At 46.6% G+C, this 115343-nt stretch carries 118 protein-coding genes (1 of these 118 running past the window's edge); 49 read left to right on the top strand and 69 right to left on the bottom strand.

The genetic code is table 11. The annotated features are described in order from the left end of the window. Positions 1–15 precede the first annotated feature (15 nt). Together MKY62_RS05415 and MKY62_RS05410 are read right to left on the bottom strand one after the other, a co-directional pair. A complete protein-coding gene (locus tag MKY62_RS05415; protein WP_003180268.1) occupies positions 16–1242 on the bottom strand; it encodes an ABC transporter permease in 1227 nt (408 codons plus the stop codon). Beyond that, complete coding sequence (locus tag MKY62_RS05410) at positions 1235–1975, bottom strand: ABC transporter ATP-binding protein (RefSeq protein WP_020450802.1); 741 nt, start codon at positions 1973–1975, stop codon at positions 1235–1237. The genes MKY62_RS05415 and MKY62_RS05410 overlap by 8 nt, the downstream gene beginning before the upstream one ends. 524 nt (positions 1976–2499) lie before the next feature. Here MKY62_RS05410 and MKY62_RS05405 point away from each other — a divergent pair. The 3 genes from MKY62_RS05405 (at position 2500) to MKY62_RS05395 (ending at position 4861) form a co-directional block, all read left to right on the top strand. Then, positions 2500–2919 carry an HIT family protein gene (locus MKY62_RS05405; RefSeq protein ID WP_003180263.1) on the top strand — a complete coding sequence of 140 codons (420 nt, stop codon included), beginning with the start codon at positions 2500–2502 and terminating at the stop codon, positions 2917–2919. 198 nt (positions 2920–3117) lie between these two features. Then, positions 3118–4191, top strand: a complete 1074-nt coding sequence (gene serC / locus MKY62_RS05400; RefSeq protein WP_003180262.1) for a 3-phosphoserine/phosphohydroxythreonine transaminase — start codon at positions 3118–3120, stop codon at positions 4189–4191. 142 nt (positions 4192–4333) lie between these two features. Then, entirely contained in the window at positions 4334–4861 is a 528-nt protein-coding gene (locus tag MKY62_RS05395) for a tryptophan transporter (protein ID WP_003180260.1), read from the top strand. A gap of 90 nt (positions 4862–4951) precedes the next feature. Here MKY62_RS05395 and MKY62_RS05390 read toward each other — a convergent pair whose 3' ends face one another. Beyond that, positions 4952–5143: a hypothetical protein gene (locus tag MKY62_RS05390; RefSeq protein WP_003180258.1), complete on the bottom strand. Its 192-nt coding sequence runs from the start codon at positions 5141–5143 to the stop codon at positions 4952–4954. A gap of 161 nt (positions 5144–5304) precedes the next feature. On the opposite strand from MKY62_RS05390, the gene MKY62_RS05385 reads away from it, so the two are divergent. Next, a complete protein-coding gene (locus MKY62_RS05385) occupies positions 5305–5661 on the top strand; it encodes a YtxH domain-containing protein (protein WP_003180256.1) in 357 nt (118 codons plus the stop codon). Positions 5662–5854: 193 nt separating this feature from the next. Then, positions 5855–6475 (top strand): HTH-type transcriptional regulator Hpr, encoded by a 621-nt coding sequence (locus MKY62_RS05380; RefSeq protein WP_003180254.1) that lies wholly within the window; start codon positions 5855–5857, stop codon positions 6473–6475. Here the strand turns inward: MKY62_RS05380 and MKY62_RS05375 are convergent. Beyond that, positions 6472–6819, bottom strand: coding sequence for a YhaI family protein (locus MKY62_RS05375; protein ID WP_003180252.1), 348 nt, complete (start codon positions 6817–6819; stop codon positions 6472–6474). The genes MKY62_RS05380 and MKY62_RS05375 overlap by 4 nt on opposite strands. 213 nt (positions 6820–7032) lie before the next feature. Here MKY62_RS05375 and MKY62_RS05370 point away from each other — a divergent pair, with 213 nt between their 5' ends. Next, positions 7033–7548, top strand: a complete 516-nt coding sequence (locus MKY62_RS05370; protein WP_003180250.1) for a DUF3267 domain-containing protein — start codon at positions 7033–7035, stop codon at positions 7546–7548. Between the two features lie 78 nt (positions 7549–7626). Further along, positions 7627–7842 carry a hypothetical protein gene (locus MKY62_RS05365; RefSeq protein WP_003180249.1) on the top strand — a complete coding sequence of 72 codons (216 nt, stop codon included), beginning with the start codon at positions 7627–7629 and terminating at the stop codon, positions 7840–7842. Between the two features lie 52 nt (positions 7843–7894). Here MKY62_RS05365 and MKY62_RS05360 read toward each other — a convergent pair whose 3' ends face one another. Beyond that, a complete protein-coding gene (locus MKY62_RS05360; RefSeq protein WP_003180247.1) occupies positions 7895–7993 on the bottom strand; it encodes a YjcZ family sporulation protein in 99 nt (32 codons plus the stop codon). 127 nt (positions 7994–8120) lie between these two features. Then, a complete protein-coding gene (locus MKY62_RS05355) occupies positions 8121–8207 on the bottom strand; it encodes a YjcZ family sporulation protein (protein ID WP_003180245.1) in 87 nt (28 codons plus the stop codon). Positions 8208–8370: 163 nt separating this feature from the next. On the opposite strand from MKY62_RS05355, the gene MKY62_RS05350 reads away from it, so the two are divergent. Continuing rightward, a complete protein-coding gene (locus MKY62_RS05350; RefSeq protein ID WP_003180243.1) occupies positions 8371–9231 on the top strand; it encodes a peptidylprolyl isomerase in 861 nt (286 codons plus the stop codon). A 45-nt stretch (positions 9232–9276) separates the two neighbouring features. Here the strand turns inward: MKY62_RS05350 and MKY62_RS05345 are convergent, their stop codons facing one another. From MKY62_RS05345 to MKY62_RS05320, 6 genes are all read right to left on the bottom strand, one after another. After that, positions 9277–9510: a sporulation YhaL family protein gene (locus MKY62_RS05345; protein WP_003180242.1), complete on the bottom strand. Its 234-nt coding sequence runs from the start codon at positions 9508–9510 to the stop codon at positions 9277–9279. Positions 9511–9578: 68 nt separating this feature from the next. Continuing rightward, positions 9579–10523: a 3'-5' exoribonuclease YhaM gene (yhaM, locus tag MKY62_RS05340; RefSeq protein ID WP_003180239.1), complete on the bottom strand. Its 945-nt coding sequence runs from the start codon at positions 10521–10523 to the stop codon at positions 9579–9581. 49 nt (positions 10524–10572) lie between these two features. Next, positions 10573–13539 (bottom strand): AAA family ATPase, encoded by a 2967-nt coding sequence (locus tag MKY62_RS05335; protein ID WP_003180237.1) that lies wholly within the window; start codon positions 13537–13539, stop codon positions 10573–10575. Positions 13540–13552: 13 nt separating this feature from the next. After that, positions 13553–14779, bottom strand: a complete 1227-nt coding sequence (locus MKY62_RS05330; RefSeq protein ID WP_003180235.1) for a DNA repair exonuclease — start codon at positions 14777–14779, stop codon at positions 13553–13555. A 119-nt stretch (positions 14780–14898) separates the two neighbouring features. After that, the gene (locus MKY62_RS05325) at positions 14899–16167 is read right to left on the bottom strand and encodes an ABC transporter permease (RefSeq protein WP_003180232.1); all 1269 of its coding nucleotides are present in this window, start codon (positions 16165–16167) and stop codon (positions 14899–14901) included. Next, a complete protein-coding gene (locus tag MKY62_RS05320; protein WP_003180230.1) occupies positions 16160–17056 on the bottom strand; it encodes an ABC transporter ATP-binding protein in 897 nt (298 codons plus the stop codon). Before MKY62_RS05320 ends, MKY62_RS05325 begins: the two co-directional genes overlap by 8 nt. 117 nt (positions 17057–17173) lie before the next feature. Here MKY62_RS05320 and MKY62_RS05315 point away from each other — a divergent pair, with 117 nt between their 5' ends. Then, entirely contained in the window at positions 17174–17359 is a 186-nt protein-coding gene (locus MKY62_RS05315; protein ID WP_003180228.1) for a YhzD family protein, read from the top strand. A gap of 74 nt (positions 17360–17433) precedes the next feature. Here the strand turns inward: MKY62_RS05315 and MKY62_RS05310 are convergent, their stop codons facing one another. From MKY62_RS05310 to MKY62_RS05295, 4 genes are all read right to left on the bottom strand, one after another. After that, positions 17434–17712 (bottom strand): hypothetical protein, encoded by a 279-nt coding sequence (locus MKY62_RS05310; protein WP_003180226.1) that lies wholly within the window; start codon positions 17710–17712, stop codon positions 17434–17436. A 4-nt stretch (positions 17713–17716) separates the two neighbouring features. Beyond that, positions 17717–17854, bottom strand: a complete 138-nt coding sequence (locus MKY62_RS05305; RefSeq protein ID WP_016886158.1) for a hypothetical protein — start codon at positions 17852–17854, stop codon at positions 17717–17719. Continuing rightward, positions 17844–18962, bottom strand: a complete 1119-nt coding sequence (locus MKY62_RS05300) for a Rap family tetratricopeptide repeat protein (RefSeq protein ID WP_009328956.1) — start codon at positions 18960–18962, stop codon at positions 17844–17846. The genes MKY62_RS05305 and MKY62_RS05300 overlap by 11 nt, the downstream gene beginning before the upstream one ends. Positions 18963–19088: 126 nt before the next feature. Then, positions 19089–19865, bottom strand: a complete 777-nt coding sequence (locus tag MKY62_RS05295) for an enoyl-CoA hydratase (protein ID WP_011197707.1) — start codon at positions 19863–19865, stop codon at positions 19089–19091. Positions 19866–20065: 200 nt separating this feature from the next. On the opposite strand from MKY62_RS05295, the gene MKY62_RS05290 reads away from it, so the two are divergent. From MKY62_RS05290 to MKY62_RS05280, 3 genes are all read left to right on the top strand, one after another. Then, complete coding sequence (locus MKY62_RS05290; protein WP_016886161.1) at positions 20066–20395, top strand: hypothetical protein; 330 nt, start codon at positions 20066–20068, stop codon at positions 20393–20395. A 64-nt stretch (positions 20396–20459) separates the two neighbouring features. Next, positions 20460–20957, top strand: coding sequence for a cation:proton antiporter regulatory subunit (locus MKY62_RS05285; protein ID WP_003180220.1), 498 nt, complete (start codon positions 20460–20462; stop codon positions 20955–20957). Positions 20958–20963: 6 nt separating this feature from the next. Then, positions 20964–22175, top strand: a complete 1212-nt coding sequence (locus tag MKY62_RS05280) for a cation:proton antiporter (protein WP_016886432.1) — start codon at positions 20964–20966, stop codon at positions 22173–22175. Positions 22176–22254: 79 nt separating this feature from the next. Here the strand turns inward: MKY62_RS05280 and MKY62_RS05275 are convergent, their stop codons facing one another. The 4 genes from MKY62_RS05275 to MKY62_RS05260 all read right to left on the bottom strand — a co-directional run bounded on the left by MKY62_RS05275 (position 22255) and on the right by MKY62_RS05260 (position 26822). Continuing rightward, positions 22255–23760: a coproporphyrinogen III oxidase gene (locus MKY62_RS05275; protein WP_020450779.1), complete on the bottom strand. Its 1506-nt coding sequence runs from the start codon at positions 23758–23760 to the stop codon at positions 22255–22257. Positions 23761–23903: 143 nt separating this feature from the next. Then, on the bottom strand, positions 23904–24767 hold the full coding sequence (locus MKY62_RS05270) for a Cof-type HAD-IIB family hydrolase (RefSeq protein ID WP_016886434.1): 864 nt from the start codon (positions 24765–24767) through the stop codon (positions 23904–23906). Between the two features lie 448 nt (positions 24768–25215). Further along, a complete protein-coding gene (locus tag MKY62_RS05265) occupies positions 25216–25569 on the bottom strand; it encodes a YlbF family regulator (RefSeq protein ID WP_016886435.1) in 354 nt (117 codons plus the stop codon). Between the two features lie 122 nt (positions 25570–25691). Next, positions 25692–26822, bottom strand: coding sequence for a DUF445 family protein (locus MKY62_RS05260; RefSeq protein ID WP_016886436.1), 1131 nt, complete (start codon positions 26820–26822; stop codon positions 25692–25694). A 329-nt stretch (positions 26823–27151) separates the two neighbouring features. On the opposite strand from MKY62_RS05260, the gene MKY62_RS05255 reads away from it, so the two are divergent. From MKY62_RS05255 to ugpC, 5 genes are all read left to right on the top strand, one after another. Further along, positions 27152–28237 carry a YheC/YheD family protein gene (locus MKY62_RS05255; RefSeq protein ID WP_003180207.1) on the top strand — a complete coding sequence of 362 codons (1086 nt, stop codon included), beginning with the start codon at positions 27152–27154 and terminating at the stop codon, positions 28235–28237. Continuing rightward, a complete protein-coding gene (locus MKY62_RS05250; RefSeq protein WP_003180205.1) occupies positions 28234–29592 on the top strand; it encodes a YheC/YheD family protein in 1359 nt (452 codons plus the stop codon). The genes MKY62_RS05255 and MKY62_RS05250 overlap by 4 nt, the downstream gene beginning before the upstream one ends. A gap of 143 nt (positions 29593–29735) precedes the next feature. Next, the gene (locus MKY62_RS05245; protein ID WP_170865385.1) at positions 29736–29954 is read left to right on the top strand and encodes a YheE family protein; all 219 of its coding nucleotides are present in this window, start codon (positions 29736–29738) and stop codon (positions 29952–29954) included. Positions 29955–29972: 18 nt separating this feature from the next. Beyond that, the gene (locus tag MKY62_RS05240) at positions 29973–30854 is read left to right on the top strand and encodes a helix-turn-helix domain-containing protein (protein WP_003180200.1); all 882 of its coding nucleotides are present in this window, start codon (positions 29973–29975) and stop codon (positions 30852–30854) included. A 115-nt stretch (positions 30855–30969) separates the two neighbouring features. Next, positions 30970–32076: a sn-glycerol-3-phosphate ABC transporter ATP-binding protein UgpC gene (ugpC, locus tag MKY62_RS05235; RefSeq protein WP_003180198.1), complete on the top strand. Its 1107-nt coding sequence runs from the start codon at positions 30970–30972 to the stop codon at positions 32074–32076. A 45-nt stretch (positions 32077–32121) separates the two neighbouring features. Here the strand turns inward: ugpC and MKY62_RS05230 are convergent, their stop codons facing one another. After that, on the bottom strand, positions 32122–32346 hold the full coding sequence (locus MKY62_RS05230) for a hypothetical protein (protein WP_003180197.1): 225 nt from the start codon (positions 32344–32346) through the stop codon (positions 32122–32124). Positions 32347–32581: 235 nt separating this feature from the next. Here MKY62_RS05230 and MKY62_RS05225 point away from each other — a divergent pair, with 235 nt between their 5' ends. From MKY62_RS05225 to MKY62_RS05215, 3 genes are all read left to right on the top strand, one after another. After that, the gene (locus MKY62_RS05225) at positions 32582–32785 is read left to right on the top strand and encodes an alpha/beta-type small acid-soluble spore protein (RefSeq protein ID WP_003180196.1); all 204 of its coding nucleotides are present in this window, start codon (positions 32582–32584) and stop codon (positions 32783–32785) included. 169 nt (positions 32786–32954) lie between these two features. Next, complete coding sequence (locus MKY62_RS05220; protein WP_003180193.1) at positions 32955–33098, top strand: hypothetical protein; 144 nt, start codon at positions 32955–32957, stop codon at positions 33096–33098. 20 nt (positions 33099–33118) lie between these two features. Then, positions 33119–33742, top strand: a complete 624-nt coding sequence (locus tag MKY62_RS05215) for an NAD(P)H-binding protein (RefSeq protein ID WP_011201600.1) — start codon at positions 33119–33121, stop codon at positions 33740–33742. A gap of 19 nt (positions 33743–33761) precedes the next feature. Here MKY62_RS05215 and MKY62_RS05210 read toward each other — a convergent pair whose 3' ends face one another. Then, on the bottom strand, positions 33762–35780 hold the full coding sequence (locus MKY62_RS05210; RefSeq protein ID WP_009328964.1) for an ABC transporter ATP-binding protein: 2019 nt from the start codon (positions 35778–35780) through the stop codon (positions 33762–33764). Then, positions 35777–37531, bottom strand: a complete 1755-nt coding sequence (locus MKY62_RS05205; RefSeq protein ID WP_003180187.1) for an ABC transporter transmembrane domain-containing protein — start codon at positions 37529–37531, stop codon at positions 35777–35779. Before MKY62_RS05205 ends, MKY62_RS05210 begins: the two co-directional genes overlap by 4 nt. Positions 37532–38051: 520 nt before the next feature. Here MKY62_RS05205 and MKY62_RS05200 point away from each other — a divergent pair. The 5 genes from MKY62_RS05200 (at position 38052) to MKY62_RS05180 (ending at position 44098) form a co-directional block, all read left to right on the top strand. Continuing rightward, entirely contained in the window at positions 38052–38552 is a 501-nt protein-coding gene (locus MKY62_RS05200) for a universal stress protein (protein WP_011197701.1), read from the top strand. Positions 38553–39487: 935 nt separating this feature from the next. After that, the gene (locus MKY62_RS05195; RefSeq protein ID WP_003180182.1) at positions 39488–39646 is read left to right on the top strand and encodes a hypothetical protein; all 159 of its coding nucleotides are present in this window, start codon (positions 39488–39490) and stop codon (positions 39644–39646) included. Between the two features lie 114 nt (positions 39647–39760). Further along, the gene (locus tag MKY62_RS05190) at positions 39761–41614 is read left to right on the top strand and encodes a putative thiazole-containing bacteriocin maturation protein (protein ID WP_016886167.1); all 1854 of its coding nucleotides are present in this window, start codon (positions 39761–39763) and stop codon (positions 41612–41614) included. Beyond that, complete coding sequence (locus tag MKY62_RS05185; RefSeq protein WP_003180177.1) at positions 41614–43548, top strand: TOMM precursor leader peptide-binding protein; 1935 nt, start codon at positions 41614–41616, stop codon at positions 43546–43548. Before MKY62_RS05190 ends, MKY62_RS05185 begins: the two co-directional genes overlap by 1 nt. A 73-nt stretch (positions 43549–43621) precedes the next feature. Then, positions 43622–44098, top strand: coding sequence for a YdhH/YoaO family protein (locus MKY62_RS05180; protein ID WP_003180175.1), 477 nt, complete (start codon positions 43622–43624; stop codon positions 44096–44098). 15 nt (positions 44099–44113) lie between these two features. Here the strand turns inward: MKY62_RS05180 and MKY62_RS05175 are convergent, their stop codons facing one another. Next, positions 44114–45094 (bottom strand): aldose 1-epimerase, encoded by a 981-nt coding sequence (locus MKY62_RS05175; RefSeq protein ID WP_003180172.1) that lies wholly within the window; start codon positions 45092–45094, stop codon positions 44114–44116. A 235-nt stretch (positions 45095–45329) separates the two neighbouring features. Between MKY62_RS05175 and nhaC the strand changes: the two genes are divergently transcribed. Continuing rightward, entirely contained in the window at positions 45330–46688 is a 1359-nt protein-coding gene (gene nhaC / locus MKY62_RS05170; protein WP_003180170.1) for a Na+/H+ antiporter NhaC, read from the top strand. Between the two features lie 38 nt (positions 46689–46726). Here the strand turns inward: nhaC and dat are convergent, their stop codons facing one another. Further along, complete coding sequence (gene dat / locus MKY62_RS05165) at positions 46727–47578, bottom strand: D-amino-acid transaminase (RefSeq protein WP_003180168.1); 852 nt, start codon at positions 47576–47578, stop codon at positions 46727–46729. Positions 47579–47875: 297 nt separating this feature from the next. On the opposite strand from dat, the gene MKY62_RS05160 reads away from it, so the two are divergent. Together MKY62_RS05160 and MKY62_RS05155 are read left to right on the top strand one after the other, a co-directional pair. Next, a complete protein-coding gene (locus MKY62_RS05160) occupies positions 47876–48787 on the top strand; it encodes a polysaccharide deacetylase family protein (protein WP_003180166.1) in 912 nt (303 codons plus the stop codon). A gap of 134 nt (positions 48788–48921) precedes the next feature. Then, positions 48922–49416, top strand: a complete 495-nt coding sequence (locus tag MKY62_RS05155) for a GNAT family N-acetyltransferase (RefSeq protein WP_003180165.1) — start codon at positions 48922–48924, stop codon at positions 49414–49416. A gap of 42 nt (positions 49417–49458) precedes the next feature. On the opposite strand, the gene MKY62_RS05150 is transcribed toward MKY62_RS05155, so the two are convergent. From MKY62_RS05150 to MKY62_RS05140, 3 genes are all read right to left on the bottom strand, one after another. Then, on the bottom strand, positions 49459–50208 hold the full coding sequence (locus MKY62_RS05150; protein ID WP_003180163.1) for an NAD-dependent protein deacylase: 750 nt from the start codon (positions 50206–50208) through the stop codon (positions 49459–49461). Positions 50209–50236: 28 nt separating this feature from the next. Next, complete coding sequence (locus MKY62_RS05145) at positions 50237–51313, bottom strand: mechanosensitive ion channel family protein (RefSeq protein WP_003180161.1); 1077 nt, start codon at positions 51311–51313, stop codon at positions 50237–50239. A gap of 183 nt (positions 51314–51496) precedes the next feature. After that, entirely contained in the window at positions 51497–51604 is a 108-nt protein-coding gene (locus tag MKY62_RS05140; protein ID WP_003180159.1) for a YhdX family protein, read from the bottom strand. A gap of 191 nt (positions 51605–51795) precedes the next feature. Between MKY62_RS05140 and MKY62_RS05135 the strand changes: the two genes are divergently transcribed. The 3 genes from MKY62_RS05135 to crcB are packed head-to-tail and all read left to right on the top strand — an operon-like array spanning position 51796 to position 53267. Continuing rightward, positions 51796–52500: a glycerophosphodiester phosphodiesterase family protein gene (locus MKY62_RS05135; RefSeq protein ID WP_339613966.1), complete on the top strand. Its 705-nt coding sequence runs from the start codon at positions 51796–51798 to the stop codon at positions 52498–52500. A 15-nt stretch (positions 52501–52515) separates the two neighbouring features. Continuing rightward, positions 52516–52914 (top strand): CrcB family protein, encoded by a 399-nt coding sequence (locus tag MKY62_RS05130; protein ID WP_009328971.1) that lies wholly within the window; start codon positions 52516–52518, stop codon positions 52912–52914. Then, complete coding sequence (gene crcB, locus MKY62_RS05125) at positions 52911–53267, top strand: fluoride efflux transporter CrcB (RefSeq protein WP_003180153.1); 357 nt, start codon at positions 52911–52913, stop codon at positions 53265–53267. The genes MKY62_RS05130 and crcB overlap by 4 nt, the downstream gene beginning before the upstream one ends. A 169-nt stretch (positions 53268–53436) precedes the next feature. Here the strand turns inward: crcB and MKY62_RS05120 are convergent, their stop codons facing one another. From MKY62_RS05120 to MKY62_RS05105, 4 genes are all read right to left on the bottom strand, one after another. Further along, entirely contained in the window at positions 53437–54114 is a 678-nt protein-coding gene (locus MKY62_RS05120) for an N-acetylmuramoyl-L-alanine amidase (RefSeq protein WP_009328972.1), read from the bottom strand. Next, complete coding sequence (locus MKY62_RS05115; RefSeq protein ID WP_003180149.1) at positions 54077–54364, bottom strand: hypothetical protein; 288 nt, start codon at positions 54362–54364, stop codon at positions 54077–54079. Before MKY62_RS05115 ends, MKY62_RS05120 begins: the two co-directional genes overlap by 38 nt. A 208-nt stretch (positions 54365–54572) precedes the next feature. Then, on the bottom strand, positions 54573–54974 hold the full coding sequence (locus MKY62_RS05110) for a hypothetical protein (protein ID WP_003180147.1): 402 nt from the start codon (positions 54972–54974) through the stop codon (positions 54573–54575). Between the two features lie 97 nt (positions 54975–55071). Then, positions 55072–56445, bottom strand: a complete 1374-nt coding sequence (locus MKY62_RS05105; protein WP_003180145.1) for a hemolysin family protein — start codon at positions 56443–56445, stop codon at positions 55072–55074. Positions 56446–56759: 314 nt separating this feature from the next. On the opposite strand from MKY62_RS05105, the gene MKY62_RS05100 reads away from it, so the two are divergent. The 4 genes from MKY62_RS05100 (at position 56760) to MKY62_RS05085 (ending at position 60566) form a co-directional block, all read left to right on the top strand. Further along, complete coding sequence (locus MKY62_RS05100) at positions 56760–57185, top strand: MerR family transcriptional regulator (protein ID WP_003180143.1); 426 nt, start codon at positions 56760–56762, stop codon at positions 57183–57185. Positions 57186–57245: 60 nt separating this feature from the next. After that, entirely contained in the window at positions 57246–58565 is a 1320-nt protein-coding gene (locus MKY62_RS05095) for a hemolysin family protein (RefSeq protein ID WP_003180141.1), read from the top strand. Positions 58566–58695: 130 nt separating this feature from the next. Further along, entirely contained in the window at positions 58696–59292 is a 597-nt protein-coding gene (locus MKY62_RS05090) for a TetR/AcrR family transcriptional regulator (RefSeq protein ID WP_003180139.1), read from the top strand. After that, positions 59289–60566, top strand: a complete 1278-nt coding sequence (locus MKY62_RS05085) for an acyl-CoA thioester hydrolase/BAAT C-terminal domain-containing protein (RefSeq protein ID WP_009328975.1) — start codon at positions 59289–59291, stop codon at positions 60564–60566. The genes MKY62_RS05090 and MKY62_RS05085 overlap by 4 nt, the downstream gene beginning before the upstream one ends. 30 nt (positions 60567–60596) lie before the next feature. Here the strand turns inward: MKY62_RS05085 and MKY62_RS05080 are convergent, their stop codons facing one another. Together MKY62_RS05080 and MKY62_RS05075 are read right to left on the bottom strand one after the other, a co-directional pair. Beyond that, the gene (locus MKY62_RS05080) at positions 60597–60962 is read right to left on the bottom strand and encodes a DUF805 domain-containing protein (protein WP_003180132.1); all 366 of its coding nucleotides are present in this window, start codon (positions 60960–60962) and stop codon (positions 60597–60599) included. Between the two features lie 161 nt (positions 60963–61123). Beyond that, positions 61124–61723: a lysophospholipid acyltransferase family protein gene (locus tag MKY62_RS05075; RefSeq protein ID WP_003180131.1), complete on the bottom strand. Its 600-nt coding sequence runs from the start codon at positions 61721–61723 to the stop codon at positions 61124–61126. Positions 61724–62181: 458 nt separating this feature from the next. Between MKY62_RS05075 and MKY62_RS05070 the strand changes: the two genes are divergently transcribed. The 4 genes from MKY62_RS05070 (at position 62182) to MKY62_RS05055 (ending at position 64846) form a co-directional block, all read left to right on the top strand. Then, the gene (locus MKY62_RS05070) at positions 62182–62724 is read left to right on the top strand and encodes a cupin domain-containing protein (protein WP_339613963.1); all 543 of its coding nucleotides are present in this window, start codon (positions 62182–62184) and stop codon (positions 62722–62724) included. A gap of 289 nt (positions 62725–63013) precedes the next feature. Then, positions 63014–63505, top strand: a complete 492-nt coding sequence (gene sigM / locus MKY62_RS05065) for an RNA polymerase sigma factor SigM (protein ID WP_003180127.1) — start codon at positions 63014–63016, stop codon at positions 63503–63505. Then, the gene (locus tag MKY62_RS05060; protein ID WP_003180125.1) at positions 63498–64568 is read left to right on the top strand and encodes an anti-sigma factor; all 1071 of its coding nucleotides are present in this window, start codon (positions 63498–63500) and stop codon (positions 64566–64568) included. Before sigM ends, MKY62_RS05060 begins: the two co-directional genes overlap by 8 nt. Continuing rightward, positions 64556–64846, top strand: coding sequence for a hypothetical protein (locus MKY62_RS05055; RefSeq protein WP_003180123.1), 291 nt, complete (start codon positions 64556–64558; stop codon positions 64844–64846). Before MKY62_RS05060 ends, MKY62_RS05055 begins: the two co-directional genes overlap by 13 nt. A 28-nt stretch (positions 64847–64874) precedes the next feature. Here the strand turns inward: MKY62_RS05055 and MKY62_RS05050 are convergent, their stop codons facing one another. Next, positions 64875–65309, bottom strand: coding sequence for a GNAT family N-acetyltransferase (locus tag MKY62_RS05050; protein WP_009328976.1), 435 nt, complete (start codon positions 65307–65309; stop codon positions 64875–64877). A 112-nt stretch (positions 65310–65421) separates the two neighbouring features. On the opposite strand from MKY62_RS05050, the gene MKY62_RS05045 reads away from it, so the two are divergent. Beyond that, a complete protein-coding gene (locus MKY62_RS05045) occupies positions 65422–66834 on the top strand; it encodes a PLP-dependent aminotransferase family protein (RefSeq protein WP_016886172.1) in 1413 nt (470 codons plus the stop codon). Positions 66835–66911: 77 nt separating this feature from the next. After that, the gene (locus MKY62_RS05040) at positions 66912–67799 is read left to right on the top strand and encodes an AraC family transcriptional regulator (RefSeq protein WP_003180119.1); all 888 of its coding nucleotides are present in this window, start codon (positions 66912–66914) and stop codon (positions 67797–67799) included. A gap of 37 nt (positions 67800–67836) precedes the next feature. Here the strand turns inward: MKY62_RS05040 and MKY62_RS05035 are convergent, their stop codons facing one another. The 5 genes from MKY62_RS05035 to MKY62_RS05015 form a co-directional block, all read right to left on the bottom strand. Continuing rightward, a complete protein-coding gene (locus MKY62_RS05035) occupies positions 67837–69465 on the bottom strand; it encodes a pyridoxal-dependent decarboxylase (protein WP_016886173.1) in 1629 nt (542 codons plus the stop codon). A 21-nt stretch (positions 69466–69486) separates the two neighbouring features. Next, complete coding sequence (locus MKY62_RS05030) at positions 69487–70845, bottom strand: sodium-dependent transporter (protein ID WP_011197688.1); 1359 nt, start codon at positions 70843–70845, stop codon at positions 69487–69489. Positions 70846–70983: 138 nt separating this feature from the next. After that, the gene (locus MKY62_RS05025; protein WP_009328981.1) at positions 70984–71853 is read right to left on the bottom strand and encodes an SDR family oxidoreductase; all 870 of its coding nucleotides are present in this window, start codon (positions 71851–71853) and stop codon (positions 70984–70986) included. A 78-nt stretch (positions 71854–71931) separates the two neighbouring features. Then, complete coding sequence (locus MKY62_RS05020; RefSeq protein ID WP_003180115.1) at positions 71932–72996, bottom strand: PQQ-dependent sugar dehydrogenase; 1065 nt, start codon at positions 72994–72996, stop codon at positions 71932–71934. 122 nt (positions 72997–73118) lie between these two features. Beyond that, the gene (locus MKY62_RS05015) at positions 73119–74210 is read right to left on the bottom strand and encodes a citrate synthase/methylcitrate synthase (RefSeq protein WP_003180113.1); all 1092 of its coding nucleotides are present in this window, start codon (positions 74208–74210) and stop codon (positions 73119–73121) included. 110 nt (positions 74211–74320) lie between these two features. Here MKY62_RS05015 and MKY62_RS05010 point away from each other — a divergent pair, with 110 nt between their 5' ends. Continuing rightward, positions 74321–75199 (top strand): LysR family transcriptional regulator, encoded by an 879-nt coding sequence (locus MKY62_RS05010; protein WP_003180112.1) that lies wholly within the window; start codon positions 74321–74323, stop codon positions 75197–75199. 47 nt (positions 75200–75246) lie between these two features. On the opposite strand, the gene MKY62_RS05005 is transcribed toward MKY62_RS05010, so the two are convergent. The 3 genes from MKY62_RS05005 to hmpA all read right to left on the bottom strand — a co-directional run bounded on the left by MKY62_RS05005 (position 75247) and on the right by hmpA (position 79423). Further along, on the bottom strand, positions 75247–76080 hold the full coding sequence (locus tag MKY62_RS05005; protein WP_003180111.1) for a C40 family peptidase: 834 nt from the start codon (positions 76078–76080) through the stop codon (positions 75247–75249). Between the two features lie 414 nt (positions 76081–76494). Next, positions 76495–77904, bottom strand: a complete 1410-nt coding sequence (locus tag MKY62_RS05000; RefSeq protein ID WP_003180109.1) for a SpoVR family protein — start codon at positions 77902–77904, stop codon at positions 76495–76497. 304 nt (positions 77905–78208) lie between these two features. Next, complete coding sequence (gene hmpA / locus MKY62_RS04995; protein ID WP_003180106.1) at positions 78209–79423, bottom strand: NO-inducible flavohemoprotein; 1215 nt, start codon at positions 79421–79423, stop codon at positions 78209–78211. Positions 79424–79680: 257 nt separating this feature from the next. On the opposite strand from hmpA, the gene nsrR reads away from it, so the two are divergent. Next, complete coding sequence (gene nsrR, locus MKY62_RS04990) at positions 79681–80112, top strand: nitric oxide-sensing transcriptional repressor NsrR (RefSeq protein ID WP_003180105.1); 432 nt, start codon at positions 79681–79683, stop codon at positions 80110–80112. Between the two features lie 30 nt (positions 80113–80142). On the opposite strand, the gene MKY62_RS04985 is transcribed toward nsrR, so the two are convergent. Continuing rightward, the gene (locus MKY62_RS04985; RefSeq protein ID WP_011197686.1) at positions 80143–80463 is read right to left on the bottom strand and encodes a YqzG/YhdC family protein; all 321 of its coding nucleotides are present in this window, start codon (positions 80461–80463) and stop codon (positions 80143–80145) included. Positions 80464–80665: 202 nt separating this feature from the next. Here MKY62_RS04985 and MKY62_RS04980 point away from each other — a divergent pair, with 202 nt between their 5' ends. Beyond that, positions 80666–80914, top strand: coding sequence for a YhdB family protein (locus MKY62_RS04980; protein WP_003180102.1), 249 nt, complete (start codon positions 80666–80668; stop codon positions 80912–80914). A gap of 29 nt (positions 80915–80943) precedes the next feature. Here MKY62_RS04980 and MKY62_RS04975 read toward each other — a convergent pair whose 3' ends face one another. The 10 genes from MKY62_RS04975 to MKY62_RS04930 all read right to left on the bottom strand — a co-directional run bounded on the left by MKY62_RS04975 (position 80944) and on the right by MKY62_RS04930 (position 91057). Next, positions 80944–81462, bottom strand: coding sequence for an NADPH-dependent FMN reductase (locus MKY62_RS04975; RefSeq protein ID WP_003180101.1), 519 nt, complete (start codon positions 81460–81462; stop codon positions 80944–80946). Between the two features lie 4 nt (positions 81463–81466). Next, positions 81467–82120, bottom strand: a complete 654-nt coding sequence (locus tag MKY62_RS04970; protein ID WP_003180099.1) for a response regulator transcription factor — start codon at positions 82118–82120, stop codon at positions 81467–81469. Beyond that, on the bottom strand, positions 82108–83256 hold the full coding sequence (locus MKY62_RS04965; RefSeq protein WP_003180097.1) for a GAF domain-containing sensor histidine kinase: 1149 nt from the start codon (positions 83254–83256) through the stop codon (positions 82108–82110). Before MKY62_RS04965 ends, MKY62_RS04970 begins: the two co-directional genes overlap by 13 nt. A 119-nt stretch (positions 83257–83375) precedes the next feature. Then, on the bottom strand, positions 83376–83573 hold the full coding sequence (locus MKY62_RS04960) for a helix-turn-helix transcriptional regulator (RefSeq protein ID WP_003180095.1): 198 nt from the start codon (positions 83571–83573) through the stop codon (positions 83376–83378). A 21-nt stretch (positions 83574–83594) separates the two neighbouring features. Then, positions 83595–84053: a DUF6773 family protein gene (locus tag MKY62_RS04955; protein ID WP_003180094.1), complete on the bottom strand. Its 459-nt coding sequence runs from the start codon at positions 84051–84053 to the stop codon at positions 83595–83597. 121 nt (positions 84054–84174) lie between these two features. Then, positions 84175–85923: a phospho-sugar mutase gene (locus tag MKY62_RS04950; RefSeq protein WP_003180092.1), complete on the bottom strand. Its 1749-nt coding sequence runs from the start codon at positions 85921–85923 to the stop codon at positions 84175–84177. A 184-nt stretch (positions 85924–86107) separates the two neighbouring features. Next, on the bottom strand, positions 86108–87775 hold the full coding sequence (gene glpD, locus MKY62_RS04945) for a glycerol-3-phosphate dehydrogenase (protein ID WP_009328987.1): 1668 nt from the start codon (positions 87773–87775) through the stop codon (positions 86108–86110). 146 nt (positions 87776–87921) lie between these two features. Continuing rightward, entirely contained in the window at positions 87922–89412 is a 1491-nt protein-coding gene (glpK, locus tag MKY62_RS04940) for a glycerol kinase GlpK (protein ID WP_003180088.1), read from the bottom strand. A gap of 42 nt (positions 89413–89454) precedes the next feature. Beyond that, entirely contained in the window at positions 89455–90270 is an 816-nt protein-coding gene (locus tag MKY62_RS04935; protein WP_003180086.1) for an MIP/aquaporin family protein, read from the bottom strand. 229 nt (positions 90271–90499) lie between these two features. Next, a complete protein-coding gene (locus MKY62_RS04930) occupies positions 90500–91057 on the bottom strand; it encodes a glycerol-3-phosphate responsive antiterminator (protein ID WP_003180084.1) in 558 nt (185 codons plus the stop codon). Positions 91058–91233: 176 nt separating this feature from the next. Between MKY62_RS04930 and MKY62_RS04925 the strand changes: the two genes are divergently transcribed. Continuing rightward, positions 91234–92226 (top strand): zinc-binding dehydrogenase, encoded by a 993-nt coding sequence (locus tag MKY62_RS04925; RefSeq protein ID WP_003180082.1) that lies wholly within the window; start codon positions 91234–91236, stop codon positions 92224–92226. 106 nt (positions 92227–92332) lie between these two features. Here the strand turns inward: MKY62_RS04925 and MKY62_RS04920 are convergent, their stop codons facing one another. The 7 genes from MKY62_RS04920 to MKY62_RS04890 form a co-directional block, all read right to left on the bottom strand. Beyond that, positions 92333–93244, bottom strand: a complete 912-nt coding sequence (locus MKY62_RS04920; protein WP_003180080.1) for an AEC family transporter — start codon at positions 93242–93244, stop codon at positions 92333–92335. A gap of 566 nt (positions 93245–93810) precedes the next feature. Further along, positions 93811–94611 carry a formate/nitrite transporter family protein gene (locus tag MKY62_RS04915; RefSeq protein ID WP_003180078.1) on the bottom strand — a complete coding sequence of 267 codons (801 nt, stop codon included), beginning with the start codon at positions 94609–94611 and terminating at the stop codon, positions 93811–93813. 248 nt (positions 94612–94859) lie between these two features. Beyond that, the gene (locus MKY62_RS04910) at positions 94860–96488 is read right to left on the bottom strand and encodes an ABC-F family ATP-binding cassette domain-containing protein (protein WP_016886417.1); all 1629 of its coding nucleotides are present in this window, start codon (positions 96486–96488) and stop codon (positions 94860–94862) included. Between the two features lie 335 nt (positions 96489–96823). After that, positions 96824–98362 carry a bifunctional GNAT family N-acetyltransferase/carbon-nitrogen hydrolase family protein gene (locus MKY62_RS04905; RefSeq protein WP_003180073.1) on the bottom strand — a complete coding sequence of 513 codons (1539 nt, stop codon included), beginning with the start codon at positions 98360–98362 and terminating at the stop codon, positions 96824–96826. Positions 98363–98383: 21 nt separating this feature from the next. Then, on the bottom strand, positions 98384–99046 hold the full coding sequence (locus MKY62_RS04900) for an HAD family hydrolase (RefSeq protein ID WP_003180071.1): 663 nt from the start codon (positions 99044–99046) through the stop codon (positions 98384–98386). Between the two features lie 138 nt (positions 99047–99184). Beyond that, the gene (locus MKY62_RS04895) at positions 99185–99610 is read right to left on the bottom strand and encodes a CBS domain-containing protein (protein ID WP_003180069.1); all 426 of its coding nucleotides are present in this window, start codon (positions 99608–99610) and stop codon (positions 99185–99187) included. Positions 99611–99778: 168 nt separating this feature from the next. After that, positions 99779–100147: a YhcU family protein gene (locus tag MKY62_RS04890; RefSeq protein WP_003180066.1), complete on the bottom strand. Its 369-nt coding sequence runs from the start codon at positions 100145–100147 to the stop codon at positions 99779–99781. Positions 100148–100259: 112 nt separating this feature from the next. Between MKY62_RS04890 and MKY62_RS04885 the strand changes: the two genes are divergently transcribed. Next, on the top strand, positions 100260–101177 hold the full coding sequence (locus MKY62_RS04885; protein ID WP_003180064.1) for an RluA family pseudouridine synthase: 918 nt from the start codon (positions 100260–100262) through the stop codon (positions 101175–101177). An 82-nt stretch (positions 101178–101259) separates the two neighbouring features. On the opposite strand, the gene MKY62_RS04880 is transcribed toward MKY62_RS04885, so the two are convergent. From MKY62_RS04880 to MKY62_RS04870, 3 genes are all read right to left on the bottom strand, one after another. Then, positions 101260–101850 carry a class D sortase gene (locus MKY62_RS04880; RefSeq protein WP_003180063.1) on the bottom strand — a complete coding sequence of 197 codons (591 nt, stop codon included), beginning with the start codon at positions 101848–101850 and terminating at the stop codon, positions 101260–101262. Next, positions 101847–105467, bottom strand: a complete 3621-nt coding sequence (locus MKY62_RS04875; RefSeq protein ID WP_016886178.1) for a 5'-nucleotidase C-terminal domain-containing protein — start codon at positions 105465–105467, stop codon at positions 101847–101849. Before MKY62_RS04875 ends, MKY62_RS04880 begins: the two co-directional genes overlap by 4 nt. Positions 105468–105579: 112 nt before the next feature. Further along, positions 105580–107604 (bottom strand): ATP-binding protein, encoded by a 2025-nt coding sequence (locus tag MKY62_RS04870; protein WP_003180059.1) that lies wholly within the window; start codon positions 107602–107604, stop codon positions 105580–105582. A gap of 671 nt (positions 107605–108275) precedes the next feature. On the opposite strand from MKY62_RS04870, the gene MKY62_RS04865 reads away from it, so the two are divergent. Then, positions 108276–108923, top strand: coding sequence for a spore coat protein (locus MKY62_RS04865; RefSeq protein WP_003180057.1), 648 nt, complete (start codon positions 108276–108278; stop codon positions 108921–108923). Here the strand turns inward: MKY62_RS04865 and MKY62_RS04860 are convergent. Both MKY62_RS04860 and MKY62_RS04855 read right to left on the bottom strand, forming a co-directional pair. Next, positions 108917–109810 (bottom strand): hypothetical protein, encoded by an 894-nt coding sequence (locus MKY62_RS04860; RefSeq protein ID WP_003180055.1) that lies wholly within the window; start codon positions 109808–109810, stop codon positions 108917–108919. The two genes, MKY62_RS04865 and MKY62_RS04860, sit on opposite strands and share 7 nt — an antisense overlap. A gap of 115 nt (positions 109811–109925) precedes the next feature. Next, positions 109926–110486 (bottom strand): YhcN/YlaJ family sporulation lipoprotein, encoded by a 561-nt coding sequence (locus MKY62_RS04855; protein ID WP_003180053.1) that lies wholly within the window; start codon positions 110484–110486, stop codon positions 109926–109928. Positions 110487–110631: 145 nt separating this feature from the next. Here MKY62_RS04855 and MKY62_RS04850 point away from each other — a divergent pair, with 145 nt between their 5' ends. Together MKY62_RS04850 and MKY62_RS04845 are read left to right on the top strand one after the other, a co-directional pair. Continuing rightward, positions 110632–112428, top strand: coding sequence for a S9 family peptidase (locus MKY62_RS04850; protein WP_003180052.1), 1797 nt, complete (start codon positions 110632–110634; stop codon positions 112426–112428). A 47-nt stretch (positions 112429–112475) separates the two neighbouring features. After that, entirely contained in the window at positions 112476–112817 is a 342-nt protein-coding gene (locus MKY62_RS04845) for a hypothetical protein (RefSeq protein WP_003180050.1), read from the top strand. A 45-nt stretch (positions 112818–112862) separates the two neighbouring features. Here MKY62_RS04845 and MKY62_RS04840 read toward each other — a convergent pair whose 3' ends face one another. The 3 genes from MKY62_RS04840 to MKY62_RS04830 all read right to left on the bottom strand — a co-directional run. Next, entirely contained in the window at positions 112863–114251 is a 1389-nt protein-coding gene (locus tag MKY62_RS04840; protein ID WP_025805528.1) for an L-cystine transporter, read from the bottom strand. Positions 114252–114374: 123 nt separating this feature from the next. Then, positions 114375–115193 carry a MetQ/NlpA family ABC transporter substrate-binding protein gene (locus MKY62_RS04835; RefSeq protein WP_003180047.1) on the bottom strand — a complete coding sequence of 273 codons (819 nt, stop codon included), beginning with the start codon at positions 115191–115193 and terminating at the stop codon, positions 114375–114377. 21 nt (positions 115194–115214) lie between these two features. Then, a protein-coding gene (locus MKY62_RS04830; RefSeq protein ID WP_003180045.1) for a methionine ABC transporter permease crosses the window boundary here: on the bottom strand, positions 115215–115343 show its end. The gene runs 522 nt beyond the window's last position; only the last 129 of its 651 coding nucleotides appear in the window; the start codon falls outside the window, past its right edge; it ends in the stop codon at positions 115215–115217.

Below are 115343 nucleotides of genomic sequence, written 5' to 3'. Positions count from 1 at the left end.
TAAAAAGAAAAGGATTCATGATCTCTTGGCATTTTTCTTCAATCTGCTGTTGAAATAAGGCTTCAAAATTACAAATATAAGCAATGCGGAGCCGGCCAGTCCGGCAAGCATCCCGGTCCACTGCATCATGGCTCCGGCAACGGCAGACAAAACAAGCGCCTGGACGCTCAGAACAATGTGAAGCAGACCGAAAAAGCTCTTCCGCTTTTCTGCAGCTTTGACGGGATAAAGCTCCTGCAAGGACAAATGTGAAAAATGATCAAACAGCGGCGTCAGCTGAATTCCTGTAATGAATACGGTAAAGACGATGAGCGCCGCAGAAACCCACTCATATGTCGAAAAATAAGCGATGATGATACCAAAAATTGCGGTCAGCCTGACGACGATACCGAAATAGTCGTTTGATCTGATAAAGGCCCTTCCGTACATATATGTAAATGTCCGGCGCTGTTCATACGGAATAAACCGGAGCATCCAATCGAGATATGCTCTTCTTTTCGCCTGCTTTCTAAGATGGGGAACGTCTGTGAATAGGTTCGCAATTCTGTAGAACCGCTGCTTTCTTCTGATTTCGTCTTCAATATGCAGCTCCCATTTAAACGATTTTTTCTTATCGATCATTTTAAAATACACATACAGAGCGGCCATGATCAGGTAGACAGCTGCTGCAAATCCGTATGAAGACGCTAAAGCGAAATAGATCGCGATCGTGTTGAGAAGCAGTCTGACAATCCAGTCGGTGACCCTCATGTTTTTTTCGCCGAAAAACGTCATCCGCCATTGCATAGCCGTGTTCCATCCTTTTAAGACGAGCAGTTGAATCAGCAAGACGAGGTACGCGGAAAACCCCTTGCCGCTTGCTTCAAAATACAGCGGCGCCAAAGCGAGGGCCGCGGCGGCCAGCGGAAAAAGCTGCGTCAACAAACTGAATCGGAAAGCCTGCTGAAAATACGGCTCCATCTTTGCTTCGAGCGGCAGCAAAAAGACGAGATCCGCTTCTTTAATTAGCGTTCGGACGTATGAGCCTGTCAAAATGAACGAAAAGATGACGGCCATCACCCAATAGGCGGGAAAACCTTCGGGCATCTCTTTCAGCCATTTGCTGTACCAGCTCGCAGCTCCTGCAAGGAAAAAAATCATGACGATGACAAGGTGGTCATTCAGCATGTATTTCAAATATGATCTTGTTTCTTTGACATACTCCTCAATTCTTGTCTTCCAAATCCCCAGAATGCTATTCATAGCTCTCTTCCTTCGTCAGTTCAAGATACAGGTCGTCGAGGCTCGCTTCTTCCATCGAAAACTGCTCTCTGAGCTCATCAAGCGTTCCTTTCGCCCGCACTTCGCCGTTATGGAGAATAATGAAGGAGTCGCAATACCGCTCTGCCGTTGCCAAAATATGCGTCGACATCAAAACGGCCGCGCCGTTTTTCTTCGCTTCGTTCATCCGCTCGAGAAGGGCATTGATCGCCAGCGGATCAAGACCGAGAAACGGTTCGTCTATAATGTACAGGTCGGGTTCGACAAGGAAAGCGCACATGATCATAACCTTCTGCTTCATACCTTTTGAAAAATGGGCAGGGAACCATTTCAGGCGCTTCTCCATTCTGAATTCTTTCAAAAGCGGCGGAAGCCTTTTCTCGAACGTTTCCTTCGAAAGGCCGTACGCCATCGCCGTCAGCTCCAAATGCTCCTTCAATGTCAGCTCTTCATATAAAATCGGCGTTTCCGGAATAAACGTAAATTGGGAACGATAGCTTTCCGGATCGTCCATGAACGTTTTGCCGTTCAATTCAACCGATCCTTTGTGCGGTTCCATTAAGCCGATGATATGCCGGATCGTCGTGCTTTTCCCCGCTCCGTTCAAACCGATCAGCCCGACGATCTGCTCCCGTTCAATCGCAAATGAAACATCGCGCAGCACCGGGTTTCTTGTATACCCTCCAGTTAACTCATTAACAGTCAGTAGTGACATACGTTCGTTCCTTTCCTGCATTTTTCTTAATAGTACCAAAAACAAGAATGTATTTGAAACGTTTTCCCTCCCGCTTTTCGGCCTTAAAATAAAACGAATAATCGAATGCGCATCAGGACATTCTAATTCTTGAAGAAGGGAAAGCTTATCAACTCTGGCGAATGAGGTGTTTGTCAAAGACAAAATCGGCAAGAGTTCCTGAGTATGAAACATGTCAAGCTTAGAAATTTCTTTCATCCACTGAATTGAGAAAGCACCTGCTTTATTTGACATCTCCGTCATATAAAAAAGGTGTGACGATCAAATGAGGTGTTTGTCGCAGGAAATGTATAGGCGTTACAAGCTTTCATTTTGACGAAAATGGGGTGCTTGCAAAAGGCAGTTAACGTTTCTTCATTAAAGCGTACCTTCTTCAGGCAGGGTGAACGTTGGAGCCGTTCATCCTGTTTTTCGTGTTATCGCGCAAATTGTGGTAATATGTTGCTTATACATAACCTTTCCCTGATGGAAAAAGGAGGAAAAGTATGAGCGACTGTATTTTCTGCAAAATCATAAAAGGAGAAATCCCTTGTGCAAAGGTATTTGAAAATGAACATGTACTGGCTTTTCTCGACATCAGCCAAGTCACAAAAGGGCATACGCTTGTGATTCCAAAAGTTCATAAAACCAATATTTACGAAATGACACCTGATGTTTCAAGGGAATTTTTTGAAGCGGTTCCGAAAATCGCCCAAGCTATCAAAGACGAATACGAGCCGATCGGCTTAAACCTTCTGAATAACAATGGCGAAAAAGCGGGGCAGTCCGTCTTCCACTATCACATGCACATTATTCCCCGCTACGGCAAAGGAGACGGATTCGGAGCCGTCTGGAAAACCCATGCGGATGACTATTCACCGGAAGACTTGCAGAACATTGCAGCTTCCATCAACAAACACCTGTAATCGAGACGTTGTCCAAGGGCGTCGGCAGCTGCCGGCGCCCTTTTTTCGTTCAAAAAAACTCCACATTTATCAGATCGCCCGGCACGGCTAAATAGCCATTGCTCTATATTTCACACAATTCAAATTTTTTATGTATAACCGGAACCTTTTATGATAGGATTGTTTTATATTTTTATACACGAACAGGGAGCGATTGTGATGATACGTACAACGAACTTTAACGCAGGACCAGCAGCACTGCCTTTAGAAGTGCTTCAGAAGGCAAAAGACGAATTTCTTGATTTCAATGGTGCGGGGATGTCCGTGATGGAGCTGTCCCATCGCAGCAAAGAGTATGACGCCGTTCATCAAAAAGCGAAAGCTCTGTTAAAAGAACTGATGGACATACCTGATGATTATGAAGTCATGTTTCTGCAAGGCGGAGCAAGCCTTCAGTTTTCAATGATTCCGATGAACTTTCTCTCCAAAGACAAAACGGCCCACTTCATTATGACAGGCGCTTGGTCTGAAAAAGCGCTGGCCGAAGCAAAGCTCTTCGGAAACACATCGATCATCGCGTCCAGCAAAGAAGATACGTACAGCTATATTCCTGAAGTACCGGAGATTCCGGCAGACGGGGCCTACCTTCACCTGACTTCCAACAATACGATCTTTGGAACGCAGTGGCAAAAGTTCCCCGACGCTCCGATTCCGGTTGTCGCGGACATGTCCAGCGATATTTTAAGCAGAAAAATCGATGTTTCCCAATTTGACATCATCTATGCCGGCGCTCAGAAAAACCTCGGACCGTCAGGGGTGACCGTTGTCATCATGAAAAAAGACTGGCTCGGCAAGGAAAATGAGCAAGTTGCCAAAATTCTGAAGTACTCAACACATGCCAAAGCGGATTCGCTCTACAATACCCCTCCGACATTTGCGATTTATATGCTGTCTCTCGTGCTGGAGTGGCTCAAGGAAAAAGGAGGCCTCGATGCCATTGAGAAACGCAACCGCGAAAAGGCCGGAATTTTATACAATGCGATCGACGAAAGCGGCGGATTCTACCGCGGCCATGCGAGAGAAGACAGCCGCTCAAACATGAACGTCACCTTTACGCTCAAAAATGATGAGCTGACAGCATCATTCATCGCAAAGGCAAAGGAAGAAAAAATGTCAGGGCTTGGCGGACACCGTTCGGTCGGTGGCTGCCGCGCTTCGATTTACAATGCCGTATCAGTTGAAGACTGCGAAAAGCTGGCTGCCTTTATGAAGAAATTCCGCGAAGAAAACTGATGTTTATCCTGATGATGGAAGATGGCGAAAAAGGCTTCCCCATTCCTTCGAAAGTTTGATATACTACTAGAAAGCTTTCGCAATAAATGACGAGCATATTATTGGAAAGCGTAAAAAGAGCCTAGATGAGGAGAGAATAGACATGAAAACAAAAGAATTAGTGGCTATGGCCCTGTTTGTCGCCATTGGAGCGGCGCTGCACGCTGTGATTCCGCCTTTTTTCTACGGAATGAAGCCGGATATGATGCTGATCATGATGTTTATGGGAATCCTTTTGTTCCCTAGACTGCAAAATGTTCTCGTCATCGGAGCCGTGACAGGCGTCATTTCCGCGTTGACGACGGCTTTTCCCGGGGGACAGCTGCCCAACATCATCGACAAACCGCTAACAGCCTTGATGTTCTTCGGCGTATTTCTGCTTGTGAAAAAGCTGAACAGCAAAACGCTTGCTGCCGCCGGATTAACTGCTGCAGGAACCGTTCTTTCCGGAACGATTTTCCTCACGGCTGCACTGTTCATTGTCGGCCTGCCTGGAAATCAGGGATTCATCACCCTGTTCTCTGTTGTCGTTTTACCAGCTGCCGTGATCAACACGATCGCCATGGCGGTCATCTTTCCGATCGTGCAGTCGATCATGAAGCGTTCAAGGCTGATTGAACAAGTCAAATAAAACAAGAACCTCTTCTAGAAAAGGAATATCTTTTTTGGAAGAGGTTTTTTTCGTTTTGATGGTCAAAAAAAGGGGAATCCGCCCGATATTTTATATAAGAAGCTGAATAAAAAAAAGGAGCAGGAGCGCCAACCCTGCGCTTCCCGTGCAAAAAAGCGCTTTTTGTTTAAGAATGCGTTTCGGCGGATAAGATGCAGAATATCCGAGAAGCCTTAAATAATAAAAGGAGCCGGCGGTAAACACAGCGCTTATAATTGTCAAAACAATGATTATGACAGACAACCCTCTCCCTCCTTTTTAAAAAAGTATGCTAAAATAAAGCAAGCTATGCAGAAGTTTCTAAGAAGAGGAACGGTTTGCCCGGCTCGGACGCCAATATCTAATCATGAGAAGGCCGGCGCCTGCCAAGCCTGATCTTTAAAAATATAACCGGGGTGATTTACATGTCAAAAGGCCGATCTTTAGCAGCTGGACTGATTGTAGGCGGTGTTATCGGCGGTGTTGCAGCATTGCTGACCGCGCCGACTTCAGGAAAAAACTTGAGAGGACAGCTTAAAGCCAACTGCGGTAAATGGGAAGACACCGTCAAAAGGCTGAAAAACGACGGAATCGCATTAAAAGAGCAATTCGTCAAAACCGCCATAGAAGGCGCGGAAATCATTAAAGACGTCGGCAGCGAACTGCAAACGTCCATCCAGGAATGGCGCGAGGAAATCAAACCTCATCAGCAGGACTTAAAAAAGGAAATCGCTGAGATCGAAGAAAAGATAAAACAGCTGGAGAAAACCTTACAAAACTAATATACTCAGCGAAAAAAATAAACCTTAAAAAAGGGGTGTGAATGGAAAATTTTCACGCTCCTTTTTTAGGTAAAATCCTGATTTCACACCGTAAAACTGGATTTTTTAAAAAATTCGTAAATTTACATCTTTATTAATCTTTATTTTATTGGCATAATAGAAATTATAAGATAAAGAGAAGCAGGTGAAGTGAATGAATCGAGCGGAAGAGCCCTATACGGTGAAAGAAGCCCTTTTATTCAGTCAAAGAATGGCACAGCTTAGCAAGGCGCTTTGGAAGTCGATAGAAAAGGATTGGCAGCAGTGGATTAAACCTTATGATCTGAACATTAACGAGCACCATATTTTGTGGATCGCCTACCAGCTGAACGGAGCATCCATTTCAGAAATCGCCAAGTTCGGCGTCATGCACGTATCCACAGCGTTTAATTTTTCAAAAAAGCTTGAGGAAAGAGGTTACCTGGAGTTTTCCAAAAAATTGAATGACAAACGCAACACTTACATTCAGCTGACTCCGAAAGGTGAAGAAGTTTTCCTTAAAATCCTCGAGTCTTACGATCCGACCCGGAACGCCGTCTTAAAAGGCGCTCAGCCCCTTCATCAGCTGTACGGGAAGTTTCCAGAAATCGTCGAGATGATGTCGATCATCCGCCATATTTACGGCGATGATTTCATGGAAATTTTCGAAAAATCGTTTTCAAACATCGAAAATGAATTTACGAGCGAAGAGGGCAAAATGAAGAAAAAACAAGAAGCAAAAGAAGCCGGGGAATCGATAGAGGTGGACAAACCGCTTGAGCCTCTTAAAAACTAAGCCAGATCGTACTGCCTGATAATGCTGATGAATTCGCTCATCAGCGGTTTGTAAAGACCTTGTCTGTGAAGGGCGAAAATCGTTTCGTGCACTTCAAGTTTTTCATTTAACTGTCCGGCAAAAAGCGTGAGGAGATGATCGAACATCACAAATCCTTGCGCTTTTTGTGCTTCAAGCTCCTTTGAGAGCTCTTCGCACAGCTTTTCCGTTTCCTTTGCTTCTTCCTCTGATAAGCCCTTTTCGATCAATATTTTATAGTACGGATACTCTTCCATATCCGCATTGTTCAATAACAGTTTGATGTAATATTCCAGCCGCTCGAGGCGTTGCTCCATTGAGTTCATATTTGTCTCTTCTCTCCCTTTCTCTTATTTTAGCCGATATTCCCTTCTGATGAAAGTTCAACACTGGAGATTTCTGATCCTTTTACACCCTTCTAAATTCTTTGGAAAATGACGAAATTTTTTTCGAAAAAGGGATTGATTTTTCTCATCCAGAGGAGTAAATTATTCTGAGGATTTCATATAACAGTTTGTTGAAACGGAAGGATGTCATTTATGAGTTGCTGGAAAACCATCAATCTCGTTAAAGATTATGGAGGCATGCGCATCGTGCTCACTGCCGTCAGTTTAATGATTTTATTTTTTATTCCCGAATATTTAGCGATGCAGCTTATTCATCCGCAAACTGTTCAGAGAGGCGATCATGCCCTTTTGTTTGCAGGACTTTTGGTTGCAGCTATAATCGCCCATAAAATTCTTCATATCTTGCCGATGATCAGCAAGAAAAAGTTAGAAAAAAAGATTTATTGGTTGAAAATGAGAACATGGAGAGAAATTCCGAAAAACATGATGCTTGTCTCTCTTCTCTGCCCTTTTTTGGTCATCACGCCTGTTTTGTTTTACGCGGGGGCGGCGATGCCGAGCTTTGCTCACTATTTCTGCATCATCTCAAGCATTCATTTCGGCTATTGTCTGCCTGATTTTCTGTTTGCCTGGAAACTGATCAAAGCGCCTAAAAACTGCTTTGTCGATCAGGAAGCCGACGATTTTGATATTTTAATACAAAAATAATCCAGCTGCTAGGCAGTTGGAAATTCCTTTTTTTCAGTCTATTTTCTATCTTTTTTAATAAATATTTGGTAATGTAGTATGGAGCAGAAACAGAGAGGGGGATCTCCTATCATCCTTTTTTATTTCATCTTGTTTGCGGTTTTTACTGTCTTCAACATAAACAAGCTTACAAACTCTTTATGCCTTGTCAGAGAGATTCCTGAAGAGCGGCAGGATAAGGTATTTAGAATGATTAATGTGCTGATCTTAATTTTATTGATCTCATCATTCATTGAGATTTCCTTTACGGTGTAAAGAAAAAGGATAGCTGCCGATCGTATTGATCCGGCAGCTATCCTTTTGTTTATTAGCATATCCAAGAAGCACCAATAATAATTAATAAGATGAACAGCACCACAAGCAGCGCAAAGCCGCCAGCGAAACCTCCTGCATAACCGTCGCCCATATTGACACCTCCTCTGCCCCAGTCGTTACATTAGTGTATGCACGAATGTCATGAAACGATTAGGCTATCGTCCAAAAGAAAAGAACCGCCTGAAAAAATGACGGTTCTTTTCTCATTTTCTAAGGTTTTAGTACAGATAAGCTGCACCAACGATGATTAATAAAATGAACAACACGACCAATAAAGCAAAACCGCTTGAGTATCCTCCGCTCATGTTATTGACCTCCTTTTCTTGATCAATATATTTGTATGAGCGGAAAGAAAATTTGACTAGACGGATGCCCCTCTGTTGAAAATCTTTTTACAGCATGTCAGAATATGATATGATACAATTCAAAGGAAAGTTTAAACTGTTATGATTAGGAGTGTTTGCATTTATGAAGAAGATTGCAATTGCGGCGATTACAGCGACAAGCGTGCTGGCTCTCAGCGCATGCAGCGGGGGAGATTCTGAGGTTGTTGCGGAAACAAAAGCTGGAAATATTACAAAAGAAGACCTTTATCAAACATTAAAAGACAATGCCGGAGCGGACGCACTGAACATGCTTGTTCAGCAAAAAGTACTCGATGATAAATACGATGTCTCCGACAAAGAAATCGACAAAAAGCTGAACGAGTACAAAAAATCAATGGGTGACCAGCTCAACCAGCTCATTGACCAAAAAGGCGAAGACTTCGTCAAAGAACAGATCAAATACGAACTTCTGATGCAAAAAGCCGCAAAGGATAACATAAAAGTAACCGATGATGACGTAAAAGAATATTATGACGGCCTGAAAGGCAAAATCCACTTAAGCCACATTCTTGTGAAAGAAAAGAAAACGGCTGAAGAAGTTGAGAAAAAGCTGAAAAAAGGCGAAAAATTCGAAGACCTTGCAAAAGAGTATTCAACTGACGGTACAGCCGAAAAAGGCGGCGACCTCGGCTGGGTCGGCAAAGACGATAACATGGACAAGGATTTCGTCAAAGCGGCATTTGCTTTGAAAACCGGCGAAATCAGCGGACCTGTGAAATCCCAATTCGGCTATCACATCATTAAAAAAGACGAAGAACGCGGCAAATATGAAGACATGAAAAAAGAGCTTAAAAAAGAAGTCCAAGAACAAAAGCAAAATGATCAAACTGAACTGCAATCCGTCATTGACAAACTTGTCAAAGATGCTGATTTAAAAGTAAAAGACAAAGAGTTGAAAAAACAAGTCGACCAGCGTCAAGCTCAGACAAGCAGCAGCAGCTGACGCCAAAAAAGCTGTCCTCCCCTCGTTGGGGTCGGACAGCTTTTTTTATGCGATGGAATGGCTGTCAGCCGATTTTTCATGCTGTTCTTGATCTTCATCCAGTGTACGCTTCATGCGCTTTGCTTTTTCTTTTTCCATCCGTTCGATATAAATGCGGCCTTCTTTTTCGATAAAAGCCTGGTCAATCTTTTCCTCTTCCTTTGCCGTCGTCATCAGCTTATAGGCGCTGAAAATAATGCCGACGATGCAAAGGTACACCCACCACGGAAACAGCAGCACGGCTTTTCCCCCTTTTTTGAATAAACTGTATACCAGACATTATGCAAAAGGGAGACAAGTTATGACGCTTATTTGTGAAAAACGGGCTTATAAAAGGAACGGTTATCCAATGCGAAGACCCGTTCGGTATATTCTCCCGGCTTAACCCGTTCGAGCGCTCTGTCCATCATATTGATCTTCGCGTCAAGGTTGTCGATATAGTGAAGAATTTCCGCTTCCTTGACCATCGGCGGCTTCGGACTGCCCCATTCGGGTTTGCCGTGATGGCTTAAAATCAAATGCTGAAGAATCAGCACTTCTTCTGAATCAATTTGAAGCTCTTCGGCGGCTTTTGCAATTTCTGTCACCATAATCGATATGTGCCCCAGCAGGTTCCCTTCGACAGTATATGTCGTGGACACCGGGCCGGATAGTTCTTTTACTTTTCCAAGGTCATGCAGAATGACGCCTGCGTATAAAAGGTCGCGATCGAGCGACGGATACAGGTCTGCGACCGATTTGGCCAGGTTCAGCATGGAAACAACATGGTACGCGAGACCTGACACGAACTCGTGGTGATTTTTCGTCGCAGCCGGATAATCAATGAATTCCTTGCCGTATTTTTTGACAAGATGCCTTGTGATTCGCTGTATATTCGGGTTTTTCATTTCAAAAATATATTGAGTGACCGCATCCATCATTTCGTTTTTGGGAATCGGTGCAGTTTCAAGAAAGTCATCGATTTTGACGTTTTCGTTCTCGCCTGCAGGTCTGATGTTTCTCAGCTTCAGCTGGTTCCGCCCGCGGTAATGATGAATGTCGCCGACCACTTTCACGATCGTCTGCGGGCCGTAGGTCACTTCGTCCTGCTGCTTGGCGTCCCACAGCTTTGCTTCTATATCTCCGGACTGATCCTGCAGCATCAGCGTTAAAAACGGTTTCCCGTTGCTTGCGATTCCTTTCGTTGACGATTTAATGAGCAAGTACAAATCCACCTGCTCGCCAACTTCGTGCAGCATGATACCTTTTGCCATGATAAAGCTCCCTCCGTTTTCCTACATAAAATCATTATAGCACACACTTTTATTTGTTAGTCATCTCCTTTCCTTCCACCTTTTTCATTCCGGAAGGCAGCAGAATCACATCTTCATCGCGGAAAGCTTCTCTTACATGTTCATGACACGTAAAATACAAGATTTGCTGATCTTCGCCTGAAAGCTTTTTTAAAATGTTCAGCACTTGTTTAAACCTCTCTTGGTCGAAGTGGACAAAGCTGTCATCCAGCTGGAACGGCAATTTGACATTCTTTTGATGGGAGAGGGCCAGAGCGAATCGGATCGCTAAATAGAGCTGTTCACAAGTCGCCTGAGACAGTTCGTGTGCGCAAAAAACAGCTCCGTCTTTCCGCATGACCATCATGGAATCATCTGTTTCAGAAAAATAAATTTTTTCGTATTGTCCGGCAGTCAATGGGTTCAGTAATGTTTCAGCCGTCTGTAACAGCTTCGGAAGCCGAACCTTCTTATGTTCATCTATCTTGTTTTGGACCGCCTGCCGGATCAGCTTGACGGCTGCCCACTTTTTGGCCAATTCGGCGACCCGCTCTTTTTGCATCCCGGTCTGATAGGCAAGCTCCGATACCGCTCCTGATTCCTCAAGTCTGGCGAGCTCTGCATGGAAATTAGCCGCCGTCTGCCTTTCTTCTGTCAGCTGCTTTTCTATGCGCGCTCTTTTTTCCTGAGTCTCGGCCAGCTTTCCTTTCAGTTCTGCCAGAGAGTGGCCTGAGGCGAGCATAACGGCCTTCTCGTCCTGTCTGCCGAGCTCTCTTTTGAGCTGCCCGAGCCTAGCCGTTAGTTCTTTTCTGGCTTGATCGCGCTTCGCCAGTCCGACGAACATCTCACGGCCGTCCGCCCCTGCTTTTTGAAAGAGTTCGGCAATTTGAGATTGGAAGTATTCCACCTCTTTCGCCAGCTCTTTGATTTGTTCGGCCGCATGCTTTAAAGACACGTCTGCTTCCTGTTTTTGACGAAGTTTCTCTTTTTGGGACTCAAGCTCGCTTTTCAGCTGAAACACCTGCTCTTGGACGCTTCCGCCCGCAAGGCTGAGGGATGTGACAAGCTTTCTCAATCCCGCTTCAAAGGATGCTTTTTTAGCATGAAGGCGGCTCAGTTCCTTCTCGATATCCCGCTTTTTCAAAATTTCCTCTCTGAGTTCCTTAATCAAAGCGTACGCATCAGCTAAAAATGACGGGTCAATTGAAAGATTCAGCTCTTTTAAATAGCGCTCGGTCTTCTCCTGATACGGACGGATATCCTTTTCCCACTCTTCGAATTTTTGAATCGCTCTTTCATATTCCGCTTCTTTCTGTCTGAGCTCAGCTTGTTTGGCGATAAGGAGCTGCCGGGTTTGGTCGTCCTTCCACAGCTCCTCCCTTAAAGCGCTGTCGCTTACTCCGCCTTTTGAACCGCTGTGGTCAATATCATCCAGCTGTTTTTGAATAAAAGCCGCCGCCGCGGAAGGCTCAGGCTTTTTTAAAATAAAAGCGGCAAATATCAGCAAAATCGGCGCGAGCAAAGCGCCCGGGAACCACTCCTTGAAAAAGAGCGCCGCAAAAGCTGCCGCAAAAGCAGCGCAAAGCGCTCCCGCAAAAGCGGTCCTTCTTCTTTTCATCCGAACTTTTTGTTCTTGCTTCAGATAGGACAGCTGAAGGATCAGCTCTTCCCGCCTTCCGGCATGACCGCCGGCGGACGCAAGGCGGCCAAGGGTTTCTTCCTTTTGTTTTCGGACATCATCGGGCATCACTTCATTGCTGAGAGCGGCATGGGCCTGTTCCGCTTCCTCCAGATCAGCCCTCGCCTGCTCAAACCGCTCGTCGAGCGACCGCTTCAGTTCGCGCAGCTCTATGTATGCCTGAACGGTTTCCTGCAGCTTCCACTCGTATTCATACGTGGTGTCCGCATTGAGGATATCGTATTCCTCGATTTGCAGGCGGTCAAGCCCCGCTTGAACCCGTCCGTTTATCTGGTGAAGCTGTTCAGTCAAAGACGCGATTTTTTCGGTATACGACTGGTAAAACGGATACGCCGTTAAAAGCTCTTCCGCTTCGGCTTCGTGCTCGAGGAAGTCTTCAGCCGGTGCAAAAGCGGCGGCGCGCTGTTCCAAACCGCGCTTTTTTTCTTCCAGCGCCTTCAGCTGAGCCGCTTTTGGATGCAGGTGGGATTCGAGCTTTTCGAGCTCGAAAAGTCCGCCTTCGGGGAAACGGCTTTCTTCTGAGCCGCCGAGGGATGCGAGCTGCTCTTTTAGCTGGCGCATTTCCGCGGCCGCCGGCAGAATCTCAATGGCCTGCTCGATTTGTAAGACGAGATGCTCAAGATCTTTGAGCAGTTGTCCGCTTTCCTTTATCGACGCCTCAGCGCCTTTTTTTTCGTTTAAGAGACGGTAATAGCCGCCTTCCCGCGCTTTCGCCTTTTTCAAATCTTCAGAAAGCCTTTTTAACCGATCAAGCTCCTGGTTCAGCTCCGGCTTCCTTCCGTTCGGTTTAAACAGCTCTTCCTGCTTTTTCACGAGGCCGGCATCCAGCTTGGAAATCGCATCAGAGCCGAACAGACTTGAAAACAGCAGAAAACGGCCGATTTTGTCGCGGTTGAATTTATGGATTTCCTGAAGGCCGAACACGTCAAATGAGTAGATCGCTTTATACAGCTGCCTGTCGATGCCTGACAGCAGCTCATTTAAAAAACCTTCCGGCTTCGTGCTGCCGTCTTCCAAGTAAACGGTGACCCGCTCGGGCTTTCCGGCCGTCCGTTCGATTCGGATTTGGCCGAAATCAGGGTGTCCGACCTCAAGCATCCCCCCGTAAATGACGCCCGTTTTCGGCTCGTACCGTTTCGTCTTCGGAAAACCGAACAGCACGCTTTCAATAAACGACATGAGCGTCGTTTTCCCGGCTTCATTGAGTCCGTAGATCAAATGCAGATTTGAAGGAGACAGGCGGAATGTCTGATTGGCGAATTTACCGTATCCGTATATATGTATCGCATGTATATTCACCCTGCATCCCCCCTTATCTTTTCAATGTCTTCAGTTCATGAAGCAGCAGTTTTTCAGCCTGCGTGCGAATGTCCCGGAAGTCTTCCTCATTAAACAGCTCTCCGTGTCTTCTAAAGACCGGATGCCGCTCCAAATCGTCAAGAATCAGGCTGAAATCTTGAAACTCATGGATTTCTTGCAAAAGCTCCTGGAAAAAAGCGTCCCGTTCGATTCCCGACAAGGCGGCATCGGTTTGATCTTCGATCGCGGTAAGCCAGATGAACGCGTCTTCCTCCCGTTCTTCTTCATGGAAGATGTCAAGGATCTCGTCCGCGATGCCGGCCTGTCCTTCCGCCAAATAAGAGGGTGTTTCTCCTGTCCATACCATCTTGACGCATGCGGGCTTGCCTCTTTTTCTGAAAGATTGAAAGGCATCGTGCATGAGGCTGATCAGCCCTGTCATCTGCTTTGTCCCGGAGATATCGATGCTGGCCGTTTCCCACAGGACATCCGATACGGCTTTAAATTCGAAGGACAGTTCTCCGCCGCAAACATTGACGAGATAGCAGCCTTTCTCCCCCGTTTCCTTCATATGGCGGGATTGTGTGTTTCCCGGATAAATCACCGCCGGATCGGCGGCTGAAATGACCTGTCTTTTATGTATATGTCCAAGCGCCCAATAATCCATCTGTCCGTTTTTTAAATCTTGAAGGGAGAAAGGACAGTACGGGTCATGGCCGCTCTCCCCGGAAAGCGTTCCATGAATCATGCCGATATGCAAGGGCGCGTCGGTCGTTTTTTTGATTTCAGCGGCCTTATTGGCATAAACTGAGCGCTCGGGATAGCTGTAGCCGTAGATGCTTGCGGCGAGCCGGCCGTCTTTGTAAAACGATTTTTCTTCAATGTCTTCCGCTGAAAAGATGTGGACGTTGTCCGGCCATTCAATCGGCGTCCAATCGCCGCCCAGATGATCGTGATTGCCAAAAATCACATAGACTTGGATGTTGTTCTCTTTAAGCTTTAAAAATTGTTTTCTCAAAAACATCTGTGCTTTTAAACTGCGGTTTGCTTCGTCGAACAGGTCCCCGGCAAGCAAAATGAAGTCGGCCTGTTCATCAATGGCAAGCTTAAACACATTTTCAGCGCTTTTAAATGTGCTGTTTTTGATCCGCTGATAAATCTCCTCGGGAAGCTGGCTGATGCCGTGAAACGGACTGTCCAGATGCAGATCTGCCGCATGAATGAAAGTGATGTTTGTCAATCTTCTGCTCCTTTTCATAAAACATTCTGCTCCCATTCTACCACGGGTTGAAAGCGAATGCACGTTCTACTATTTGCATGAAAAAAGCAGCTTATCTTTCAAGCTGCTTTTCTTTTTCATTATCGATCTTTTGACAGACGAAGCGCCTGTTTGATATTTTTCAATCCGCCGCCGCTTGTGTACATGAGCACGCCGCCTTTATACACCCTCGCCCCGATGACGGCGAGAATCACAATCGTGAGAGCGGTGATGCCGATGCCGAGAGCCGCTTCCCAAAACGGAATATCAAGCACGCCGACTCTGAGGAACATGATCATCGGCGCAAAAAACGGAATGAATGAAGTGATGGTAATAAACGTCGAATCCGGAGCATTCAGTCCGAACATGGCAATCATGAATCCGGCAACGACCAACAGGATCATCGGCGAAATCATCTGCTGAACATCTTCAATCCGGCTGACGACGCTTCCGAGAAATGCCGCAAGAGTTGCGTATAAGAAGTAGCCGAGCATCAAGAAAATGACCGCGTACACAAGCGTTGCAGTAGGTACGCCGGAAACATCAAAAAATCCTTTAACCAGCTCAGCCGCATCCCCTCCGCTTTCCTGGCTGGACTGAAGCGACAGATAGCCGGCAAGAAGGAGCGCGGCAAGCTGTGTCAGGCCTAATAGGGCAACGCCGAACAGTTTGGCGAACATTTGCTGGACAGGCGGCACACTGGAAATTAAAATTTCCATTACGCGGGAAGACTTCTCCGTCGCTACTTCTGTCGCAATCATTGAAGCGTACATCAAAACGGAAAAATAGATGACAAACAGCACAACATACACAAGCCCTGTCGCCTTTTGAAGCTCTTCCTCGGTTTTCGCGCCTTCTTTCAAGGCAACACTGTTGACTTTTACCGGTGTAAACAGTTCACTCAGCTTTTCCTGAGGTACGTTCAATTCAGCCGTTCCAACGGCGATCTTTGCTTGCGAGAGCGCCTGTTCAATCGTGGAGACAGCTGTGGAATCAGCGATATCGAGCGCTTTATACGTTCCTTTCAGCACCCCTTTTTTATCTCTCTCCAGGATTAAAATGCCCTCGAGCTTTTCGTCTCTGACGTCTTTTTCAAGCTCTTTTTCCGGCTTATCCGCTTTTTGGACCTCCAGCGCTTCATCAGTATCGAGTGCTTTCACCTGCTGGGCAAACGTGTCGTACAGCTGATTTGAGCGATCAATGACAGCGATCTTGTCACCCTCTCCGCCGTCGTCAAACATGGAAATAATCGATCCCAAATTTGTGACGAGCACGACAAGCGCAAGCGTGATGGCCGTTGAAATGATGAACGACTTCGTTTTCAGCTTGCTGATATATGTATGAAAAAGAACAATCCAAAACTTATTCATAACGGGCACCTACCTTTTCGACGAAAATATCATGCAAAGAAGGCTCTTCAAGTTCAAACTTTCTGATAAACCCGCGTCCTTGCAGCATTGTAAACAGCTCTTGAGAGACTTCTTCATTCTCGACCTGCAGGCGGACTCCTTCGGAATGATCACGCCATTTGACGATGCCGTCCGCCTCTTTCAAGAAGCTCAAGTCGCCGTCCGCGTGAATCGTGACATTTTTTCTGCCGAAAGAACGTTTGATTTCTTTTAATTTCCCTTGAACGACAGGCGTCCCGCGCTGCAAAATGCAGACGTGTTCGCACAGCTCTTCGACATGCTCCATTCTGTGGCTTGAAAATACAATCGAGGTGCCGTCGTCTTTCAAAGAAATGACCGCGTCTTTTAAAAGCTCGACATTCACCGGATCGAGCCCGCTGAACGGCTCGTCGAGAATCAAAAGCTCCGGCTTGTGCAGCACGGCCGTGATAAACTGGATTTTTTGCTGGTTCCCTTTGGACAGCTCCTCAACCTTTTTGTCGGCGTATTCTGTAATATGGAAGCGTTCGAGCCACTTCTCCATTTCCTTGAGCGCATTTTGTTTGGTCATGCCTTTCAGGCGTCCGAGGTACACGAGCTGATCTTTCACCTTCAGCTTCGGGTACAGTCCGCGCTCTTCGGGCAAATAGCCGATGCTGTTTGTGACACCGTAGTTAATCGGCTGTCCTTTCCATGTGACAGTACCCTCTGTCGCATTCAAAAGGCCGAGTATCATTCGGAATGTCGTCGTTTTCCCTGCTCCGTTGGCGCCGAGCAGACCGAACATTTGCTTGTCTGGAATCTCCAGCGTCAGATCGTTTACGGCTGTAAATGAACCGAACCTTTTCGTAACGTGATCGATTTTGAGCATTATAACTCCTCCTTCCAATTTACAATCATACGTTAGTCATACCATTTTAAAAAGGATTTTTTTGATTTTTATATAATTTTAAACAAATAGATCATATTTTGAGAAAGGGGCAGAGAAATGGAAAATTATTATGTAACCGTTTTCGACACTAGTGGAGAAACGCTTTTGAATGAGCGATTTGAAGCGGCCGATGATGAAGAAGCGAAAGAGAAAGGAAGAGGAATGCTGAAGGAAAAGCAATTTTTGGAGCATACACACCGGGTAGTACATTCGTCCGGTAAAATCATTGTTTTCCGCAGCTGACTAAAATACGGGTAAGGCGGCGCTTCGGGGGAAAAGTTTCACGCTGCCGCCGCCTGCCCTTTATCCGCCAAACACTAGCGGACCATCAAAACAACGAGCAGTCCCATGTTGATGAAGCCGAGTAAAAACGATGCGCAAGCGACGCCTTTATTTTTTTTCAGATAATAAAGACCATTGACCGTCAGCACACAGATGATGACAGCATCAAACATTCGAAACAAGAGATCCTGCAAGCGGTAGACCGGAGCGAAAAAACAAATCACAGAGACGATCAGGATGAAAAGGCAAGAAACTGTAATATACATCGCCCATTCTTTCGCTGCGTCAGCCCGCTCATTCTCAGATGAAATCATGCCCTTAAACTCGAGCCTCCTTGTCAGTCGTGATCATTTTGTCCGCATACAAGGAAGGGGCTTTCCCCGCATCTGCCAAAAAGCTTGAAGACGTTAACACAACAGCCAGCGACACCGCGACGAACAACAGTTTAGCTTTCATACAACGCATCTCCCCTTTTGATTTTTCGACTTGCCTGAGCGCACTTTTCATAGTAAAAAATGGAATCTTTCAGCCGCTCAATTTGATTATAATACTGGGCTGCATCTAAAGCCAGCTCTTCAACAGCAGCATATAAATGATTTGACTCCAAATAATCAAATCCGTTTTCCACGGCTTTCTGATCCCCTCCGTCTAAATACAGCCCGCACAGAATGTTAAGCTTTGCCGCGTGTTCTTCATCCCCGAGCGATGCCGCGCTTCGGATGCCTTTTTCATAACAGGCGGCAGCTCCGGCATGGTTCCCCTGCTTGAGACGGACGTACATCAAGTTGTACAGCACTTTGGGAATATATGATGAACTTTCCTGTTCAAAAATGGAAAGGGCGCTCTCCATATGATCTGAGGCTTCCCGGTACGATTCTTGGTGGAAATAGCAATTTCCCAAATTAAAATGAGCGGCTGCCGTCAAATGGCTGTTTTTGATTTTCCTGGCGTCTTCAAGCGCATTGGCCAGGCTTTTCAGCGCGGGTCCGTATGTCATCGATTCAACCCAATTACCGGCAATGATAAAATCGCAGAAAATCTTTTTTTCTTTTAGCGTTTCATACCGGTTAAAAATGTCGGAAGCTAGCGTCGCATAGTTGATCGACAGGTATCTCTGGTTGATATAATAGTAGATTTCCGCAAGCTTATAATAAAATTCCGCTTTTTCAACCTCGTCTTCCAGTGCGCTGACTTTTTGTTCAGCCGTTTTATAGCAGCCGATTGCTTTGACGAACCGCTTTTGTTTGAACTCATACATCCCTTTAAAAAACCAGTAATAATAGTTTAATAAACCCGTCATTTGGTCTTCTTTTTCTTCTAAGTCGCGGAGGTTTTTTTCAATATTTTCAGTCTCTTTCGGTTTCAAATAGCTGAGCATCAGTTTATGCCTGAATTCAAGCAGCGAATAGTAGAGCAGGACGTCCTGATTTTCTTCCATGTCTTGAAAATCATTTAAAATTTCCGCTTTCAATGATTCACTGGCGGCGATCTGATTTTTCCGAATGGCGTTGTACCAATCATTCAGCTTTCTAGCAACGTATTCAGATGGAATCTTCTGTTTCAATTTCGCCGCCTCCCAAGACTTCGTACAGATCTGTATCTTATGAATCATTTTATGGAAACTTAAATTTTTTTACAATTGTTTCTGCACATCATTTCCCAAGGTCAATTTCCTGCCGGACCGCTCTTGTTATACTTGCTGACGGTTAAATTGCGGCTGGCGCTTTTCTAAAAATGCGCGGATCCCTTCCTGATGGTCGCTTGTCAGCCTCATTTTCATCTGGGCCGTTTTCTCGAGTTCAAGCGTTTTCTGCAGCCTGCCTCCATTCAACGCCTGATAGATCTTTTTTGTCTCAATCATCGCTGCCAGCGGAGCGTGCAGAAGCTTTTCAAGATAGATGCGCGCAAAACGGCCGGAGTCCCCGCTGAATACGGCGTCTGCGATCCGAAGCTCGTGCGCTTCGGCCCCCGTCAATTTTTTCCCGCTCCAAATCAATTCTTTGGCCGCAGTTTCACCGATTCTCCGCTCTAAAAAGAAGTGTCCGCCTCCGTCGGGAACAAGCCCGATGCCGATAAAATTCATCGCCAGCTTCGCCTCTTTTTCGACCAGTACATGGTCGCAGCTGAGCGCGAGGCTCAATCCCAGACCCGCAGCCGCACCGTGGACAGCCGCTGTCGTCATCTTCGGCATGCTGTAAAGCTTCACCGCAATTTCAGAAATTGTGTCAATGACGCGGGCGGAGCTGTCTTGATCTCCGGAAGACAGCATCATCTTAATGTCTCCGCCTGCCGAAAATCCTTTGCCGCTGCCTCTCACAAGGAGAAGCAGCGATTCGCTTTCCTCTGCAACACGCAAAGCTTCATTCAGTTCTTCAAGCATTTTTTCATTCAAGGCATTGTACGCCTCAGAGCGATTCAGTACAATTTCAAAAATCCCGTCTTCGTCTTTCCATTTGATATATTCCATCTTGCACCTCCGTGAATACGATTTTGTAAGATATTAGCTTAATTAATTCCACCTTTTATTTTCAATACCTTTTTTCATGTGAAAATCAGCTGAATGATTTTCCATTTCAAGATCAATTGATACTGAAATAAGCCTTTTTAGTTGAATGATTTTCTTTGTTTATATATAGTTATTTATAGAAAGCATGTGAGGAAAGGGGGATGGGCGTAATTAAATCATTTTTGACGTTGATGCTTAGTTTATGCATGTTAACAGTACCATTCGCCGATCAGGAGCAAAACCCTGTTTTTGATCCCGAAGCGGAATACCATATGTCTCTAAACACCTCAAAGTTTGAGACACATGCAGTGAACCCCTCCCCTTTTACAAAAAGCTTTCTTAATCATCCAGGAAGAGCCGCAAATATTTCTGTCTTTGACGCACGTTTCTACACTCATTTCATTCCTCGATTCGAGGTTCAATCAAATGAATTAATTCTAAAAAAAACTTGCGCTATTCCTGTGAAATACCAATCTAATTACCTCTCCTGATTTTCCCTTTTTCACCTGCATAACTTTTCAGCCGAATGGGGAAATTTATTTTGGAGGGATATGATTGAATATTAAAGAAAGTGATCTGCCGGGTATCGGCAAAAAATTTGAAATAGAAATGAGAAACCATGAAAAAATGACGATTGTCGTTCATGACGACGGAAGAAGAGAAATCTATCGGTTTGACGACGAAGATCCCGATGAAATCGTGACCAACATCTCGCTTGATGACAGCGAAGCAAGGCAGATCGCCGCCATCCTCGGCGGAATGGTCTATAAGCCGCAGGCGCTTGAATCGATTGAAATGGCGTTTAACGACCTGATCATCGAGTGGTTCAAAATCGAAAAAGGAGCAAATGCCGTCGGCAAAACTCTCGGTGAAATCGACGTCAGGCAAAACTACGGCGTCACTGTCATCGCGATCATTAAAAAGAATCAGGAAAAATTCTTGAATCCCGGGGCAGATTCCGTTCTTGATGAAAATGATACACTCGTCCTGTCCGGTGAAAGAAAAAACCTCAAGGAAATGAAGCAGGCTTTTCTTTCCCGAAAGGAAGGGTGATGCTCTTTGGATCATCTAGTATTTGAAGTCGGCACCGCACTCTTGCTTGTCGCGATTGCTGCCTTAATTGCGAATCGGATTAAATTCTCGATCATTCCCTTTTTAATTGTTCTGGGGATGATCGTAGGCCCGCACGCTCCGACGATCGGTATCATCAACTTGAAGTTTATCGAGAGCTCGGAGATCATCGCCTTTTTCGGCAGAATGGGCGTCTTGTTTTTACTGTTTTATCTCGGACTAGAATTTTCGATCGGAAAGCTTATTAAATCAGGACGGTCCATCGCCGTCGGAGGAAGCATTTATATTCTGATCAACTTCAGTTTAGGCCTCATGTTCGGGGTCATCGCGGGCTTCGAGTTTCTCGAAGTACTGATCATCGCCGGGGTTATTACGATTTCTTCGAGTGCGATTGTCGCCAAAGTACTTGTCGACCTAAAGAGAACAGCGAATCCGGAAACCGAACTGATTCTCGGAATCATTATGTTCGAAGATATTTTTCTCGCCGTTTATTTATCCGTCGTCTCGGGGCTCGTCCTAGGTGACTCAACTTCAGTCGGATCGGCGCTGCTTTCGATTTTGATCGCTTTTGGCTACATGATATTGTTCTTTATCGTTGCCAGGAAGCTGCCAAAATTGTTAAATCGGCTGTTTGATATCCGTTCAAACGAAGTCTTTATTATCGTGATCTTTGCGCTGCTGTTCTTTGTCGCCGGCTTTTCGGAAACGATTCACGTTGCCGAAGCAATCGGCGCCCTGCTTCTCGGACTCGTGTTTTCCGAGACAGAACATGCAAGCCGGATCGAGCATTTGGTTGTGCCGTTTCGCGATTTCTTCGGTGCAATGTTTTTCTTCAGCTTCGGATTGAGCATCGACCCGTTTACACTGGGAGATGCGGTATGGCTTTCAATCGGCGCTGTCATCCTTACCTTGGCCGGGAACTTTATCGCCGGCATGATCGCAGGCAGAAGGGCCGGACTTTCTCATAAAGCTTCATCCAATATAGGCTTAACGATTGTCTCACGAGGCGAGTTTTCGATCATTGTCGCCAACCTCGGAATCGCCGGCGGACTTTCGGTTACATTAAAGCCGTTTGCCGCTTTGTACGTACTGATCCTGGCAATTTTGGGGCCGCTTTTGACAAAAGAATCAAAACGGATTTTTCAAATGCTGAACAAAATATTTAAGTGGAAAAAATTCAAAACAAAACAAAGTGGATGACAGAAAAGGAGACTTCGCCAGGATTGGCGAAGTCTCCTTTCGTTTTGCCCAGGGACTGTCCCGTTTTAAACCGAACCTTTTAACTGCCTTTGGCATTCTTGTCAAAAAGCCCGGACAGGTAGCGAAGCTTTTCTTCTGTATAGTGTTCAAATCTGTCATTGTACGTTTTCGGGTCTTTCGGGTTGGAGAAGTGTGTGATCTTTCCCGTTTCCGGATCGACGAATTTGCTCGCAGCTCCGCAGCCGATCCCGATAATCGTCTGTTTTTCCTCCATGATCATGATGTTATAGATGCTTTCCTGGCCGGGAAGGGAATAGCCTATATTCTCCAGGTTGCCGAGAATGTTTTTCTGCCTGTACAAATAGTAGGGATGGTAGCCGTGCTGTTTCGTCCACGAGACAGCGTCATCCATCATCGCGACAATCTCCTCGCGGTCAGCCACCTTATACTTATGCTTGTTTTTCGTCATTTCAGACGCGCGCTTAAATGACAGCGTATGGACGGTCAATGATTCGGGCATTAATTTTTCGGTTTCGGAAAGAGAGTTTCTGAATTCTTTTACCCCTTCGCCCGGAAGGCCGATGATCAAATCCATATTGATGTTCGACATGCCGGCATTTCGCGACAGATGATACTTTTCGATCGTTTCTTCGACCGTATGGTGGCGTCCGATCGCTTTCAGCGTTTCATTCTCGTAAGACTGCGGATTAATGCTAATTCGGTCGATATTCCATTTTTTTAAGACTGCGAGCTTTTCCTCTGTGATCGTATCGGGCCGTCCAGCCTCAACTGTGACCTCGCGGATGTTTTTTACATCGGGAAATGAACGGTACATTTCTTCATACAATAGATCCATTTCTTCAGCGGTAATGCTTGTCGGCGTTCCGCCGCCGAAATACACGGTCGTTATTCTGACATCGTTCTCCTTGAGCCATTCGCCGATTTTTTGCATCTCATAGTGAAGCCCCCACAAAAATGAGCCGACCCGTCCGGCTTGTCCTCTGATCGCATACGCCGGAAACGTACAGTAGGCGCACTTCGTCGGACAAAACGGGATGCCGATGTAAATGCTGACTTCTTGACTCAGCTCATACAAATCGGGTACCGCTTTCAGCTGACGGTCAATGATGTTTTGCATCAGTTCGATTTTTTCGTCGTGAATTAAATAATCCCGTTTCAGCTCGGCATGTGCCTCTTCCTTTGGCATGCCGCTCTCCAGCTTTTTATGAAGCAGCTTTGTCGGACGAACACCGGTGAGAATCCCCCATTTCTGAATGATTCCGGTATGCTCCTGAAGCATGCTCAAAAAAACGTAGGAAACGGTATTTTTCACCTGCTTAAACGCTTCCTTTTCCGTCAGTTTGGGGTCAATGTTTTTGGCATATTCCGCTCTAATGTCCGTATCTTTTATCATACCCGAAGCCTTGACGCCGTTCTCTTCCCGGTCGTAGCCGAGAACGATCGCAAGGTCTGCCGGCGCTTCTTCGCCAAAAGCGACTTCGCTTTCTTCAAAGAATAAGTTGGCTATATGCTCAAGCGGTCTCTGGAACCTTTCATCTTGGAGCCCTTCTATATAAATGCGCAATGTCATCACCTTTTTCGTTTCAAAACTTTCTTTAGTGTACAAAAATAAATGGCCAAAATCAATCCGGGAAACAAACATTCCTACGTGGCAGCGATGAATGAATAATCCCCGCATTCGAGTTGAAAGCGGGGATTCTATCAGAATCAGACTTTTTTAATATGGAATTTTTTAAGAAACCCTTTGCTTTGCTGCATTCTGAAGTATTCTTTAATCATATAAGCGACGCCCTGTTCATCATTGGAGCGCGTCACCCAATCCGCTTTTTGTTTGACTTTCTGAGGAGCATTGCCCATTGCGACTCCGAGTCCGGCAAGCTCGATCATCGGGAGGTCGTCGATTTCATGGCCGATCGCAACGACATCTTCCATTTTTAGACCGAGGTCGGCGGCGAGCATCGTCAAGCCTGCTTCTTTGGAAACCCCTTTATGGACAATCAGCATTTTTTCCCCCGCTCCAATGATGTCGACGAGAGGAAATGCATTTGTGATCGTCTGCCTGATTTCTTCGGACTGTCCTGTTGAGCAATAAACCTCGATCACCGGTGCGCTGACCGGTTCATCCATCAGCATATCGCTCAGCGAATCGACAAACTGGACGGGATAAAAAATCGGGTCAGACGGGTGAATCATCGTTTTCCCCAGCAGGTTTGAATTCGTTTTTTTCCGGTTTCCAATCGAATATTTTTCATGGAGGATTCTGATATTGCAATCATAGCTTTCCAGTATTTGAACAAGGTTAAATGTCTGTTCTTCGGAAATCCTTTTTTCTAATAAAGGATCGTCGATTTTGTCCGCTATGATGGCTCCGCTGTGCGTAATCAGCTTCGTATCCAGCTTTAAAGATTTGGCGATTTTTTGAGCGGAGCGAAAATGTCTGTTCGTCACAAGCGTAACATATACACCTTTCTTCTTTGCATATTCGATCGCTTCCTTCGTTGCGGGATGAAGCCGTCCGTTTGTCCGAAGCAGCGTTCCGTCTATATTCAGCGCAAGCATTTGTTTTGACACCAGGAGGTCCCCCTTCTTTGATGACTGAATCTGTTATAGAGGATATGTCCCGATCCCTTTTTTTAGAACAGCCCTCTTGATGCACATACTAAAAAAAGCCTGTTTTCACAGACTTTTTACTTCGCATCTTGTGGATACGATCATGATTCTCCCTCATATTCAAAACAGTGAATTCAACGCCCCTTTCGTTCAATTCACCGTATATTGATAACCCCTTTATTTGACCAGCAGACGTGCTTTCAGTCTGTTAATTTCCTCTATACCCCTTATCATTTTGCCGCCAGTCCGTTTTTCATGATCGTATCCCGGCAAAAAAATGAAAGCACTTACATTTAGTATTATCGCAACTATTTCATGAATTGACAAGTCTTTTTTTAAATCTTTATGAACGTTATTTGTTCACTTAGTGAAAAAATCCCCTCTTGCCTTGACAAGGGGGGATTTTTTATCAGCTCTCTGGGTTTCCGTAAAGCTCTTCCAAAGGCTTCATGATGATTTTGTTTAATTCAGCAATCAGCATGCTCATCCGCTGTTCCGCTTCCATCAGCTGCGAGATTTTATCATGCTGCTGGACGAGCGCCACGGATTTTTGCGCTTGTTCGACTTCTTCCTGTGTGATGTCTTCGCCGTTCATCTGTTTTTGCTGAAGGTTCATTTGAATATCGCGAAAGTTATCAAACATCTTTTTAGCAGATGGGTCGCCATTCACCTCATCATAAAGATTTTTCAATCGGGAATATTCATCGCTTTGTCGCAAGGCTTGCCCCAAGTCATAAGCCGAGTCATGTAAATTGACCGTCATCCTGATCCGCTCCTTTCCTGCCTGTATTCTTCTTATGGAATCGGCACCACTCCACTATAACAAACTATGGAGCGTTTTTCACAGTTATACGATAATTCCGTTTGAACAGGCCGTCTTCAGCCTCAGATCAAAATCACAAAGATGGCTTGCACGGCTCCGATAATTCCGCCAAGCAGACCGCCTAAATACGTGATCATTTTGAACTCCCGCTTGGAAATGGACAGCACCATTTCTTCAAGACGTTCAACAGGGAAGTTGTCCACCTGTTCCTTGACGATTTGCTCGAGCTCCAGCTGCTTGAGCACTTGATCCAGGCGGCGGCCCGCCTCTTCGAGAAGCCGGTCGGCGATCTGCGGCAGGCGCAAAGCGATCTCCCGCTCAACACTGGCAATAGAGGAGCCGATCGTTTTTTCGAAAAACGGCTGAAGCGAGAATCGTTTCAAAAGCTTTTCCTTCAAATCGAAAATGAGAGATTTGAGATTCCATTTGTCATCCGCTTCCTTGAACGTATATTCTTTCAGCTTGTCCCATTCGTTTTCAAGCAGATCCGTTAAAAGACGCGCGGTCTCGCCGTTCTTTAAAAACTTCACAATCTCCGGCTGAACGCGGTCAACCAGACTGCTGTTGCCTAAAAACATCTGCACCATGCTGCCGAGCATGCCCCGTTCTTTCAAAAAATCGTCAATCATATGTCCGAGGCGTTCCTTTCCTTCGTCGCTTTCAAAGTAGGTGACAGCCCGGCTTAAAATATAGCCGGACACCATCGGAATTTTTTCTTTCAGCTTTTCTTGAGCCTCAAGAGGGAAAAGCTTTTTCAGCGGTTCATTCTCATACGCCTCTAAAAATGCGGACAGCTTCTCATCCGCCAATCTGGATACCGCTCGATCCGCTTTTTGGGCGGGGTTTGAAATCCCGATGCTTTCCAATGCTTCTTCAACGGTGGCCGTTGATTGCGAGAGGCGGGCCAAAAGCCTCTCTCCAACCTGCACCGCCTGGCTTTTGACCGCATCGGATGCAAGCCTTTTTTTGAGCCCTTCTGTAGTCAGCAGATGGCCTGTGACCATCTGTCCCATCTGTCTCGCCAATTCATCGCGCCTTTTCGGAATTAATCCGGGCGTAAAAGGTACCCGCTTTCCAAATATGTAGATCGCTTTATAGGGGCGAAAAAGCATTTTAATCGCAAAATGATTCGTTACAGCGCCGATAAGTGCACCGACTGCAATCATAACGGCAAAAATTCCAAATACATACATGTTCTTTTCAACTGCCTTCCTTTTTACCTGACATCATAGCTGTACAGCGTGTGTCTTGACGATGATCCTCACCGTCTTGCCTAACGTTATTATAGTAGCTGAATAAAAGACGGGCAAATAACGGAATGGAGCAAGCCGCTTCAAAATACAATGGGTCAGATGGCAATTGTATAAAGGGCGCTCTAAAATTTTTAATCATTTCCAATTTACAAAAGCCTATTTCTGCAATCTCAAGCGTATCATGAAACAGAAGTCTATATATTAAAGTTTGCCCGAAGTTTGACAGTCTCAGCCTGTTAAGCCTTGTTTTTCATGAAGGAGGTATAATCATGATCACGCTTGGATTTATGTCGCTGTCGCACGGACATGAAAAAGCCTATGCCGAAGAACTGGCCAAAGTGGCTTCGGACTACGGAATCCGATTTATCCGGTTCACCCCCCTGGATATTTCCCCCGGTTCCCTGCTTGTGAAAGGGCTCTCCTTTCACCCGAAGTCAGGACAGTGGAATGAAATTGAAAGAGAAATCCCGGAATTGATCTATGACCGCTGCTTTTACGGCAGAGATCAGCAATCGAAAAAAGCAAAACCGATTGTCGAATGGCTCAAAAAGTATCCTAAAACGACATTTTTAGGACTTGGACTTCCTGACAAATGGACGGTTTACAAAGCATTGAAAGCCGATCCCGTCATCAAGTCCTACCTTCCTGCAACAACGATTGCAGAAAATGCCCAGGATATCCTGCGCAAGCTTGCAAAAGAAAAATCATGCATCTTGAAGCCTGCATCCGGATCAGGAGGCCGCGGCATCATTCATCTTGAGCTTACGGGAAAAACGGTAAAGGCAGCCTACCAAACCGGAAAACACAAACAGCTGAAATCATTTTCGAAACAGGCCTCATTTGAAACGTGGTGCCAAAAAGTTCTTCAGCACCGCTATCTGCTGCAATCGTTCCTCGATATTCAAGACAAGGACGGTTTTCCTTGTGATATCAGATTGCTGCTACAGAAAAACGGCTATGGCGAATGGGAAACAGCCGGTAAAACGGTAAGGCGGAGCTATCAGCATGGACTGCTTGCAAACCTGGCCGGTGGCTCTGAGGCGGTGAGCTTTGACAGCTGGCTTTTATCCGTGCCGAAAAAGCGCCAGGCCGTCCTTCTCGATGATTTAGAGACAATGGCGCAGGCCGTTCCCCTGGCGCTTGAATCAAATCACGGGCCATTATTCGAGCTCGGCCTTGATATCTGCCTGACAAAAGACGGAAAAGTCTGGCTGCTGGATGTCAACTCAAAGCCCGGAAAACACGCTTTTATCAAGCACTCTCCTGAAAAAAGGGAGCTTTTGTATAAAGGTCCTTTGGAGTACTGCTCATTCTTAACGGCTTCAGCCGGCGCGAAAGGGGCTGAGAAAAGATGACCGGTCAACCGCTGACGGTCGGCATCCACCAGACGAGTGAAAACACGATGCTCCTGCCCGCTTCTTTCAAACAGGACGGTCTGTTATTCGCCGCTTTCGGTACGAGTGTTGAACGGTGCCATGTCTCATTTGACAGCCATTTGAAGCGCACCGTTTTATTATCCGAAAATCTGTACAAAAACCTGCGGATTCCGTACCGCGGCAAAGCCTCCCTGCTTTTTCGCGACAATACCGTCTATATCGGGCCTTTAATCGGGATTTTCACCGCCGGTTTCACAAAATCGCAGCTGGATCCTGTCAGAGGAAGGTCTTTATTTTTTTCGAAGCTTTTGACGATGGATCTCCCGGCAGGAGGCTACAGCTATCTGTTCGGGGCGCACCAGATTAATTGGGAAGAAGGCACGGTGCAGGCTCTCATTTTCAGGGAAAACGGCTGGGAGGAGGCCATAGTCCCGCTGCCTAATGTTGTATACGACAGACTGCCGAACCGCAAAGCCGAAGAATCCTCCGCCTTGCGGGAAACAAAAAAACGGCTTATGGATGAATACCGCATTCCGTGGTTCAATCCGGGCTTCTTTAATAAATGGGAGATCTATGAATGTCTGCAGCAAGACGAGAGGACAGCGGAATTGCTTCCATTTTCGGCATTGGAGCCCGATGCCGATAAAATCGAAGACATGATCGACCAATACGGCTTCATTTATGTAAAGCCCGCCGGCGGCAGTTTCGGCAAAGGCATATTCCAGCTTTCAAAACGGGAAGAAAACGGTATTCTTGCCAGACATGCCGAAGGCGTCACATCTTTTTCGTCCGCTGCTGAATGTTTAAAAGAATGGCAGATGCTTCACAAACATACTTCTTATCTTGCCCAGCAAGGCATCGAACGGATCGAAGTGGATCATCACCCGGCAGATTTCAGGGTTCATACAAACAAAAACGGAAAAGGTCAATGGACCGTCACAGCCATCGCGGCCAAAATCGCTGGAAAGGACGGAATTACAACCCATATGTCGAGCGGCGGCGCCGTGAAAACACTTGCAGAGATTTATGATGATCCTCAGGAAAGGCTTCACACTCTGCAAAAGCTGACAAAAGCGGCGGTCCTTCTCAGCCGGGTCCTTGACGAAAAGCTTGACGGTTTCATCGGAGAAATCGGCTTTGACCTGGGATTGGACCGTTCGGGAAAGGTGTGGCTGTTTGAAGCCAACTCCCGGCCCGGCCGAGGAATCTTCTCCCATCCCCGTCTGGCATCTGTCAGCCGCTTAACGAAGAAAAGAAGCTTTGAATATGCTTCTTATTTAACCGAACAGTCAATCCTTAATCCGGAGGACATGTGGCATGACCTCAAGCCGTGAAGAATCTGCTTCTTCACGGTATTTTTTTGAAAATCTCCATTTGAAAAGAATCTATGATCTTTTCTGTGAATGAGATACAATGATAACAAATCAACGTTTAGTCTGCTCGCTGGATTTTGCCCACCTGAAATCAATGAAGGAGCGTGGCGTTAATGATTTCTCACTTTCAATGGAAGCCGCTGTTTAAAAAAGAAAGGCTTCCCGGCTGGAAAATATCGTTTTATCATAAAGGGATTCATTATGAAGGAATTTATCATAAATCGGGGGAAATCGAGTGGGGCAGCACCTATCCCCCGCATGATGACGAGCCTTCCCTGAAAAGCGAAATTCATGAATTAATGCTCTTCCATATTTACGAGTAAAGAAAAGGACGTTGACGTATGCTGGAGAAATTAAAGACGCTTTACGGTGAACGGATGGTTGGATCTAAGGCTGTTTCAAAGCACGATGCATTATGGTTTCAAACCGACGAAGGCGAAACTTTCGGCGTTTTGAAAAGCGCGGTCACCGACCGGGAAAAAGAGCTGCTCTATTGCCTATTCCGGCCTTTTTCAGAACCGCATCGTCCGCAGCAGCTGACAAAGCGGGAGAAAGAATGGCACGAATATTTCTTTTGCGATGCCCCCCTCCAAAACCCGGGAAACATTCAGCTGATTCAAGGCCATTTTTTTAAAATGGAGCATGCCCCTGAAGAAAGACAGGCGATTAAAGAAGCGGTCAGCGGCTTTTTTAAAGACCCGCTTGTTGTATGGTACGACCGGCATGAAGCCGTTATCGTCCACGAAAATCCTTCACCGTTTCTCGCAAAAAAAGAGCTGTCCGAGCTTGCGGATGCACTGACAAGCGATTTCATGGCAACTCCTGTGTTTTTCAGCGGCCAGCTTCATCCAGTCAACGGATCGCTTCAAGGCAAAATCCGCTTTGAAAAACAAATGTTTCATTACATGCTGGAAGCGGGTGACATCGGAAACGTCGCCACGTTTTGCCAGTGCCTCCCGTCTTTTTTGACGGCAAAACCGGAGCGGGTTCATGCTTCTTCATTTTCGGACGCCGTAAGAGAAGCGCTGTCTGATCCCGAGACATCCCTGACCATCAAAACGTATATGAGATGCAACCTGAATGCCTCTCTTACAGCCAAACGTTTGTTTATCCACCGAAACAGCCTGCAGTACAGAATTGATAAATTTATCGAACGGACTGCAATTGACATCAGACAGTTTGAAGAAGCAGCCGCTGTTTATTTGATGATGCATCTCCTTTAGCGGCTTCAGCAATATGCACGAAAAGAAATTGTGCACCATGTCCATTTACACCGCCCTGCCGTTTTTTATAAACTTAAATCAGTTAAAGCGCTTACATAAAAGAGGGGGAGAAAAAATGGCGGAACTCGTGCTCGATCGGATATACAAAGTGTATGACAACAAAGTTACGGCTGTGGATAATTTTAATCTTCATATCGAGGATAAGGAATTTATCGTCTTTGTCGGACCGTCAGGCTGCGGCAAGTCGACAACGCTCAGAATGATCGCAGGCCTTGAGGAAATTACGGATGGCGAATTCACAATCGACGGCAAACGGATGAATGATGTCGCTCCTAAAGACCGCGACATTGCGATGGTATTCCAAAACTATGCCCTGTATCCGCACATGAACGTCTATGACAATATGGCTTTCGGCTTGAAGCTGCGGAAGTTTCCGAAGGATGAAATCAAACGGCGTGTCCATGAAGCGGCCAAAATTCTGGGCCTTGAACAATATTTGGATAGAAAGCCAAAAGCGCTTTCCGGCGGACAGCGCCAGCGCGTCGCCTTAGGCCGGGCAATTGTTCGGGATGCAAAGGTGTTCTTGATGGATGAGCCGCTATCAAACCTTGATGCCAAATTGCGCGTACAAATGCGCGCGGAAATCACAAAGCTTCATCAGCGTCTGCAGACGACGACCATCTATGTCACCCACGACCAGACGGAAGCGATGACGATGGCTACGCGGCTCGTCGTCATGAAAGACGGAATCATCCAGCAGGTCGGGGCGCCGAAGGAAGTCTACGAAAATCCGGAAAACGTGTTTGTCGGCGGCTTTATCGGGTCTCCTGCAATGAACTTCTTTACCGGCACTCTGAAAGAAGACATGTTTACATTCGACGGCGTTTCGGTTCGCGTGCCGGAAGGAAAAATGAAAGTTCTGCGCGGCCAGGGTTATGTCGGCAAGGAAATCATCATGGGAATCAGGCCTGAAGATATCCATGATGAACCTGTTTTCATTGAAGCGTCAAAAGACTCGAAAGTCGATGCGAAAATTGAGGTAGCCGAGCTGATGGGCGCGGAAACGATGCTTTATTCGCAGGCCGGCACTCAGCCGTTTATCGCCAGAGTCGATTCAAGGACCGACGTTCAGGCCGGCGATACGATTCCACTGGCGCTTGACATGAATAAAGCTCACTTTTTTGATAAAGAAACGGAGCTCCGCATCCGCTCTGAAGGATAACACAGTTTCAAACATGACCGAAGCATGCTGCGGCTCTCTATGCAGCTATGCTTCGGTCGTTTCAATTTCAACGGTTTCTTCATAAGTGCAGTCTTGGCACGTATATAAATGAACGCACGCGGTTTGCGTTTGTTTAAATGAATCGAACTCCATGTACGGACTGTAAGGACCGAAAAAATCGGTTGCTCTCCCGGCGTCCGCCATTTCCCCGCCGCACTTCGGACAATGCCTCGTCTGGACGAGAATCCCGTTGCACACTGGACACATCATCTTCTTCATCCTCCTGGCTTTTTTCCTTAGCTTGCCCCAATCATAACCTTTTCGTCTTTCAACATTTACCAGATTGAAACGCGCATTTATTTTATTGAATCCACCATAATACGTAGTACAAACCAACATTGGGCTTTAGCCGAGAAGGCAGCGGTTTTCTATCGGTGGAAGCCGTCAGCTGGTGCAACTCCAGTCAGCCCAACCATACCATTTTTATAAAGGAGTTTGATGACAAATGGCTAATCAAAATTCTTCAAATCAACTGCTTGTCCCAGGAGCAGCGCAAGCGATCGAACAAATGAAATTCGAAATCGCTTCTGAGTTCGGCGTAAACCTTGGCGCTGACACGACTTCCCGTGCAAACGGTTCTGTCGGCGGAGAAATTACAAAACGTTTAGTTTCCCAAGCTCAAGCATCTATGGGCGGTCAACAATTTTAAACAACTTCATATTCATGGATAACAGAAGGTGCATATACTGCACCTTCTTTAGCTTTTCGGCAAACCTTCTCATTCATTACCATCACGGGGGCCTCCCCTCTGGCATATCTTGTGAAAGCCCGCACCCGCTTCTCCTTTTTTCATATGCTGGTATAAAGGAGGGGTCGGCATGCAGCTGATGTTGAGCATCAATTGGGAATTGATTCAATTTGTCGGGATTTCTCTATTGAATGAGTATGTCTCAAATGTCCGTCCTTATCATGGAACCTTTTGTTTACGCGGGGCTTTTTCTTCCGGACGATCTGACGTATGATAGATCCGATGGGAGTGATCATGTTGAAGATTGCGCTTTTTGGAGGTACAGGCCGTGTCGGACAGGCCTTTCTCAATTTTGTTGAAGAGGATGGGCACCATTCCGTTAACGCACTTGTCCGGAGGACGGAAGGCGCCCGCATTCCGGATTTATGCCAAGCACATATAGGAAACGCCAGGAACCGGCATGACGTCGAGTCTTTAATAAAAGATTGCGATATCGTTGTCAGCTGTTTAAACACAGATGGAGACGATACATTGACCGTCTCCATCGAACACATCATAAACGCCATGAACGTACATCGGATCAAACGGCTGATTACCATCGGAACCGCCGGCATTTTAAACGCAAGGCAGAACCCGGCCCTTTACCGCTTTGAAACAAACGAATCAAAACGGCGCTCTACGCGCGCAGCTCAAGAACATGCCCGTGTGTACGAACGGCTCCGCGAATCTGATCTGGATTGGACGATCGTCTGCCCGACGTATCTCCCCGATGGGCCGGCATTGAAGACATACCGTTTTGAACAGGATGTTCTGCCGCCCGGCGGAAGAGAAATATCCACCGGCGACACCGCCCATTTTCTTTTTACACAGCTAGAGTCTGACCAGTTTGTCAAGGCGAGGGTGGGGCTCGCTTATTAAGGCCGGGTGAAGATCCGGCTTACCCTATCAGGGTTCCTTTCCCCTTTTGCAGTTCATACATTTGATAGTATTGGCCTTTTTGCTTCATCAGCTCTTCATGATTTCCCCTTTCGATAATCCGGCCTTTTTCAAGCACCAGAATCTGGTCGGCGTTTTTGATCGTTGACAGCCTGTGGGCGATGATAAAGGTTGTGCGCCCTTGTTTGACGACGTCAAGCGCTTTTTGAATGACCGCTTCTGTTTCGGTATCGATATGGGCCGTCGCCTCGTCTAAAATAAGAATAGCCGGATCGTATGCCAGCGCACGGGCAAACGAGATCAGCTGCCTTTCTCCTGAAGAAAGGGTGCTTCCTTTTTCGATGACCGGCTCGTCAAGGCCTTTCGGCAGACGGGCGAGCACCTCAAGAGCCCCGACCTGTTTCAAGGCGTCTTCTATTTGCTCTCTAGTAATATCAGCATTGTCAAGGCTGACATTTGAAGCAATCGTGCCGGAAAATAAGTAAGGATCCTGGAGAACGATGCCCATATGCTTTCTGATTTCCTGCCTTGACATATCATATATGCTTCTGCCGTCGATTTTGACATCGCCCTTTTCAATATCGTAAAAGCGGAAAAGAACATTCATGATTGAGCTTTTGCCTGAGCCCGTATGCCCGACCAATGCAACGGTCTCCCCTTGCTTCGCTTCAAAAGAGATGTTTTTCAGCACATCTTCACCGTCATGATAGCGAAATGATACATCCTCAAACACGACTCGCCCCCGCGCTCTTTCGCTGCTCGGCTCTTTGACATCGACGCCCGGCTCATCCAGCAGGCGGAAAACCCGCTCCGATGATACGCGCGCCAATTCAAGCTTGGCAAACTGGTTGACGATGCCCGTAATCGGCTGAAATAAACGATTCAAGTAATCGACGAATGCATAGAGTACGCCGATTGAAATCATTCCTTCCGCGTTCAGGGCAGCTCCCCCGAAATACCATATTAGAGCGGTGAACATCACATTTCTCAGAATGTTGACCAAGTTGTGGGACATAAGCGAGTTTAATTTCAGCATTTTATTTTGGTAATGAAAGTGGCTGTCATTCAGCTGTTCAAATTCTTCTTTTGTGTCCTGTCCGCGCCGGAATGCCTGAATAATCGTCATGCCTTGAATCGATTCATTCATTTTGGCGTTGATCTCGCTGTTGATTGACCTAAGTTTATGATTGTAGCCTGAAGCGAATTTTCGATAAACAGCAGCCCAAATGACAATCAGGGGCACAATCAACAGACAGACGCCGGCCAGCCTGACATCAAGGAAAAACAGTGCGGCGAATATTCCGGCCATATAAATGATATTTGTAACAAACGTCGAAAGAACGGTCACATACAGATCGCGGATCGCTTCGGTATCATTCGTTACCCTTGCAACGATTTTTCCTGCCGGCAAATTATCAAAATAGCGGATAGGAAGCCTTTGAATGTTGGCGAATACATCCTGTCTCATCTTTTGAATGATGCGGTTTGCGCTCATCTGCAAGAGGTAGAATTGGCCGTAATGGAAAAAGATCGAGAAAATGAGAAGGCCGAAATAAATAGAAACGAGCGAGATCAGCCCTCCTATTTCAGGCTCGTAAAAAGCATACACTTCAGACAAAGACAGGCGATCGGCCTTGTAGGTTTCCGTCCGGTCTCCGCTCGTCATTCTCAGCTCTCCCCCGGAAACCGTCCGCTCCCCGTCAAAGGAAACCGGTTTCCCCACAAAGTAGTAGTTCATACCGACTTGAAAGATGTGAACTTCCTGCAGCTTTTCAGCTGAAGGGTCTGTCCTGTCTTCCCTGATATATTCCTTTCCTTTGTAGGAAACAGTATATTTCGAGTTCTCTGTCGTTTCATACCACGTTTTTTCAATTCCGAGAATATGATCGTCGATCATCTTTTTGGCGATCATCGGCCCAGTCAGCTCGGCTGTGACGGCGATCGTCAGCATGACGAGCGCCCAGATGAGAATTTTTTTATAAAGAAGCGCATATTGGAAAAGCCTTTTTCCTGTTGTCATGCTACAGTGCCCCCTTCTTCTCCCGAAGGAAGCTGCTGTGCTTCATATTGTTCAAAATACCAGCCTTTCCGGCCGATCAGTTCTTGATGCGTCCCTCTCTCAACGATCCTTCCATCCTCCATGACGAGAATGAAATCGGCGTGTTCGACAGCCGACATCCGGTGTGATGTAATAAACGTCGTTTTGCCTTTCCGTCTGCTGCGGATGTTTTCAATAATCGCCGCTTCCGTTTTCGCGTCGACAGCGGACAGCGAATCATCCAAAATTAAAATATGGGGCTCCGCAATCATCGCTCTCGCAATTGAAATCCGCTGTTTCTGCCCCCCGGATAAAGCGACTCCCTTCTCTCCGACCATTGTCTCCAAGCCGTCTGAAAGCATCTCAATATCCTTTTTCAGATGTGCTGCAGAGATGACGGCGTGCAAATCGCGTTCTTCAGCGAGGTGTCCGCCGAACAAAATATTGTCTTTCACTGATTTTGAAAACAGCACGTGGTCCTGTGGCACATACCCGATCCAGCTGCGGAGCTGATCAAGCGGCAGACGTTCAATGGGCACGCCCGAAATGGTGATCGTTCCTTTTCCTTGCGGATACTGCCTCAGCAGCTGCTTGACTAATGTCGTTTTGCCGCTCCCCGTCTTTCCGACGATTCCGACCGTCTGTCCTTCTAATACGGTAAATGAAATATCGGCCAGGTTTTCCGACGCAGAGCTCGGATACGTAAAAGTGACCCCGTCAAACACAATATCGCCCGGCTCCGCTGCTTCGGGTTCAGCGGGCTCTCTCACATCAGGCTCATATGCCAATGTTTCATTTACCCTGTCAAGCGAAGCATTTCCCCTCTGCATGACATTGATCAGCTCTCCGATCGCAAACATCGGCCAGATCAGCATGCCGAGGTACACGTTGAAAGAGACGAGTTCACCCAATGTCAGCTGGCTGCGGAAAACAAGATAGGCGCCGTAGCCAAGACCGATTAAATAGCTGATCCCGACCAAAAGCTTCACCGTCGGTTCAAACAGCGAATCGATCAAAGCGACTTTCATATTTTTCTTGTACACATCAGCCGTCATGCTGTTGAACCGGCTGACATCATTTTTCTCCTGTACATAGGCCCGGATCACCCTTACCCCTGACACGGACTCGAGCACTTGATCATTTAAAGCGCCAAACGCATCCTGCGCTTCCGTGAAACGCTCATGAATTTTTTTCCCGTAGATGCTGATGGCGGCGGCCATCAGCGGAAGCGGAATGATCGAAGCAAGCGTCAGTTTCCAGCTGATCAAAAAACCCATCGTTAAAAGGATCGTCAGCATATACATCGTCGAATCGACCAGTGTCAAAATGCCGAAGCCCGCCGTCATGGAAATTGCTTTTAAATCATTTGTCGCCCTCGCCATCAAATCCCCTGTGCGGTTCTTCTCGTAAAAAGACGGCGTCATTTTCAGCAAATGGCCCATCAGCTTGGATCTGAGAATTTTTTCGACCAGGTTCGCTCCCCCAAACAGCTGATACATCCAATAATAGGACAGGGTATAAACAACTGCGCCAAGCGCAAGAAATAAACCGATATAGCCGAGCATGCCGGCCTTGGAAAAAGTGCCCGCCTGCATATCGTCAATCGCGTTGCCAAGCAGCTTCGGCGGAAACATTTCCAATACGTTTACAATAATCAATAGGACGACCGCTATCGTGTAGCGCCGCCATGAGGCTTTAAAAAACCAGCCCAGCTTCCATAAAACAGAAAACATCGATATCCTCTCCTTTTTTAGCCGCCTTCAAGTTTTTCCTTACAATCTTTGATTTCGTTTTTTCTGATACTCGGCATAAAAAATTCCTCCTTATGTGCGGTTGATTTATTGGAAAAACATGCTGCTCCGCATCGGAAACAGGATGTTTTTTCTCCGAAAAAAAAGGCACACTGTGTACCAGCATGCCTTTTTTAATATAAAAAGGCGCATGTACGCTTGTTCACGCGACATGCGCCTTCCTTCTGAAAATTGTTAGAGTGAAACGGATTCCTGAGCATAAGGAAGGTATGGAAATGTCACGTTTAGGTGCTTTTGTTGTTGAACTGATGCATTGATATTTCTAATCATGACGATACCCTCCAATCTTATTAATATTTTCCATCTTATAGTACGGCCCTTTAATTGTCAATTTGTTTTTTTGGCGAATGGCAGGCTTTTGATTCATATTCTTATATTTCGTTAGATTTGTTGGGAAAACGGGTAATATGACAGTAAATCCATTCTGAAAGGAATGATCAATTTGTTTAAAGCTGACCGGATCATAGTCGCGTTTGACGGAAAAGAGGAAAGCAAAAAAGCGCTGAGAAAAGCGATCGACCTGTCGAAAAGGCTCGGCTCACAATTGACCGTCGCCCATGTCCATGAACCGAGGCAAGTGAGAACAGAGGCTGCGGCCGAAAGACCAGCTGCCGGAGCGCCATACCTTTACAGCGGCTTCCCGGCCGCACCCCGGATCCCCCGCGATTCAGACTTGGCCGGTGAACCCATGATCTACGAGGACAGCGCGGAAGAAGCGATTGCGGCAGCGAAAATCATATTGAGCGAAAACCAGTACGACGCGGAAATCGAGGTGCTGGAAGGAGACACGGCCAACGCAGTTCTGCAGCATGCGGAAAACATCGGCGCTGACCTCGTCATCACAGGTACGCGCGACCAGAACCGCCTGAAAAAGCTCCTGTTCGGCAGCGTCAGCGACAAGATATCGACAAAATCGGAGATCCCCGTGCTGATTGTGAAATAACGATTTAAAAGAGGCCGGTCTGTTGTCCGGCCTTTCATCATGTTATGATCCTCTTGAATTTCTAATAAAGGAGACAATCCCCCAAACAATTAATAGTAAGACTCCTAATACAATAACCGCATTTATTATTGAAAAATTGGCCAAGGCAATCTCTCCTTCTCTATCAAATTATTAGAAAGCATACTTGTTGAAAGAGTTTTTGTAGCAACTGATACATAAGCATTCGCATCAGCATAAAACTGCAAGAGCACTGTGTCCTTAGAAGATGCTTCACTGCTATATACAACGCCAATTGATTTTTTCCTGCTAATCCGTAAGCCGAATAGCTACCTTTACCCTCTATGCTTTCTTTACTTTAGATGTTTGTTTCCAGAAGTTATTTTTGCATTAATTTACGACTTTCCCTTGAGAATTCGACTTTCACTACATTGAAATTCATTACCAATCGAATCCGTTTTTTTAGAGTCAAATTTTTATTAATACCTTATTTTCATAGATTGCATTCTTTGATGCTACATCTCTACTTAGCCTAGGATTTCATCCTCTCCCAGCCTCCAACGATCTTTATATCAATAAACTGCCGCAAGTATGGCCGCAAAATAAAAACCTCCCTCCAACAAAATCCAATAACAGGAAAAATAGGCGTTCAAATTAGTAACAACCACCTAACAGACCTCATAATTTGATCTTGTGAGTACCCGGGGTATTTGACTTAATCTGACTTTGCTTATGTTTCATTCTTCTTTTACTGTGTTTTGGTCAAAAATTTTAACGATGAAGGGGGATATTAAAATGCAACCATTCCATGATGAACTGCAGTCGTTGGAGATGGATCACTTCCAGGCAGACGATATGACGCATTGGGATCCGGACCGCCATCACGCCAATGTTAAACACTGCGCAAGCTGCTGGAGCTGCGGAAGCTGTGCCAGCTGTTGGAGCTGCGCGGGACACAGCTGTTGGAGCTGCATGGGACACAGCTGCTGGAGCTGTGCGGGACACAGCTGCTGGAGCTGTGCGGGACACAGCTGCTGGAGCTGTGCGGGACATTGCTGCTGGAGCTGCTGGCACGGAGGCATGTAGTTTTTTTATAAAAAAGAAGACTTCCCCTGCCTCTTTTGCCGCAGGGGGTCTTTTATAGCATAAAGGACAAACAAAATTACATATAATGGTATGTCTTGTTTTTAAAACATTAAAGGAGGAGGAGCATGACACACCTGACTGCTTCCGCTCGCCTGAAAGTAAACCGGGATACATGGTTTCTTCCTGATCCGAACGGCGGCGCGTATTTTAGAAATAATTCCGGGTCGTTTCGCATAAAAGGATCTTCGATTGCTCAATGGTTCGAAAAACTTCTGCCAATGTTCAACGGGGAACATTCGCTTGAAGATTTGACAAAAGGACTGCAAGCTCCGTACCGAAAGAGAGTATATGAAATCGGAGAAACGCTTTATAAAAACGGATTCGTTCGCGACGTCAGCCGCGATCACCCGCACAAACTGGAAAGCTCAGTGCTTAAAACGTATGAAGCCCAAATCGAATTTATTGAAAGCTTTGCCGATTCCGGCGCTTACCGCTTTCAGCTGTCGCGCCAAACCAAAATATTGGCTGCAGGGACTGGCTCCTTTCTCACGAAATTGGTCCGGTCGCTGATCGATTCCGGTTTTTCAAGAATCCGTGCGATCGTGACGGATGCATCCGGGCATGCTTTAGACGAACTGGCAGAAATATCAGAGCAAACAGAAAGCGGACTGGAGATTGGCTTCGCCGAAACGCAACATTGGCGGGAAGCGGTGCGATCTGCCGATTGGGTTTTGTATGTCTCTGACCGCGGCTTCACAGATGATCTCCACGATCTTCAAACGTTTTGCCTTGAAGAGAACAAAGGATTCATACCCGGCATCTGTCTGAAACAAGTCGGACTGGCAGGCCCTGTCTTCCAACAACACGGAGACAGCCGCTTCGAGGCTGCCTGGAGGCGCCTCCATCGGTCTGCGCTCCATGAAGAACGAACGCTTGGAACCTTTCCTTTGGCAGGAAAAGACATGCTGGCAAATGTTATTGTGTTCGAATTGATGAAAGCAGCTGCGGAGCTTGAGCCATTATCTAAGAAGAATCAAGTGTACCTGCTTGATTTGGCAACGCTCGAAGGCGGCTGGCATGCGTTTCTTCCCCATCCGGACTTCAGTTGCGGCAAGGATTCGGCTGAACTCATCTGCGACCTTGAAGCGAAACTTTCGGAACACCCCGGAAAAGAAACAGAAAGCCGGCTATTCCAATGTTTCACCGAACTGACCTCACCCGTAACGGGCATTTTTCATCTGTGGGAAGAAAAACATTTGCCGCAGCTTCCATTAGCACAATGCTTTGTTCAGACAGCAGATCCGCTCTCTTCCGGACCTGCGGAGCTTTTGCCTGAGACGGTTTCGGTCGGTTTGACCCATCAAGAGGCGCGGCGGGAAGCCGGGCTGACGGGGATTGAAATGTATGCATCAAGGTTGACCCGTTCTTATCCGAATAACGGAGATTTCGCGATCGCCACCGGAGAAACGCTGGCTGAAGGCGTATTAAGGGGATTGGAGAAATGCCTGGAACACCGGTTGTGCGAACGGATAAAAAGCGGAAAAGAAATGATTTCCCTCGTTCAGCTGGACGGAATCGAAGACCGGCATTCTGCATTTTATTTAAAAGCGCTGACAGTCTTGTACGGCCAACCGGAAATCGGTTTAGGGAAAAACATAGAAGGCTTCCCTGTCGCATGGGCGGGAATTCGCGGGCGCTGGTACAGAAGTTCTGGACTCAACATCACATCCGCTCTCAGAAAAGTGCTCGAACGGGCACTGACAGACAAAGATCCTTTGAAAGGTGCGGATGTTCTGCTGGAGCCTGGTGAACTGAAGCTTGCTATCCCCGTTTCAGCTGCTTTGCAAAAAACACTGCTTTCCGCCTTGAAAAACAACCGGGGCTTGCAGCTGTATGTCTATGAGCTGCCTGTTGAACCATTTTTAAAAGAAAAACTAGCAGGAATCTATTGCGTGCAGTTGCGAAAGGAGGAACCTTGATGAAGCGCTGTATTTTGGTCGTTGGCGAAGGATTGATGGCTGAAGGCGCATCACAACAATTATCTGCTGAATATAACGTTATCCGCAGGTCTGATTTTGAGAACAGAATACCGGCGGAGACTTCGTTCGTTCTTGTGCTGCACGACGCTTGGCGGCCTTTGTTATATCGCGAGGCCGAAAAAGTGCTAAGGGCGGCAGGGATTCCCTGGCTTCGCGGGTTTGCATCTTTTGGGGAAGGGGTAATCGGGCCGCTCGTTTATCCGTCAGAGTCAGGATGTTCAAAATGCGCCGATATGAGGTGGTATGTCTCCGGCCCCGACAGCATGGAGACGCTTGAACTGGAACAAAAAAGCAATGACATAAACCGCGATCCGTGGGCTTCAAAGACCGGCTGCCGCCAGATGGTCAGCCTGATCTGCACAGAAGTCGACACCATCATGAACGGCGGGCGCGGCCGATTGGAAAAAAAGCTGTACATCGTCAATTTGAAAACGCTAGAAAGTTCGCTGCACGCTTTCATACCGGAACCGACATGCCCTATATGCGGAAATCTGCCCGAAGACGGACCGGAATCCGCGCGGATATCGCTCCGGCCCAGCCTGAAAACGAACCCGGACAGCTTTCGCGTGCGGAACACGGACGACTTAAAACAAACGCTCTCCAAAGACTATTTGGACCAGAGAACGGGGATATTCAACGCCAAAATTTATGACGCGATTCTGCCGTTTGCCGATATGATCGTCAATATCCCTTTATGGATGGGAAATGAAGGGGTAGGTGGGCGGAGCCATTCGTATGAAGACAGCGAATTAACCGCCATTTTAGAAGGTTTGGAACGCTATTCCGGGATTGAACCGCGCGGCAAACGGACGGTCGTACATGACACCTATGAAAATGTAAAAGATCGTGCGCTCGACCCGGCAAAAGTCGGGCTTCATCAAGCCGAACAATACACGCATCCCGATTTTCCTTTTCAGCCGTTTCATCCGGCCCGCCCGCTCCGCTGGGTATGGGGCTATTCATTTCTGCAGAAACGGCCGATTCTCGTTCCTGAATCGCTCGCGTATTACAGCCTGGGGCGGGAAGACAGCTTTGTCTATGAAACATCGAACGGCTGTGCACTCGGAGGGAGTTTGGAGGAAGCGATTTTCCACGGCATATTAGAAGCGGCTGAGCGCGATTCATTTTTGCTTGCCTGGTATGCCAGGCTTCCACTTCGGCAGCTGGATCTCGACTCTTCAGGAGATCCGGAATTGCGCCTCATGACAGAGAGGGTGCGAAGTGTGGCGGGATATGATCTGCATGTCTTTAATTCAACGATGGAATACGGCATTCCAAGCATTTGGGCGATCGCCAAAAACAGAAAACGGGAAGGATTGAATCTGATTTGTTCCGCAGGCGCCCACCCCGATCCCGTAAAAGCGGTGAAAAGCGCCCTTCATGAGCTGGCAGGCATGATGTTGAAGCACGACCGCAAATTTGAATCTGAAAGGAGCAAATATCACCAGATGCTCCGCAGTCCTGCTTTAGTGCGGGAAATGGAGGATCACAGCTTAATGTACGGACTGCCCGAAGCGGAAGAGCGGCTCAGTTTTTTGCTGAATCAAAGCCGGCCTCTGCAAACATTCGACGATGCCTTTAAAAAAAGAAAGAAACACCTTGATTTAACCGAAGACCTCTGCGACCTGCTTGAAGCTTTCCGGAGTCTCAACCTTGAAGTGATCGTCGTTGATCAGACTTCCCCTGTTATCAAACGGAATGGACTTTATTGTGTGAAAGTTCTCATCCCGGGCCTGATTCCGATGACATTCGGACAGCGCTTCATCCGCCTGGAAGGGCTTGAGAGAATTTTCACCGTGCCGAAGAAGCTCGGCTTTGCGGAAGAGCCGTTAAGACCAGAACAGCTGAACCTGCACCCGCACCCGTTCCCTTAAAATTTAAGAGAATATATTTTTTCCGATTGTTCTGCTTTATGATTAAAGCAGAACTTTTTAGGCGGTGGTTAATATGAAACAGGAATACAAGCGGCCGGTGCTTTTCATCGCCTCCCTTTTCATGGCCTTTTGCGCCGTTTATTTCGGCGGGAGGCTGATCGGTTTTTATATGGCGGAATACCCAAAATGGAACGGGCAAAGCGCCGACGGAAATTGGGAGGCCGTGATCAAAAAGATAGATGGCCGCGCGCTGTTCGGCGGAGAGCTCTACTGGACAGGCGACCGCGGCAAGCTGGACGATACATATTTGGAAAAATTGGTCGTAAAGTTTGGTGATGAAATCGTTTTGAACGCCCAAATCGAAACGCCGGTGAAAGATTACGCGGGAGGCAAATTCCCCGGCGGAGGGTCAAAAGAACAATCCGTTTCTTTTTTGGAAGGGCTTGAAGAAGCTGAAATCGCCGGCCGCGAGGTGACGGTTCAATTGGATTGGAGAGAGGGCAAACAAGCGTCCCATACAGGATTTACGCTTGATAAAAGCTCATGGTAAAAGGCGGAATATCGATTATATTCCGCCTACCTCAATTTTGCTTCGCATCGTCAGCTCTTCCTGCGGCCCCAAATCCCGAAATCCGGTCACACTCTTCGGAAGGTTCACGTTCGGTGCATTCGTCATCCAAGTGTATGGCTCAATACAAAGCAGATCATCCTGATCAGATGTACCGTTAAACACAACCCAGTGCTTAAAATGGCCGTCGCATTGATAGCGTACGCGAATGCCGGCGAGGCTGTCCGCAATGACGGCGGTGCTGTTTCCTTCTTGGTCTTGCTCAGCCGCCAATATATCATCAAGCCTTTCACCCGCTGCCATTTTTCCCGCTTTGAACTCCTCTGTCACCCGATACTCGCCAGTCGGCAGCATGCGGTCTGTCAGCGTCCAATGCTTTGAGGCAGGAAGAGTAAACAGGCACTTTTCTTTATCCCCTGATTCGTTTAAAGGATAGCGGAAAGATGTGTGATACCCCAATCCGATCGGCATCGGATCTTGACCGCGGTTGACAGCCGACGCATCAATTTTCAGATGCTGTCCTTCTAATGTGTAGGTGATGGTGATGGAAAAAGAGTGAGGGAAGATCGATTTGATGCCCGGATGATCATCAGAGTCCAGCATCGTCTGCACGATGATCCGCTCTTCTGTTGCCTCCATTTTTTTTACCGTCCACTTTTTATCGTAAAGAAATCCGTGCAGGTGGTTTTCGAGCGGCTTTTCATTGATCGGCAGCTCGTATGTTCTTCCCGCATATGTAAATCTCCCGTGATCGATCCGGTTGGGAGGAAAAAGAACAGGGATTCCGAATAAAAACGGATTCGCGTCATATTCTTCCTTTGTTTCAGGCGTTTTCAACAAATTCAAACCGCCCGCCTTCCACCTCAATGAAATCAAATTGCTTCCCCACCCGGGCACAAGTACTGCCTCTAAATCATCATTTTCAAACCGTATCGCTTCCTCATGTAAAAACCGGCTTTTCTGAACAGTGCAAGACATCGCATTTCCCCCTATTTTGGCTTAAGGATATTGAAACGTGTATCAAATACATGCCTTTCTCCAATCTATTATATCTTAAAAAAGTCAGCGCTTTCAAAATAGAATGGGCGAACCTTTGAAAAATGTTTGAAATATTTTAATTTAAGTATATGATCTATTTTTCTGTTATAATACGTTTACGCACAAAAGCATAAAAGTATTAAAGAAAGAGATTTCTTCTAATGAGGTGTATGATTTGTCAAACGAAAAACGACTATCGTTTTCCATATCGGCTCTATTGTTTATGGCCATATTGTTTATTATTTTCACCTGCTTATTCATATTTAAAGCAGAACCGCACATACCGCTTTTGATTTGCGTCGGTTTTTTGGCCGCTGTCGGCGCGGTGAAAGGGCATTCTTGGAAAGATCTTGAGAGCGGCATTGTCTCAGGCATCCGAAATGGCGTTCAGCCGATCATCATCCTTTGCCTAATCGGCATCTTAATCGGAGTCTGGGAGTACAGCGGCGCGATTCCGACGGTAACGGTTTACGCGTTGAATCTGATTGAACCGCAGCACCTGCTGCTCACCGCACTTTTCAGCTGTCTTGTGATCAGTTCATTGGTCGGCTCCAGCTTTACGACGGTCAGCACGATCGGCGTCGCCCTCATCGGTGTGGCCGCGGCGGCAGGCGTTCCACTGACATGGGCGGCGGGAGCCGTGATTTGCGGCGCCTGCTTCGGCGACAAAATGTCTCCAATGTCAGACACGACCAACTTTGCCGCAGGAGTCGGGGAGCTTCCGATTTTCAAGCATATCAGACATATGGCGGGAACGACGATCCCCGCTCTTTTGATCACGATTTTGCTTTTCTTTTTCATGGGCCGTTCTTTAACGGCGGCACCGGCTTCAACCGAAAACATTCAAGCGATCATAAACGGAATAGAAGGCATGGTCAACATCAGCGTCTTCACGCTTCTGTCGCCTCTGCTTGTGATTGTACTTGCTGTCAGACGGACGCCCGTCATTCCGTCGCTTGCAGCAGGGATCGTTTCCGCCGGAATTTTTGCCGCGCTGATTCAGCCTGACGCCGGCATTTCATCGTTTTTGTCAGCGATGCAGAATGGCCCGGTTTTCTCAGCCGATACTGAAGCCGTTGAAAAGATTTTAAATCGCGGCGGCCTTCAATCGATGATGGGCTCTGTTTCTCTCATCATCATCGCATTCGCGCTCGGCGGTCTCATGGAAAAGATCGGCATGATTACAAGCCTGCTTGAAGGCGTAATCAAGGGCATTCATACGAAAGGCCGGCTTGTGTTCTCAACCGTTTCATCAAGCATCGGCATGAACCTGGCGACAGGAGAACAGTATTTATCGATCTTGATTCCCGGTCAGTCCTTTAAAAAGCTGTATGACAAGCTTGGAATCGACCGGAAGCATTTGTCGAGATCACTTGAAGACGGAGGGACATTAATTAATCCGATGATCCCATGGGGAGTCAGCGGCGCGTTCATGTCCACAGCGCTCGGCGTTCCCGTCATTGAATATTTGCCGTTTGTGTTTTTCCTTTATTTATCGCCGCTCTTTTCGATTTTGTTCGGTTTCCGCAAATAAAAAAACGCCGTTTCCCCAGGAGACGGCGTTTTTCTTTGTTAAACCGTTTTGGCTGTTTCCGACAAAATGCTGTTTTGCAAAGCGGTCTGCACATTTTTTGTGAGCGGTCCGGGCGCTCCGGAGCCGATTGTTTGCCCGTCAATCGAGGTGACCGGAATGACTTCGGCTGTCGTTGACGTGATGAATACTTCATCCGCATTCAGCAATTCATCCTTTGTCACCGCTTTTTCTACATAATTCAAGCCGTTCTCTTCACACAGCTGAAGAACTTTCATCCGCGTGATGCCGTTTAAGATGAGCGTTGTCGCAGGATGGGTGTAGATAGCGTTTTGTTTGACGACATAAACATTTGAAGACGTCCCTTCCGTCACCAAACCGTCGCGAATTAAGATCGCTTCGAATGAAGAAGCTTCATGCGCTTTTTGCTTGATCATGACGTTGTACAACAGATTTAAGCTTTTAATGTCGCACCTCAGCCAGCGCATGTCGTCCGCAGTAATAGCCGAAACGCCGTTTTGCTGTTCTTTTTCAGGCTTCTGAATAGGAAATGTATAAGCCGTCACCTGAGGCGTAAGCCCTGCTCCGTATTGATGCTTCCTCGGAGCTTTTCCCCTTGTCACTTGAAGATACAGCCCGCCTTCCCGCATCTGATTGATGTCGACGAGCTCTTTCAGCTGGCTTTTCAGCTCGGCTTCTGAAAAAGACAGGTCGATTCCGATTTCGGCTGCGCTTTTATATAAGCGGGCAATGTGTTCATCAAGCGTGAACAAAATTCCATTGTAAATGCGGATGACTTCATAGACGCCGTCTCCAAATTGGTAGCCTCTGTCCTCAATATCAACCGCACACTCGCTCCGTTCAATCAGCCGGCCGTTAAAAAGAACTTTCATTTCTCCATCCCCTTATTTTTGTTGACTTCTGAATTTTCTCCATTCCATTCTAACACGACCCTGCCGATCAAAATAGTGCAATATTTCCAAAAACTTTTTTCCGCCTTCAGGATCAAAAAAGCAGCATTCCTTATCGTTCAACATTTTCTCTTAAAATTTGATATATTTTTCCCTTCATCCTGTATTCATCTTCTTTCCAATCCTGTATACTTAGACATTGTGATCCATTATTTTATGAGACTAGCATTCTATCTCATAATGGAATCGGAACGAGAAAAATGATACGGAGAGAGTGACATGCGCCAAGTATCAAAAAAAACTGCCCCATCTGTAGCTTATTTGTTGACGAAAGCAGCGTGCTTTTTCGTGTTGTGTCTGATTCTCCTGTACGTGTGGGACCTTTCACAGTCCTCTGCCGCTACTGAGAAAAGAGAGCTTACGGTGTCGGAAAACAGCCAAATGAGGCATGAAGGAGACAGCGTTCCGCTCAAAAAAGCAACGCAAGGCGAACTTCTCGATCACTTGAGCACAAAACAGCAGATCGAAAAGCGCAAGCAGGAAAAAGAGAAGCAAAAAGCTGCTGCGGAAAAAAAGAAAGAAAAATCGAAGGAAAAAACGGTTTATTTGACGTTTGACGATGGGCCTTCAGCCGTAAGCCAAAGGCTGCTGCAAATTTTATCCGAACATGATGCTAAAGCGACATTCTTCATGCTCGAACCGAACATGAAGCTTCACAAAGAAGCCGTTCTCAATATGAAGCAGCAGGGCCATGCACTTGGACTTCACGGGGTGACCCATGACCAAAAGCAATTTTATAAAGGCGCCAATTCTCCTAATCTGGAAATGAAGCAGGCTCAAAAAACGCTGAAGTCTATCACCGGGGTTGAAACCCATTTGATCAGAACGCCGTACGGAAGCAAACCGTCGCTGACCGAAGCGCAGAAAAAAGTGCTGAAAAAGAACGGATTTATTTATTGGGACTGGAATATTGACAGCCTGGACTGGAAATACAGAAGCCAAAAATTCGTTCCGGAAGTCATGAACCAGCTGAATATCCTGGAAAAGCGGCAGACAAAACAGCCGATCGTGATCCTGATGCACGATATTCCTTCAACGGTTCAATCATTGCCGTTATTGCTGACAAATTTAAAAAACATGGGGTATTCATTTGCAACACTTGATGAATCCATGACACCCGTTCATGAATAACATCCATTGTCTGATCCCCTGATGAAGGGGATTTTTTTATTTCCTCCCTCGAGTGTGATTATCTGACACACTTGTTGCCAAAAAAACAGTTTTCTGATTATGATGCAGTTATCTTTATACCATGGGGTGGGTAAATGAAAATCGAAGAGTTGCATTCAACCGCGGAATATGCCAATCAATTGGCCGAGCTTCTCATCCGCGTCGTCGATGACGGGGCATCAGTCGGCTTTCTGCCTCCGCTCGAAAAGCGGCTGGCGGAGGCTTACTGGAAAACAGCCGTCGCACCGGATTCGGTTTTATGGATTGCCAAACAAAATGGCCGGATCGCAGGAAGTGTTCAATTGCACTTATGCACAAAACAAAACGGCCGCCACAGAGCGGAAATCTGCAAGTTAATGACAGATCCCGCCTTCAGGCGGCAGGGCGTCGCCAAATCGTTAATGCAAAAAGCGATCGACAGGGCGAAACAGGAAGGCAGATCTCTTCTCGTGCTGGATACAAGGGAAAAAGACCCCTCCAACCTCCTTTACGCTTCGCTCGGCTTTGCCGAAGCCGGACGCATTCCTGAATACGCGGAATCTGCAGACGGCCGGCTCGATGCATCCGTTTTTTATTATAAAAAACTGTGATGAAGATCAAAAAAGACGCTCCGGTCTGGAGCGTCTTCCTTTTTAATGATTGAGTTTCCGAACAAACTCGGCGATTTTTTGATTGATGACAATGTCGAATAAATGATCGTAAGGCGTTTCATCGAGATTGATCATGGCTTTCTTCAAACCGGGGATCAGGTGCGCTTCTTCAGGAACAAACCTGACAGGCGCCACTTCGAGTGAAGTGCCGATCACCAGAAGCAGGTCGGATTCGTTGAGGACTTCAAAAAGCGTGTCGAAATGCTGAACGGCGTCGCCGAACAGCACGACATCCGTTTTTAATATAAATCCGCATGCTCTCCCCTTGCCATTGACGCGATTGCACCTTGGCACTTCTTCTTGAAGAATGTGGTCAAGACCGTAGCGCGCCCCGCATTTTGGGCAAGCGGCTGTTTGAATCGAACCGTGCAGTTCATATACATGGCGGCTTCCCGCCTTAAGATGCAGCCCGTCGATATTCTGCGTGAACACCCTGACATCCTTACCGCTTTTCTCGAGTTCGGCTAAATAAAGGTGCCCGTCATTCGGCCGATAAGTTCCCGTCATTTTCATTTGAAAAAGCTCTTTAAACTTCGGCCAAAACAATTTTGGATATCGTTCGTAATAATCACGGCTCATCGCTTCCATTCTCGACAGATCTTCCGTCCATATGCCGCCGGCTGAACGAAAATCAGGAATGCCTGATTCCGTGCTCATACCGGCGCCTGTCAAAACGGTAATGCGCTCGGCATTTTCGATCATATCCGCAAATCTCAGGGCTTCTTCCTCCATTTGGCTTGTCTCCCTTCAAAAACTGTTTCTAAGCATTTCCTTGCTGATCTTTCATTTTCTTCAACTCAAAGAGGCTGTGCCCCGGAGAAACAAAATCAACCTGCTCCTCTTTCATAATGTCAAGAATGCGGTAGTTCACATCCTGTCTGACGTCCAAGTTTTCGGCCCAGACCGTCGTATTTGTATAGTAGTTGAAGAAGATGCTTAAATGCGTATCCTTCAGGACATCGAAATTGACCATAATGACATCCGGGTTGACCCCTTCGTGCGATTCGAGCATTTCTTTAAAACGCTCCACACACCGCTCGACTTTCTCCCGCGGGGTTGACGGATCGATTTCGAGCGTAAAGGTGACCTGACGCTTTCGCATTTTCGTCCAGTTCATGATCGCTTCGTTGGCCAGCACAGAGTTGGGAACGGTAACGAGAGCCTCTCCGGCCGTGCGGACTTTCGTGCTTCTGAACGATATATCTTCAACAGTTCCTGTGACAATTTTCGTTTCAATCCAATCGCCGATTGTAAAAGGCTTCTCCATAATAATGACAACTCCGCCGAAAAAGTTTCCGACTGTGTCTTTTGCCGCAAGGGCAAAAGCGAATCCGCCGAGCCCGAGTCCGGCAACAAATCCGTTGACATCATAATTGAACTCTCCGGCGATGACGCTGATTCCAAGCGCTACAATGATAAATCGGAGAATCTTGGACAAAAACGGCGCAAGAATATCATCCATATCAAGCTCAAGCCGCTTATTGATTTTATCGAATAAAACAGACGAAGCCGCCGTTAAGTTATACAGGCCGCTTACAATGACCAAAATCACGGACACTCTGTACAGTTTATGAACGATCCCCATATGCCCCTCAAAAAACGGGGAATAAATAATCGCCAGATAAATACCGAGTATCGCAAAAAACCACCTGGCCGGCTTTTCAAACGCCAGCACCACCTGATTGAAAAAGTCCGTTTTCGTCTTATTCGTCAATTTCAGTATCAGGTTGAATAAGTACTTCGTAAATATTTTTCTAAACGCGAAAAATAAAAGAAGGATACCGATGCTGATCCCGATATCGGCAGCGAAATCCATTGTCATATACTTTTCGAACATTGCTTTCTCTCCCTTATTTCACTCATCAAGCTTTTATTATACTAAAACGAGCAAAAAATTTCTCACTTTATTGTACGCCAAAAATACCGATGCCACGCATAAAAGGCCGCCGAACACCTTCGGCAGCCTGATGATCATTCTATTTTATTGTTCCCAGAGACAACGTGATACGGGCCAACACCGCTATTTCTTCTTCTGAGACTGTGTTTGATCAAGGAGAGTCGCTTTAAACATTTCAGCATCGGTTTCGATCTTAATCCGTTCTTCCACTTTAATTCTCCCTTTACCCATCATCTCGCCTCCTTTTGTCCATTATAAAATATCAGAATTTTTAGTAAATGATACTTTTGTACCATTTTGCCGAAATTTGTCGCACATCTCTTCCCCCTGCCTTTTGTCCGCTTTAGTCAAAGGATTTACTTGCATCGCCAAAATCGGGTATCCTTGTGATGGAAAGATTTTATCAAGAGGAGCTGACATGTTTGCATATTATCGCACATCGCGGAGCCTCGGCTTACGCCCCAGAAAATACGTTTGCCGCTTTTGAAAAAGCGGTGGAGCTCGGGGCTGATTTTATCGAACTCGACATACAGATTACAAAGGATGGAAAACTTGCCGTCATCCACGATGACAAGGTTGACAGAACGACGAACGGTACCGGTTTCGTTCGCGAGTATACGATGAATGAGCTCGAACAGCTGGATGCAGGAAGCTGGTTCGGCCCTGAATATCAAGGCGAAAAAATCCCTTCACTTGAAGCTGTTCTGAGGAAGTATCACAATAAGACGGGCCTTCTCATCGAAATCAAGTCGTCCAAAACCCAGCCCGGAATCGAAAAAGCGGCCGGACAACTGATCAGCCGGTATGGCCGTTCAATGAACACAATTGTCCAGTCGTTTGACGCCGGCGCCATGAGGGCGTTTCATCACATGTATCCTTCGATTCAGACTGCCGTTTTGATCAGGCCGAGATTTGGATTGCTGCCGCGCGGCCGGCTGCGGCAAATCGCTTCGTTTGCCCAATACGTCAGCCTGAAAGCTACGATGATCAGCCCTTTTCTGATCAAATCGATTCACAGCTGTGATTTGAAGGCGCTGGCTTGGACGGTCAACGGGCAGAAAACGGGAAGCCGCCTCAAAATCTGGAAAATCGATGGGATCATTACCGACTACCCGGATTATTTTTGAGAAAGAAGGAAGAGTATGAAATCATATGTTGCCGTTTTTATCGGGGGAGCCATCGGATCGCTGCTGCGCTACGCAGTCAATCTGCTCGGCGGCACCGCCGTTTTTCCTTGGCCGACTTTTATTGAAAACGCGTCCGGAAGCCTTCTGCTCGGCCTTTTGACAGGCTTTTTTGCGGCTCGGGCAAAAAAGCCGCTCGTCCAATTATGCTTAGGGACGGGGTTTTGCGGCGGGTATACGACAATGTCCGCTTTTTCTAAAGAAACCGTACTTCTGCTGCAATCGGCCGCTCACATCGGAGTTCTGTACTTGATGGCATCGCTTGCCTGCGGGGTATGCTTCGCATTTTTGGGGATCGTGATCGGCAAAAAGGTCAGCGGAGCTGCGGGGAAAGAAAAGGAGCGGTATCAATCATGATGGCAGCTGCTTTTATGATCGCGGGAGGAATCGGGTCCGTTTTGAGATTTTGGCTGGGCAATGTGCTCATGGCGATGATTCCGCGCCCCCGCATTCCGGTCAGCGTGATGGTGATCAATATTCTCGGCTCATTCGCTCTCGGCATATTCATAAGCCTCGGCATTGACAATCAAACGGTCTCTATCGTGGTCGGAACTGGATTTTTCGGAGGCTTCACAACATTTTCGACGTTCAGCGTTGAAGCTGTTCAGCTTTTGGCTGCAAAGCGGGTAAAGGCTTCAGCGGTTTACATCCTGCTTACAATGGCAGGCTCAATCGGCGGATTCTGGGCCGGCAGCATGCTGATTCCGTGAAAATGATGGTGTTATGATGAACCAATTATTCTGGTTTATTGATTTGTATAGCAGCTCAAATTCTGATGGGAGCGTTCAGAAAGGAACATTACGCCCAAATGAAAAAAGATGCGGACTCATTAAATGTCAAGAATCCATTTTGAATGCTTCAAAATGGATTCTTCCCTTTTTATCCTTTTTCAATGGCCGCTGTTTGAAAGCTGTCCCAATTCGCAGAAATAACGTTCAAAACATCGTCTTTTTCTTGGTAAGCTCCAATTTGTCCCCCGTCCATCGTCACTTTATACAGGGGAAACTCATTGTGTGTCAGACCGAGGCAGAGTGCGATGCCGGCTGCATGTCCCCGCGCCGTCTGTTCGATCCAGGCGGCGCTTTTCATTTTTGCCGAATCTTCGGGATGATCGATAAAGCCGTTCTCCGTCAATATGGCGTGCATCGCTGTTTCCCGAAGAACATGAAAGTTCGCCTTCTTCATTCCCCTGTCCCTGAGTCCGTTCTGCTTGATCACTTCGCCGTGAATGATCCGTTGATAAAGAGCAGTAACCGACTCATCGGTCAAGCCGCTGTAGATATAATCTTCATACCCGTACGCCGTACCGTCAAAAGCGTTTGTATGAATGGAGACAAATAAATCGGCCCCCCACGAATTGGCATCATCTGTGCGCTCCTGAAGCGTGACCGTTTTGTCTGTTGTTCTGCTCAGCCTCGTCTCTGCGTTATCATACTCTTTTAATAAAATGTCATTCATTTTGAGAGCAATCGCAAGCGTCACGTCCTTTTCCTGCAAACCGTTTCCCGATGCTCCCGGATCACTTCCGCCGTGTCCCGGATCCAAATAAATCTTCATGTTCAATCTCCTCCTTTGATAATGGTTTCAAGACGTTTTTTGAGCCGGAGTAAAATCCAACTGATGACAAGCCAAGCCAAGTTCCGATCATCATATCTTCCTTCCAGTCCCCTGCGGTAAACAAGAGAGAAATCGAGATGCCGAAGACAATTGCACAGATGGGGAGAAATCGTTTCTGAATGCCGACAAGCTTTACCGTATGCACCAATCCCGTAATCAGCGGAACGAGCGCAATTTCAGAAAAATCCATGTTCTTCCTCTCCTTTCCTGAAGCGTTTGTCTCAAAAAATGACCGGCATTTGTTTCATTACATGTGTCAAACCTCCCCGCTGTTTAAAGCTTGTCTTTATCATAAAAGAAAAGCTGCCCTCTCCCGTGTCATCATCGCGTCAAGAACCTGAAAAAAAACTGAAGCGGCCAGAAAAGAAGGGCTTGTTTGAGACAAGCCCTCGCATCCGTTAAATATTCGTGATCGCCGCCAAGCTGACAAGCAGCTTGTCCAGCAGCGATTTCTTCATTAAAAACAGCGTTTTTTCGCTGTAGCCGATTTCCATCGCGCATTTTCCCATGCTCCAATTATGAATATACCGGCATTCCACCAACTTCCGCTCGAGCTCATCCAATTCTGAGACAGCCGTTTCCATCGAATCAAGCAAAAATTGATAGAGCCTTTTTTCCGCGTCGATCTGATATTCAGCGTTTCTTTCTTTGACGGTGAGCCCGTTCTTTTGCTCCTTCTCCATCCTCCTTTCTAAATTGAGCACGGCGGCTTTGTAATTTTTCCAATTCCGCAAATGAAATTCGATCCGCTTAATATACGTTTTCCTCTCTTCCTCCGAAATGATTTCGTACCACAGCAAATCAATCACCTCTCAAACAGAACGTTTGTTCCCATTATATACGAACAAAAGTTCCTGTTCAAATGACTTTTTTCTTAAAATCAAAAATCACCTTGAGCTATTTTTCGCTCAAGGTGACTTCGTTAACGACGACCGGATTTGCCGGTGCCAGCTCTACATGTTCTGTTGTTTGTTCCCGCTTAACTTCGACGTGCTTAATCAGACGCCCTTCCATTTCGAGAACCGTTATCGTGTAAGAGCCGATATGCACCGCCTGGCCTTCCGCGATATCTATGTTTTCTTTCAGCACAAGTCCGCCGACTGTTTCGACTTCCTCTTCCTCGAGATCGTCTTCAAACAGCTCATTGACCTGATCGATTCTCACTTTGCCGTCCATGATGTATTCATGATCGGAGACTTTTTCGATAAGCGGTTTTTCGTCTTCATCGAATTCGTCCCTGATTTCCCCGACGATTTCTTCAAGAATATCCTCGGCCGTCACAAGACCAGATGTCCCGCCGTACTCATCCGTTAAGATCGCCATGTGAATCCGCTCCCGCTGCATTTTGATCAGCAGCTTTTGAACAGGCACGGTTTCAATGACTTCAATAACCGGACGGACATAGGCTTCAAGGGACAATCGCTTTTTCTCAGCCTCTGACATCATGAGCATATCCGTAAACAGCTGTTTCGTATTGATCATGCCGATGACATGATCCTTATCGCCTTTATAGACAGGCCAGCGCGTATACTTTTCCTGCAGCATGACCGAAATGGCCTCATCGATCGGCATATCCACCGGGACGGAGGCGATTTCAGTGCGCGGCACCATAATTTCTTTGGCGATCCGATTGTCGAATTCAAAGATTTTATTAACGTATCTATATTCAGACGGATTGATTTCTCCGCTTTTGTAGCTTTCTGATAACAGGATTCGCAGCTCTTCCTCCGAATGGGATTCATCCTTTTCCGAAGCAGGCTTCAAACCGAATAACCCGGTCAGCACTCTGGCTGAGGCATTCAGCGTCCAAATGAACGGGAACATCACAACATTGAAAAAGTGCAGAGGTCCCGCCAGCCACAGTGTCATCTGTTCGGCTTTTTGAATCGCGATGGTTTTTGGGGCAAGTTCTCCAACCACGACGTTCAGGAATGTAATCACTAAAAATGCAATGGCAACTGAAAGAGCGTGCGATACAGCGCCAGAAACATGCAAGCTTTCAAAGACCGGATGCAGCACCTTTTTAACCGTAGGCTCCCCCATCCAGCCGAGTCCGAGTGCTGTAATCGTAATGCCGAGCTGGCAAGCTGAAAGGTATTCATCCAAATCCGACACCACTTGTTTTGCGCGAACCGCCTTTTTGTTTCCTTCAGCAATCAGCTGATCAATGCGGGAGCTTCTGACTCTGACAATCGCAAATTCCGATGCCACGAAAAAAGCGGTTAATGCAATCAGAATCCCGATGATTATCAGACTAACAATATCGTCCATTTAACCTTATCCTTCACAAAGGACAAGGAGTCACCTCCTGATGAATTCAAATTCCCTTAATAAGGCTGATGTGCGTTCTGTAAAAATGACTATGCAGAGGGCCCCATCTAACCACCTCCAAGCCAAATATATACTATTATCTTACTTTATTAAAAAAGAGTCAGTCAAATGTCTAAACTTTAAATCTAACAATATTTTCTCGAATATTTAGATAAATAAAGGTTTTCGCATCAATTTTACGCCTTTTTTTGATCAATTAACTTGTATAAACAGCTTCTAATATATTAAAATGTTTTATAACTATAACGTGATGGTTGAGGAGGGATGCAGATGGGGCAGAGAAATATCGCATTGGCGAATTAGCAGCTGCTGCAGGCGTAACAAAACGGACTGTCGATTATTATACGAATCTCGGGCTGTTAACGCCTGACAGATCATGTTCAAACTACCGTTATTACGATGAAGCCGCTCTCAAACGGCTGAAGTTTATTATGGACTGCAAGCAGCAGAGATTGGCCCTGTCCGACATTAAAGAAAGGCTGGAAAACCAGTTTCCCTCTTCAACTGTGAATGATGATGAAATTGGAAGCCTGACAACGGAAATCGATCATGTCAATGACAATATCTCCGTGATCATAAACAGATTGAAACGGCTGAATCCCGATGAACGGAAGATTCTGAAAAGCCGTCTTTCTCCTGAAAAAATGACGGTCATCCAGTCATTTTTGCTGCTGCTTTAGTTAATCTTTTACTAAACAGGAGGTGTTACCTTCATTCTCACGCTAGAGTGAAGGTCCTAATTGGAAATAGTTAATTTGATTTTTGTTGCTGTATTAATTGCTTTAACAGCATTTTTCGTAGCGTCTGAGTTTGCGATTATCAGAATCAGAAGCTCGCGGGTTGATCAGCTCATTGCTGAAGGAAACAAAACAGCGATTTCGGTGAAAAAAGTCATTACGCACTTAGACGAATATTTATCGGCCTGCCAGCTCGGCATCACTTTGACGGCTCTCGGTCTCGGATGGCTCGGGGAGCCGACGGTCGCCCGGCTGCTTGAACCGCTATTTGTTAAATGGAGCATTCCGAGCTCTGTATCACACATCGTTTCAGTCGTGATCGCCTTCAGCTTGATTACGTTTTTGCATGTGGTTGTCGGCGAGCTCGCTCCGAAGACGCTTGCAATCCAAAAAGCGGAAGCCGTTTCCTTTCTTTTTGCAAAACCGTTGATCTGGTTCTACCGCATTATGTTCCCATTCATCTGGGCGCTGAACGGATCAGCAAGGCTGTTGACGAAAGCGTTTGGCCTTGAAGCGGTTTCTGAAAATGAAATGGCGCACTCAGAGGAAGAGCTGCGAATTATTCTGTCAGAAAGCTACAAAAGCGGCGAAATCAATCAATCTGAGTTCAAATATGTCAACAAAATTTTTGAATTCGATGACCGTCTTGCCAAGGAAATCATGATCCCGAGAACAGAAGTCGTCAGTTTTCCAAATGATATGAAAATCGCCGAGATGATTGACATCACGAAGGCCGAAGGCTATACCCGCTATCCCGTCGAAGACGGTGATAAGGACAACATCGTCGGCGTCATCAATGTCAAGGAAATACTGACGGCCTGCATCAGCGGAGAATGCTCCAAAGAAGACACGATTGAACAGTTTATCAATCCGATCATTCATGTGATCGAAACCGTTCCGATCCACGATCTGCTTCTGAAAATGCAGAAAGAGCGCGTTCATATGGCGATCCTTTCTGATGAATACGGCGGAACGGCCGGACTCGTGACGGTCGAAGACATCATTGAAGAAATCGTCGGCGAAATCCGCGACGAATTCGATATTGATGAAATTAATGAAATCCGCAAAATCGGCGAAAACCACTACATTCTCGACGGCAAAGTGCTCGTCAACCAGGTCAACGATTTGCTCGGCATTCAGCTCGACAATGAGGAGATTGACACGATCGGCGGATGGTTCCTGACGCAAAAATATGACGTCCAAAAAGGCGACATGATCACCGAGCAGGGATTTGAATTCACGATCAGCGAAATCGACGGCCACCACGTTTCATACGTAGAGGTGAAGAAAGCTGCGGAAACGCTGCTCGAGGAAGCGGAATAACATTGTGAACACACCGGAGGATACAATGAATTGTATCCTCTTTTTTTCGCATTTAAAATATGTAACCACTTGATTACATGGCAAAGTTCAATTATGATGTAATCAATCGGTTACATTTTAGGAGGGACTTATGTCAACACAATCTACAAGGGATCGATTAATCCAAGCGGCGCTTGCCCTTTTTAAAGAAAAAGGATATACAGCCGCATCCACCAGAGAAATTGCCCAAAAGGCAGGAGTCAATCATTTAACCCTTTTTAGACACTTCGGAAATAAACAGAATTTATTTCGGGAAAGTGTTATTCAACATGTTGCATCCGGAGATTTTATTGGAGAACTTAAAGCAATACTGACCGGCGATTTACGAGAAGACCTCTCATTGATAGCAAAAGCGTATTTAAAAGAAAACCTGGAAAAAGGGACTGTTTTTTTACTTTACTTTAATGACGCCGTATCTGATAAAGAAGTTTGCGAATTAATCATGGATATTCCCCGCCGTCTCAACCGCTTTTTAGAGGCTTATTTTGCAAAGCTCTACGCCGAAAAAAAAATTTCAGACGGCAACTTTCAAATGTTAAGCCAAATGTTTTTCGGTTTACTGAATCAATATATTATGTTTCAACATTTGCCCGGATTCAAGGAGTCTTTCAATGATCGGATTGATGACTATGTTGAAGAGTGCGTCGATTTATTTTACACAAAACTTGAAAAGGAAGTGCCGTCTTGATTACCTTGCAACCGGTTTTGCACATACCTGCAGTTTCCAAATGGGATGAAAAAATAAACTTGAAGATAAGCGGACTTCAACCGTTTGACATCATTGATATCATCGTTACAGTGAAAGATGAAGCTGACGCAGAGTGGAGATCACACGCTGTTTTTCAAGCGAATAGATTAGGAGAAGTCGCCCCTGCATCAGCAGCCCCACTAAAAGGAACCTATCAGTCTAAAGATCAAATGGGGCTTTTTTGGTCAATGCAGGCTGTTGAATCTTCCTGCTCATTTTACAAAAAATCGGTTCATCCGTCCGTTTACCGTATTGAAGTGAAGCAAAAAGAACGCATCATCTTGAGTAAAGAAATAAAACGAGTGCTGCTTTCTGAAACAGTTGATAGACTGGAAGTAAACGAAGATGGGTTGTGCGGCACTTTTTTTCGCCCGCTTGCCGTTAACCGCCCTCCCGCAATCATTATATTAGGGGGATCTGACGGCGGCCTTGACGAAACAATGGCAGGCATGTTAGCAAATTACGGATACGCAACACTTGCAATCCCTTATTTTCAATACAAACAGCTGCCTAAAAAACTGGTTGAAATTCCGCTTGAATACTTTCAAAAAGCGATCGATTGGCTCGGTCGCCAGGAAGGACTTCATCATCGTCAGATCGGAATATGCGGACGGTCAAAAGGCGGCGAACTGGCGCTGTTAATAGGTTCTCATTTTCCTGAAATCCGCTTTGTCGTTTCTCATGTAGGCGGCGGAGTCGTCTTTCAAGGGGTTGGATTAAAAAAATTCCGGCAGACATCTTCCTGGAGCCTGAACGGCGCACCGCTCGCCTTTGCACCGCTGCCGATGTTTTCGCTTCCTCAGCTGTGGAATATGATGAAACATAAGCTCACAAGACAGCCTCATGCTTTTCTTGATCTTTACCAAAAGGCTTTACGAAAAGTGAAAGATGATCATCCTGCAATCATTAAAGCGGAACTTATTAAAGGTCCTATACTGTTAACTTCAAGCACTGACGATTTAGTATGGCCCTCTGCCTCAATGAACGAGAAAATCGAAGAACGGCTGAAAAAGAACAGATTCTCTTATTCTGTTAAACATCTGTATTTTGAAAAAGCCGGTCATAATATCAGGCCTCCATACTTTCCGACATCCGGAAGAAAAAGCAGAAAAATAGCCTATGGCGGAAAAACTGAATACGATGCCATTGCAGCTCAAACATTTTGGCAGGAACTGCTTTTGTTTTTAGAAAAAGCAACTGCACCCGGCAATTAAAAAAACCGCCTGTCCTCAGGCGGTTTTCGCTTAGAGCGCTGTCTTCGGGTTCGGCCCGTATTGATTTTCCCCTTTTTCACTGTCTTGACAAAGCATAATGAGCAAAATGATCTTTCCAATGAGAGGAATTAAACCGATAAAGATCCAGAATCCGCTTTTCCCTGTATCATGCAATCTGCGGATCGTGACGGCCAAGCCCGGCACAAGGTTGGCGAGCAAATAAACCATTCCTAAAAATGTCTCTATTTCATATTCCGGAAGATGCAGAATGGCTTTAAAAAAACCGTAGATGACCAGAACCATGTATGAGAAAAGGCAAAACAGCCAAAATTCCTTTCGCCTCGCCCTTCCCGTAAATCCTGCATAGTTTTTTATTGCTTTCAAATACCATTTCATGTATGAGCTCCTCCACCAATAACCATAGTTCTAACATACTGCATAAAAAATAAAAACGCTGCTATTTTATCATAAAAATGGAGTGCAAGGTGAATTTTAGAAAAATAAAAAAAACAGCCTCTCTGTGCATGAGAAGCTGTTTTTCCCTGCGTATGTTTGAATTATAGCTGCTCCAGCTTTTTCTCCAAAGCTTTAATACTGTCATTCAAAGCCTCCGTCATTTTGACCAGCTTTTCTTTTGACGAGTATTGAGCGAAATCTTCCTGATTGAGCGGTTCGCCGATGATCAGTTTCATTTTGCCTCTCTTGAAAAGCTCTTTTCCGTTGGAAGGGCCGCTGTATGCAGCCGGCACAAGCGGCGCTTTTCCCATCTGGGCGATCGTGACAGCCCCTCTTTTCAATGGAACGTCTTCAGATGATCTCGTTCCGCTTGGGAAAATGCCGACGATTTTTCCTTCTTTCAACAGCTTGATCGGGGTTTTGATGCTGCTTGGCCCGGGATTTTCCCTGTCGACGGGAAAAGCGTTGATGCTTGAAAGAAAAGAACCGCTTAATTTATTTTCAAAAAGCTCTTTTTTCGCCATGTAATGAATTTCCATAGGCAAAATGCCGACACCCAGTGCGACGACATCCACCCATCCTGCATGTGTGCAGGCAATAACGAAACCTGTGTCTTTAGGAAGATTTTCTTTATTGTATACTTTAATTCCGCCGCGCAAAGAAAGAATCGCTTTTGCAGCATAACCAGTAAATTGATACATATGGCACTTCCTTTATTGATGTAGTCGAATGAGGTTTCCCTTTATTATTATAACAATTTTTTTTATTACCTGGTACTAAAAAATGATTTTTCACAAAAAAACCGGGGAATTTTCCTCCCCGGTTTCCTGACTTTTTCTTTTGTCGGCGGAGCCGTGAATTTTGGCCCGATCTGTTCCGAAACCGTATGCCGGAGCGGTATTAACCAGGTTGATCTCTTGATCAAGCGCGGCATGAATCGTTTGAATCGGCTTCCTCCCTTGGAGCCTCCGATGGCCGATGTTCCGATGACCGCTGCGCGACGGTTCGAGCGATGTTCCGATATGTTGGTGTATTCCATGGCTCTCCTTCTTTTTGTATATCTGATACCATGAAGCCTATAAAATTGAGACTAGGCACGCTCCATACGCCTATTGCATACGTTGATGTTAATAAAGCTAATGAGGAGACCTAAAAACATATGCATCCATATCAATTTCCTTATCACCTTCCTTCGCCTTACAGCGCCGGACGGTTTCACGGATCAGGGTATGCAGGCGCTTTTCGAACACCCGGCACCGAAGAACGTATCGTGTTAAGAGATTATGGACAAAAACCGTTTGCCTCTAACATCAATGAAGTGGCAAAGCAGAACAAAACGTTTCGCACCGCTTTATGGACAGGAAGGCATTTGCAAGTTACCCTGATGAGCCTCAACCCAGGCGAAGACATCGGATTGGAAATGCATCCTCACGTCGATCAGTTCCTTCGTGTTGAACTAGGCAGGGGAATTGTTCAGATGGGGCCGAGCAAACATCATTTGCCATTTAGAAGAAATGTATATGATGACACCGCTATCGTCGTCCCTGCCGGAACATGGCACAATCTCACCAATACAGGCAATACTCCGCTTAAACTTTATTCGATCTATGCTCCGCCCAACCATCCATTCGGCACCGTCCATCGAACGAAAGCCGATGCGCTGGCCGCGGAAGGACACCGCGCTCATGACCGTTACTTTTGACAGACGATCAAAACAGCTTACCCGCACCTCTTAAATGAAGGATATCCTCAAAAAAATAAGCCTTTTAGCATAAAATAAAGATTCATATGCTAAAGGCTTATTTTGTTGCTGTGTTTTATATTTCGGCCGCTTTACATCATGAAGATTAGTTTTTTTGAACGTGTTCAGTTATTATATAGGATAGATGATTTTTAAAGGTAAGAAATTGGAGGAAAAATGAGCCGTGGGCATATTTAGTGCAACTTCAAACCTTTCTTATGCGTTTATAACATAGAGGGGAGAAAAGGCAGTGACTATCGACGAAATTTACCAAATGTATATGAATGATGTTTACAGGTTCCTGCTCTCCATGACGAAAGATAAACATCTAGCAGAGGATTTGCTTCAGGAAACCTTTATGAGAGCTTACATACACATCCATTCTTACGACCACAGCAAGGTGAAGCCATGGCTTTTTCAAGTGGCACGCAATGCGTTTATCGACTATGTCAGAAAGCATAAAAAAGAGGTGACGATTTCTGACGATATGATCGGAAGCCTGTTTCAAAACGCGGTGCAAAGCCCTGCCCACCAGGTCGAAATCAAGGAAGTGTTAACCTTATACATGAACCAGCTCCCCGATAACTACCGGGAAGCGCTTACGCTGTACTATTTAAAAGAATTGAACTACAAGGAAGCGTCAAGCTTGATGAATATCTCAGAGGCTAATTTTAAAAGTGTTTTATTTCGTGCCAGACAGCGGCTGAAAGCACTTTACAACAGAGGTGTTAACGATGAATGAAGATTTTAAAAAACGTTGGGAAAAATATAAAAACGGCGAACTTTCCGAATCGGAAATGCTCCGGGTCGAAGAAGAGCTTGAACAGCTTGAGGAATACCAGGACATGCTGGAACAGGAAATGAAAGACGAAGACTGGGATTTGGCAATCAGCCCTGAAAAGCAAAAAGCGATTTTAAGATACGGAAAAAATAAATCATATATGCGGATTTCCACACTTGCCGTAATTTCAACGCTTATTATTCTGCCGCTTTGCACACTCGGCAGCTATCTATACTACGGCTTGGGCGGGCATGAAAGCAAAGGAAATGAACTGGTGCAAACCGCTTCAATGACAGTTGCCGTCACAAAACCGAATATTCAGGTCGATACCGAAGCACTTGTCAACAAAGTAAAACTCTTTGGAATCCAAACACAATTCCCGTTAAAGAAGCAAATCGGAAACGTCACAAAAGTAGTTGGAAATGAAAACGTGGAAATGTTCTTCGATCAGCTGAAGTCTCCGCAGATTCATCAATACAACCAGGAGCTGTCAAATGAAGAACGGCATTTCGTCTACCCTGACGGCATCAAAGAAAAATCAGTGTCCAAAGCCGAGTCGATTTTAAAACAGCTTCCTGACGGCACCGTAACTGAAGCTTTTCTTTCCTTTGAAAGAGCATATCCGACAAAGGAGCTGTATGATCAATTAAAAGGCTATGACATTCGCGTTCTGTGGAATGCGATCGAGACAGAGGGCGATTTAAAAGATCATCCATACGCAGAGCCGATCGGTTTTCCTGGAAAAGATTCAAACCGGATTTTTGAAATTCAGCACCCTGCCGAAAACGGCGAGGAACAGTTTAAAGCGGCGCTTTCCTATATGATCAAGCACAATAAATGGGCTGAAACCATTTCAGGCAGGAAAGACCTGAAGCTTTCCAAACGGCTTGCCTATGTGGAAAAGAACGGTGTGAACGTGTATGGAGCAGTCATTACCGGACCGTCAAAAGAGGTTGAACGGCTGATCAAAAAAGGGCCTGTCAAAGCAGCTAAAGTAGGTGAGGTGGAATTATGGAACTGGTAAGAATCTTTAAGGAGCACAACGTATTTGGATGGGTGTCTGTCGGGACGGCCATTCTGTCCCTGTTCGTCTTAAACTTGGCCATTTTAAGCGACACGATCGCATATTCGTATAAGATGCTTCCTTTTGCAATGGCCGCCGTTCCGCTCGGAATTATCGAGCTCTTTATCAAAAAAGGACGGACCGGTCTCGGATTTCTCGGTGTCGTCCTGAACATTTTCATTCTCGTTTGCGTATGGACCATCGTCTCCATCGATACGAATCTGCAGCTCGGCTTTTAATAAACCCCCGGTTATACCGGGGATTTTTTCATTTCAGCGCCTTGCGAAATAGATAGCTCGCTTTTTTATACTCCATTTTATCTTCGTAAAAACGGTGAGCGTCAGCGCGCTGCACCCCTGATGATAAAGCGATTGAAGCCAATCCGTTCCGTTTGGCCCACTCTTCAACAGCGCCTAAAAGCTTCTTTCCAAAGCCTTTTGAACGATGCTTTTCACACGTCACGAGATCCGCTACCCAAACATGACGGCCTTGGTTCAAAGAGACCCTCGGCAAAAAGCCGGCCAAAGCCACCGGAATATCCCCGTCGTACAGCGCAAATAACGTGTAGCTTTCAGCCTCCCGCGCTTCTTTGACGAGCTCCACAAAAGACGTTTCATCCAAATGGGGGCGGAGCTGTCTCATAATTGGATAGACTTCCTTAAGCTCTGTTTCAGAATGCAATTCCCTACAATCAAGCAACATCGTCATTCCCTTCTGTTGATTATGAAACTACTTTAACCCGGAAACTGACCTTTTTAAAATGGCCAGTTTTGATAAAATAAAACATACCAGATGAATTGAAAGGGCTGATCGAATGGATATAACCCCCTTTTTAAACCGCAGCGGCAGCGAGCCGCTTTATCAGCAGCTGTACACTTTTTTCAAACGCGGCATTCATTCGGGACATATAAAGCCTGGAACAAAGCTTCCCTCCAAACGAATGCTTGCCAAACATTTAAATGTCAGCCTGACAACTGTTGAACACGCTTATGAACAGCTGGCTGCAGAAGGATATTTGCTCAGCAAGCCTAGAAAGGGCTGGTTTGCGGCTGAAGCGGAAGGTGACTTTGCACAGACTGCGCCTCCTCCTCCTGCCGAAAAAGAACTGGAAGAACATGAGACGGCGGCGGACATGATCGATTTTCACCACGGCCATGTAGACCTCGCGTCATTTCCTGTTTCCCAATGGAAAAAAACGCTCGCCAAAACCGTTGGTGAATCAGGGTACGACCTTTTTCAAAGCGGCCCCCCGGCCGGAGACATTCCGCTGCGGAAAATGATTGCGGTTTACCTCAGAGAATCGCGCGGCGTGGTCTGTTCCCCCGAGCAAATCATCATCGGAGCCGGCACACCGGTTTTGCTGCAGTTGCTGTGCCATCTGTTTCCTAAAGGCACAACCGTCGGATTTGAAAATCCCGGATTTCATCGCTCAAAAACAGTCCTGAAAACCGGCGGCTTCAATGTGGTTCCAATACCGGTTGACGAAAGCGGGATTTCCGTGCAGGATCTTGAACAATATCAGCCGCAGCTCGCATACACCACTCCGTCCCACCAGTTTCCGCTCGGAATGATCATGCCGGTCGGCCGCAGGCTGCAGTTGCTTGACTGGGCAGCAGCGACCGGAGCTTATATCATTGAAGACGATTATGACGGGGAATTCCGCTATGCGGGACAGCCGATTCCTTCCCTGCAAGGGCTTGACCGGAACGACCGGGTCATCTATTTAGGGACTTTTTCAAAATCGCTGATTCCCTCCCTCAGGATCAGCTATATGGTTCTCCCCTTTCCGCTCGTCAAAGAAGGGCTTAACATGGCATCCTTATTTAAACAAACGGTTTCCCGCCATGTACAGCATGCCATTGCTCTTTTTATGAAAAACGGGGATTATCAAAGGCACTTGAATCGAATGAGAACACTCTACCGAAAAAAGCGAAAAACGCTCCTTGATGCCATCAAGCGTGAATTTGGCGGTCATGCCGCAGTCAGAGGAGAGAACGCCGGTCTTCACATCATCCTTGAGGTGAAAAGCGCCCCGAGTGAAGAGTGGCTGACCCAAAAAGCGCTGGAAAAAGGGGTTAAAGTATATCCAGCCTCAGTCTCGTATATGCCCCCCCCTGATACACACGCGGTCCTCCTCGGGTTTGGCGGACTTTCTGAAAAAAGCATCGCAGACGGCATCAAAAAGCTGAAGACTGCATGGTTTAACGGCGGACAGTCTCAAGATTGACCCTGCACAATCGGGCACGGAAAGTCGGATATGGGGATTCTGCTCCTGCTATATTTGTAAACAGAGGAGGTCATCAAATGGATTTGCTGAAGAACATGAATCAAGCCATGGCGTATATCGAAGAACACCTGACGGACAGTATCGACTTTCAAACGGTTGCGAAGCTTTCTTACTGCTCTGAATATCATTTTAAAAGGATGTTTTCTTTTCTTGCCGGGGTTTCGCTGTCCGAATACATCCGCCGCAGGCGGCTTACCCTTGCAGCGTTTGAACTGAAGAACACAAAAAGAAAAGTGATTGATATTGCGGTGAAATACGGCTATCACTCGCCGGATGCTTTTACGCGCGCATTTCAAAAGCTGCACGGCATTACGCCGACAGAGGCCAGACACGATATCAGCACACTGAAAGCATATCCTCCGATGACCTTCCAGTTAACAATTAGAGGAGGAAACGAAATGAACTACCGTATTGTAGAAAAGAAGGCATTCCGGATCGTCGGAATCAAAAAAAGAGTCCCTGTCGTCTTTCACGGAATCAATCCGGATATCGCCTCGATGTGGAAAACTTTAAGCAGTGAAAACATCGATGAATTAAAGGAGCTTTCAAATGTGGAACCGCTTGGACTGATTCAAGCATCAGCGAACTTCTCCGAAGGCAGGATGGAAGAGCAGGGAGAACTTGACCATTATATCGGTACAGCGACAACGAAAGAATGTCCGGACCAATATGAACAGCTTGAAGTTCCGGCCTCGACATGGGCTGTCTTTGAAGCGGCCGGCCCGTTTCCGGACACCCTTCAAAATGTCTGGGGGCGCATTTATGCTGAATGGTTCCCGTCTTCACATTATGAGCAAACGAAAGGGCCGGAAATCCTCTGGAATCAGGATCAAGATATCAGCTCCCCAACGTTTAAAAGCGAAATATGGATACCGGTTCAAAAAAGAACGGCATGTAAGAACTAAATAAAGAACGGGAGGTTCAAACCTCCTGTTCTTTATTTTATCCAGCCGCTACATCCGACGTTTCAACATGCGCTTTTAAAAAGGCGATATATTGATCAGTTGTATCAACCGTCGTGTAAGGCGAGACACTGTAGAATTTCTGGACATAAAGCGGCACTGGCAAACGGCTGTCAGCAGGATAAACGTATGTTTGCTTTTTCGTGCTGCCGAAATAGGTGTGACTGCGGTACCTTCCCAATGTTTCGGCGATTTTCTCATTGTATTTGTTAATATTCCGCACTTCTTCCTCCGTGATGGCGCCGCTGATTTCTTCGTGATAGCGGACATTTCCCGGATAGAAGCGGAATGTCGTCACAGGTGATACATCATTGGTGACGGCTGCATTCGGAAAAGCCTGCAGCAGTTTTTTTCGAAACGCCAGGTTAACCCTGATGTAATTGGCCAAGATCTCCTGGTAGCCTTCGATTCCAAATGCGAGCAGAGAAGCATAAATCGGTATGCTGCTTCCCATTCGCGAACACTCTAGCGTATAGCTCGTATGATAGCTGCCAAACCCTCTGTTGCCGACATAAGGCGTCTCATCCGGATCCAAATCAACAGCCTGCAATGCCTTGCGGTTTTTCACCAAGAAAAGGCTTGTGATATACGGCGTTTGTCCGAGTTTATGAAAATCAAAGACCAAGCTGTCCGCCAGGTGCAAATGCTGAAAATGTTGTTTGTAGCGGGCAAGCGTCTCAAGCACCTCATCTTCAATATGCAGCGGATTGCCGGAGAAATCGTATCCGTTAAAAAAGCTGTACATCCCGCCCATCGCCGTATCGGCATGAATATAAACAGGCGGCAAACCGTATGCGGCCTCTATTTCTTCAGTCACGTTCTTGATTCCGGCCAAATCATCGATGCCAAATGCGTCGGTTGTGCCAAGCGTTGCCAATACATAAATCGGATGTCCGCCTTTTTCAATCACGGCTTGCATTTTTTCCCGCAAATCGGCCAGATCCATCGAATGATCGTGATTCGTCTTGACCTTGATCAAATGGTCCGTCCCGATTCCGGAAGCTTCCATCGACTTATAAAGGCTGAAATGCGAAAGCTCTGAACAGAACGCGTACAGATGATGCGGCGTTCCTTGCTGATTCGCTTCAGGGTACGCGTTTGCGATCGCCAGCCTGAGCGACTGAAAAACGGCTCCCTGCCCGCCCCAGGTTGTAAAACCGCCGCTCTTGTGCCTGTCATAGCCGACAATATCAGAAAGCATCGCCGTGATCTGCACTTCCGTCCTGGCTGCAGCCGTGCCGTCGACATCCCATAAATTGTTTCCGTTTAAAAGAACCATTAAAAGATTCCCGGCGATGCTGGCGTTGTTCGGCAGAGGCGTCGCGTTGGCCACATAATGCCTGTTTAAAAAGCGGTGGCCGTCAAGCAATTTCAATAGCTCTTCAACGCTTTTTTCCGCCCCGAAGCCTTTTTCCGGCAAGACGGCCTCTTCAATGACGCTTTGATAGTAGTCAGATGAAACTTCAGACTCGCGGCCAAGCGTCAGCCGGCCGGAATCCTTCAGCCTGTCCATTCCGGCCAATACCGCTTCAAGCAATGCCAGCAGCTGATACCGCGCCTCGTGATTGCCATCCTCGCTCGGAAACATCTGTTGAAAGTCTAACACCATATTCACCCATCTCCTGATCTTTTAAAATGAAAACACTCCGATTAAATTTAAAAAAACAAGTACAATCGCAAGCGGAACAAGGAAACGAAGAAGATAAAACCACACGATAAAAAAGCCTTTCCCCGCTTTTGATCCGCTTTTCATCTCTTCATATAGATCGTGTTTGGACAATTTCAGCGGAATAAAAATGGAGATAAAGAGCGCGCCAAGCGGCATCAAAATATTGCTGACGACATAATCCGCCGCATCAAAAAACGTCTTCTTAAAAATGAACGGCTCATCAAGCATCCCGTAAGACAAGCAGGAAGGAATGCCGACGGCAAAAATCAAAAGGCCGATCGTCCACGTCCATTTTCCCCTTTTCGTTTGGTCGCCTTTTGTAATGGCCGCAACAATGATCTCGATCATCGAAAAAGCCGAAGTCAAGGCGGCGAATAAAAAGGCCGTCAAAAATCCGATAAAAAACAGCATCCCGAATGGAAGCCGGTCAAAAACTGCCGGCAGAACCGCAAATAATAAAGTCGGCCCCTGATCCGGCTGAAGGCCGAATGAAAAGACGGCCGGAAAAATCGCCAAGCCGGCAAGCAGCGTGACGGCAAGGTTCATGATCACGATCGACAGCGCCGACTTCGGAAGGTTTTGTGACTTTGACAAATAGGAGCTGTACGTCACCATCACAGATACGCCAAGCGTCAGTGTAAAGAAAGCTTGTCCGAGCGCAAAAAGAATCGCCTGCGGCGTCAGGCTGCCAAAATCGGGCACAAGCAGAAAACGCACGCCGTCGATCGCATGCTCAAGCGTCAGAGCCCTTAAAACGAGCGCAATAAATAAAATAAATAATAGCGGCATCATAATCGAACTGACGCGCTCGATTCCTTTTTGCACACCTTTCGCCACGACGAGGATCGTCATGATGATAAACGCAAGCTGCGCTGCCAGTGTCTGCAGCGGATCTTGGATGATCGAACCGAATAGCTCCCCGTATCCGGCCTGCGTGAGACCCGACAATGAACCGGTTACTGCTTTAATGATATAAAGCAAAATCCAGCCGCCGATCACGCTGTAAAACGACAGGACAAGGAAGCAGGCGGCGATTCCGATCCAGCCTGTGATCACCCAAGGCGTCCCTGGCGCTATTTTTTGATAGGTGCCGATAGCGTCCGATTGGCTTTTTCGGCCTAATACAAATTCCCCCAAAAGCAGGGGGTATCCCAGCAGTATCGTAAATAGGACAAACACAAGGAAAAATGCGCCTCCCCCGCTCGTTCCCGCCACATAGGGAAACTTCCAAATCGCTCCCAGACCGATGGCGGACCCCGCGGCGGCGAGAACAAATCCAAGTTTGGATGCCCACTTTGCTGTCATTCTGCGGTCGCTCATTCATACACATCCTTTCTCTTTCTGTTTCTATTATCTCTTACGGGGCAGCTTTTTTGAAAGTGGTCTTTCAAATTCTTATTTTTCCGAAAAAACAAACAGAAAAAAACCGGCTGCCTTACAATAAGCAGCCGGTTGGGATTATGTCGTCACATATCTTCCGCCGTTGATGTGGATCGTCTGTCCTGTCATATAAGAGGAGTCGTCTGAAGCGAGCAGAACATACACTGCAGCGTGTTCAGAAGGCTGTCCGGGCCTTCCCATCGGCGTATCTGTGCCGTGTTTTTCCGTTTTTTCCGGCGGAAAAGTAGCCGGAATAAGCGGCGTCCAAATGGGACCCGGCGCTACAGCGTTGACGCGTATTCCTTTTTTGACAAGGGATGCAGCCATCGAACGGGTAAACGCGACAATCGCGCCCTTTGTGCTCGAATAGTCAATCAGCGCCGGACTGCCTTCATACGCCGTGATCGATGCGGTATTGATGATCGCGCTGCCTTCCCCTAAATGCGGGAGCGCGGCTTTTGTCATATGGAACATGGAGAAAATATTCGTTCTAAACGTTCTTTCAAGCTGTTCGGTCGAAATATCTTCTATCCCTTTTTGCGGATGCTGTTCTGCAGCATTGTTCACGAGAATGTCAAGCCCGCCAAAGTGATTCACCGTTTTTTCGACAGATGATTTGCAATGCGCCTCATCACCGACATCTCCGGGAATCAAGAGGCATTCTGCTCCTTCCTGTTCGATTCGCTCTTTCGTTTCCTCGGCATCCTTGTGTTCATCCAAGTACATGACGGCAATGTCGGCACCTTCTTTGGCGTATGCAATGGCGGCCGCTCTGCCGATTCCGCTGTCTCCTCCGGTAATAATCGCTGTTTTTCCTTTTAATTTGCCGCTTCCTTTGTAGTCGCGGTCTTCCGAGAGCGGAAGGGGCACCATCTTGTGCTCAGCACCGGGTTGTTTTTCTTGTTTTTGCGCTTTCTGTCCATCTGTCTGTCTGTTTGCCGGATTCATTTGTCTCACCTCTTCACCATTGTTTAGTGCTCAGTTACCACGATTCCGGCATCCTTAAACGCAAACGGGCGAGACAGGTTACTTGTCAGGCAGAGGTACGCGGATGAGCCGATCGTCTGTCTGTTTTTTTTCGCCTCTTCCGTCGCCATTGTTCGTAATGAAATACAGATCATCGCCGATCACTTTCACATCTCTGATTCTGCCGTATCCGCCAAGCCACTTGACTACTTTGGCTTCCGCCGGATCGACCTGGAAAACACCCTCTCCCCGCAGCCCGGCCATATAGAGGACGTCCCCTTTCTGTGCTAAACCGGATGGCGCCCGCGTTTTTTCTCCCGAATGTATGAGCGGCGCCTTCATTCCCTGCTTCTCATCGCTTTCTTCAATCACCGGCCAGCCATAATTGGCTCCGGGTTCTATTTTATTTACTTCATCATGTCCAGACTGCCCGTGTTCGGAGCTGTAAAGCTGTCGGCCGATCCATGCGAGGCCTTGCGGATTCCGGTGCCCGAAACTGTATACATAAGACGAGCTAAAGGGCTGATCAGCCGGTATCGTACCATCAAGCTCCATCCTTAGAATCACACCCGCCATCTTTTCAGGCTGCTGGGCCCATTCCCTTTCCCCTGCATCGCCTGTCGTGATGTACAGCTTTTGATCGGGCCCGATCGCCATCCGGCCGCCGTTATGAATCGCGCCTCCAGGCAAATCGGCAAGCAGTTCATCCGTTTCTGTCCAAGTGAGGCGGTCAAGCGTCAATTTTACGATCCGGTTTTTCAGATGGCTCCCGTCTTTGTATGTATGATAAACGTACGCCTCCTGACTGTTTCTAAAATCCGGATGGAGTACAAATCCGAGCAGCCCGCCCTCCCCTTCTTGATGAACGGGCTTTTTCAGCTGAAGCTGCATGCGCTCCTTTTTGCCGTCAGCAATGGACACAATTCCCCCGTTTCTTTCCGTAATGTAAAAGGTCTCGCCAGTATGAGCGATCGTCCAAGGCACATCCAGGCGATCTGCGATGACTTCGGCGCCGCTTCCGCCTTCTTTCGCGCTTGTCGCTTCATATTCAGCATCAAAATCCCGGCCTTCCGTGCATGCACCTAGAAAAAACAGCATGATCAACATCAGGAATCCTTTTTTCATCGTCTCCCCCTTAAAGGACTTTCTTGATGAATACATTCAAGAGCACCGGCATGATTCCCTACTAAACATTCAAAAAATCCTATTAAAAAACACGCGCTTCGATGAGAAGGCGTGTGTCCGCATTACTGTGAGACCAATTCTCCGACATATTTAGCCGATGGCCTGAAAATCATGTTGTTGTCAGCCTGCTCAAGCACATGGGCGCACCAGCCGACCATTCTCGCTGCCGAAAAAGTAGGGGTGAACAATGCGGCATCAAAATCGATCGCCTTCATCACAGCGGCTGCGTAAAATTCGACATTCGTATAAAGCTTGCGGCCCGGCTTGTATTCTTCCAAAAGGCGGATCGCCGTATTTTCAACATGAAGAGCAAGGTCGATATCCCTGTCGCCCCCGGCAATTTCCTCGGCTTTCACCCTTAAAGCCTTCGCTCTCGGATCATGCGTTTTATAGACGCGGTGTCCAAATCCCATCAGTCTCTCGCCTTTTTCAAGCTTTTCTCTTATATAGCTTTCAGCGTGCTGTTTTTCCCCGATGCCTTCCAGCATATCCGTCACCGCAGACGGCGCTCCGCCGTGCAAAGGTCCTTTCATCGTGCCAAGTGCAGATGTGACGGCAGAAACAAGATCGGATTCCGTAGACACCGTAACCCTTGCCGAAAAGGTTGAAGCGTTCATGCCATGTTCCATCGCAAGAATCATGTACGTTTCAAGCGCTTTTTTCTGAGCTTCTGTCGGACGCTTTCCTTTCAGCATGTAAAAATAATTTTCCACAAAACCTAGCTCATCCAGCGGCTGAACAGGCTCTTCTCCATCAGCCAGCCTCTTTCTGAACGCGATAATTGACGGGACGGCCGCAATCAGCCTGAGGGCCTGCTCCATTGTCGGCTTGAACGCAAACGATATGTCCCCGAATGAAGAGACGGCCGTGCGCAGAACCGCCATATCGTCTAATTCGGCCGGAAGACTGCGGATCAATCGCTCGCATGCTTCTGGAAGCACACGAAATGAAGCGAGCAGCTCATTGAATCTGCTGAGTTCAGCTTCCGTCGGAAATGCCCCGTTGAGAATCAGGTAAGCGACTTCTTCAAATGTGGACGAAAGCGCCAGTTCATCAGCATTGTACCCTCTGTAGATCAGCTTTCCTTTTTCACCGTCAATGCGGCTGATGGCTGTTTCAACACAAGTAATCCCTTTTAACCCATGATAAACCATATCAATTCCTCCTTTTTCCTTTGTAAATATTATTATAGTTGATATAATATTTAAAAAATATTGAATTATATTGATGTCTTTGATTAATAAAATTAATCAGGAGGACTGCAATGGATTTTAAATGGCTTCATACCTTTGTCACTGCCGCAAAATACGAAAATTTCAGAAAGACGGCGGAAACCTTATTTATTTCTCAGCCGACCGTCACCGTCCAAATTAAACTGCTTGAAGAAGAACTCGGGTGCCAGCTGTTCACCCGCAAAGGAAGAAGCATTCATTTAACGAAAGAAGGACGGGCTTACCTTCCTTTTGCCCTTCGCCTGTTGGAAGACTATGAATCGAGCATGGCAGAGCTTCACAGAATCAGACAAGGCTACTCACAGACATTGAACTTAGCGGTTTCGCCGCTTATCGCCGATACGATTCTCCCATTTGTATTAAAAAAATACACAGCGCTGCATCCGAATTCGGAGATCAAAGTAAAGATCGCCGAATCAGCTGAAATCGCTCCCCTGATTTCAGCTGGCCATGCAGATATCGGACTAAGCTGCTTAAACGTGCAATCGTCAAACCTGAACTGCTATTCCATGTACAGCGATCCCGTGATTTTGGTTGCCCCTCATGACGGCCGCGCTGCAGAACAAGCGCCGCCGCTCGATGTCGAGGATTTGCTTGAAGAATATTTGCTGTTGACCCACAATCACCCTGAATACTGGGACGACCTCGTCAGGCAGCTGAGGATCAAGTTTCCGTTTGTCAGAACGATGCTCGTAAGCCAGACGCATATTACGAAACGATTTATTTCAGAAGGACTCGGTATATCATTTTTGCCGCTGTCGACTGTGCGCCGCGAGCTGATGGAAGGAAGATTAATAGAGGTGCCGTGCGATTTCATGAAGCTTCCCGTTGCAGGGGGATATGCGATTAGTCTGAAAGATAATGAGAAGGTCGAGCACTTTTTGGCGTTTTTAGCCGAGTTCCGTTTCTAAACGGAAAAAACCCGTTCATCATGATGAACGGGCTTGTCCCTGCAACATTAGAAGCGTTTTGCTCCAAGATAGCGGGGCTTCCAATAGCTGTTTGTCATATCGCTGATCGTTACGCCGTCAGAACCGGCATGAACGAATTGATTGTTTCCGATGTAAACCCCCATATGCGAAGGTCCCGGCTGATATGTCGTGAAGAATACGAAATCGCCTACTGCCGGGCTTGATACGCTCTTCATTGAATTCCAGTAACCGACTGTATTCGTTCTCGCTACATTTGTCTGTTTGTTGAGGATGTACCAGACAAACCCGCTGCAGTCAAATCCTGATGTAGATGTTCCGCCCCATTTATAAGGCGTTCCGATAAGGGCTTTTGCATCAGAAACAAGTTTTGACGTATTCAGCGTTGAAGATTTCTGCGCAGGTGCGCTTGTTTTGCTTGTCCCGCTTGATGCGGAAGGCTTGGTTGTTGATGCTGCTTTTACGCTTTTCGTCCCTTTGACTTTTAATACTTGTCCAATCCGGATTAAATCTGTTTTTAAACCGTTCAGAGTTTTCAGTTCGTTAACAGTCATGCCGTATGTCCGCGAAATTTTCCAAAGGCTGTCTCCTTTGACCACTTTATGCGTAGCTGATGAAACTTTCGACGCTTTTGCAGACGAAGAACTGCTTCCATTGATCGACAGCCTCTGTCCTATGTAAATGATATCGGATTTCAGCTTGTTTTCCTGTTTAATCTTGCTGACAGTTGTGCCATACTTCTTCGAAAAACCCCATAACGTGTCTCCTTTTTTCACCGTTATGGTTTGCGCGGAAGCGGCTCCCGCAAACAAAGTCGATCCTAAAACAACCGCTGATGCTGCTGTTATTACTTGTTTTTTCATGTTGTCCTCCCAATAGCAGAATATTTTATATTTTCAAAGGCGAAAATTAGCAGTTTCATTTTTTTGAGAACGGCTGCTTCAGCCCTTCCTCTGCTTCTATTATAAGGAGGGAATTCCATCAGGTATAGTCTTGACTTACTATGTCAAATTCCTTAATTATTCGTTTTCAAAAAAAGTTTTTAAGGGTAGATAATATTTCATTTACATTTCAAAGGTAACTTAAATACTACATTTTTACGCTTTCCGGCAGCTAAAATTACAATTTTAGAAATATCATTAAATACTTTATTTTACATTTTTATAATGAAGTCGTAAAACTGGGCAAACGTGCATTAATTTGGCATTTCTTTTGAAAGGACGGACGAGTTGAAATCGTTGCGCTTTAAAAGAAAAAAGGCTGCCAAAATGCAGCCTTTATAAATATCTGCGGTGGACAGCCTTTCCATCATAGGAAAACATGACGGGTTTATCTTCGAGCACGGTCTCGACATGCACGCTTCTTCCCCATAGCTGGTGGAGGTAAGGCAGAACTTTTTCAAGATACTTCAAATCGAGTTCGATCCCTTCATACCAATGCTTGATGTATAATTCATTGTTCTTTAAGTAATCTCCGTCCTCAACTGTCAAATAAGGAAATCCTCCGTTGACTCTCATGCTGACAAGCTGATCGCGCACAGCCTCCCAATCCTTGTCGACGATTTTATAATCCCTTCCCTGTTTTTGAAACAAGTAGAGGTCTTCCCGCATCACAAGATCCTTCGTTAAATAGTTCCTGATAAATGAAATGTCTGATTCGATCTCCCTGACTTCAAATATTTTTTCTCTCCCAGAGTTCGGCTCTACCCCCATCTTTTTCATGTCTTCTGTCGGGTTGTTGTAGCGCTCCTCTATGTCCTCAAATATTTTCAATCCGAGATAATAAGGATTGATTCCCGTTTTGGACGGCTGAACCACTCCCGCGTTCAGCTTGGCGAATTCGATCGCTTCACTTGATGTCAGATCAAGCTCACGGATGATTCGCTGATGCCAATAGGACGCCCAGCCTTCATTCATGATTTTCGTTTCAAGCTGCGGCCAGAAATACAGCATTTCCTCTCTCATCATCGTTAAAATATCGCGCTGCCAAGGCTCCAGCTCCCGCGAATGCTCTTCTATGAACAGCAGAATGTCTTTTTCCGGTTTCGGCGGAAACTTTTTTTTCGTCCTTTTCTTCTTCTCTTTCGATCCTTTATGATCCAGTTCCCAGAGGTCGTCATAAGGAGTGGCCGGCGCGCCGGTTTCTTCTTCCTCTTCATCATCTACGCTCCACGACAGCTTCGGCCTCACGAGCGAAGGGTCAATGTGTTCTTCAATCGCCAGCACCGCATCGAGAAATGCTTCGACTTCTTTTGAACCGTGTACCGTTTCATAATGTTTAATCCGCTCTGCTGTCGCCGACATGCTTTCAACCATATCGCGCTTCGTATTTTGAAAACGGCAGTTATTTTTAAAGAAATCACAATGAGCAAGGACGTGTGCGACAATCAGCTTATTTTGAATCAATGAATTGCTGTCCAGCAAAAACGCATAACACGGATCTGAATTAATGACAAGCTCATATATTTTGCTCAAGCCAAAGTCATAGTGAAGCTTCATTTTGTGAAATTGCTTTCCGAAACTCCAATGGCTGTATCTTGTCGGCATCCCGTATGCACCGAATGTATAAATAATTTCAGCAGGACAAATCTCATATCTCATCGGGTAAAAATCAAGGCCGAATCCTTCCGCGATTTCCGTAATTTCTTCAATCGCCCGCTGCAGCTCTTTTTGCTCCCGTATGCTCAATACTCAAATCCCCCCCGGTTGGACTTCTCTTTATTGTATGAGCCGGGTTTTGAAAAGATGAAAGGCAGCTGTCGGATTGACAGCTGCCTTAGATTGCTGACAAAATCCCAAAACAGCTCTTAGTTTTGGGATTTTGTCATCCTTCTTTCAGCGTGATTGAAAACCCTTGCAGTCTAGGAAGGCCGAGCATCGGAGCGGAGCGAATGTTGGAATTCGTGAGCACCGACGCGCAGGACTGACAACGTATGCGAGGGTTTGTCGACACGCTGAGGCAGCTGTCGGTTTGACAGCTGCCTTCTTGAGGTTAGTTCGCTATTTGCATATCAAGAGATGAAGCAAAGCTCTCATAGCGGATGTTTTCCATCGAAACGCCAAGGTTTTGCAATCCTTCAATCACGCTTTTCATAAATGAAAGCGGACCGCATACATAAAATTCGCCATTTGGATCTATCACGACCGATTTCAAAAGCTCTTCATTCACCCGGCCTTTTACAGTATGCTCTTCCGTCGCTTCAGCACCTCTGCTGTAGACGAACAGGAGACGGTTCGCCGGATTGGCGCCGAGCAGCTTCTCCGTTTCTTCCTTGAAAGCGTGATGCCGTTCAGTTTTCGCGGCATGCACGAATGTGATCTCGCGGCGGCTTTCTTTTTGAGCCAACGTTTGCACCATGCTCATGACAGGCGTGATGCCTGATCCGGCGCTAATGAAATAAACCGGACGATCCGTTCCTTCGGAAAGTGTGAAATCTCCGGCGGGAGCGCTCACTTCCAAGCTGCCGCCGATTTCCATGTTCTCATGCAGATAGCTTGATACCTTTCCCACCGGTTGGCCTTCCTCCGCTTCCAATTTGACTGAAATGCGGTAGTAGTCTTTATTCCAAGCATCTGACAAGCTGTACTGCCTTGTTAAGAAATATGGTTCGCCCGGAATTTTAATGCAGACAGATACGTACTGTCCGGGGCTGAAAGCGGGCAAAGCCGTTCCATCGGCGGGCTTCAAATAAAAGGAGGTTATCGTATCGGATTCGACTCGTTTATCCATGATGACAAACGGTTTAAACCCTTCCCAATTTCCATCCTGCTTTTTGTCTTCCTCATACATTTGTTTTTCGACTTCAATAAATACACGGGCGATCTCTTCATAGGCTTCTGCCCATGCCTGGAGAATGTCCTCTGTCGCAGCTTCGCCGAGCACGATTTCAATTGCTTCCAAAAGGTGCTGACCGACAATAGGATAGTGCTCTGGTTTCACATGCAAACTTTTGTGTTTATGTCCGATCTGCTTGACAACCGGCAGCAGGTCTTCGAGCCGGTCGATGTTTTCAGCCGCCTGCAGCACAGTAAAAGCCAAAGCTTTCGGCTGTCCGCCGGTTTGCTGTCGGGACATGTTGAAAATGTTTTTCAATTCAGGGTGGGCATCAAACATCCGCTTGTAAAAACAAGTGGTGATCTCTGTTCCCTTTTCTTTTAAAACAGGGGCGGTCGATTTGACAATTTGCATGGTTTTTTCAGATAGCATAACGCCTGCTCCTCTCCAGTCACTTTAAAAATGTATTTGAAATACATCTTTAAAGGTGCAATAAGATCTTTTTTAAATAGGACTGTTACTTTTGATTAAAGATGTATTTTAGATACATCTTTATACTAGACTTTTAATGGAATTAAAGCAATATTATCAATGAATGTTTTATATTTTTGTAACAATTTCCGCTCGACCCTCATAATCGAAGGCAAATGTGATAAGATAATGGAAACTTGTTTGATTGAGGTCATGCGATGAAATTAACAAATTATACGGATTACTCATTGAGGGTACTGATTTTTCTAGCAACCAAAAACTCAAACGAGCTTGTCAATATTAAAGACATCGCCGATTCTTATTCCATTTCAAAAAACCACCTTATGAAGGTGATTTACGAGCTTGGCAAGCTTGGCTACGTTGAAACGATCCGCGGCCGCAACGGCGGGATTCGTCTCGGAAAAGCGCCTGAACTGATTAATATCGGTGAAGTCATAAGACATACAGAAGATGATTTTAACCTTGTCGAGTGTTTTAACGGAGAAAAAAACCATTGTATACTTTCTCCGATCTGCGGATTAAAGCATGTTTTAAACAAAGCCCTTTCCGCCTATTTGGACGTATTGGACCAATACACTCTGCAAGATATTATCATGAATCAGGACCATATACGTAAATTATTGAGTTGACGAAGGAAACGGTTTCCTTCGTTTTTTTTGCTATAAGGGAAAAATATTGACATTGATGATCGCATTGGTCACCGGATGAAAATACACCTCGGCGTGCGCCGAAAATGATTTGCCTTCTTGATTGACGGTTACCCTGAAGACATCCTTTGTCTCTTCATCATTTACTTGTGTGCGCCCTAAATATTCATAATCCTCGAGCTTTGCGCCTTTGTATTTTTCTTCAAGCGCGCTCCAGGCGATTCTTTCCCACCGTTCAGGTGCATCGAAAACATCTGTTTGAAAGTGGCCTTTCGCCGGGAATGATAAAAGTGTTAATATGCAAAAAAAGTACGTGCAATATCGTTTTTTCATTTCTATTCGCTCCGCATGTATTGTACATACGTTAGCTTGACCGTAAACGGCGAATGTCATGCAGACATTTTTCGCGGTCTGCATATACCATCCTCATATTTCTAGGCCGCCAAACAAGGGAGACCAAGTTTTGCCCGGAGAAAAAAACACCCCGCCACATAAAATAAGCATGACTCCTCAGAAAGAAGGGAGAGTGGCGAAATTGAATTACGCTGATTATGACAAAGCTTTGTACTATACGCACCGGTCGCAGTGGGACAACCTGCTGATCCTGATGGTGCGGACAGAAGACGATTTATTATCAAAGCGGATCGAACATTTTTTGCACGCCTACAATTTTGAAAGAGATGACGCCATTGTCGAAAAAAGGCTTTATGATCTGCTGCAGTATATTGATCACGCCTCATTTTCCGGACATGAACACGAAAACGGCGTGCTTGTCTTTACGTAAAATAAAATAAGCCTGGCGCTCTGTCGGCGTCAGGCTTTTTGAAATTCGGCAAAGAGCAGAAGCTCTTCCATTACATTTTTAATATTGGCTTTGGCTGCTTCAGTAACCGTTTGGTGCTCCTCATCAATATGAATCGGATCGAGCACAAGCTGCTTTGTGATGACGTTCGCATAAACTCCGCGTGCGACAATGCGCATATTGGCGAGCGCGTTCATCCCGCCTTTGCCGCCCCCTGCACAAGCAAAAAGCGCCACCGGTTTGCCCGAGAACTGCTCATTGCTTAAAAAATCGAGTGCATTTTTCAAAGCGCCGCTCATACCGCTGTGGTATTCGGGAGATAATAAAACGACAGCGTCTGCTTCTTTGACCGAAGCTTTCAATTTTTGAACATTCTCCAGCGAGCTTTGCTCTTCGTCTCCGTTGAAAATCGGAAGGATGAACTCGCTTAGATCGATAAGCTCAGCCTGATAAGCGCGGGCGATATAGGAAGCGGCGATCCGCGTTCTGCCCTGTTTTCTCGCAGTTCCGCTAATTACGGTTATTTTCATTTGGTCATCCTCTCCCGTCATTTTGTTGTAGTCCGTGTTTTACTGCAAAAAGCGCGGCTTGCGTGCGATCGGATAAGCCAAGCTTTGAAAGCAGATTGGATACATGGGTTTTTACCGTTTTTTCGCTGATAAATAAAGATGCTGCAATTTCTTTATTGCTTTTCCCTTTCGTAATTTCCAATAAAACATCTTTTTCTCTATTTGTCAATTGATGTATTTTTTCTTTCTCATCCGCCTGTGACACATGGTGAAAGACGTGGGACATGATGTTCGGATCCAATGAGTATCTCCCGCCATAAACTGCGCGGATCGTCTCGACAAGTTCATCAGGCTCGGCGTCTTTCAGCTGATAGGCACAGGCTCCCGCCTGGATGGCGGGAATCACATAGCTCTCGTCCGCATAGCTTGTCAGCGCTATGACTTTGACAGACGGATATTCCTTTTTTATTCGCTTTGTCGCCTCAATGCCGTCCATATCAGGCATTGATAAATCCATTAATACGATGTCTGCCTCACGTTTTCGCAAGACATCGAGCGCCTCGATACCTGTCGAAGCCTCTCCGATAACATCAAAATCGCTTTTTGTTTTGAAGAAAAACAAGAGCCCTTTTCTGACAATATGATGATCATCGGCAATGATGATTTTCACCTTCTCCATCCTGCCTCCCCCTTCTCCTTCATAGGCAAAACCGCCCGGATTTTTGTCCCCTTACCGATTGCGGAGGTGATCAAAAGCGTGCCGCCCGCTTTTTCCGTCCGCTCCTTCATTCCTTTCAGCCCAAGCGTCGGAATGTCCACATTAGGATCGTACTGAAACCCTTTGCCGTCATCTTCGATTTCCAAGACGGCAGACGACTGGAATACATTGATTTTCACTTGTATGCGGCTTGCACCGGCATGCTTTTTGCAATTGTTGAGGGCTTCCTGGCTCAGCCGCCACATCAATTCCTCAACAGAAGGGGGCAGACGGAGCACATCGCTGAGCTTGAAGATTACTTGAAGGCCGAGCACTTCCGCATATTTTTCAAGAGCCGCCGCTAACCCTTCTTCCAGCCCCTGGGGCCTGAGCTGCCAAATTAACGCCCGCATCTCAAGAAGCGCTTCATGAGAAAGATTTTGCATAAACTCGAGCATTTCCCTGATTTCCGGCTGGTCTGTCATTTCCCCCGCCGCTTTAGCGGTCAAGCTGAGCGAAAAAAGCATTTGATTAACGGAATCATGCAAGTCCTGAGCCAATCTGTTTCTTTCGGTCAGCAGCAGGTGTTTTTGCTGTTGTTCAGCAAGCCTCATCCGTTTGATCGCCATCCCGATTTGCAGAGCAACAGCTTCGAGGAGCGCCAGTTCCCCGCGGCTGAAATGAATTTTGCCCGGTGCCGCAACGTTCAACAAACCGAACCGCTTCTTTTGGTCACTGAGCGGGACGGTTGCATGATGGGTGATGCCTTCCGGATCTCCTGTCTTCTGTTTCATGGCCGTCGTAATCCGCCGGCAGTGGATGATATTTTTCGCCCTGTCCAGCTTTTCGTCCCTGTATTGTTCAAGACAGTAGCAGCTTCCTTCGCATAGTAAACGGTTTTGCCGGTAAGAAAGGGCTTGAGGCAGGCGGGCCGAAGCAGCCAGTTCAAAGCTCCCCTTTTCATCGATCAGAAAAAGCCATGCCGTTTTGAGTCCCGTTAGGCGGAGCAGCTTCTTTAAAACGGCATGGAGCGTTTCCTTTAGATCGTTCCCTTCGTTTAAAGTTTCCGCTATTTCTTTGAGCGTTTTCAGTTTTTCAAACTGTGTGTCTTCCCGCAAAAGTTTCATCCCCTTAAACCGGAGTTTCTTTCATTATACCGATAGTTGATAAAAAAAAGCCCGCCCTCATGAGATGATCTTTTCTAAGACTTTTGACCGAGAAAGGGCAAAGCTCATCCTTAGGCTTTTTCTTCCCAAAACAAATCGTCAAGCGTTTTGTCTAATGCCTTTGCGATCGCGATGCAGAGCTGCAATGTCGGATTGTATTTATTTTTTTCGATCAGCCCGATCGTCTGCCTTGTCACATTGACCCGCTCGGCGAGCTGGGCTTGTGTCAAAGACTTTTCGATCCGGGCGAGTTTGACCCGGTTAACCATATGCTCACCTGCCGTTTTGATTTAATCATCTAATAGATCTTGATTTTTCCGAAAGGAATTGCGCAACGAGATAAAGTTGATCAGAAAATGAAGGAATGCAAACAACATCACCATACCAATAAAGTCAACCCAACTGCCGGGATGCTCTGGTATGCCGGTAAAGAGAAGCGTTAAAATAGCAAATATGAGGCCGGAAGCGAGGCTGAGGGCTGCGATTTCTTTTCTTTTTTTCCGATACGCCGATTGGCCTGCGATCTCCGGATATTCAAATCCCGACAAAAGATAGCGGAGCAAAATCCAGCCTGCATAGACCGCAAAACCGATGGCACTGATGATGTATTCGGATGCAGGTTTTCCTAAAATAAAGCCGCGGATGATCATATCCAAACATAAAATGGCAGCGACAATCGTACCGGCTTCGCTGAAAAATTGCGTCATTTTCTTTTCTATGTATTCATCCCCGATTTTGATCCATTTCATATCAGTCATTCTCTCCTTTCAATATGCAATTTATATATGACCTAATGTTAAATATATATTACATCATTCATCGTCTCTTCACAATAAAAAAACCCGCCATTTAAAGGAGGGTTTTCAGCGATTACGAATTTGAGGTCGCTTTTACAATATCGTCGATTTTTTTCATCACTTCGTCTGTCAATTGATTGAGAAGCGCTTCGCTTTCTTCATTGGTTCGGCCTTTGACCGCGAAATAAAATTTCACTTTAGGCTCTGTTCCTGATGGACGGAGGCAGAACCATGAGCCGTCTTCAAGGAAATATTTCAAAACATTGGATTTCGGAAGGTCGATCGTTTCCCTTTTGTTTTCCTTTAGCAGCGTCCGCTTCCCTGTCAAATAGTCTTCGGCGGATACGACATCTTTTCCGGCGATGGAAAGAGGCGGCTGTTCTCTGAATGTGCTGAGGATGGCTGCGATTTGCTCCGCTCCCTCTTTTCCTTTTAAGGTCAGGGACTTCAAGCCTTCTCTATAGAAGCCGAACGATTTATACAATTCGAGGAGCCCGTCATAAAGCGATTTTCCCTGCTTTTTATAGAAGGCGCATACTTCAACGGCAAGCAGTGCGGCCTGGACGGCATCCTTGTCCCTTGCGAAGTCGCCGATCAAGTAGCCGTAGCTTTCCTCATAACCGAATTGGAAAGCATATTCGCCCGATGCTTCAAATTGTTTGATTTTTTCTCCGATGAATTTAAAGCCGGTCAGCGTGTCGATCGTGTCCAGTCCGAAAGAAGCGGCGATGTCGCGCCCCATTTCGCTCGTCACAATCGTTTTCAGAACGACGCCGTTATCAGGCAGCATGCCTTTCTGCTGTTTTTGCGACAGCAGATAATGCAGGAGCAGCGCGCCGGTTTGATTTCCTGTCAGCACTACGTAGCGGCCTTCTTGATCCTTTACAGCGACGCCGAGCCGGTCTGCGTCTGGATCGGTTCCGATCAGAATGTCGGCTCCATTTTCTTCTCCTAGTCTGATCGCATATTCAAAAGCGGCGTGCTCTTCCGGATTCGGAGAAGATACGGTCGAAAAGTCAGGGTCAGGGAGCTCCTGTTCGGGGACGACTGTGACATGTTCATACCCGAGAGCTTTCAGGCCCCGTCTGACAGACTTGTTTGCCGTGCCGTGAAGCGGGGTGAAGATGACTTTGACTTCGGTCTCCTTTGCCAGATCAGGGTTGACAGAAATCGATGTCAGTTTATCGAGATACGCTTGATCGATTTCCTCGCCGATTATTTTAATCAGCCCTTTTTCGGTTAAAGCAGCTTCATCTCCGGCTTCGATTTCCAGTTCGTTTTCTATCGCATTGACATAGCCGGTGAGTTTGTCGGCATCAGCAGGCGGAAGCTGCGCGCCGTCCTCTCCGTACACTTTATAGCCGTTGTATTCAGGCGGGTTATGGCTCGCCGTGATGACAATACCTGCAAACGCATTCAGTTCTCTTACCGCAAAGGAAAGTTCAGGTGTCGGGCGCAGTTCGTCAAACACGTACGTTTGAACGCCGTTTTCTGCGAGCGTCTTAGCAGCTTCCATTGCAAATTCAGGCGATTTGTGGCGGGAATCGTACGCGATCACAACGCCGCGCTTTTTTGCTTCGCCGCCGTTCGCTCCTATGTATGCGGCAAGGCCCGCCGATGCTTTGCGAACCGTATAAACGTTCATGCGGTTCGGGCCCGGTCCGATCTCACCGCGCATACCGGCTGTACCAAACTCAAGTTTTTTATAAAAGCAATCCTCTAGTTCTTTTTCATTTCCTTCCGCTTCCAAAAGAAGCGCTTTTAATTCGGAATCTAAGTTTTCTTTGTTTCTCCAGCGTTCATAGCTCGTTCTCCAGCTCATGATTACCTCCAATGTTCTAGCTAAGTAATTGCAGCTTTTCTTTTATCATATCGACAAACCGCCGCTTTGTCCAAATTTAGCATGCCAAATGAAAAAAATGAGGCTGCCTGTTCAAGACAGCCTCACGCCGGGCCATTCGATTGATTATTAACGAAAATTCACCAAGGTTATTTGACCTAATAAATCATTTGCTTTCCAGCGGGACAACAGCATCGTGTAGTAGTCCTTCCAATGCCTTGACATGCCGGGCCTTCGTTTCGCCATCCCAGTTCAGCTTCTCGCTCATGTAGTCCGTAAGGCTCTCTTTGTAAGTGCGGACCCAATTGATGTCAAAGAACAGCGCACCGGTTCTGCGGACGAAGAAGTCTGCCGGGACGGCTGCCATTTCTTCCTCGATCCCGTAATCCATTTCTGCTAGTACATGGACAGGGATGCGGCGTTTTGCTGCTTCATCTTTCAGCGATGGAATACGATCAAACAGGCGGTCTGCGTTCGAACCGTATCGTGCGGCGATTTGTTTGGCCGTCTCTTCGGACAGTCCGGCCTCAATCCCTTCGGCTGCTTTCGCTTGAATAAAAGCCTCCAGATTTTTGGAGCCGCCGATATGGCCGCCTGAAATCGGCATCGTTTTTGTTCTGCAAGGCCCGAAGTCTCTGTCGCCCTCTTCTTTTAATCGGTCTCTGACAAGATCGACGATATGCTCAGCCATTTTTCTGTAGCCTGTCAGCTTTCCGCCGGCGATCGTGATCAGTCCGGATTCAGAAGTCCAGATCTCATCTTTTCGGGAAATCTCGGACGGGTCTTTTCCTTCTTCATGAATCAGCGGTCTGAGGCCAGCCCAGCTTGATTCGACATCTTCGGCTTTGATTCCAAGTTCAGGGAACATATAGTTGATTGCATTGATGACATAATCCCTGTCTGCTGTCGTCATTCGAGGGTGTTCCAAATTCTCGTTGTAGACGGTGTCTGTTGTGCCGACATATGCCTTTCCGTCTCTCGGAATGGCGAACACCATGCGGCCGTCAGGCGTATCAAAATAAACGGCTTGTTTTAAAGGAAAGACCGATTGATCAAAAACAAGATGCACGCCTTTTGTATGCTGAAGGTGTTTGCCTTCTTTTGAATGGTCTTTTTCCCGCAGACGGTCGACCCACGGCCCCGCGGCATTGACAATTTTTTTCGCGTAGACGCGGTACGTTTTTTTCGTGAAGACGTCTTCAATGACCACGCCGGTGACCTTGCCGTTTTCATATATAAAATCGCTTACTTTTGCATAATTGACGGCCTCGGCTCCGAATTTAACGGCTTCTTTCATGACTTCGATCGTCAATCTGGCATCATCCGTCCGGTATTCGACATAATAGCCGCCGCCCTTCAGGCCGTTCTTTTTCACGAGCGGCTCTTTTTGAAGCGTTTCTTCGGCAGTCAGCATGCTCCTCCGCTCAGCTTTTTTGACGCCTGCCAAAAAGTCGTACACCCTCAGTCCGATTGAAGTGCTGAATTTGCCGAAAGTCCCTCCCTTATGCATCGGAAGCAGCATCCATTCGGGCGTTGTAACGTGCGGCCCGTTTTCATAGACGATCGCCCGCTCTTTGCCGACCTCGGCTACCATTTTCACTTCAAATTGCTTTAAATAGCGAAGCCCGCCGTGTACAAGTTTCGTGGAACGGCTTGACGTTCCGGCTGCAAAGTCCTGCATTTCGCAAAGCGCCGTTTTCATTCCGCGCGATGCGGCATCCAATGCCGTCCCTGCCCCAGTAATACCTCCGCCGATAATAAACACGTCATACTTCTGCTTTGTCATATTCTGTAAAATGTCGTCCCGTTTACGGCTTGAAAATAATGATTCCATGTTTCATGTCCTCCCTTGTTGTCACGGTAAAAAATAGAAAAAGAGACCACAAACATCCAAAGCGCTGATACTGCTTTGGTGTCTGCGGTCTCTCCTCTTCTCCAACCGTTTCTATTAACTTAATTAGATTGTAACATACATGCAGCTTATTTAAAAGCCCTAGCTGCATTTACAGCTTTCTTCCACCCGTTGTACAGGCTCTCACGCTCTTTTTCTTCCATTTTCGGTTCAAAACGTTTGTCAAGCTGCCACTGGTCTTTGATCTCGGAACGATCGCTCCAGAAGCCGACAGCAAGGCCCGCTAAATAGGCTGAACCAAGCGCTGTTGTTTCATTGATTTCAGGACGTTCTACAGGGACATCTAAAATGTCGCCCTGAAAATCCATCAGGAAGTTGTTTTTGACAGCTCCGCCGTCGACTCTCAGCGTTTTAACCGGGATCCCGGAGTCTTCCTTCATTGCGTCCAGCACGTCTTTCGTTTGATAGGCAAGCGCTTCAAGCGTTGCTCTGATAAAATGCTCTTTCGTCGTACCCCGGGTCAGTCCGAATACAGCGCCGCGGACATCGCTGTCCCAATAAGGCGTGCCTAAACCTACAAATGCAGGGACCACATAAACACCATCGGCAGATTCTGCTCTTACAGCGTATTTTTCACTTTCTTTGGCGTCTTTAAACATTCTCAGCCCATCACGCAGCCATTGAATAGCGGAACCCGCGACGAAGACGCTGCCTTCCAGCGCATATTCCACCTTTCCGTCGATGCCCCAAGCGATTGTCGTCAGCAGGCCGTGCTCTGATTTAATCGCTTTCTCGCCGGTGTTCATCAGCATAAAGCAGCCTGTTCCATACGTGTTCTTAACCATTCCTTCTTCAAAGCAAGCCTGCCCGAACAATGCTGCCTGCTGGTCGCCGGCTGCACCTGCAATCGGAATGTTTTTGCCGAAGAAATGATAATCGACCGTTTCAGCGTATACATGCGATGAAGGCTTGACTTCCGGAAGCATCGATTTCGGCACGCCGAGAATATCGAGAAGTTCATCATCCCATTTTAGGTCATAGATGTTGAACATCAATGTTCTTGAGGCGTTTGAATAATCTGTCACATGCGCTTTTCCGCCGGACATTTTCCAGATCAGCCAAGAATCGATCGTACCGAAGAGAAGGTCGCCGTTTTCGGCTTTCTCCCTTGCCCCTTCCACATGATCCAGGATCCATTTCACTTTCGTGCCTGAAAAATAAGGATCGATTAAAAGCCCTGTTTTTTCTCTGATCGTCTCTTCATAGCCTTTCTCTTTTAATTCCTGGCATATCTCAGCCGATTGGCGGGACTGCCACACAATCGCGTTGTAGACCGGTTTGCCGGTATGTTTATCCCAAACCACGGTCGTTTCCCGCTGGTTTGTGATCCCGATTCCGGCAATTTGTCCGGCTTCGATCCCCGATTCTGAAAGCGCTGAAGCGATCACCGACAGAACAGAGCCCCAGATTTCGTTTGCATTGTGTTCAACCCAGCCAGGGTTTGGAAAATATTGCCGGAATTCCTTTTGCGCAATATGGACGATTTCGCCTGCTTTGTTGAAAACAATCGCCCTTGTGCTTGTGGTGCCTTGATCAAGAGACAAAATGTACTTTTCCATTTTGAAACTCCCCCTTATATGTCTGTTAAGATTGCGTTTTTTTTAAATGTTGACCGATTGATCAACTGCTTGTTTTTTCATATGAATATAGAAACCTAACAATATCACAACTAGTATAACGCTTACAATCCAAAATGTGTTTGTGATATGCCCTTTGAATACGGCGTTGTAAAAAACGCCTGCAAATGAACCGCCAAGCGCCGGTCCTAAAACAGGGATCCACGCGTACTTCCAGTTTGAACTCCCTTTGCCTGCAATCGGAAGGACAAAATGGGCAATTCTCGGCCCCAGATCGCGGGCAGGGTTAATCGCATAGCCTGTTGTTCCGCCGAGCGAGATACCGATCGCCACGATCAGAAATCCGACAACAAGAGGATTCAGTCCGTCAGTAAACTTGTTTGCACCGATCGTTAAAAGTCCGAGAACGAGAATAAAAGTCCCCAATGTTTCACTGAACAGGTTTGCAAATGTATTTGGAATCGCCGGACCTGTCGAAAATACTCCAAGCTTCGCGCCTTGATCCTCGGTTTCTTTCCAGTGCGGCAAGTAGTGAAGAAAAACGAGCACCGCTCCTAAAAATGCGCCGATCATCTGTCCCAAAATATATGAAGGCACTTCTTCCCAAGGAAAATCTCCGACAAATGCCAGCCCCAATGTAACGGCCGGATTTAAATGCGCTCCGCTGATGCCGCCGACGGCATATACCGCCATGGCCACGCCAAGCCCCCAGCCGAAGACGATCACAATCCATCCGGATTGATGGGACAGCGATTTTTTCAAATTAACTCCTGCACAAACTCCAGCTCCAAAGACGATGAGCAGCATCGTTCCGATAACTTCCCCCCAAAATGCTGTCAAGGCTATCCCTCCTAAAATCTATTATGAAGTATTATTCTAATAGATGAACGCCATAAGTTCACCTTCTCCACTGTGTCTAAAAGACCATAAAAAAACACAGCAAACTTTCTTTACATCATACTGAGTAAAGAACTGCTGTGGTCTCCGGGTCTCCGTCACAATGTATTAACTTAGTAAGATCGTATCGTATAGTGAAAGCGTTGTCAATAATTTTTCACATTTTAAATTTTTAGTTCCAGTATTTTTTCCATAAATCAGTGTCTGAGGTGGTGACTGCGGACGCCCCTGCTGCAAGCGCCTGCTCGACGTCTTTTTCGGTACGGATAAACCCGCCCGCAAAGATCGGAATGCCGGTTATTTCTTTGACTTCCCTGATCAATTCCGGCACTACTCCGGGAAGCACTTCTATATAGTCGGGTCTGTGCTTTTTCACCAATTCAATGCTCTTCTTCATGGCGCTTGTGTCTATTAAAAACATGCGCTGGATCGCATACACTTTCTTCTGCTTTGCTTTGGCGATAACGCTTGATCTCGTAGAAAGAATGCCCGCCGGTTTCATTTCCTGGCAAATGAATTCCGCACCGTATTCATCATGCTTAATTCCTTGGATCAGATCGACGTGAACAAACATTTTTTTCCCATGGGATCTTGCCGCGCTGATCACGCCTCCCAGCTGTCCAAGATGGATGTCAAGCAGCACCCCGTATGAAAAAGGGCTGTCCAGGAATGTATCGAACTGCTTCATATTGCGTACCGCAGGTAAAATATTTTGATCGTGAAAACTCATGTTCCATCTCCTTCACTTGCTAGCTTGCTTCTGTATTACACTAATGGAATTTCCGCCTCATTGCAATCCTTTATAAAACAGAAGGCCTCTAAGCGGCCCCGGGCAAATCATTTTACATTTACCTTCATTCATGTCCATAATTTAACACAACCAACTCGAATGGGGGGAATTTTTTTATGAAAGCGATCATCCATGAAGGAATCAAGGGCCTTTCAGGGCTGAAATATACAGACGTTTCCGACAAAACGCCCGGCCCCGGTGAAGTCAAAATCAGGCTGAAAGCAGCCGGGCTGAACCACCGCGACTTGTTCCTTTTTCAGTCCAGAAAGGCAGGCGATGCCCCGTTTATTCCCGGATCCGACGGAGCAGGTATGATCGAAGAGACAGGTGAAGGCGTTCGGGACCTCGCCGTTCATACAGAGGTGATCATCAATCCGAGCATCGGCTGGGAATATACGGATTCCGTTCCGCAAGTGCCGGACATTCTCGGCGGCCCCTCTGACGGGACTTTCGCAGAGCATGTCATCGTCCCGGCGAAGCACGTGTTGAAAAAGCCGGCGCACCTTTCCTGGGAGGAAGCAGGCGTCCTGCCTTTATCCGCTCTGACCGCTTACAGGGCTTTATTTACGAAAGGACATTTAGAAAAAGGCGAACACATTCTCATACCGGGAGCCGGCGGAGGCGTCGCCACAAATGCGCTGCTCATGGCAAAGGCCGCGGGCGCGCGGGTGATTGTAACCTCCCGAAGCGAAGAAAAAAGAAAAGAAGCGCTCCGCTATGGGGCGGACTTCGCAATTGACAGCCGCGGCCTGTGGAAGGAAAGCTTGGATGGGGAACGGGTCGATTTAATTCTCGACAGCATCGGTCCCGCCACTTTTGCAAATTATTTCGATGTCATTAAACCGAACGGAAGGATCGTCATTTTCGGTGCCAGCTCTGGAGAAAGTATCCAGCTTCCGCTGCGCTCGCTCTTTTTCCCGCAGATCAGCATCATCGGCACTTCGATGGGCAGCCTCGAAGAATTTCGGCAAATGATTGATTTTATCGAACGCCATTCCCTTAAGCCGGTGATCGATCAAGTATTTCCTTTATCAGAAGCGGTTCCGGCCTTTAAACGGATGAAAGACGGGGAGCAGTTTGGAAATATCGCATTGCAAATAGACGGGTAAACTCAGGAAACGGCGGCTTCCCTTGTCATCAGCCGCCGTTTTTTAAGCGGTGCAAGCTTCCCTTTGTTATCGCCAGAAAAAAGGCCGCCTGAAAGAAAAATTCAGGTCAGCCCCATAATGAAAGCAGCCACAGCACCACCGGAAGGGTGGCGATGCTGAGCATTGTACTGATAAAAGTCGCGCTTGAAACGATTTCCGGCTTTGTTTCAAACTGTACGGCCATCAAAGTCGTGTTCGCCGCCGTCGGCATGGCCGCCGCCAACACCATGATCTGTTTGACCAGCCCGTCGACCGGAAGAATCAGCGCAAACCCCAGGGCAATGAGCGGAGACACGAATAATTTCAGCAAAAGCGAGTAAGAAATTTTCCGGTATTCGATATGTTGAAAGGAAATCACCGCAAGCTGCATGCCGAGAATAATCATAATCGTCGGAATCGCGGCATCTCCCACCAATTTAATTCCTGTCATTAACTGTTCGGGAATCGAAATATGCCCCAGCTGAAAGCATATGCCGAGCAGCGCACCGTATGCGACCGGCATCCGGATAACCCTCGTCATCACGATTTTAAATCCGCCCGCTTCTGGGCTTCCTTTCGCTGCGTAATACATGCCAATCGTGCTCATGACAAGCTGCTGAAGAACCATCAGCACAACGGCGATATCAAGCCCGGCCGTGCCGTAGACAAGCAGGACGACGGGAGTTCCGTAGTTTCCGTTATTCATGAAAGCGGATGATAAAACGAGAGCGCACCGCTCCTGATTGGAATATCCGTGAACATATGAAATGAGGTAGACAAATAGAATCAAAGTTAAACAGAGGCCGAGACAATAGACAGACATATAAATATAATCCATCGTCAGCTTGTTCTCATAAAACGTATCAAACGCTAAAAACGGAGACATTAAATACAGGGACATTTTCGATAGGTTCTGAATATCAAAATGAAGCAGCTTTTGTCCGATGAACCCGATCGCAAATATCCCGAAAACCGGCAGTAAAACAAACAGAAACTCCATGATGCACCTTCTTTTTATGTATAACCGTTCTCATTAATACTATCAATCATATAGAAAAACCCGTTTGTTTTCAACGGTGTTTCTCTAGGTATTCATCGGATTTTAAATACAGTAAGAGCTCCCACATACCTAACTCCGCTTGGCTAGGTAAATGCAATCTACTTCATGTTCTGGCATGCGGCTGTGAGGAGCAATTTGGTGATCCAACCGGTCAAGACAGGGCACAGAAATCATGGGCATTTCCAGGCGGGACATAGGCATCGGCGAATGTCCATATCCGTTGTTCGGTGGTCTAAGTAAAAACCCCTCCACTTTCCGGATCAGTCGTACTGTAGCTGATCTCGGTTCGAATTCTTACGGATTTTTAAACCGTTTGTTAATCATCATATCGCTCAGCCCCTCTCAAATCCGCTTCAACCGAAGCTGCCGCAGGCAAATAAAAACCGCAGACAAAAGAAGACACCAATGCCTCTACTGCCTGCGGGACATACCGCCAATTTCTATTTTTAATCATCTTTTTATAAAAATGGCGTTTTTATGTTTTATCGAGCGGATTTGCCCTTTGTTCATGATACCTGCTTCATTTCTTTTCTGGAGCGGTCTTTCTTAGGATATGCAATAAAATAAATGAGACCGACAAACACCGCTCCGCCGATGACATTGCCGATAAAAGCAGGAATGATGTTTCCGATAAACTGCCCCCAGGTGAATGAGCCTGCAAAAATGGCTGCGGGAATCACAAACATGTTGGCGACAACGTGCTGAAATCCGATGGCCACAAACGCCATAATTGGGAACCAGATGCCAAGGATTTTCCCTGCTCCGTCTTGTGCGCCGAAAGAAAGCCATACCGCAAGACATACAAGCCAGTTACAGCCGATGCCGGAAATGAGAACCTTGCCGAAGCTCATATCTAGTTTTCCTTGTGCAACGGCGATCGTTTTTTCTAAATAAGGGCCTGTTTCAGTCAATCCAACCAAATGTCCGAAAAAGTAAGCAACAAACAGTGCGCCGATTAAGTTCATAATCGTGACGATTCCCCAGTTAACCGCCAATTGTTTTAGTGATATTTTTCTTGAAAATAAAGCCATCGCAACGGACATCATATTCCCTGTGATCAATTCAGCGCCAGCGAGCACCACCAGTATCAGACCGACAGGAAATACGGCAGCTCCGATCAGGCTGGACAGGCTTCCCCATTCTTTCGGCAGGTCGCCGATTACCCTGATATCAAGCAAATAACCAAGCGCGATAAATGCGCCGCCTAAAAACCCCAATACAAGCAGAGACGGCAGCGGGAGCTGTACTTTTTTCATCCCTGCTTCAATTGCTGCATTCGCTATTTCATCCGGTTTTCGAAAAGCCATACTAACTAAACCCCTCCATTATCCCTTCTTTTCTCACAGTTATGGCAGAAAGACAATAAAAAAAGGCAGCACTCAAATAACCTGTGTCAACAGGCGTTCGAATGCTGCCTAACTTGTATGCATACCCATACAACAAAATCAAGCAGAATTAAAATATTGAAAGAGAATATATACAGTTCGTGCATACATTCCATTGCTTTTGTCTTCTATAACTGTAGCAACATCTTATCAAATGTGATAAAAATGTGTCAACCCTGCTGCCGCTTCTCCCTTGCGAATGTATAGTTTCCTTCATACTTGACGAGTTTTCTGCCGTCAAGCCACCAGATGACATTGAAAAGCCGGTCAAGAAAGTACCTGTCATGCGAAACCGCAATAATCGTCCCTTGAAATTGGCTTAATGCTTCTTCAAGCATCTCCTTAGATTCGATGTCCAAATGGTTTGTCGGCTCATCGAGGATCAGCACATTATGATTTTGGTGAACGAGCTGTGCCAAGCGAAGCCGCATCCGTTCGCCTCCGCTTAAATCTTTCACTTTTCGGAAGACGGATTGGCCGAAAAACAAAAACTTTGCAAGCATCATTCTGGCTTCGCCTTCTGATGCAGAAACATGTTCACGGAATTCGGCTAAAACGGTGCGCTCTTCCTCCATTTCACCGACATGCTGAGTCAGATATGCGGCCGATAAATTGCTGCCAAGCTGCACGTCACCGCTGTCCGGCGTTTCCTTTCCGCTGATGATGTTGAGCAGCGTCGTTTTGCCGCTGCCGTTCTCTCCGACGATGGCGGCGCGCTCCTGAAAACGGACATGCATACTGAGATTGTCAAAAAGCTGCCGCTCACCGAAGCTTTTGCAGACATCCTCAAGCCTGACAACATCTTTTCCGCTTCGTTCATCCATGCTGAAAACTAAGTCGATCTTTTTGCGTTCCAGAACGGGTTTTTTCACCTTCTCCATGCGCTCCAAAGCTTTTTCCATACTTTTCGCTCTTCGGTGCAGGCCGTCATTCGGAGGATTGGCGCGATTCGCCCATTCCTTCAGCCGCTTGATTGTTTCCTTCATTTTTTTGATTTTCTTCTGCTGATCCTGATAGTCATGAAATTCTCTCATAAGGCGCTCTTCCCGTTCATCAGCATAGTGTGTATAGCCGCCTTTTGAAAAGTGAAGCTCTCCTTGGTCGATTTCGAGAATCGAAGTAACCGATTCATCCAGGAAATAGCGATCATGCGACACAATGACCGCAGTACCTTTGTACTGCTTTAAAAAAGACGGCAGCCATTCGATCGATGTTAAATCCAAATGGTTTGTCGGCTCATCCAGCAAAAGCAGATCCGGAGCTGACAGGAGAAGCCTTGCAAGACCCGCTTTCGTCCGTTCGCCTCCGCTTAACTCCCGCCACTCGGCATTGAATAGCCGCTCGATATTCAAGCCGTGCGCCACCCGTTCGATTTGCGCGCTGATGCCGTAGCCGCCTTTTCGCTGAAATTCATCCTGCAAAGCCCCGTACTTTTCCAAAAGGAATCTGAGTTTTTCCGCGTCCTTTTCAACCGCCAATTGACGTTCGATTCGGGAAAGCTTCTGCTGTGTGTTCCATAATGATGAAAAAACATCATACAGCAGCTCTTTTACCGTTTTGCTGCCGTCCCATGCGGGATTCTGCTCCAAGAGCCCTGTTGATAATCCTTTTTTCCATGTCACAAGACCTTCATCAGGTTTCATTTGGCCGCTGATCAGCTTCAACAACGTCGTTTTCCCTTCCCCATTTCGTCCGATCAGACCGACGCGCTCCCCTTGGTGCAGGTCCCATGACAGCCCGTTGAAAATCGTATGTCCTCCGTAAGTTTGACCGACATGTTGCAAACTGCATATAATCATCCATCTTTCCTCCGCATCCCGTGAAGAGACACCGAGCATTAAAAAGACGGCAGAGCTTACACCCCGCCGTCAGCATCAGAAAATCCGATTGTGGGCAGATGTCTCTCACTGGTATTTTTTCCAATTGAATGTGTAAAAAAGGGCAGACTGATCCCGTAATACGCATTCCCCGGAAAAAATCGCGCGACAAATATACAGATGGGCTTGCATATCCGTCATGCGCTTACCAGTTTGATTCATCTTTTCCACCTCCTTTTAATAGTTACAATATATGAAAAATAAAGCTGAAAGTCAACAGGAAAAAGCCGGCCTCAAGCGGCCGGCACCCGAATCTGCTATTTTTTATAATGAATCCTGTAGATGTCATGGCGTCTGTCCTTGAGCTGCCGGACCGTTCCGTCCTGCCGCTGTCTTCTGAGAATTTCCAGGTCGACATCGCCGATGACCACCATCTCAATGTTCGGATTGCATTCGCCGACGATTCCATCCCTTGCAAATTCAAAATCTGAAGGAGCGAAAATCGCGGATTGCGCGTATTGAATATCCATATTTTCGGTTTGCGGCAGATTGCCGACCGTTCCGGAAATAACCGTGTACACCTGGTTTTCAACCGCTCTTGCTTGAGCGCAGTACCTGACTCGCAAATAGCCTTGGCGGTCTTCCGTGCAGAAAGGGGTAAAAATAATCTTGGCCCCTTTTTCGGTTGCGATTCTGCCTAGCTCCGGAAACTCGATGTCATAGCAGATCTGGATCGCGATTTTGCCGCAGTCTGTGTCAAAGACGCGCACTTCGTCCCCCCTGCTGATGCCCCACCATTTTCGTTCATTCGGGGTAATATGGAGCTTATATTGCTTTTCGATGGTTCCGTCCCTTCTGAACAAGTAAGCGATATTGTAGATCTTTCCTTCTTCTTCAACGAAGTGGGAACCGCCGATAATGTTGACATTGTATTTAACGGCAAGGTCTGTGAACAGGCTGATATAGTCTTCTGTATATTCGGTAATCCGCTGAACGGCCAGGCTCGGTGAGCGCTCTTCCAGAAACGACATCAGCTGCGTCGTAAAGATTTCCGGATAGACGGCAAAATCCGCTCCTGCGTCTGAAGCCACATCTGCATAGTATTCGACTTGGTTGGCGAACTCCTCGAAGGAATGGATCTGCTTCATTTCATATTGAATCACGCATATTCTCACCGGAAAAGCTGATTTGTAATAGCGCTTCGTCTGCGGCAAGTAGTCGACATTATTCCACTCCATCAATGTCGCATATTTGCTTGATGCTCTGTCATCCGGGAGATAGTTCGGGTTGATCCGCATCATGGTGAATCCGTTCAGCAGCTGGAACGAAAGGACCGGATCATATATCTGGTGGTGGATGACCTGTTCGACATACTCCCTCGGCGTCATCTCGGAAGCGTACTTATGATAGTTCGGAATTCTGCCGCCGATGATAATGCTCTTTAAATTCAAGCGCCTTGCCAGATCTTTTCGCGCTTCATAGAGACGGTGGCCGATCTTCATCCGTCTGTATTCAGGATGAACCATGACCTCGATGCCGTACATGTTTAAGCCGTCGGGATTGTGATTCGTAATATACCCGTCGTCTGTAATATCCTGCCATGTATGTCTGTCGTCATATTCATCAAAGTTGATCAACAGGCTTGAACAGGAACCGATCACTTCTCCGTCAAGCTCTGCGCAAAACTGGCCTTCCGGGAAGTGTTCCAAATGGCTTTCCAGATGCTCCCGTTTCCATGGGATCATTCCCGGAAAACAAAGCTCTTGAAGCCCGATGATGCTGTCGATATCTTTTTCTTCAATATTGCGGATGACGATCTTTTTTTCAAAGCGGGAAAGATCCAGTTTTTCGGACACGTCCCATTCCTCCTCTGGCTTTTATGATGGATCGGAGATTTTTTCGATCAGCTGTTCCAGCTCCATTTCCGCCATTGATTCCAGGCGGTGGTCATAATGCTCGAACAGCAGGCTTTTCGTTACTTTATTCGGTACAATGACACATTTCATTCCGGCTCTTTTCGCGGCGATTGATCCGTTGACAGAGTCTTCGAATGCAATGCACTCCTCAGGCTTCACACCGAGGCATTCCGCCGCTTTCAAATAGAGTTCCGGGTTCGGTTTGACTTCCTCAACATCATCGGCCGTTCTGATGCATTCGAAATCATCGTACAGACCGATTTGTTTTAAATGCTGGGACACCCATTTATAATCTGAGCTTGACGCCAGCCCGATTTTTAAACCGAGCTCTTTCGCCGCGGACAAATAAGCTTCCACACCTGGGCGCGCTTTTTCATTTTCCATTCTTTTCGTAAAACGCTCTTGTCTCAATTTCGTTAGTTGTTCATGGTCCAGTTTTTTTTGCAGCTGTTCCTCCAGATAAGAAAACGGCTGGAATCCGGCGGCCGTGCCGATGACATTTCCCCAAACCGACATTGGCAGCTCTGAGCCGTGCTCTTCAAAAATTTCCTGGAGCACTTCATATTCGTGCGTTTCTGTATCTAAAATAAGACCGTCAAAATCAAAAATCACTGCTTTAATCATTGCGCTTTAGCCCAACTCCTTTTGACTGTTTGCACCATTCATTGTATCCTTCTTGCCGCTCCTTGAAAAGAGAAGACACTAAAAACCGGTATGTATAAATGAAGAAGAGCCTGCTGTAAGAGGCAAGCTCTTCCGTTCTTACTGAGTCCGTGCCGGAGTGGAAATGTTCGCAAGCGCCTGTCCGGCAGATTCATTGGACAATTCGTTTACCGCCAGATCCCCGAGCGCCAAAATGCCGACTAAATGGTTGTTTTCGACGATCGGGAGACGGCGGATTTGGCTTTGAGCCATCAGCTGTGATGCTTCTTCAAGGCTCATGTTCGGATTTCCTGAAACAACATTTGTTGTCATGACGTTTGAAACAGGTGTCTGTCCGTCCTGGCCTTCCGCTGTCGTTCTGAGCGTGATATCACGGTCTGTGATCATGCCTTTTAATACGCCTTGATCTACGACCGGAATCGCACCTACATTATGGCGGCTCATCAACTCAGCCGCTTCTTGAACCGTTTGATTGGAAGAAATTGTCGCCACTTGTCTAGACATCGCATTGCTGATTGTCGTCAATAGACTGCACCCCTTTCGGTTGTTAGTATGTACAGGTCATGCACATGCTAAAAAGGAAGTTGGCACCATTTCATTGTGTTTTCCGCTTTTTTCTTATATCATCTTTTCATAAAAAGAAGAGCTTTTTCCGATTTGGAACAAGCTCTTTCACTTCAGTTAGCCGGCTTTTTACATCAGCATTTTATTCTCGGTATTCACGATATGAAAGTCGGCAGATGTTAGAGGGAAGTACAGACCGCAGTCATTCAGCTTGCGGCTATTTTTATCGAACAGATCACGGTCTTTGAGCACCCACTTGCGCTTCGCCTTAGTTAATAATGCATGGATCAATTGCAGGCTTGTCATAATCTGAAACGCTTCATCGAGCGTTCCTTTGTATTCATCCTCTTTCAATTGAAGCGCGCCCTGCTTTTTGAGTTCTTTTATTTTTTGTTTATTCAAGTACAATGGAAATATTTGATACAGCTCTGATACAAGCTCTTCGATATAAATTTCTTGTTCTTCAGTTGCTGCCTTTACAATTCGCAAATCGATCACCCTTCATCCCTTGTTCAAATCTCTTCAAACAGAATAGCATACATAAACAATGGGCTGTGGAGGTAAGTGTTTCCTAATTCCTGAACGCTTTTTACAGAAAGGAGCAGTAAAAATGAACCAAAAAAATCACGGCTTATTCTTCAGTGCAGACATACGGCATCACGGCGAACTTTTATATGCATATTTAAAAAGAGAGGCGAAAGCATCGAAGCCTGTCATTCAATACTGGATCGCAAACGAGAAAGTTAAAGTGAATCATAAATCGGTGAATCATAACGTTCGGCTGGAGAGCGGAGACAGCGTGATGATCGATCTCAGAGAGGAGGAAGAAAGCGGAATCGTCCCTGAATACGGGGAACTTCCCGTCCTGTTTGAAGATGATCACATGCTTATTGTCAATAAGCCGGCGGGAATGGCGACTCATCCGAATGAAGCCGGCCAGACCGGCACGCTGAGCAACCTTGTGGCGTTTTATTTTCAAATGAACGGGGAGGAGCGAAAAGTCCGGCACGTCCACCGTCTGGACAAGGATACGAGCGGCGCTGTCGTTTTTGCAAAGCACCGCCTCGCCCACGCGCTTTTAGACGAACAGCTGCAAAGAAAAGAACTGGCGCGGACATATGTAGCCGTAGCGGAAGGGAAATTCAGAAAAAAAACGGGAACCATTTCGGCGCCAATCGGCAGAGACAAGCACCACCCCGTCAGAAGAAGGGTGTCCCATTCCGGACAGCCCGCTGTCACCCATTTTGAATCGAAAGGATATGACAGCCGTCACGATGTTACACTGTGCAGACTTCAGCTGGAGACAGGCCGAACCCACCAAATACGCGTTCACCTTGCAAGCATCGGTCATCCTTTGTCAGGCGACACCTTATACGGCGGTTCAAAGGGGCTTTTTCAGAGACAGGCTCTTCACGCAATCGAGATCAATGTCACCCATCCGATCACAAAAGAACGTGTCACTGTCGCGGCACCGCTTCCGGATGATTTAAAAGACGAAATCGGACGACTGTTCGGCACGGTTGATTAAACGGTAAAAAAGCTGTCCTCGATGGGACAGCCTTACAGATTGTTGACAAAATCCCAAAACGGCTTTTTGTTTTGGGATTTTGTCATCCTTTCAGCGGCTTTGCATAAATAATATAGCGCTCAGGCGCATTTCCGATATAAGAAAACGGATAGCATGTCGTTAACAGCAGCTCTTCTTTTTCACGCTGCAGCGTGATGATGGACGTGTCACTTTGGTCAACAATTTTCGTGTGTGTGATTTCATATTCGAAGCTTCCGTATGGAAGCTCGATTTTCAGCTTATCTCCGATTTCCAGCTCCCCTGTTCTGCGAAAAACCGTATCCCTGTGGCCTGAAAGAACAATTTGCCCGTTTTGTTTTGGATAATAGCTGCCTTTATAATGACCGACGCCTTTTTCCAAATCATCGGGACTGGTCCCTTCAACGATGGGAAGCTCTGCGCCCAGTTTGGGAATATGGAGTATGCCTGCCGCTTCGCCGGCGGCGGGCTTAAATGAAGCGGGCGCCGATGGGTGCTTAGCCGAACGGGCGGATTGACTCGATGCAATGGCTTCTTTTGCTTCAGTTAAAGAAAGATCCGTCTGTCTGTTCATATCGAATATTTTCCAGCCGCCGTATGCAAAAGTGGCAAGCCCCGCTATCATCAGCAGAAACGATAACATCTTGACTTTCATAGTCTCGCAATACCCCTTTTCCGCATATAAAGAATCGCTCCGAACATAAACGTCAGGAAGCCGTATAAAAGGAAACCGCCGTAAGCTGCCGCCGTATCGGGTAGCTTGCGCTCTTCACGCTCGTCTGGCAGAAACGCATCATTTGACAGACCGTCCATCTTCTCCGCAGGCGCATCTGATCCTTCACCGGTCGTCATGCCCGCAACAGGAATAGCGCCGCTCCTTGAAGCATTGCCGGTACCGTCATGAACCGGACTTTCTCCGGTGTCATTGCCGGGTTTCCCCCCATCGCCCTTATCACCAGACGGTTTTTCTTCGTCATTCGGATCAGCGCCTCCGCTTCCGGGTTTTTCTTTGTCATCTGGATCAGCCCCGCGTCCGGGCTGTTCTCCCGGACGCGAATCATCTTCTGCTAATTTTTTGATTCGCCCTTCGGCAGTATAAGCGATCGGTTTTTTAAAGCTTTTGACAAATTTGACTGTGGCTTCGATATCTTCCGGACCTGTGACCGGATTTTTTCCAAGCCTGGAAATCGGCAAATACTTGCTTCCTGAAGCAGATGCCATAAAGTTGTTTACGGTCAGCGTATATGTTTGGTCTAAATCAATCGGTGTTCCGTCTTCAAGAAAAATAGCCGCGGTTTTATTTGTTTTCGGGTCCCATGTATAAGCGAAGCCGCTGATCGAGTAATCCGGGCCGTAAGATGGGGATATTTGCGCGTCTATAATATCGTATAAATCCCTGCCTTTAATTTCAAGCCGGACGAGTACATTGCCGAAAGGCTGGATATTGAACAAGTCTCCCCATGTAATCGTTCCTTTTTTTAAATCTTGGCGGATGCCGCCCCCGTTCATTAATGCGAAATCTGAATTCATCGCTTGCCGCATACCGTCAGCAATCAGATTCCCGAGAGGGGTGTCTCCGTCATTTGAATAGCCGCCGGCCATATCGTGCGCAGCCTCACCGACTTTCTCGCTGATGATCGGCGCAACCATCCGCTCATATTTATCCAGTATCTGACCGACCGCCGGATCGGGCTTGAGATTTTCCTGATTCACATATTCGATTTCCGCTTTCTTGTGAACGATGTCTTTCGTTTCCCGGTCGATTTCAAGATCGACGACACCGATTGCCTTCCCGTATTCGTATGCTTGAACGATTAAAATATCATTGACTTGGCCGTTGACCACTTCATGATTGTGGCCGGCAAAGATGACATCGATCTCGGGATCTGCTTTTTTAGCAAGTTCGGCTGATTCGCCGGTCACAACCCCGCCGTCCTGTGAAGCTGTCATATGGGCGAGCACCGCTATTGCCCGGATACCTTTCGCTCTCAGTTCTTTTGCAGCCTGGTTGACGGCCTTTGCTTCATCTGTAAATTCAATTGAGCGAATTCCTTCTGGCATGACCATATTGGCGGCCGCCTGTGTCACAACGCCGATAAAAGCGACAGGCACTCCTTCAACTTCAATAATTTCATATGGAGGAAGAAAGCTGTCCCCGCTTGCCTTCAACTTGCAATTGGCGCAGACAAGCGGGAAATCCTGTCCGTCGTAACCTTTTGTCCCTTTGCCTTCAGGGTGTTCGCCTCCGTTCAACATGCGCAGCAGCTCTTCGGTCCCTTCATCAAACTCATGGTTCCCGACGGTTCCTACATCAAATCCGATTTCCTCCATGACTTCAACTGTCGGCTCGTCCTGAAGCAGGGAAGAAACCGGCGAGCTTCCTCCGATCATATCGCCTGCGTGGACGATCAGCGTGTTTTCCTGCTCGGCTTTTTTCTCTTTGATCAATGATGCTGCATAATCCATCCTGCCGAATGTTCCATCCGTCCGGCCATCGCCGTTTAGATCGAGCTGATATTGCTGATCGATCTTTCCGTGCAGATCATTCATGCTTAACAGGCGCAGCGGAATATTGCCGCTTTGCTCTTTTTTCGAATAGCCCGCAGCTTCCGCTTCTTCAGCCGACGCAAAGAAAATTCGTCTTTCCACCGGAATCTCCCGCCACTTTTCAGGCGCGACATACGTATTTTCCGCAGAGTCTCCGACATGCCGCGTCAGCCCTTTGCCTTGCTCCCTGGCGCGAAATTCAAACGGCATTTCGAGGAGCGGATCAGCGGGATTCCAAATGCCGATTTTATCGCCTTTCGCCTTTTTGACGGCGTTTTGAAACAATTGATAGTCTTCATCACTTCCAACCGGCCAAATGAAGTAGGTTACAGCCATCCCCTTTTGGACAAGCTGCAAATTCGTATTGACGCCGTCTTCAGTGATGACTTGGGCAAGCAGGCGGCCGTAGCTGTCTTTTGCTTCCTTGCCCACTTTCACGGTGACTTTGTCTCCCGGGGCCAATATCGACTGCAAATATTCCTTCGCCTTGTTTCCGTGCTGCAGCTGGTTTTCATCTAATTCATTTTTCGGCTTATGATAAGTTTCGGCTGTATCTATGTTGACATAGCGGACTTTTGTAGATCCGAGAACAGGCTCTTTTAAGTGGATCGTATCCCCGTCGACGACTCGTTCCACAACGCTTTCGTATTCCCCTTCAGCAGCGGGGGGAGGATGCGCGGCGCCGTCTAATTTCCGAAGATCCTCCTGTTTTCTCGGCAGAAGCTGCACCGAATCATAGCGGCTTAATATGCCGGTAATCTCGTACCATTGTCCTTGTTCTATCGAAGCGGCGGCATTCGTTTGTTCCATCACCCTTAGTGTGAGCGGATGATAGTTTTCATCGATCATTGTGATATTATAGCCGCCGCCTGCCGGCGCATCCGGCTTTGTTTCAATAAAGCCTTTCATCCTCACAAGCCGGCCTTCGTATTCAGCTGCGGTTCCCTGATCGAGCACATCTTTAATAGTCAGCGGAACAGGGTCGGGCAGTGCCGCCCCTTCTCCGGTTACTTCAATGCCTGACGGTGCGGGTACGATTTCTGTCAAGCCTTTGTATGTCGTGATTTTCCCCGTGACCGAAACAGACATACCCTCTTTTAGTTCCGGAAAATCGCCTTGCGCAGCGGAATAGATATTGATTCCCGCCGTATCGTCCTGGATAAATGTGGACAGCTTTCCTCCTCCGACAGCCGCCTGATCGGCAGTGACGATTCCTTTGATTTTGACCGTTTCATTTAAAAGCTTGCGCGCTTCGGCTATCGTTTTGGTCTCCGGCTGGGCAGACGGTGCATCGTCTCCGGAAAATGTGATGGATTGAACAGATTTCAAACCCGGGGAATTAAAATATGTAGTGCGTTCGCCTTCGATGATGAGTTTTTTTCCGATGAGATGAGGGTTTGTCTTTAAACCGAACTGGTCTCTGAAAGGTGCGGGTATCTGCACGGGGAGTATGTTCTCAGGTGATGTTTCCTCCTTTTTATCAGCGATTGCGACGTTATAATCGTTAGCGAAATTTCCGCTGAAACGATAATGGCCGCTCGATATTGTGTGCCCGACGACATAGCCTTCAACGGCTGCATGCCCTTCGTTATGCTTAATGGCTTCTTCTACTGAAATCGTTTCTGAAGCGTGCGTTACGTCCGCAAACGGCGTCAAAAAAGACGCAATCATCATAAACGTGATTGTCAAACCAGCCATAAAACGGCTCTTTACAACATTGACCATATATTCGCCTCCCGTTTTTTGCTTCCTGTCAAATTTATCTGATGATTATAAAGGCTATATGATTTTTTTGTAAAAATTTCAAAAAAGAATGAGAATAGGGATGACCGCATTCTCATTCTTTAATCGGAAGCTTCAATTTTACGATCGTTCCTTTTCCTTCTTCGCTTTCGAAATGAATGCTTCCGCCGTGATTTTCAATAATTTTAAATGTAACCATTAATCCGAGACCGGTTCCTTTTTCCTTCGTTGTATAAAATGGCTCCCCAAGCTTTTCTAGCACTTCTTTTGAGATGCCCTTTCCCTGATCTTCAAAGGTGATGAATACGCTGTCTTTTTCAAAATAGGAACGTATCGTAATAAAGCCTTCAGCATCCTCCATCGCCTCGATTGCATTTTTTAATATGTTGATGAAAACCTGTTTCAGCTCATTTGAAACAGCGAGAATCTCAGGTAGATCTCCGCTCAGCTGTTTCTCGATCCTTACGTTGTTCAGCACGGCCTGCGACTCCAATACCATGCAGACATCTTCAACAATCGAGTTGACCTGAACCGGATCAAATGTATTCGATTTCGTTTTGGCCAATACGAGAAATTCGTTGATGATTGCTTCAAGCCTGATGAATTCGGACATCATCACTTCCGCATAGTCTTTTTGATATTTTTTGGATTGGATCATCAGCTGGAGAAACCCTTTCAGAGAAGTGAGCGGGTTCCGTATTTCATGAGCGATTCCGGCAGCTAGCTGGCCGACCGCCGACAGCATTTCCGATTTCATGAGCATTTTTTCAGATCGCTTTTGGTTTGTAATGTCCTCGGATATCAGCATAACCTGCTGAACGTTCCCCGCGCTGTCCTCAACAGGAACAAGGGAGATTTGCTCCCACCTGTCCTGCTGCTCCTCATCCTGGTAATTAAGTTCTCCTGACCATGGTTTCTTTTCAAGGACGCGTTTCCAGAAGCGAGTGAGATCCTCACAGTGAAAATGCTTGCGGTAAATATCAAACACATTGCCGCCGATGATGTCATCCTGATGTTTTCCGAACATCCGGCAAAAGCGTTTGTTTGCATAAGTGACCGAACCGTCGACCGAAGTGATCAATATGTTGGCCGGACTTTGATCTATAGCTTGTGAGCTGATATGCAGCGCCTCGTTTGTCATTTTCAGCTCAGTGACATTCGTGAATGTGACAACAATGCCTTCAACCATGTTTCCCGATGTATAATAAGGGATCATTTTTACGGCATACCAGCCGCCGTCTGGCATTTCAAACTCTTTTACGACCGTCTTGTTTTCATATAGCGTGCGCCTTAAGTCATCGGCATACCCTTCATACTTAAACCTCTCTGTCAGCTTATCGGCAGGTCTTGAAAGGTCCTCGTTTTTCAGGTCGAACATATTGGCGGCTTCTGGAGTAAATAATTTCAATTTCAATTCCTGATCCAAAAAAACTGCGGCGATGTTCGTGCTGGTCAGCAGATTGTTCATATCATTTTTAAGGGTGTTCAGCTCGTTCACTTTCTTTTCAAACGCCCTGTTGAGCGCCGTCAATTTTCTGTTTTCCTCCTGCAGCTTTTGATTTGCGGACACTAAAGCATCGTTGGACGCTTCGAGCTCTTTTACCGTCCGGTACAGATGTTGCAGATGAAGCTGGCCGTCCTCTCCGCCGGATACCGGCGCGTTGGCTGCCCCTTCTTGTGCTTTTTCGATAAACAGCACATAAAGCTTGTGATACTGGCGGAAGAAACATTTTAATCTCAAATGAACAAAGGATAGTTCTCCGCTTAAATAAATCGGGACGTTTTTAAACGATACTTCTTTTTTCTCTTTCTTCGCCCGCTGTAACGCGGCATTGACCTGTACGGATAAGCTCGCGGGAAAAACCTGATGAATGCTGCCTTTTGAGCTTTTCAAATATTGATCAGCACTTTCCGAGGACGCGACAATTTCTCCCCGGTCATTCAGGATCAGACAAGGAAACATATACTTGTCGATCAAGGAAAGATAAATATCATCCAGCCTATGAAAACCACTCAGTTCATTGATTTTTTTATATACTTCTGTTTGCACCTTTGGATACACAGAATCATTACCAAATAAACCTGACTTTTTTCCAACCGTCTCACTTGAGCCCAGCATTATAAAACTCCTCCTTTTCTAAGTGCAAAATCAAAAAGGAAAACACCTTTTTTGCATTTCATGATGATTGGCAGCTGAAATCGTTTACGGAGGGAGAATCCTTTACAGATCACGCAGGGGCAATAAAAAGTTGCAGGCATTAGAAGCCAGATGCTTTCATGCCGATATCGAGCCGGGCATTGCTATTCAATTGTTTTTCGGTCGTTTCTGAACAAAAGGTGCATGAGCACACAGACCGACATTGTCTTTTATTCTTCCGGCAGCCTTTATTTGAATCCGGCCATGTTCCGGCCCTATTGTTTTTCGGATATCAGATATCCATATACTCACCGAATTCCTCTAAACTGCCGGAAACACGCGTGAACTTTTCATCATCGCCCGGCAGATTGTGCTCCGTTTACAAAGGTGCGAGGGATTTCAAAATCGGCCTGAATTTCCTCTCCTAATACTCAGTTTGGCGCCAAGATGACCGTTATCCCCATTTTCGACCAATGATATGATGTGCTGTCTTGAATACAAGACCCCCATAATATTTTCTTCTGAACTAAACTATTCGACGGTTAGAATAAAATCCCTTTAAATCCAGATTATCGATTATTCCTTTTTTGAATAAACATAGCGGCAAAAACGAAATATAATAGTTGAATTACATTTAAGGAGGATACGTTAGAGTGGAACAGCAAAACCAGCCGCAAATGCAGATCAATCAAGGCAATGAAGGTATGCAGCATATGAATCACGGGGGGCACGAAGTGTTCGACATGCATGAAGTGCTGTCCGGAATGATCGGCGTCCTTGAGCAGTATATGATGTTCAGGGAGCATGTCAAAGATCCGGAGCTGCTCGACATTTTGGACAGGCAGCATCGGTTTATTTCGTCTCAGTACAACATTACGACAGAATGTTTCAGAACGGGGCAAAAGCCGAGTCAGGAAACGGCAACGTATATGATGAAAGAGGACCGCAAATTCGTCTACGGTTTAAAAGATGCCCAGCCGAAACAACCGAAGCAATCTGTGCAGGCTATTGATGACGCCTGCATCAGCAGCTTTATGCTCGGCTTGATGAAAACTTGTTGTTCGTCGCTGGCCATGGCGGCTCCCGAAGTGACAAACCCTGTCTGCAGAAGGGTTCTGGCAGACCAGATTCCTCACTATATCGAAATGGCTTATGAAATTTTCCTTTATCAAAACAAACACGGGTACTATCAAGTTCCTCAGCTTGCGCCGCAAGACATGCAGAAGATGACTTCAGCATTCGCTCCGGTGCAAGGTCAGCCGCAAATGCCTCCAAGCGGGCAGCAGAGACCTATTCATTGATCATGAAAACGGCATTGAAGATGAAACTTCAACGCCGTTTTTTTCGCTTCGTATTTTCGTTTAAATTCTTTCTCAAAACCTGTCAACGACTGGCCGACGGCGGCCTTAAATCCGTCTGCAAAACTTCCCCGCTCAGCCGTTTCCTCGATAATGTCGAGGATGACGCCCCTTCCTTTTTTCTCCGCAAGCTCTTCGATCAAATAATAACTTTGCAAATAAATATCGGTTTCATATCCAGTCCGGGCTTTTTGCCATTGCCGGTCGGTCTTCAGCTTGCTCAAGGGGACGACTGAAGGCAAAGTCCGGATTTCTATCGCGTCATGAGCAGAAGCCCATTCAGCTACTCCTTCGTGAAACCAGAGCGGATAAGTTCCCGGGTCGGCATTCAGTTCTCTCAGCTTGACGTGAAAAGCATAATGGGTATACTCATGCACCAGCACCCGTTTGTACAGGAAGACGGCGAATCCCTCGCCGTTATTCAGATGCTTCCTCTCCTCGGGCAAAAGCCCGATCATCCTCATATCGTTTGAATAAAATCCGGTTATATCCTTTAATTTTGAAAATGACTCCATATCATCGCGGTTTGAAAAAAAGATCAAATCAACGCTGTCTTGAAGAGGACTGACAAACAGTTCCCGATTCATATCAGCGGCATCCCGAAGCGTCTCCTTTGTCAGCTCCAGAATCGGCCTATCTTTTTCAGCGTAATAAATGCTGACACTTTCATATTTGACCATTTCCAGCGATTCTTTCAGTTTTTCTTTTTTTCCCGAAAGCACAGCCGCCTCAGGGCTCTCTTGGCTGAACACGACAAAAATGGCCAATAACAGAGCGGATAGAGCGCCCGCCATGATTAAAACAAAGGCTGCTTTCATCTCCCCCGTCACTTATTATCCCTCCATCCGCATCATACTTTTCTGTACTACACTCTATGCGGGATGATTCAGGAAGTGCCCTGTCTGAAAGCAGCCAATAAAAAAAGCCGCGGATTGCGGCTTTTCATTATCTTTGATTCGGAAAAATTCTGTTGATCGTTTCACCAAATTCTTCAAAAAGTCCTTCGATCGGTTCGCCATTTTGAATTCTGTCGCCATAGTTTCTCATCCGGTCAACAAAGTCAGGGTTTGCCGAAACGAACACATTGTTGATGTTATTGTCTGTTTCTTTAACCTTTTTCGAGATTTTCCCTTTCAGCTCATTCGTCAAGTTGCCTTTCGGATTGCCTTTCAAAACGACCGCGACATAAGCGTTGCGGTTTGTCGTAATCACGTTTGCACTACTGACTTCTTTAAGTTCCGCCACTTTATCTGCGGCTTTATCCGCCACTTCCATATTATTGTCTTCACGATTGGCATCGCGGTTGTCTGTCACATTCATTCGGTCATTGACATTTCTGCCGTCATTGACATTCGTAGCGTCGTTATCTCTGTTTGTTACATTTTGAAGCGCATTGTCCTGATTGCGCCGGTTGTTATCTGCCCCTTGGTTTGCCATGCCGCATCCGGCTGTGAACAGCAGCGGAAGGAGCAAAGCAGCAATCGCGCCTTTTTTCATATTGAACATTAAAATTGCCTCCTTTAATGATTTACGTATAGTTTTTTTCTTTTTCGTGTTATTTATTTGTCTAAAATATATTTTTTATACGCTTATTTTGTTATGATCATAACGGACGAAAAAATATCCAAATAAATCCGGAGGTGTATATGAAATGGAAAAAGCGGATAGCATTTTGCATGCGCTGCGCATTAAAGACTTTGCGGTACATCCCGATGAGACTCAGCTTATTTTTGATACAAACCTCAACGGAACATCGAACCTGTGGGCGATGGATCTTCCCGATACATACCCGTACCAGCTGTCATTCTTGAATCAGGACTCAAAAGGAATTGCCTACAATCCCGACGGCTCAATCCTTTATGCTGGTTTTGACAATGACGGAAACGAACAAAGCGGACTGTACAAGCTTTCTTTAAAAAACGGGACGTTCCAATCATTAAACGGAAATCAAACAGACCGCCACTTCGCCCCCATCCCTGTGCAAAACGCAGTTTACTACTCCTCTACAAAGGACAATCCGACATTTTTAAATACATACAGATATGATTGTCTCACTGAAAAAGAAGAGCTTATTTTTGAAGGAAAAGACGGAACTTCAATGCTGTCTGATGTAAGCCCGGGCGAGAAAGCCGTCAGCATACATGTCTACTATGTCAACAGCCATTCTGTCTGTATGGTCCATACAGCTGAAGGCGTGACGACAGGAATCTTCCCGGATGAGACGCTGCCTCACATGGTTTATTCTTCCCATTTTGCATCTGATGATCGGTTATTCGTCACGACAAACTACGAAGCCGAGTTCTCATATCTTGCCTTGTACACTGTTTCATCCGGTATTTTTACGCCGGTGCTTTCGATTGATAAAACTGATTTAACATCCATCCACGCTGACCCGAATGGAACTTTCCTTTATCTCATTGGAAAAAAAGGTGTCAAAGAGGTGATGTATGAGTACAACACAGCAACGGGGCAAAGCCGGCAGATCGATTGCCCTTGCACATCCATTTCGAAAATACACTGCGCCTATTCTGGTACGCTGTACATTCTCGGCTCAACGCCGACCAGGCCGACTAATCTCTACGTATTAACGAAAGGACAGTCAAAATGGCGGCAATTAACGAAACATTCGGTTCCGGGTTTCTCCGAACAGGAGCTGTCTTATCCTGAAGTTGTGACATATCCTTCTTTTGATGGCCTGCCAATAGAAGGACTGCTGTTTAAGCCCTCCCCGGTAGAAGCGAACGGCTGGACGATTATTTGGCCGCACGGCGGACCGCAAGATGCAGAAACCTTTATGTTCTACGATCTCTTTCAACTCGCTGCAAAAATGGGTTACCAGTTATTCGCTCCTAATTTCAGGGGATCAGCGAATTACGGTTATTCATTCTTTAAAATGGTTGAACAAGATTGGGGAGACGGGCCGCGCCTCGATATGACCGCGGGCATCGACTGGCTTATCGATCAAAAGCTTGCAGACCGCGAAAAACTCTTTTTAATGGGCGGCAGCTATGGAGGATATATGTCGCTTTTGCTCCACGGGAGGCATCCTGAGTATTTCCGCGCCGTCGTCGATATATGCGGAGTCAGCAACCTGTTTTCGTTCGTCAAAACCGTACCTGATTTCTGGCAGCCGATGATGGAAAAATGGGTCGGCAATCCGGAGCGGGATTATGAAAAAATGAAAGCCGATTCTCCTGTTACATATCTGGAGAATATGACTCAGCCGATGCTGATCATCCAAGGCGCAAACGATCCGCGCGTCGTAAAGGAAGAGTCCGATCAGGTCGTCGATCAGTTGAGGAACATGGAGCGGAATATCGAGTATCTCGTTTTGGAAAATGAAGGGCACGGTTTTTCCAAAAAAGAAAATAAAATGAAAGTCTACCGCGCCATTTTCGAATTTTTTGAAAAGCACCGCTTATATCACGCGGCCAAGGTTGAAGAATAAAACCGATCATGACTGGGGATGGTATACGTAAAAAGGAGGTTGACCCTTTGTTTAGAAGAAGATCTGGCATCCATCCCGCTGTATTAGTTTTAGGATCAGCTGCATTAACCGCGGCTTTTTCTCCCGAAATCCGCAAAAGATTGACCGGCATGTTCGCGAATGGCATGAGAGGACGGCAGCAAGGAAGCGGCCGCAATCAGACGATGATGAATCCGGCTGACATGATCAAGCAGGCTTTTAATCCGGGAGGACAATCACATGAACACCGCCAGTCAGGCCATACGGCAAATGACCAGCATCAATCAAGCCATATGACTGCTCCGGTGAATGTTATGAACGATCAGGCTGCAGCTCAGACGATGTTCGATGACGATCAAAGCTATTCATAAAAAACGGCCCGCACGAGCTCTCAAGCTGTGCGGGCCGTTTTTCTTTTACACTTCTGCTTCAATGATATTTGTACGGTCTTGGTACGTGTCTTTTTCAAGCTCATTTGTCACTTTGCTCGTGACAAGTCCTGACGTCATGCTGCCGCTGACATTGAGAGCCGTACGCCCCATGTCGATCAGCGGCTCAACAGAAATCAGAAGTCCGGCAAGCGCTACAGGCATGTTTAATGCCGAAAGGACGAGAAGCGCTGCAAAGGTCGCACCTCCGCCGACGCCTGCCACTCCGAAAGAGCTGATCGCAACAACTGCGATAACCGTGAACAAGAATGACGGATCAAGCGGATTTTGGCCGACAGTCGGCGCGATCATGATCGCGAGCATTGCAGGGTAAATGCCGGCACATCCGTTTTGACCGATGGACAGTCCGAAGGATCCGGCAAAGTTCGCAATGCCTTCTGGAACACCAAGGCTTCGCTGCGTTTTAATGTTCAGCGGCAAAGCGCCTGCGCTTGATCTTGATGTAAACGCGAATACAAGAACTGGAAACGCCTTTTTCAAGTATGTGACAGGATTTAAACCGCTGAATGTAATGAGCAGCAGGTGAATGATGAACATGACGATCAGCGCCGCATATGAAGCGATGACAAATTTGCCGAGTTTGGCAATGCTGTCGAGGTCGCTCGTTGCAATCGTTTTTGTCATGATCGCCAATACACCGTAAGGCGTCAACCTCAGAATTAAGGTGACCACACGCATAATGATCGCATACACGGCATCAACCATTTTTTTGAAAAGTTCAGCTTGTTCAGGCTGTTTTCGGTTGACCCCGAGATAAGCGATCCCAAGGAAAGCCGCAAAAATAACAACTGCGATCGTTGATGTCGGTCTTGCTCCAGTAAAGTCTAAAAACGGATTTCCAGGAAGAAGCTCGACAATTTGCTGCGGAAGCGTTTTGGCTTCCATGTCCTGCGATTTCTGTTCGAGTTCCGCCCCTCTCATTGTCTCCGCCTGGCCTTGGTCCACATGGACGGCCTGCAGGTCGAAAGCAAGCGCGGACGCGATACCCACCGCAGCAGCGACGGCTGTCGTCGCGATTAAGAGCCCGATGATCAATCCGCTGATTTTTCCGATATTGTGCGTCAGCTTAAGCTTTGTAAAAGCACCCAAAATCGAGATGAATACAAGCGGCATAACGATCATCTGCAAAAGCTTGACATAGCCGCCGCCTGCGATATTAAACCAATCAGAAGTCTGCGTAATCGTTTCTGAAGACGAACCATATATAAAATGCAAAGCGAATCCAAAAACAATTCCGATTCCCAGAGCGGTAAATACCCGCTTAGAAAAAGAAACATGCTTTTTTTGCATCATATAAAGGAGCGCCATCAGGCCGAGCATGACGATAATATTAATAACAACAAATAATGTCATGATAACAAAAGCACCCCCAGAATTTTTTACATTTAAAAACTATAGTACAACAAACCTGATTGGTCAAGTAGGAATTATCGATGTATTTCAATATATGACCCGGGAAGCAATTGCGCGACTGACATTTTATTCGCCGATGTCTTTTAGAGGAACGAAAGTCGGCAGCTGTGCTCCGTCAAATTCTTTTTTAATCAATTCAGCAGTGTCGTCTGCTTGATACAGCTCGACGATCTTTTTCAAATCTTCGCGATCCCGGTCTTCTGTTCTGGCCGCAATAATGTTGATGTACGGTGTCGCTGTTTCATCTTCCAGTTTGATCGAATCTTTGACAGGATGGAAGCCGGCGTCAACCGCTATGCCGTTGTTGATGACGGATGCAGCGACATCGGCAAGCACGCGCGGCGTTTGCTCTGCGGCCACCGTTGTGATTTTGAGTTTTTTAGGATTTTCTTTAATTGCATCAAGCGTTCCATTTCCGTCAAATCCGTCCTTTAATTGAAGCAGGCCGGCGGACTCCAGCAGAAGCAAGGCTCTGCCCATGTTCGTCGCTTCGCTTGGAACGGCAATTTCCGCGCCGTTTGGTATATCGCCAGGCGAATCATATTTCTCGGAATAAATGCCCATCGGAGCGATGATCGTTGTGCCGACCGGCGATAATTCAAGGTTGCGTTCCTTTTTGAATGCATTAAAGTAGGATATCGTCTGAAAAGCGTTGGCGTCAATGTCGCCGCTCGCCAAAGCCTGGTTTGGCTGAACATAGTCGGAGTATTTGACGATTTCAAGCTTTAAGCCTTCTTTTTCGGCTTTTTTCTTCACAAAGTCCCAAATTCTCGTATCCGTTCCGCTGATGCCGATTTTAATGGTTTTCGCATCAGAGTCTGCCGCGCACCCCGCGATCACTGCCGCAAGCAGCAGGAAGATCACAACACATGCAAATTTTTTCATAATAGCCGTCTCCCTCTCTGTCTATCTTCTTCTCAATTTTTTTGACAGAACGTTTCCGGATGTCTGCAATCCTTGCACTACGATGACGAGAATTGCAACCGTGATGATCATCGTCAGCGTGTCAAATCTTTGATAGCCGTATGTGATCGC

It is taken from the genome of Bacillus sp. FSL R7-0646 (genome assembly GCF_037969865.1).
GTDB classification, from domain to species: Bacteria; Bacillota; Bacilli; order Bacillales; family Bacillaceae; genus Bacillus; species Bacillus licheniformis.
The sequence above is the reverse complement of the archived record's forward strand: the minus strand, read 5'-3'. Positions and strand labels throughout refer to the sequence as shown.

Bases quoted from the DNA above. Each gene is read 5' to 3' on its own strand.
- MKY62_RS05415 (WP_003180268.1), bottom strand. From the start codon at position 1,242: ATGAATAGCATTCTGGGGATTTGGAAGACAAGAATTGAGGAGTATGTC.
- MKY62_RS05410 (WP_020450802.1), bottom strand. From the start codon at position 1,975: ATGTCACTACTGACTGTTAATGAGTTAACTGGAGGGTATACAAGAAAC.
- MKY62_RS05405 (WP_003180263.1), top strand. From the start codon at position 2,500: ATGAGCGACTGTATTTTCTGCAAAATCATAAAAGGAGAAATCCCTTGT.
- serC (WP_003180262.1), top strand. From the start codon at position 3,118: ATGATACGTACAACGAACTTTAACGCAGGACCAGCAGCACTGCCTTTA.
- MKY62_RS05395 (WP_003180260.1), top strand. From the start codon at position 4,334: ATGAAAACAAAAGAATTAGTGGCTATGGCCCTGTTTGTCGCCATTGGA.
- MKY62_RS05385 (WP_003180256.1), top strand. From the start codon at position 5,305: ATGTCAAAAGGCCGATCTTTAGCAGCTGGACTGATTGTAGGCGGTGTT.
- MKY62_RS05380 (WP_003180254.1), top strand. From the start codon at position 5,855: ATGAATCGAGCGGAAGAGCCCTATACGGTGAAAGAAGCCCTTTTATTC.
- MKY62_RS05375 (WP_003180252.1), bottom strand. From the start codon at position 6,819: ATGAACTCAATGGAGCAACGCCTCGAGCGGCTGGAATATTACATCAAA.
- MKY62_RS05370 (WP_003180250.1), top strand. From the start codon at position 7,033: ATGAGTTGCTGGAAAACCATCAATCTCGTTAAAGATTATGGAGGCATG.
- MKY62_RS05365 (WP_003180249.1), top strand. From the start codon at position 7,627: ATGGAGCAGAAACAGAGAGGGGGATCTCCTATCATCCTTTTTTATTTC.
- MKY62_RS05360 (WP_003180247.1), bottom strand. From the start codon at position 7,993: ATGGGCGACGGTTATGCAGGAGGTTTCGCTGGCGGCTTTGCGCTGCTT.
- MKY62_RS05355 (WP_003180245.1), bottom strand. From the start codon at position 8,207: ATGAGCGGAGGATACTCAAGCGGTTTTGCTTTATTGGTCGTGTTGTTC.
- MKY62_RS05350 (WP_003180243.1), top strand. From the start codon at position 8,371: ATGAAGAAGATTGCAATTGCGGCGATTACAGCGACAAGCGTGCTGGCT.
- yhaM (WP_003180239.1), bottom strand. From the start codon at position 10,523: ATGGCAAAAGGTATCATGCTGCACGAAGTTGGCGAGCAGGTGGATTTG.
- MKY62_RS05325 (WP_003180232.1), bottom strand. From the start codon at position 16,167: ATGAATAAGTTTTGGATTGTTCTTTTTCATACATATATCAGCAAGCTG.
- MKY62_RS05320 (WP_003180230.1), bottom strand. From the start codon at position 17,056: ATGCTCAAAATCGATCACGTTACGAAAAGGTTCGGTTCATTTACAGCC.
- MKY62_RS05315 (WP_003180228.1), top strand. From the start codon at position 17,174: ATGGAAAATTATTATGTAACCGTTTTCGACACTAGTGGAGAAACGCTT.
- MKY62_RS05310 (WP_003180226.1), bottom strand. From the start codon at position 17,712: ATGATTTCATCTGAGAATGAGCGGGCTGACGCAGCGAAAGAATGGGCG.
- MKY62_RS05305 (WP_016886158.1), bottom strand. From the start codon at position 17,854: ATGAAAGCTAAACTGTTGTTCGTCGCGGTGTCGCTGGCTGTTGTGTTA.
- MKY62_RS05295 (WP_011197707.1), bottom strand. From the start codon at position 19,865: ATGGAATATATCAAATGGAAAGACGAAGACGGGATTTTTGAAATTGTA.
- MKY62_RS05290 (WP_016886161.1), top strand. From the start codon at position 20,066: ATGGGCGTAATTAAATCATTTTTGACGTTGATGCTTAGTTTATGCATG.
- MKY62_RS05265 (WP_016886435.1), bottom strand. From the start codon at position 25,569: ATGACGGTCAATTTACATGACTCGGCTTATGACTTGGGGCAAGCCTTG.
- MKY62_RS05260 (WP_016886436.1), bottom strand. From the start codon at position 26,822: ATGTATGTATTTGGAATTTTTGCCGTTATGATTGCAGTCGGTGCACTT.
- MKY62_RS05255 (WP_003180207.1), top strand. From the start codon at position 27,152: ATGATCACGCTTGGATTTATGTCGCTGTCGCACGGACATGAAAAAGCC.
- MKY62_RS05250 (WP_003180205.1), top strand. From the start codon at position 28,234: ATGACCGGTCAACCGCTGACGGTCGGCATCCACCAGACGAGTGAAAAC.
- MKY62_RS05240 (WP_003180200.1), top strand. From the start codon at position 29,973: ATGCTGGAGAAATTAAAGACGCTTTACGGTGAACGGATGGTTGGATCT.
- ugpC (WP_003180198.1), top strand. From the start codon at position 30,970: ATGGCGGAACTCGTGCTCGATCGGATATACAAAGTGTATGACAACAAA.
- MKY62_RS05230 (WP_003180197.1), bottom strand. From the start codon at position 32,346: ATGATGTGTCCAGTGTGCAACGGGATTCTCGTCCAGACGAGGCATTGT.
- MKY62_RS05225 (WP_003180196.1), top strand. From the start codon at position 32,582: ATGGCTAATCAAAATTCTTCAAATCAACTGCTTGTCCCAGGAGCAGCG.
- MKY62_RS05220 (WP_003180193.1), top strand. From the start codon at position 32,955: ATGCAGCTGATGTTGAGCATCAATTGGGAATTGATTCAATTTGTCGGG.
- MKY62_RS05215 (WP_011201600.1), top strand. From the start codon at position 33,119: ATGTTGAAGATTGCGCTTTTTGGAGGTACAGGCCGTGTCGGACAGGCC.
- MKY62_RS05210 (WP_009328964.1), bottom strand. From the start codon at position 35,780: ATGACAACAGGAAAAAGGCTTTTCCAATATGCGCTTCTTTATAAAAAA.
- MKY62_RS05205 (WP_003180187.1), bottom strand. From the start codon at position 37,531: ATGTTTTCTGTTTTATGGAAGCTGGGCTGGTTTTTTAAAGCCTCATGG.
- MKY62_RS05190 (WP_016886167.1), top strand. From the start codon at position 39,761: ATGACACACCTGACTGCTTCCGCTCGCCTGAAAGTAAACCGGGATACA.
- MKY62_RS05185 (WP_003180177.1), top strand. From the start codon at position 41,614: ATGAAGCGCTGTATTTTGGTCGTTGGCGAAGGATTGATGGCTGAAGGC.
- MKY62_RS05180 (WP_003180175.1), top strand. From the start codon at position 43,622: ATGAAACAGGAATACAAGCGGCCGGTGCTTTTCATCGCCTCCCTTTTC.
- MKY62_RS05175 (WP_003180172.1), bottom strand. From the start codon at position 45,094: ATGTCTTGCACTGTTCAGAAAAGCCGGTTTTTACATGAGGAAGCGATA.
- dat (WP_003180168.1), bottom strand. From the start codon at position 47,578: ATGAAAGTTCTTTTTAACGGCCGGCTGATTGAACGGAGCGAGTGTGCG.
- MKY62_RS05160 (WP_003180166.1), top strand. From the start codon at position 47,876: ATGCGCCAAGTATCAAAAAAAACTGCCCCATCTGTAGCTTATTTGTTG.
- MKY62_RS05155 (WP_003180165.1), top strand. From the start codon at position 48,922: ATGAAAATCGAAGAGTTGCATTCAACCGCGGAATATGCCAATCAATTG.
- MKY62_RS05150 (WP_003180163.1), bottom strand. From the start codon at position 50,208: ATGGAGGAAGAAGCCCTGAGATTTGCGGATATGATCGAAAATGCCGAG.
- MKY62_RS05145 (WP_003180161.1), bottom strand. From the start codon at position 51,313: ATGTTCGAAAAGTATATGACAATGGATTTCGCTGCCGATATCGGGATC.
- MKY62_RS05140 (WP_003180159.1), bottom strand. From the start codon at position 51,604: ATGGGTAAAGGGAGAATTAAAGTGGAAGAACGGATTAAGATCGAAACC.
- MKY62_RS05130 (WP_009328971.1), top strand. From the start codon at position 52,516: ATGAAATCATATGTTGCCGTTTTTATCGGGGGAGCCATCGGATCGCTG.
- crcB (WP_003180153.1), top strand. From the start codon at position 52,911: ATGATGGCAGCTGCTTTTATGATCGCGGGAGGAATCGGGTCCGTTTTG.
- MKY62_RS05120 (WP_009328972.1), bottom strand. From the start codon at position 54,114: ATGAAGATTTATTTGGATCCGGGACACGGCGGAAGTGATCCGGGAGCA.
- MKY62_RS05115 (WP_003180149.1), bottom strand. From the start codon at position 54,364: ATGGATTTTTCTGAAATTGCGCTCGTTCCGCTGATTACGGGATTGGTG.
- MKY62_RS05105 (WP_003180145.1), bottom strand. From the start codon at position 56,445: ATGGACGATATTGTTAGTCTGATAATCATCGGGATTCTGATTGCATTA.
- MKY62_RS05090 (WP_003180139.1), top strand. From the start codon at position 58,696: ATGTCAACACAATCTACAAGGGATCGATTAATCCAAGCGGCGCTTGCC.
- MKY62_RS05080 (WP_003180132.1), bottom strand. From the start codon at position 60,962: ATGAAATGGTATTTGAAAGCAATAAAAAACTATGCAGGATTTACGGGA.
- MKY62_RS05075 (WP_003180131.1), bottom strand. From the start codon at position 61,723: ATGTATCAATTTACTGGTTATGCTGCAAAAGCGATTCTTTCTTTGCGC.
- MKY62_RS05070 (WP_339613963.1), top strand. From the start codon at position 62,182: ATGCATCCATATCAATTTCCTTATCACCTTCCTTCGCCTTACAGCGCC.
- MKY62_RS05060 (WP_003180125.1), top strand. From the start codon at position 63,498: ATGAATGAAGATTTTAAAAAACGTTGGGAAAAATATAAAAACGGCGAA.
- MKY62_RS05055 (WP_003180123.1), top strand. From the start codon at position 64,556: ATGGAACTGGTAAGAATCTTTAAGGAGCACAACGTATTTGGATGGGTG.
- MKY62_RS05050 (WP_009328976.1), bottom strand. From the start codon at position 65,309: ATGTTGCTTGATTGTAGGGAATTGCATTCTGAAACAGAGCTTAAGGAA.
- MKY62_RS05045 (WP_016886172.1), top strand. From the start codon at position 65,422: ATGGATATAACCCCCTTTTTAAACCGCAGCGGCAGCGAGCCGCTTTAT.
- MKY62_RS05040 (WP_003180119.1), top strand. From the start codon at position 66,912: ATGGATTTGCTGAAGAACATGAATCAAGCCATGGCGTATATCGAAGAA.
- MKY62_RS05035 (WP_016886173.1), bottom strand. From the start codon at position 69,465: ATGGTGTTAGACTTTCAACAGATGTTTCCGAGCGAGGATGGCAATCAC.
- MKY62_RS05030 (WP_011197688.1), bottom strand. From the start codon at position 70,845: ATGAGCGACCGCAGAATGACAGCAAAGTGGGCATCCAAACTTGGATTT.
- MKY62_RS05025 (WP_009328981.1), bottom strand. From the start codon at position 71,853: ATGAATCCGGCAAACAGACAGACAGATGGACAGAAAGCGCAAAAACAA.
- MKY62_RS05020 (WP_003180115.1), bottom strand. From the start codon at position 72,996: ATGAAAAAAGGATTCCTGATGTTGATCATGCTGTTTTTTCTAGGTGCA.
- MKY62_RS05015 (WP_003180113.1), bottom strand. From the start codon at position 74,210: ATGGTTTATCATGGGTTAAAAGGGATTACTTGTGTTGAAACAGCCATC.
- MKY62_RS05010 (WP_003180112.1), top strand. From the start codon at position 74,321: ATGGATTTTAAATGGCTTCATACCTTTGTCACTGCCGCAAAATACGAA.
- MKY62_RS05005 (WP_003180111.1), bottom strand. From the start codon at position 76,080: ATGAAAAAACAAGTAATAACAGCAGCATCAGCGGTTGTTTTAGGATCG.
- hmpA (WP_003180106.1), bottom strand. From the start codon at position 79,423: ATGCTATCTGAAAAAACCATGCAAATTGTCAAATCGACCGCCCCTGTT.
- nsrR (WP_003180105.1), top strand. From the start codon at position 79,681: ATGAAATTAACAAATTATACGGATTACTCATTGAGGGTACTGATTTTT.
- MKY62_RS04985 (WP_011197686.1), bottom strand. From the start codon at position 80,463: ATGAAAAAACGATATTGCACGTACTTTTTTTGCATATTAACACTTTTA.
- MKY62_RS04975 (WP_003180101.1), bottom strand. From the start codon at position 81,462: ATGAAAATAACCGTAATTAGCGGAACTGCGAGAAAACAGGGCAGAACG.
- MKY62_RS04970 (WP_003180099.1), bottom strand. From the start codon at position 82,120: ATGGAGAAGGTGAAAATCATCATTGCCGATGATCATCATATTGTCAGA.
- MKY62_RS04960 (WP_003180095.1), bottom strand. From the start codon at position 83,573: ATGGTTAACCGGGTCAAACTCGCCCGGATCGAAAAGTCTTTGACACAA.
- MKY62_RS04955 (WP_003180094.1), bottom strand. From the start codon at position 84,053: ATGAAATGGATCAAAATCGGGGATGAATACATAGAAAAGAAAATGACG.
- MKY62_RS04950 (WP_003180092.1), bottom strand. From the start codon at position 85,923: ATGAGCTGGAGAACGAGCTATGAACGCTGGAGAAACAAAGAAAACTTA.
- glpD (WP_009328987.1), bottom strand. From the start codon at position 87,775: ATGGAATCATTATTTTCAAGCCGTAAACGGGACGACATTTTACAGAAT.
- glpK (WP_003180088.1), bottom strand. From the start codon at position 89,412: ATGGAAAAGTACATTTTGTCTCTTGATCAAGGCACCACAAGCACAAGG.
- MKY62_RS04930 (WP_003180084.1), bottom strand. From the start codon at position 91,057: ATGAGTTTTCACGATCAAAATATTTTACCTGCGGTACGCAATATGAAG.
- MKY62_RS04925 (WP_003180082.1), top strand. From the start codon at position 91,234: ATGAAAGCGATCATCCATGAAGGAATCAAGGGCCTTTCAGGGCTGAAA.
- MKY62_RS04920 (WP_003180080.1), bottom strand. From the start codon at position 93,244: ATGGAGTTTCTGTTTGTTTTACTGCCGGTTTTCGGGATATTTGCGATC.
- MKY62_RS04915 (WP_003180078.1), bottom strand. From the start codon at position 94,611: ATGGCTTTTCGAAAACCGGATGAAATAGCGAATGCAGCAATTGAAGCA.
- MKY62_RS04910 (WP_016886417.1), bottom strand. From the start codon at position 96,488: ATGATTATATGCAGTTTGCAACATGTCGGTCAAACTTACGGAGGACAT.
- MKY62_RS04900 (WP_003180071.1), bottom strand. From the start codon at position 99,046: ATGATTAAAGCAGTGATTTTTGATTTTGACGGTCTTATTTTAGATACA.
- MKY62_RS04885 (WP_003180064.1), top strand. From the start codon at position 100,260: ATGAACCAAAAAAATCACGGCTTATTCTTCAGTGCAGACATACGGCAT.
- MKY62_RS04880 (WP_003180063.1), bottom strand. From the start codon at position 101,850: ATGAAAGTCAAGATGTTATCGTTTCTGCTGATGATAGCGGGGCTTGCC.
- MKY62_RS04875 (WP_016886178.1), bottom strand. From the start codon at position 105,467: ATGGTCAATGTTGTAAAGAGCCGTTTTATGGCTGGTTTGACAATCACG.
- MKY62_RS04870 (WP_003180059.1), bottom strand. From the start codon at position 107,604: ATGCTGGGCTCAAGTGAGACGGTTGGAAAAAAGTCAGGTTTATTTGGT.
- MKY62_RS04855 (WP_003180053.1), bottom strand. From the start codon at position 110,486: ATGTTCAATATGAAAAAAGGCGCGATTGCTGCTTTGCTCCTTCCGCTG.
- MKY62_RS04850 (WP_003180052.1), top strand. From the start codon at position 110,632: ATGGAAAAAGCGGATAGCATTTTGCATGCGCTGCGCATTAAAGACTTT.
- MKY62_RS04835 (WP_003180047.1), bottom strand. From the start codon at position 115,193: ATGAAAAAATTTGCATGTGTTGTGATCTTCCTGCTGCTTGCGGCAGTG.